Annotated in this window: 98 protein-coding genes, 12 tRNA genes and 1 CRISPR repeat array (2 of these 111 running past the window's edge); of the genes, 90 read left to right on the forward strand and 20 right to left on the reverse strand. The window is 50.1% G+C overall.

The window, feature by feature from the left end; translation table 11 throughout:
* From Dia5BBH33_RS01060 to bioA, 5 genes are all read left to right on the forward strand, one after another.
* A protein-coding gene (locus Dia5BBH33_RS01060; RefSeq protein ID WP_143332180.1) for a GNAT family N-acetyltransferase crosses the window boundary here: on the forward strand, nucleotides 1-160 show its 3' end. Its footprint begins 407 nt before the window's first position; the window shows 160 of its 567 coding nt (coding positions 408-567); the start codon falls outside the window, past its left edge; its stop codon occupies nucleotides 158-160.
* Between the two features lie 520 nt (nucleotides 161-680).
* On the forward strand, nucleotides 681-1,970 hold the full coding sequence (locus Dia5BBH33_RS01065; protein WP_143332181.1) for an IS110 family RNA-guided transposase: 1,290 nt from the start codon (nucleotides 681-683) through the stop codon (nucleotides 1,968-1,970).
* A 364-nt stretch (nucleotides 1,971-2,334) separates the two neighbouring features.
* Nucleotides 2,335-2,907, forward strand: a complete 573-nt coding sequence (locus Dia5BBH33_RS01070; protein ID WP_143332182.1) for a biotin transporter BioY — start codon at nucleotides 2,335-2,337, stop codon at nucleotides 2,905-2,907.
* A 24-nt stretch (nucleotides 2,908-2,931) separates the two neighbouring features.
* Nucleotides 2,932-3,606 carry a dethiobiotin synthase gene (gene bioD / locus Dia5BBH33_RS01075; RefSeq protein WP_108850082.1) on the forward strand — a complete coding sequence of 225 codons (675 nt, stop codon included), beginning with the start codon at nucleotides 2,932-2,934 and terminating at the stop codon, nucleotides 3,604-3,606.
* Between the two features lie 48 nt (nucleotides 3,607-3,654).
* On the forward strand, nucleotides 3,655-5,010 hold the full coding sequence (bioA, locus tag Dia5BBH33_RS01080; RefSeq protein WP_143332183.1) for an adenosylmethionine--8-amino-7-oxononanoate transaminase: 1,356 nt from the start codon (nucleotides 3,655-3,657) through the stop codon (nucleotides 5,008-5,010).
* Between the two features lie 482 nt (nucleotides 5,011-5,492).
* Here bioA and Dia5BBH33_RS01085 read toward each other — a convergent pair whose 3' ends face one another.
* The 3 genes from Dia5BBH33_RS01085 to Dia5BBH33_RS01095 form a co-directional block, all read right to left on the reverse strand.
* Nucleotides 5,493-5,894, reverse strand: a complete 402-nt coding sequence (locus Dia5BBH33_RS01085) for an endonuclease domain-containing protein (RefSeq protein ID WP_232518064.1) — start codon at nucleotides 5,892-5,894, stop codon at nucleotides 5,493-5,495.
* 138 nt (nucleotides 5,895-6,032) lie between these two features.
* Nucleotides 6,033-6,788: a LytR/AlgR family response regulator transcription factor gene (locus Dia5BBH33_RS01090; RefSeq protein WP_143332184.1), complete on the reverse strand. Its 756-nt coding sequence runs from the start codon at nucleotides 6,786-6,788 to the stop codon at nucleotides 6,033-6,035.
* A 24-nt stretch (nucleotides 6,789-6,812) separates the two neighbouring features.
* Nucleotides 6,813-8,543 carry a histidine kinase gene (locus tag Dia5BBH33_RS01095; protein ID WP_143332185.1) on the reverse strand — a complete coding sequence of 577 codons (1,731 nt, stop codon included), beginning with the start codon at nucleotides 8,541-8,543 and terminating at the stop codon, nucleotides 6,813-6,815.
* Between the two features lie 544 nt (nucleotides 8,544-9,087).
* Here Dia5BBH33_RS01095 and madL point away from each other — a divergent pair.
* The 3 genes from madL (at nucleotide 9,088) to mdcA (ending at nucleotide 12,145) form a co-directional block, all read left to right on the forward strand.
* A complete protein-coding gene (gene madL / locus Dia5BBH33_RS01100) occupies nucleotides 9,088-9,480 on the forward strand; it encodes a malonate transporter subunit MadL (protein WP_022383174.1) in 393 nt (130 codons plus the stop codon).
* 27 nt (nucleotides 9,481-9,507) lie between these two features.
* Nucleotides 9,508-10,275 (forward strand): malonate transporter subunit MadM, encoded by a 768-nt coding sequence (madM, locus tag Dia5BBH33_RS01105; RefSeq protein ID WP_022383173.1) that lies wholly within the window; start codon nucleotides 9,508-9,510, stop codon nucleotides 10,273-10,275.
* Between the two features lie 196 nt (nucleotides 10,276-10,471).
* The gene (mdcA, locus tag Dia5BBH33_RS01110) at nucleotides 10,472-12,145 is read left to right on the forward strand and encodes a malonate decarboxylase subunit alpha (protein WP_022383172.1); all 1,674 of its coding nucleotides are present in this window, start codon (nucleotides 10,472-10,474) and stop codon (nucleotides 12,143-12,145) included.
* Nucleotides 12,146-12,446: 301 nt separating this feature from the next.
* Here the strand turns inward: mdcA and Dia5BBH33_RS01115 are convergent, their stop codons facing one another.
* The 3 genes from Dia5BBH33_RS01115 to Dia5BBH33_RS01125 all read right to left on the reverse strand — a co-directional run bounded on the left by Dia5BBH33_RS01115 (nucleotide 12,447) and on the right by Dia5BBH33_RS01125 (nucleotide 16,222).
* Nucleotides 12,447-12,863, reverse strand: a complete 417-nt coding sequence (locus Dia5BBH33_RS01115; protein ID WP_108850079.1) for an endonuclease domain-containing protein — start codon at nucleotides 12,861-12,863, stop codon at nucleotides 12,447-12,449.
* Between the two features lie 139 nt (nucleotides 12,864-13,002).
* Nucleotides 13,003-14,790, reverse strand: a complete 1,788-nt coding sequence (locus tag Dia5BBH33_RS01120; protein WP_143332186.1) for a sensor domain-containing diguanylate cyclase — start codon at nucleotides 14,788-14,790, stop codon at nucleotides 13,003-13,005.
* 661 nt (nucleotides 14,791-15,451) lie between these two features.
* Complete coding sequence (locus Dia5BBH33_RS01125; protein WP_022383168.1) at nucleotides 15,452-16,222, reverse strand: transcription initiation factor IIE subunit alpha family protein; 771 nt, start codon at nucleotides 16,220-16,222, stop codon at nucleotides 15,452-15,454.
* A gap of 357 nt (nucleotides 16,223-16,579) precedes the next feature.
* On the opposite strand from Dia5BBH33_RS01125, the gene Dia5BBH33_RS01130 reads away from it, so the two are divergent.
* The 3 genes from Dia5BBH33_RS01130 to Dia5BBH33_RS01140 all read left to right on the forward strand — a co-directional run bounded on the left by Dia5BBH33_RS01130 (nucleotide 16,580) and on the right by Dia5BBH33_RS01140 (nucleotide 20,465).
* Entirely contained in the window at nucleotides 16,580-17,830 is a 1,251-nt protein-coding gene (locus tag Dia5BBH33_RS01130; RefSeq protein WP_108850077.1) for a pyridoxal phosphate-dependent aminotransferase, read from the forward strand.
* 51 nt (nucleotides 17,831-17,881) lie between these two features.
* On the forward strand, nucleotides 17,882-19,411 hold the full coding sequence (locus Dia5BBH33_RS01135; RefSeq protein ID WP_143332187.1) for an alanine/glycine:cation symporter family protein: 1,530 nt from the start codon (nucleotides 17,882-17,884) through the stop codon (nucleotides 19,409-19,411).
* 472 nt (nucleotides 19,412-19,883) lie between these two features.
* Nucleotides 19,884-20,465, forward strand: coding sequence for a DJ-1/PfpI family protein (locus Dia5BBH33_RS01140; RefSeq protein ID WP_143332188.1), 582 nt, complete (start codon nucleotides 19,884-19,886; stop codon nucleotides 20,463-20,465).
* Nucleotides 20,466-20,529: 64 nt separating this feature from the next.
* Here the strand turns inward: Dia5BBH33_RS01140 and Dia5BBH33_RS01145 are convergent, their stop codons facing one another.
* Complete coding sequence (locus Dia5BBH33_RS01145) at nucleotides 20,530-21,201, reverse strand: DUF4405 domain-containing protein (protein ID WP_143332189.1); 672 nt, start codon at nucleotides 21,199-21,201, stop codon at nucleotides 20,530-20,532.
* A 160-nt stretch (nucleotides 21,202-21,361) separates the two neighbouring features.
* Nucleotides 21,362-22,003 carry a DUF4405 domain-containing protein gene (locus tag Dia5BBH33_RS01150; RefSeq protein ID WP_143332190.1) on the reverse strand — a complete coding sequence of 214 codons (642 nt, stop codon included), beginning with the start codon at nucleotides 22,001-22,003 and terminating at the stop codon, nucleotides 21,362-21,364.
* A gap of 249 nt (nucleotides 22,004-22,252) precedes the next feature.
* On the opposite strand from Dia5BBH33_RS01150, the gene cas1f reads away from it, so the two are divergent.
* The 7 genes from cas1f to Dia5BBH33_RS01185 all read left to right on the forward strand — a co-directional run bounded on the left by cas1f (nucleotide 22,253) and on the right by Dia5BBH33_RS01185 (nucleotide 39,323).
* Nucleotides 22,253-23,218: a type I-F CRISPR-associated endonuclease Cas1f gene (gene cas1f, locus Dia5BBH33_RS01155; protein WP_022381802.1), complete on the forward strand. Its 966-nt coding sequence runs from the start codon at nucleotides 22,253-22,255 to the stop codon at nucleotides 23,216-23,218.
* Nucleotides 23,215-26,592 carry a type I-F CRISPR-associated helicase Cas3f gene (cas3f, locus tag Dia5BBH33_RS01160; RefSeq protein ID WP_143332191.1) on the forward strand — a complete coding sequence of 1,126 codons (3,378 nt, stop codon included), beginning with the start codon at nucleotides 23,215-23,217 and terminating at the stop codon, nucleotides 26,590-26,592. Before cas1f ends, cas3f begins: the two co-directional genes overlap by 4 nt.
* A gap of 21 nt (nucleotides 26,593-26,613) precedes the next feature.
* Nucleotides 26,614-27,837: a type I-F CRISPR-associated protein Csy1 gene (locus tag Dia5BBH33_RS01165; RefSeq protein WP_143332192.1), complete on the forward strand. Its 1,224-nt coding sequence runs from the start codon at nucleotides 26,614-26,616 to the stop codon at nucleotides 27,835-27,837.
* An 11-nt stretch (nucleotides 27,838-27,848) separates the two neighbouring features.
* Nucleotides 27,849-28,742: a type I-F CRISPR-associated protein Csy2 gene (csy2, locus tag Dia5BBH33_RS01170; protein WP_232518066.1), complete on the forward strand. Its 894-nt coding sequence runs from the start codon at nucleotides 27,849-27,851 to the stop codon at nucleotides 28,740-28,742.
* A 17-nt stretch (nucleotides 28,743-28,759) separates the two neighbouring features.
* The gene (csy3, locus tag Dia5BBH33_RS01175; RefSeq protein WP_022381643.1) at nucleotides 28,760-29,791 is read left to right on the forward strand and encodes a type I-F CRISPR-associated protein Csy3; all 1,032 of its coding nucleotides are present in this window, start codon (nucleotides 28,760-28,762) and stop codon (nucleotides 29,789-29,791) included.
* A gap of 6 nt (nucleotides 29,792-29,797) precedes the next feature.
* The gene (gene cas6f / locus Dia5BBH33_RS01180) at nucleotides 29,798-30,376 is read left to right on the forward strand and encodes a type I-F CRISPR-associated endoribonuclease Cas6/Csy4 (protein WP_022381644.1); all 579 of its coding nucleotides are present in this window, start codon (nucleotides 29,798-29,800) and stop codon (nucleotides 30,374-30,376) included.
* Between the two features lie 132 nt (nucleotides 30,377-30,508).
* A CRISPR array of direct repeats spans nucleotides 30,509-37,815; the repeat unit is 28 nt; unit sequence GATCACTGCCGCATAGGCAGCTTAGAAA.
* Nucleotides 37,816-38,210: 395 nt separating this feature from the next.
* Entirely contained in the window at nucleotides 38,211-39,323 is a 1,113-nt protein-coding gene (locus Dia5BBH33_RS01185; protein ID WP_143332193.1) for a hypothetical protein, read from the forward strand.
* Nucleotides 39,324-39,406: 83 nt separating this feature from the next.
* Here Dia5BBH33_RS01185 and Dia5BBH33_RS01190 read toward each other — a convergent pair whose 3' ends face one another.
* The 5 genes from Dia5BBH33_RS01190 to Dia5BBH33_RS01210 all read right to left on the reverse strand — a co-directional run bounded on the left by Dia5BBH33_RS01190 (nucleotide 39,407) and on the right by Dia5BBH33_RS01210 (nucleotide 44,745).
* Entirely contained in the window at nucleotides 39,407-40,576 is a 1,170-nt protein-coding gene (locus tag Dia5BBH33_RS01190) for an aspartate aminotransferase family protein (protein ID WP_143332194.1), read from the reverse strand.
* A 26-nt stretch (nucleotides 40,577-40,602) separates the two neighbouring features.
* Nucleotides 40,603-41,460: an acetylglutamate kinase gene (argB, locus tag Dia5BBH33_RS01195; protein ID WP_022382402.1), complete on the reverse strand. Its 858-nt coding sequence runs from the start codon at nucleotides 41,458-41,460 to the stop codon at nucleotides 40,603-40,605.
* A gap of 61 nt (nucleotides 41,461-41,521) precedes the next feature.
* The gene (argC, locus tag Dia5BBH33_RS01200) at nucleotides 41,522-42,496 is read right to left on the reverse strand and encodes an N-acetyl-gamma-glutamyl-phosphate reductase (RefSeq protein WP_143332195.1); all 975 of its coding nucleotides are present in this window, start codon (nucleotides 42,494-42,496) and stop codon (nucleotides 41,522-41,524) included.
* Between the two features lie 18 nt (nucleotides 42,497-42,514).
* Nucleotides 42,515-43,528, reverse strand: a complete 1,014-nt coding sequence (argF, locus tag Dia5BBH33_RS01205; protein ID WP_143332196.1) for an ornithine carbamoyltransferase — start codon at nucleotides 43,526-43,528, stop codon at nucleotides 42,515-42,517.
* Between the two features lie 38 nt (nucleotides 43,529-43,566).
* The gene (locus Dia5BBH33_RS01210) at nucleotides 43,567-44,745 is read right to left on the reverse strand and encodes a M20 metallopeptidase family protein (protein ID WP_143332197.1); all 1,179 of its coding nucleotides are present in this window, start codon (nucleotides 44,743-44,745) and stop codon (nucleotides 43,567-43,569) included.
* Between the two features lie 287 nt (nucleotides 44,746-45,032).
* Here Dia5BBH33_RS01210 and Dia5BBH33_RS01215 point away from each other — a divergent pair, with 287 nt between their 5' ends.
* The 3 genes from Dia5BBH33_RS01215 to Dia5BBH33_RS01225 all read left to right on the forward strand — a co-directional run bounded on the left by Dia5BBH33_RS01215 (nucleotide 45,033) and on the right by Dia5BBH33_RS01225 (nucleotide 49,590).
* Complete coding sequence (locus Dia5BBH33_RS01215; protein ID WP_143332198.1) at nucleotides 45,033-47,075, forward strand: TonB-dependent receptor plug domain-containing protein; 2,043 nt, start codon at nucleotides 45,033-45,035, stop codon at nucleotides 47,073-47,075.
* A gap of 524 nt (nucleotides 47,076-47,599) precedes the next feature.
* Entirely contained in the window at nucleotides 47,600-49,153 is a 1,554-nt protein-coding gene (locus Dia5BBH33_RS01220; RefSeq protein WP_143332199.1) for a DEAD/DEAH box helicase, read from the forward strand.
* Nucleotides 49,154-49,308: 155 nt separating this feature from the next.
* Nucleotides 49,309-49,590, forward strand: a complete 282-nt coding sequence (locus Dia5BBH33_RS01225; protein ID WP_022382396.1) for a glutaredoxin family protein — start codon at nucleotides 49,309-49,311, stop codon at nucleotides 49,588-49,590.
* Nucleotides 49,591-49,861: 271 nt separating this feature from the next.
* Here Dia5BBH33_RS01225 and Dia5BBH33_RS01230 read toward each other — a convergent pair whose 3' ends face one another.
* Nucleotides 49,862-50,749: a LysR family transcriptional regulator gene (locus Dia5BBH33_RS01230; protein WP_143332200.1), complete on the reverse strand. Its 888-nt coding sequence runs from the start codon at nucleotides 50,747-50,749 to the stop codon at nucleotides 49,862-49,864.
* 140 nt (nucleotides 50,750-50,889) lie between these two features.
* Here Dia5BBH33_RS01230 and Dia5BBH33_RS11175 point away from each other — a divergent pair, with 140 nt between their 5' ends.
* Both Dia5BBH33_RS11175 and Dia5BBH33_RS01235 read left to right on the forward strand, forming a co-directional pair.
* The gene (locus Dia5BBH33_RS11175) at nucleotides 50,890-51,036 is read left to right on the forward strand and encodes a hypothetical protein (protein WP_198419641.1); all 147 of its coding nucleotides are present in this window, start codon (nucleotides 50,890-50,892) and stop codon (nucleotides 51,034-51,036) included.
* Entirely contained in the window at nucleotides 51,020-51,979 is a 960-nt protein-coding gene (locus tag Dia5BBH33_RS01235; RefSeq protein ID WP_232518067.1) for an alpha/beta hydrolase, read from the forward strand. The genes Dia5BBH33_RS11175 and Dia5BBH33_RS01235 overlap by 17 nt, the downstream gene beginning before the upstream one ends.
* 90 nt (nucleotides 51,980-52,069) lie before the next feature.
* Here Dia5BBH33_RS01235 and nadE read toward each other — a convergent pair whose 3' ends face one another.
* The gene (gene nadE, locus Dia5BBH33_RS01240) at nucleotides 52,070-53,938 is read right to left on the reverse strand and encodes an NAD(+) synthase (RefSeq protein ID WP_143332202.1); all 1,869 of its coding nucleotides are present in this window, start codon (nucleotides 53,936-53,938) and stop codon (nucleotides 52,070-52,072) included.
* 147 nt (nucleotides 53,939-54,085) lie between these two features.
* Here nadE and Dia5BBH33_RS01245 point away from each other — a divergent pair, with 147 nt between their 5' ends.
* The 38 genes from Dia5BBH33_RS01245 (at nucleotide 54,086) to Dia5BBH33_RS01430 (ending at nucleotide 89,385) form a co-directional block, all read left to right on the forward strand.
* Nucleotides 54,086-55,033, forward strand: a complete 948-nt coding sequence (locus Dia5BBH33_RS01245) for a TIGR01212 family radical SAM protein (protein WP_143332203.1) — start codon at nucleotides 54,086-54,088, stop codon at nucleotides 55,031-55,033.
* 33 nt (nucleotides 55,034-55,066) lie between these two features.
* Nucleotides 55,067-56,086 (forward strand): PhoH family protein, encoded by a 1,020-nt coding sequence (locus Dia5BBH33_RS01250; protein ID WP_108850059.1) that lies wholly within the window; start codon nucleotides 55,067-55,069, stop codon nucleotides 56,084-56,086.
* Nucleotides 56,087-56,101: 15 nt separating this feature from the next.
* The gene (gene ybeY, locus Dia5BBH33_RS01255) at nucleotides 56,102-56,602 is read left to right on the forward strand and encodes an rRNA maturation RNase YbeY (RefSeq protein ID WP_022382388.1); all 501 of its coding nucleotides are present in this window, start codon (nucleotides 56,102-56,104) and stop codon (nucleotides 56,600-56,602) included.
* A complete protein-coding gene (locus tag Dia5BBH33_RS01260) occupies nucleotides 56,583-57,014 on the forward strand; it encodes a cytidine deaminase (RefSeq protein WP_143332204.1) in 432 nt (143 codons plus the stop codon). Before ybeY ends, Dia5BBH33_RS01260 begins: the two co-directional genes overlap by 20 nt.
* On the forward strand, nucleotides 57,011-57,916 hold the full coding sequence (gene era / locus Dia5BBH33_RS01265) for a GTPase Era (protein ID WP_022382386.1): 906 nt from the start codon (nucleotides 57,011-57,013) through the stop codon (nucleotides 57,914-57,916). The genes Dia5BBH33_RS01260 and era overlap by 4 nt, the downstream gene beginning before the upstream one ends.
* A 61-nt stretch (nucleotides 57,917-57,977) precedes the next feature.
* Nucleotides 57,978-59,318 carry a hemolysin family protein gene (locus Dia5BBH33_RS01270; RefSeq protein ID WP_232518068.1) on the forward strand — a complete coding sequence of 447 codons (1,341 nt, stop codon included), beginning with the start codon at nucleotides 57,978-57,980 and terminating at the stop codon, nucleotides 59,316-59,318.
* Entirely contained in the window at nucleotides 59,308-59,970 is a 663-nt protein-coding gene (locus tag Dia5BBH33_RS01275; RefSeq protein ID WP_108850058.1) for a recombination protein O N-terminal domain-containing protein, read from the forward strand. Before Dia5BBH33_RS01270 ends, Dia5BBH33_RS01275 begins: the two co-directional genes overlap by 11 nt.
* 219 nt (nucleotides 59,971-60,189) lie before the next feature.
* Entirely contained in the window at nucleotides 60,190-61,452 is a 1,263-nt protein-coding gene (gene sstT / locus Dia5BBH33_RS01280; protein WP_108850057.1) for a serine/threonine transporter SstT, read from the forward strand.
* Nucleotides 61,453-61,787: 335 nt separating this feature from the next.
* Nucleotides 61,788-63,050, forward strand: a complete 1,263-nt coding sequence (gene sstT / locus Dia5BBH33_RS01285) for a serine/threonine transporter SstT (protein WP_022382381.1) — start codon at nucleotides 61,788-61,790, stop codon at nucleotides 63,048-63,050.
* Between the two features lie 202 nt (nucleotides 63,051-63,252).
* The gene (locus Dia5BBH33_RS01290) at nucleotides 63,253-64,077 is read left to right on the forward strand and encodes an LpxI family protein (protein WP_108850055.1); all 825 of its coding nucleotides are present in this window, start codon (nucleotides 63,253-63,255) and stop codon (nucleotides 64,075-64,077) included.
* Nucleotides 64,074-65,216 carry a lipid-A-disaccharide synthase gene (gene lpxB, locus Dia5BBH33_RS01295; protein WP_143332205.1) on the forward strand — a complete coding sequence of 381 codons (1,143 nt, stop codon included), beginning with the start codon at nucleotides 64,074-64,076 and terminating at the stop codon, nucleotides 65,214-65,216. The genes Dia5BBH33_RS01290 and lpxB overlap by 4 nt, the downstream gene beginning before the upstream one ends.
* On the forward strand, nucleotides 65,213-67,006 hold the full coding sequence (locus Dia5BBH33_RS01300) for an ABC transporter ATP-binding protein (protein WP_022382377.1): 1,794 nt from the start codon (nucleotides 65,213-65,215) through the stop codon (nucleotides 67,004-67,006). The genes lpxB and Dia5BBH33_RS01300 overlap by 4 nt, the downstream gene beginning before the upstream one ends.
* Nucleotides 67,007-68,335, forward strand: coding sequence for a 3-deoxy-D-manno-octulosonic acid transferase (locus Dia5BBH33_RS01305; RefSeq protein WP_022382376.1), 1,329 nt, complete (start codon nucleotides 67,007-67,009; stop codon nucleotides 68,333-68,335).
* Nucleotides 68,325-69,437 carry a tetraacyldisaccharide 4'-kinase gene (lpxK, locus tag Dia5BBH33_RS01310; RefSeq protein WP_143332206.1) on the forward strand — a complete coding sequence of 371 codons (1,113 nt, stop codon included), beginning with the start codon at nucleotides 68,325-68,327 and terminating at the stop codon, nucleotides 69,435-69,437. Before Dia5BBH33_RS01305 ends, lpxK begins: the two co-directional genes overlap by 11 nt.
* Nucleotides 69,434-70,165 carry a 3-deoxy-manno-octulosonate cytidylyltransferase gene (kdsB, locus tag Dia5BBH33_RS01315; protein WP_143332207.1) on the forward strand — a complete coding sequence of 244 codons (732 nt, stop codon included), beginning with the start codon at nucleotides 69,434-69,436 and terminating at the stop codon, nucleotides 70,163-70,165. The genes lpxK and kdsB overlap by 4 nt, the downstream gene beginning before the upstream one ends.
* The gene (gene kdsA / locus Dia5BBH33_RS01320) at nucleotides 70,162-71,007 is read left to right on the forward strand and encodes a 3-deoxy-8-phosphooctulonate synthase (RefSeq protein ID WP_022382373.1); all 846 of its coding nucleotides are present in this window, start codon (nucleotides 70,162-70,164) and stop codon (nucleotides 71,005-71,007) included. Before kdsB ends, kdsA begins: the two co-directional genes overlap by 4 nt.
* Nucleotides 71,008-71,220: 213 nt before the next feature.
* Nucleotides 71,221-72,192, forward strand: coding sequence for a KpsF/GutQ family sugar-phosphate isomerase (locus Dia5BBH33_RS01325; RefSeq protein ID WP_143332208.1), 972 nt, complete (start codon nucleotides 71,221-71,223; stop codon nucleotides 72,190-72,192).
* Entirely contained in the window at nucleotides 72,192-72,707 is a 516-nt protein-coding gene (locus Dia5BBH33_RS01330) for a KdsC family phosphatase (protein ID WP_108850051.1), read from the forward strand. The genes Dia5BBH33_RS01325 and Dia5BBH33_RS01330 overlap by 1 nt, the downstream gene beginning before the upstream one ends.
* Nucleotides 72,708-72,751: 44 nt before the next feature.
* Entirely contained in the window at nucleotides 72,752-73,738 is a 987-nt protein-coding gene (locus Dia5BBH33_RS01335) for a lysophospholipid acyltransferase family protein (RefSeq protein ID WP_022382370.1), read from the forward strand.
* Nucleotides 73,735-74,283 (forward strand): LPS export ABC transporter periplasmic protein LptC, encoded by a 549-nt coding sequence (gene lptC / locus Dia5BBH33_RS01340; protein ID WP_022382369.1) that lies wholly within the window; start codon nucleotides 73,735-73,737, stop codon nucleotides 74,281-74,283. The genes Dia5BBH33_RS01335 and lptC overlap by 4 nt, the downstream gene beginning before the upstream one ends.
* Nucleotides 74,280-75,119 (forward strand): LptA/OstA family protein, encoded by an 840-nt coding sequence (locus tag Dia5BBH33_RS01345; protein WP_232518069.1) that lies wholly within the window; start codon nucleotides 74,280-74,282, stop codon nucleotides 75,117-75,119. The genes lptC and Dia5BBH33_RS01345 overlap by 4 nt, the downstream gene beginning before the upstream one ends.
* 16 nt (nucleotides 75,120-75,135) lie before the next feature.
* Nucleotides 75,136-75,858, forward strand: coding sequence for an LPS export ABC transporter ATP-binding protein (lptB, locus tag Dia5BBH33_RS01350; RefSeq protein WP_022382367.1), 723 nt, complete (start codon nucleotides 75,136-75,138; stop codon nucleotides 75,856-75,858).
* 31 nt (nucleotides 75,859-75,889) lie between these two features.
* Nucleotides 75,890-76,975 (forward strand): LptF/LptG family permease, encoded by a 1,086-nt coding sequence (locus Dia5BBH33_RS01355; protein WP_143332209.1) that lies wholly within the window; start codon nucleotides 75,890-75,892, stop codon nucleotides 76,973-76,975.
* An 84-nt stretch (nucleotides 76,976-77,059) separates the two neighbouring features.
* Nucleotides 77,060-78,256, forward strand: coding sequence for a DUF3084 domain-containing protein (locus Dia5BBH33_RS01360; protein ID WP_022382365.1), 1,197 nt, complete (start codon nucleotides 77,060-77,062; stop codon nucleotides 78,254-78,256).
* A complete protein-coding gene (locus Dia5BBH33_RS01365; RefSeq protein ID WP_108850049.1) occupies nucleotides 78,253-78,687 on the forward strand; it encodes a RuvC family protein in 435 nt (144 codons plus the stop codon). Before Dia5BBH33_RS01360 ends, Dia5BBH33_RS01365 begins: the two co-directional genes overlap by 4 nt.
* Before the next feature lie 79 nt (nucleotides 78,688-78,766).
* Nucleotides 78,767-78,842: transfer RNA gene (locus tag Dia5BBH33_RS01370), tRNA-Pro, on the forward strand.
* Nucleotides 78,843-78,846: 4 nt separating this feature from the next.
* A tRNA-Arg gene (locus Dia5BBH33_RS01375) sits at nucleotides 78,847-78,923 on the forward strand.
* A 374-nt stretch (nucleotides 78,924-79,297) separates the two neighbouring features.
* On the forward strand, nucleotides 79,298-80,503 hold the full coding sequence (gene rpoD / locus Dia5BBH33_RS01380; protein WP_143332210.1) for an RNA polymerase sigma factor RpoD: 1,206 nt from the start codon (nucleotides 79,298-79,300) through the stop codon (nucleotides 80,501-80,503).
* A 123-nt stretch (nucleotides 80,504-80,626) separates the two neighbouring features.
* Nucleotides 80,627-80,968 carry a 50S ribosomal protein L19 gene (gene rplS, locus Dia5BBH33_RS01385; RefSeq protein WP_022382362.1) on the forward strand — a complete coding sequence of 114 codons (342 nt, stop codon included), beginning with the start codon at nucleotides 80,627-80,629 and terminating at the stop codon, nucleotides 80,966-80,968.
* Between the two features lie 182 nt (nucleotides 80,969-81,150).
* Complete coding sequence (locus Dia5BBH33_RS01390) at nucleotides 81,151-81,552, forward strand: hypothetical protein (protein WP_022382361.1); 402 nt, start codon at nucleotides 81,151-81,153, stop codon at nucleotides 81,550-81,552.
* Between the two features lie 11 nt (nucleotides 81,553-81,563).
* A complete protein-coding gene (locus Dia5BBH33_RS01395) occupies nucleotides 81,564-82,073 on the forward strand; it encodes a tRNA (cytidine(34)-2'-O)-methyltransferase (protein ID WP_022382360.1) in 510 nt (169 codons plus the stop codon).
* Nucleotides 82,060-82,413, forward strand: a complete 354-nt coding sequence (locus Dia5BBH33_RS01400; protein WP_143332211.1) for a YlbF family regulator — start codon at nucleotides 82,060-82,062, stop codon at nucleotides 82,411-82,413. The genes Dia5BBH33_RS01395 and Dia5BBH33_RS01400 overlap by 14 nt, the downstream gene beginning before the upstream one ends.
* Complete coding sequence (gene murB / locus Dia5BBH33_RS01405) at nucleotides 82,410-83,336, forward strand: UDP-N-acetylmuramate dehydrogenase (RefSeq protein WP_022382358.1); 927 nt, start codon at nucleotides 82,410-82,412, stop codon at nucleotides 83,334-83,336. Before Dia5BBH33_RS01400 ends, murB begins: the two co-directional genes overlap by 4 nt.
* A gap of 548 nt (nucleotides 83,337-83,884) precedes the next feature.
* Nucleotides 83,885-85,108 (forward strand): IS110 family RNA-guided transposase, encoded by a 1,224-nt coding sequence (locus Dia5BBH33_RS01410; protein ID WP_143332212.1) that lies wholly within the window; start codon nucleotides 83,885-83,887, stop codon nucleotides 85,106-85,108.
* A 550-nt stretch (nucleotides 85,109-85,658) separates the two neighbouring features.
* Nucleotides 85,659-85,940, forward strand: coding sequence for a co-chaperone GroES (groES, locus tag Dia5BBH33_RS01415; RefSeq protein ID WP_108850041.1), 282 nt, complete (start codon nucleotides 85,659-85,661; stop codon nucleotides 85,938-85,940).
* Nucleotides 85,941-85,978: 38 nt separating this feature from the next.
* Entirely contained in the window at nucleotides 85,979-87,592 is a 1,614-nt protein-coding gene (gene groL, locus Dia5BBH33_RS01420) for a chaperonin GroEL (RefSeq protein ID WP_143332213.1), read from the forward strand.
* A 134-nt stretch (nucleotides 87,593-87,726) separates the two neighbouring features.
* On the forward strand, nucleotides 87,727-88,083 hold the full coding sequence (locus tag Dia5BBH33_RS01425; protein WP_022382906.1) for a DUF488 domain-containing protein: 357 nt from the start codon (nucleotides 87,727-87,729) through the stop codon (nucleotides 88,081-88,083).
* An 81-nt stretch (nucleotides 88,084-88,164) separates the two neighbouring features.
* Complete coding sequence (locus Dia5BBH33_RS01430) at nucleotides 88,165-89,385, forward strand: class I SAM-dependent rRNA methyltransferase (protein WP_108850039.1); 1,221 nt, start codon at nucleotides 88,165-88,167, stop codon at nucleotides 89,383-89,385.
* Nucleotides 89,386-89,547: 162 nt separating this feature from the next.
* Here Dia5BBH33_RS01430 and Dia5BBH33_RS01435 read toward each other — a convergent pair whose 3' ends face one another.
* The 3 genes from Dia5BBH33_RS01435 to Dia5BBH33_RS01445 all read right to left on the reverse strand — a co-directional run bounded on the left by Dia5BBH33_RS01435 (nucleotide 89,548) and on the right by Dia5BBH33_RS01445 (nucleotide 93,361).
* Nucleotides 89,548-91,125, reverse strand: a complete 1,578-nt coding sequence (locus Dia5BBH33_RS01435; protein ID WP_143332102.1) for an IS1182 family transposase — start codon at nucleotides 91,123-91,125, stop codon at nucleotides 89,548-89,550.
* Between the two features lie 104 nt (nucleotides 91,126-91,229).
* Entirely contained in the window at nucleotides 91,230-91,826 is a 597-nt protein-coding gene (locus Dia5BBH33_RS01440) for a DUF2939 domain-containing protein (RefSeq protein WP_022382904.1), read from the reverse strand.
* Between the two features lie 104 nt (nucleotides 91,827-91,930).
* Nucleotides 91,931-93,361, reverse strand: coding sequence for an aldehyde dehydrogenase family protein (locus tag Dia5BBH33_RS01445; protein ID WP_022382903.1), 1,431 nt, complete (start codon nucleotides 93,359-93,361; stop codon nucleotides 91,931-91,933).
* A gap of 230 nt (nucleotides 93,362-93,591) precedes the next feature.
* On the opposite strand from Dia5BBH33_RS01445, the gene cobT reads away from it, so the two are divergent.
* The 27 genes from cobT (at nucleotide 93,592) to Dia5BBH33_RS01580 (ending at nucleotide 113,028) form a co-directional block, all read left to right on the forward strand.
* Nucleotides 93,592-94,644 carry a nicotinate-nucleotide--dimethylbenzimidazole phosphoribosyltransferase gene (gene cobT / locus Dia5BBH33_RS01450; protein WP_022382902.1) on the forward strand — a complete coding sequence of 351 codons (1,053 nt, stop codon included), beginning with the start codon at nucleotides 93,592-93,594 and terminating at the stop codon, nucleotides 94,642-94,644.
* Nucleotides 94,641-95,663 carry a nicotinate-nucleotide--dimethylbenzimidazole phosphoribosyltransferase gene (locus tag Dia5BBH33_RS01455; protein WP_143332214.1) on the forward strand — a complete coding sequence of 341 codons (1,023 nt, stop codon included), beginning with the start codon at nucleotides 94,641-94,643 and terminating at the stop codon, nucleotides 95,661-95,663. The genes cobT and Dia5BBH33_RS01455 overlap by 4 nt, the downstream gene beginning before the upstream one ends.
* Nucleotides 95,663-96,418 (forward strand): nickel insertion protein, encoded by a 756-nt coding sequence (gene larC, locus Dia5BBH33_RS01460; protein WP_143332215.1) that lies wholly within the window; start codon nucleotides 95,663-95,665, stop codon nucleotides 96,416-96,418. Before Dia5BBH33_RS01455 ends, larC begins: the two co-directional genes overlap by 1 nt.
* A 391-nt stretch (nucleotides 96,419-96,809) precedes the next feature.
* Nucleotides 96,810-96,884 (forward strand) — tRNA-Gly (locus Dia5BBH33_RS01465).
* Between the two features lie 36 nt (nucleotides 96,885-96,920).
* Nucleotides 96,921-96,996 (forward strand) — tRNA-Asn (locus Dia5BBH33_RS01470).
* Nucleotides 96,997-96,999: 3 nt separating this feature from the next.
* Nucleotides 97,000-97,074 (forward strand) — tRNA-Gln (locus tag Dia5BBH33_RS01475).
* A gap of 3 nt (nucleotides 97,075-97,077) precedes the next feature.
* Nucleotides 97,078-97,153, forward strand: a tRNA-Lys gene (locus Dia5BBH33_RS01480).
* Between the two features lie 4 nt (nucleotides 97,154-97,157).
* Nucleotides 97,158-97,232: transfer RNA gene (locus Dia5BBH33_RS01485), tRNA-Glu, on the forward strand.
* A 4-nt stretch (nucleotides 97,233-97,236) separates the two neighbouring features.
* Nucleotides 97,237-97,312 (forward strand) — tRNA-Val (locus Dia5BBH33_RS01490).
* Nucleotides 97,313-97,317: 5 nt separating this feature from the next.
* Nucleotides 97,318-97,394: transfer RNA gene (locus tag Dia5BBH33_RS01495), tRNA-Asp, on the forward strand.
* Between the two features lie 9 nt (nucleotides 97,395-97,403).
* Nucleotides 97,404-97,479, forward strand: a tRNA-Phe gene (locus Dia5BBH33_RS01500).
* Between the two features lie 7 nt (nucleotides 97,480-97,486).
* A tRNA-Leu gene (locus tag Dia5BBH33_RS01505) sits at nucleotides 97,487-97,572 on the forward strand.
* A gap of 36 nt (nucleotides 97,573-97,608) precedes the next feature.
* Nucleotides 97,609-97,693: transfer RNA gene (locus Dia5BBH33_RS01510), tRNA-Leu, on the forward strand.
* 282 nt (nucleotides 97,694-97,975) lie between these two features.
* Nucleotides 97,976-100,555, forward strand: a complete 2,580-nt coding sequence (gene polA, locus Dia5BBH33_RS01515) for a DNA polymerase I (protein WP_108850037.1) — start codon at nucleotides 97,976-97,978, stop codon at nucleotides 100,553-100,555.
* Nucleotides 100,556-100,579: 24 nt separating this feature from the next.
* Nucleotides 100,580-101,200 carry a dephospho-CoA kinase gene (gene coaE, locus Dia5BBH33_RS01520; protein ID WP_143332216.1) on the forward strand — a complete coding sequence of 207 codons (621 nt, stop codon included), beginning with the start codon at nucleotides 100,580-100,582 and terminating at the stop codon, nucleotides 101,198-101,200.
* On the forward strand, nucleotides 101,197-101,814 hold the full coding sequence (locus Dia5BBH33_RS01525) for a lytic transglycosylase domain-containing protein (protein ID WP_108850035.1): 618 nt from the start codon (nucleotides 101,197-101,199) through the stop codon (nucleotides 101,812-101,814). The genes coaE and Dia5BBH33_RS01525 overlap by 4 nt, the downstream gene beginning before the upstream one ends.
* Nucleotides 101,804-102,505 (forward strand): hypothetical protein, encoded by a 702-nt coding sequence (locus tag Dia5BBH33_RS01530; RefSeq protein WP_108850034.1) that lies wholly within the window; start codon nucleotides 101,804-101,806, stop codon nucleotides 102,503-102,505. Before Dia5BBH33_RS01525 ends, Dia5BBH33_RS01530 begins: the two co-directional genes overlap by 11 nt.
* A 162-nt stretch (nucleotides 102,506-102,667) precedes the next feature.
* Nucleotides 102,668-103,141 (forward strand): ribosome maturation factor RimP, encoded by a 474-nt coding sequence (locus tag Dia5BBH33_RS01535; protein ID WP_108850033.1) that lies wholly within the window; start codon nucleotides 102,668-102,670, stop codon nucleotides 103,139-103,141.
* Nucleotides 103,142-103,161: 20 nt separating this feature from the next.
* Nucleotides 103,162-104,298 carry a transcription termination factor NusA gene (nusA, locus tag Dia5BBH33_RS01540; RefSeq protein ID WP_143332217.1) on the forward strand — a complete coding sequence of 379 codons (1,137 nt, stop codon included), beginning with the start codon at nucleotides 103,162-103,164 and terminating at the stop codon, nucleotides 104,296-104,298.
* The gene (rnpM, locus tag Dia5BBH33_RS01545) at nucleotides 104,295-104,561 is read left to right on the forward strand and encodes an RNase P modulator RnpM (RefSeq protein ID WP_143332218.1); all 267 of its coding nucleotides are present in this window, start codon (nucleotides 104,295-104,297) and stop codon (nucleotides 104,559-104,561) included. The genes nusA and rnpM overlap by 4 nt, the downstream gene beginning before the upstream one ends.
* On the forward strand, nucleotides 104,554-104,862 hold the full coding sequence (locus tag Dia5BBH33_RS01550; RefSeq protein ID WP_108850030.1) for a L7Ae/L30e/S12e/Gadd45 family ribosomal protein: 309 nt from the start codon (nucleotides 104,554-104,556) through the stop codon (nucleotides 104,860-104,862). Before rnpM ends, Dia5BBH33_RS01550 begins: the two co-directional genes overlap by 8 nt.
* A 20-nt stretch (nucleotides 104,863-104,882) precedes the next feature.
* Nucleotides 104,883-107,648, forward strand: a complete 2,766-nt coding sequence (infB, locus tag Dia5BBH33_RS01555; protein WP_108850029.1) for a translation initiation factor IF-2 — start codon at nucleotides 104,883-104,885, stop codon at nucleotides 107,646-107,648.
* A 126-nt stretch (nucleotides 107,649-107,774) separates the two neighbouring features.
* Nucleotides 107,775-108,161 carry a 30S ribosome-binding factor RbfA gene (gene rbfA / locus Dia5BBH33_RS01560; RefSeq protein WP_143332219.1) on the forward strand — a complete coding sequence of 129 codons (387 nt, stop codon included), beginning with the start codon at nucleotides 107,775-107,777 and terminating at the stop codon, nucleotides 108,159-108,161.
* A 3-nt stretch (nucleotides 108,162-108,164) separates the two neighbouring features.
* Nucleotides 108,165-109,130 (forward strand): DHH family phosphoesterase, encoded by a 966-nt coding sequence (locus Dia5BBH33_RS01565; RefSeq protein WP_143332220.1) that lies wholly within the window; start codon nucleotides 108,165-108,167, stop codon nucleotides 109,128-109,130.
* Complete coding sequence (truB, locus tag Dia5BBH33_RS01570) at nucleotides 109,130-109,981, forward strand: tRNA pseudouridine(55) synthase TruB (protein WP_143332221.1); 852 nt, start codon at nucleotides 109,130-109,132, stop codon at nucleotides 109,979-109,981. The genes Dia5BBH33_RS01565 and truB overlap by 1 nt, the downstream gene beginning before the upstream one ends.
* Nucleotides 109,982-109,987: 6 nt before the next feature.
* On the forward strand, nucleotides 109,988-110,908 hold the full coding sequence (locus tag Dia5BBH33_RS01575) for a bifunctional riboflavin kinase/FAD synthetase (RefSeq protein WP_143332222.1): 921 nt from the start codon (nucleotides 109,988-109,990) through the stop codon (nucleotides 110,906-110,908).
* Nucleotides 110,909-111,819: 911 nt separating this feature from the next.
* On the forward strand, nucleotides 111,820-113,028 hold the full coding sequence (locus Dia5BBH33_RS01580) for an aminotransferase-like domain-containing protein (RefSeq protein ID WP_108850026.1): 1,209 nt from the start codon (nucleotides 111,820-111,822) through the stop codon (nucleotides 113,026-113,028).
* Nucleotides 113,029-113,085: 57 nt separating this feature from the next.
* Here Dia5BBH33_RS01580 and Dia5BBH33_RS01585 read toward each other — a convergent pair whose 3' ends face one another.
* Together Dia5BBH33_RS01585 and Dia5BBH33_RS01590 are read right to left on the reverse strand one after the other, a co-directional pair.
* Complete coding sequence (locus tag Dia5BBH33_RS01585) at nucleotides 113,086-113,472, reverse strand: rhodanese-like domain-containing protein (RefSeq protein WP_022381511.1); 387 nt, start codon at nucleotides 113,470-113,472, stop codon at nucleotides 113,086-113,088.
* A gap of 11 nt (nucleotides 113,473-113,483) precedes the next feature.
* Nucleotides 113,484-114,197, reverse strand: coding sequence for an Rpo12/RPC10 RNA polymerase subunit family protein (locus Dia5BBH33_RS01590; protein WP_108850025.1), 714 nt, complete (start codon nucleotides 114,195-114,197; stop codon nucleotides 113,484-113,486).
* A gap of 163 nt (nucleotides 114,198-114,360) precedes the next feature.
* On the opposite strand from Dia5BBH33_RS01590, the gene Dia5BBH33_RS01595 reads away from it, so the two are divergent.
* Together Dia5BBH33_RS01595 and Dia5BBH33_RS01600 are read left to right on the forward strand one after the other, a co-directional pair.
* Nucleotides 114,361-114,774: an acyl-CoA thioesterase gene (locus tag Dia5BBH33_RS01595; protein WP_022381509.1), complete on the forward strand. Its 414-nt coding sequence runs from the start codon at nucleotides 114,361-114,363 to the stop codon at nucleotides 114,772-114,774.
* A 2-nt stretch (nucleotides 114,775-114,776) separates the two neighbouring features.
* Nucleotides 114,777-115,343, forward strand: partial view of a glutamate racemase gene (locus tag Dia5BBH33_RS01600; RefSeq protein WP_143332223.1) — the 5' portion only. It continues 207 nt past the right edge of the window; only the first 567 of its 774 coding nucleotides appear in the window; the start codon lies at nucleotides 114,777-114,779; its stop codon lies off the right edge, out of view.

Raw genomic sequence — 115,343 nt, forward strand, 5'->3', positions numbered from 1 at the left:
CCGCGATTTCCATGAGCACCTCGGATTTCATGAGACGGCACATTTCAGGAAGTGCGGTTTCAAAACGGGCCGCTGGGTCGATCTCATCTGGATGGAAAAGACCATCGGAGACAAGGAAGGCGCGCCGGGAAAATTTTATCCATGGAATGAAGTGAAATAAGAAGAAGTGAAATAAGACTTAACTTATATAAGATGGGGCTGTGACAAAATGTGCAATCATTTCGCCACAGCCCCTTTTGCGTGGGGAGATTCCATTAGAAGATTATCCAACACATTTATATATTTGTGTTATCTGAAAACCTAAAAACCTCGCTGCGCCTTGAGGAAAACCATACAACCGCAGCTTTACTGCGTGGGAACTACTGTATTCGTCAGTTACGCTGCCACCTAGTACCATATAAGTGTAGTCAGATAGGTCGCTCCTATCTACTGCACTTATTTTTTCGTATGATAAGGGAAGCAGTTGGTCTGTCGAAAGCCCACCTTGGTGCAGATGCTTTTTACTGCCACCGCAGAGAAGTGCGACAGCCAACCCCTTGTTGTATGCGCCCGAGTAAGCAGGTTGTCCCTTTCATAGAGAGGCATACGTGTAACAAACTAGGTTGGGATAGGTAATAAGTGTGGCTGGCTACAAAGATTCAACTGACTGCTAAATATTTTTTAAAGGAGGTTGAATTAGTATGACTCGTATCAGTGTCGGTGTTGATGTGTCAAAGAACAGGAGTACCGTATGTATTATGGACCAGGACGGGAAAGTCATTATGCGGCCGTTTCTTGTCTGGCATTCGACTGAGGAGCTCGATTTTCTTGCAGATACGCTCAAGAGGCTTAATGGAGAGGTTAGAGTCATTATGGAATCGACCAGTATTTACCAATATCCGATTGCTCTTCACCTTAAAGAAAGAGGACTTTTTATCTCTATCGTCAATGCATATGAGATGAAGCAGTTCGCTAATATAGATTTTAGAGGCGGCAAAACGGATAAGAAGGACTCCCGCACCATTGCCAGTTACGGAATTAGTTATTGGGATAAGCTGGTGGAATGGCAGATTCCCAAAGACACCTATTTTAACCTGGATCTGCTAAACAGAACCTATATGAACGCGAAAAAACATCGTCAGATAATCCTTCAGGAACTGCAGCATTATATTGACTGTGCTATGCCGGGAATGGATAAAGAGCTTCATTCTCTCAATCTGTCCACTAAGAAAGACTTTATGCTGGATTTTGTGGAGAAATTTTGGCATCGTGATGAGATCGTAAATATGACAGAGGCTGAATTTACCGAAGTTTTCACTGCTTGGGCAAAGAAAAAGGGATACCGCCCAGTCGAAGGTAAAGCCGCTAAGATTTACGCGATCGCCAAAAGCTGTATCCCTTATTACCCAGCAAATCCAACGGTTAAAACCATTCTCCAATGTATCGTCGACAAGCTGAGCGGAGTCAACAGGACTCTTGTCACCATAGTAACACAAATGATTGAAGAGGCCAAGAAACTTCCTGAATACCAGATTGTTAGAGAAATGCCAGGCGTTGGAGATCCATTAGCAGCAAGATTCTTCGGCTCCGCAGGAGATATCCGGCGATTCAAAAACTCAAAGGCACTGGTCGCATATGCCGGGATAGATTCACCTCCCGATGAATCCGGAGATTTCAGTAGTACGCATAGGCATATAACAAAGAAAGGCTCGAAAGTATTTCGTGACACTGGTTACGAAATAATGATGGCTTTAAGGGCTCAGAAGAGAACATGGGAAAAGGTCAGGAAAAATCCTGATGTTTATGATTATATGCTCAGGAAAGAAGCAGAGGGAAAGCCACCAAAAGTAGCAAAGATTGCAGCTTTAAACAAATTCTTACGGATAATATATGCACGAATAAAAGAGTTATACGATAATATGGCACTTGCAGAAAGAGCCAAAACTAAAACCAGATCCAAAACCAGAGCTAAAACTAAAGTCACCGCCTAAGCTCAATGAATTAGCAAGATTTAACTAAAGAAAAGCGCGAAAAAACCGAGGGAAAGATCGGCCTCTTTGTGCTGCCAAAATTAAGTAGAAGAAGGGAAAAACGCCAGATTTAGAAAAAAGTTGCAAAAAAAATGAAATTGGCACTTGCTTTTTGGTAGCAGGACTTCTCCTTTCGGAGCAAGGTTAACACCCTCAAACCTCGCTTCGCTCGAGAAAAGGGAAAGCAGAGTTTTAACGGATTTTGTCACAGCCCAATTTTCTATTGCTAAAAATGAATTGTAAACGTTGAAACGGGAATACAGTTGTTATATCATAAAGATGTTGTTAACCGATTTATTTTAGACGAAGAACAATTGGAGGCAGGATGGTAAAGAACATGACAGCAGAACAGGGCAGGACGAAGGAAATCGTGCTCTTCGGCCTGTTCACGGCGCTGACGGCAATCGGCGCATTCATCCGCATACCGGTTCCGGTTTGTCCCTTCACGCTGCAGCTTCTCTTCACGACGCTGGCAGGGCTGATCCTGGGGAGCAGGAGAGGCGCGCTTTCCGTCGGGCTGTACGTCCTTCTGGGCCTTTCAGGCGTGCCGGTCTTCACGGAAGGAGGCGGTCTTTCTTACATCTTCCAGCCAACGTTCGGCTACCTCATCGGATTCATCGCGGGCGCCTGGGTGACGGGCAGGATCCGCGAGATCACGGGCGGGAAATCGTTTGGACAGATTCTTCTGGCAAACCTTTCCGGGCTTCTGGTCGTCTATCTTTTCGGCATGGTGTATGTCTATATCATCAATAATTTCTACCTTGGAACACCGATCGGCATCTGGCCGGTCGTGCTGTATTGCTTCATTCTGGCGGTGCCGGGGGACATTTGTCTCTGCCTTCTGGCGGCTGTCATGGCAAGGCGTCTCGAAAGAGCAGCCGGGGATTTCATCCGGTAATTTCAACGAAAGAAGGAGCATGAAATGAGCAAAGGACTTTTCATTACAGGAACGGACACGGATATCGGCAAGACGTATGTGACGGCGCTGATCGTCAAGACGCTGAGAAAGTCGGGCTATGACGCAGGCTACTACAAGGCGGCCATCAGCGGAGCACCCACGGTCGCTGCGTCGGATGCGGGCTTCGTCAACAAGTTCGCGGACATCAATGAACCGGAGGACATGATTCTTTCCTATCTCTACCAGCATGCCGTTTCTCCGCATCTGGCAGCACAGATGGAAGGAAATCCGGTCGAGCTTCCTGTCGTCGAGAAAGCATGGAAACGCGTGACGGAGAAATTTCCCTACGTCGTCATGGAAGGATCCGGCGGCATTGCATGCCCGATCCGCCGCGATGAAAAAGCAAAGATCGACCTGACAGACATCATCAGGATGCTGAAGCTTCCGGTCCTCGTCATTGCAGACGCCGGCCTTGGCACGATCAACCATGTCGTCACGACGATCGAATACACCAGAGCGCGCGGCATCCCGGTGAAGGGCGTCATCCTCAATAACTGGAAGGGCGGCGTGATGGAAGAGGACAATATCAAGATGATTGAAGAAATGTCCGGCGTTCCTGTCATTGCCAAGGTCAAGAGAGGGGACGAGATCCTCACCTGCGATCCGAAAGTACTGGCAGACTGCTTCGACGAAGCGTAAATATTCCGGCGGCCGTACACCGCTTATGAAAAGGAAAAGGAGAATCCAATGACTGAAAAAATTGACTGGCAGGCAGAAGACAAAAAATATATCTGGCATCCCGCCATGCAGATGAAAGACAACGAAGTATTTCCTCCGGTCGTCATCGACCATGCCAAGGGCGTCTACCTCTATGACACCGAAGGCAAGCCTTACCTCGACATCATTTCCTCCTGGTGGTGCAACCTCCTCGGCCACTGCAATCCGGAAATCAACGAAGCGCTGAAGCGTCAGATCAACACACTCGAACACGTCATCTTCACGAACTTCTCCCACAAGCCGGCCATCGAGCTCTCCCGCGAACTTGCTGAGCTCCTGCCGAGGGGACTCACAAAATTCACCTATCACGACAATGGTTCCTCTGCTGTCGAAGCGGCGATGAAGATGGCATACCAGTACCACAACCAGACCGGCCATCCGGAAAGACAGAAATTCATGTGCCTGGATTCCTCCTACCACGGTGAAACCATCGGCGCCCTTTCCGTCGGCTCCATAGACGACTACGCAGGCATTTTCCATCCGCTCCTCATGGACAATATCCATTTCAAAGGCCTTGACTGCTACCGCTGCCCGTACGGCAAGGCAAGAGAGACATGTAATATCGAATGCTTCGAAAGCGCAGAAGAAGCCTTCGAGAAATTCGGCAAGGAAACCGCAGCCTGCATCGTAGAGCCAGTCCTCCAGGGCGCTGCCGGCATGAGAATGTACCCGCCGGCCTACCTGACAAAACTCCGTGCACTCTGTGACAAGTACGGCGTGCTCCTCATCGACGACGAAATCGCAGCCGGATTTGGCCGCACAGGCAAACTCTTTGCCATCGAACACGCAGGCGTCAGCCCGGACATCCTCTGTACATCCAAAGGCCTCACTGCAGGCTACATGCCGATGTCCATCACCGTCACCACCGACAAAGTCTATGACGCCTTCTACGACGACTACGGCACTCACAAAGCCTTCGTCCACAGCCACACCTATGCAGGCAACCCGATGGGCTGCGCCATCGCCCTCGAAGTCCTGAAAATCATGAAACGCGATCACATCCTGGACAAAGTCAACGAAGACGGCAAGTACCTCCACGAAGAACTCATGAAAGCCCTCGGCCATCATAAGAACGTAGGCGAAATCCGCCACATCGGCCTCATCAACGCCATCGAACTCGTAGAAGACCCGGCCACAAAGAAAGCCTTCCCGGCTGAAAAGAGAATCGGCTGGCATGTCTTCCGTAAAGCCATGGCCAAAGGCCTCGTCCTCCGTCCGATGGGTGACGTCATCTACTTCAACCCGCCGCTCAACATCTCCAGAGAAGACCTCGACAAAGGCGTCGCACTCTGCAAGGAAGCCGTTGAAGCAGTACTGGGGGAATGAAATAGGGAAGAATAAGGAATAAGAAATAAGAAATACGAAATACGAAAAGGAGAGCCATCGAGGCCCTCCTTTTCGTGTGGGAATCCTTCCCACAAAACCGTACAACCGCGGCAAGGCCGCGGGGAAACTTCACCTCTTTCGTCGCCTAACGGCGCCACTTCCTCCGTGGAGGCAGCTTTTGGCTAGTCCGCTTGCCGGTATTCCCATATTTTGAGAGGATGTTCCCTTCAAAACCATACAACCGCGGCCTTGCCGCGTGGAACTTCAGTTTTCGTCGTCTAACGGTGCGGCCTCCCGCTGTGTGGGCAACTTTCGGTTGGCCCGCTTGCCGATATTCTCATTTGATGCTCAACTGGTACATCGGGATTGTCATGCTTTAGGCTTCCCCACGGGAGCTGGCGACGGAGTCGACTGAGGAGGTGCAGTTTCTCAGCCGCAGGCTGGTTTTATGGTTTTTAAAAGAGATGCAGTTTCCCTTGTTTTCATATTTCCTTCGGAACGAGGTCTTCGTGGCCTAGTTCTTTCAGACGTTCAATGGTAATGTAGTCGATTTGGTCGCATACGGAGTCAAAGTATTTAACCAAATCCCAATTGGTATAACGCAGGACGCAGTTGTTTTGGATTTCCAGTTTTTTGGTGCGCCACTGGTCGTATTTCAGTCCGAAATCTGAGTAGTGCTGGGATCCGTCGAGTTCGATGATGAGTTTCGCTTTTGGACAGTAGAAGTCAGCGATAAATTGCCCGATTATGTATTGCCTTCTGAAGTGTGGACGATAGAATTTCAGGAATTCATACCACAGCTTGGACTCCTGCCTTGTCATGTTGTTTCTAAGTGCTCTCGAACGGTCTTTCATTTGATTGCTTAGCGGCATGTGTTCTTTCATGAGAAGCTCCTTTCCTGCCAAATTTCCGTGAATATTCTTTCTTATTTATACAAGAAAAGGCGTGTCAGAAGCAATACATTTCCTAATCCAAAAACCCCTCCGGCTTTCGGCCGGAGGGGTTTCCTTTTCTGTATTTTTTTAAGATATATGCAGCGTGTTTTTGAAGTCTTTGATGTAGTGTCTGGATACCGGAACTTTTTCCTTGGGGAAGTAGTTCATGGTGAGGAGGAGGGTGCCGTTGTCCTGGCTTTCTAGTTCCTGGATCATGGCAAGGTTTACGATGTAGCCTTTGTGGGTGCGGAAGAAGCCGTGGGGCGCGAGGAGCTGTTCGGCGTCTCTTAGGGCCATCTTGGATTCTATGATGCCGCTGGTGGTGTAGAAGAGGGAGCGGTCGGATTTTTCTGTGGAGATGATGATGATTTCCTGTGCGGGGGAGATCATGACTGTCTTGTCCTTGGTCTGAAGGGAGATGCGCTGGGAGGTGTTGATGATTTCTCCCGGGGAGCGGTGGTTTTCGCGGAGTTCGAGGCTGTCTGCGTATCTTTTGATGGTTCTCTGGATGCGTTTTTCATCGTAGGGTTTCAGGATGTAGTCGAAGGCTTCGAGATCGAAGGCCTGGACGGCGAACTGGCTGTAGCCTGTGGCGAAGACGATTTTGACGGGATAGTCTCTTCTCTGGATTTCCTTGGCGCATTCGAGGCCGTTCATGAAGGGCATTTCGATGTCAAGGAAGAGGATGTCTACGTTCGGGTGGACGTTCAGGAAGTCGAGGACTTCTTTTCCGTTCTTGCATTCTCCGACGATCTGGACGCCGGGAATGGTCGCGAGTTCGTATTTCAGTTCTCCTCTGGCAGGGATTTCGTCATCGGCTACCAGGACGCGTATGTCTTGCATGGTTCAAAGGCTCCTTTTTCTGTTTCAGACTGTGGGATTTGGTGAAAGGTTCATGGCTGCATTTTCTTCAGCTTCGGCCTGTTCGGCTGCTTTTTCTTCTTCAGCGGTGACTTTCGGAATGTTCGTGAAGACGAGGGTGCCTCTTCCTTTGCGGCTGATGATGTGGAGGCCGCTTCGTTCTCCGAAGAGGGAGATGAGGCGCTGGTGGACGTTGATGAGTCCTATGTGGTCGCGGCGTTTGTGATCGCGGAGGAGTCTCTTCCTCTTGGCTCTTGCGATGCCGACGCCGGTGTCGTAGACGTAGATCTTGTAGTGGTCGTCATGCTCGATGAGGCCTGCTTTGATCTGCCCGCCTTCAGGACGTTTGAAGATGCCGTGGATGACGGCGTTTTCTACGAGGGGCTGAAGGAGAAGGGGCGGGACCATGATGTCGTCGAGCTTGTCTTTCGGGAAGTCGTATTCGATCTGGAGACGGTCGCCGAAGCGGGCTCTTTCGAGTTCCGTGTAGCACTCGATGACGTGAAGCTCTTCAGAAAGGGGGATGAGCTTGGACGGGTTGTTGAGGCTGTGGCGGAAGTAGTCGGACAGGTACTGGATGAGGCGTCTGGCTGTTTCCGGATCGCTTCGGACGTAGTAGGAAATGGTGTTTAGTGTGTTGTAGAGGAAATGCGGATTGATCTGCGCCTGGAGGGCCCGGATTTCCGCTTCGGCCAGCAGGTTTTCCTCTTCCTTCAGTTTCTCGGACTCGTAGATAGATTCGAGGATGTGGCAGATGCCGTGAAGGAATTCGGTGCCTGTATTGGTGAAGGTGTCTCCTTTGGATTTGGCGGCGAAGATGGAGCCGACGACTTTGCCCTTGTACTTGACGGGAAGGGTGATGAGGTGAGGGAGGTCAGGAAGCGAGTGCTGCAGTTTCAGTATCGCGATTTCCGCATCGCCCTGGTTCTTGTCGGCGTCGTCTTTATAATTGGTTCTTGTATAAATCTGATCATTATATAAGATGGCGGCCCAGATGAGGCTGGGGAGCGATGTCGTCATGATTTCCGTGACGCGCGCGACGGAGAAGGATTTGAATCCGTCGTGAAGTGTCGAGAAAAGTGTGATGACGGCATTGAAGGTGCTCTTTGTCGTCTGTGTCTTTTCGGAGTCTCTCTGGTGGATGAAGAATTCCATGGCCAGGTAGAAGATGCTGACGGCAATCGTGTTTGTCGCGATAATCGGAAGCGACAGGTGGAAGAAGTTCACCGGATATGTCGTGGTCGTCGGCCAGGTGAGGAAGGCGAAGAAAATCCAGAAGAGGAATTCAAGGATGAACGCATAGAGGAAGGACCAGAACCAGAGATTGTGGTAGTGATGCTTCAGACGGTAGGAGAGGAATCCTGCCGCGATGCCCTGGATGATGGAGAGTCCGCCGTGGATGAAGGAGGAATCCGTATTGATGAAGAAGGCGCGGTGGATGCCGACGATGGTGCCGACGGCCGTCCCTACGATCGGTCCTCCGACGAAGCCACCGAGGATGATCCCGACGGCTCTGAAATTGATGATCCCGCCTCCGGCTCTGACGTTCCAGTACGTCCCGCAGAGTCCTATGACAGAGAATAGTATGATGAAAATTCCTATTTGCTGCCTTGTGAATTCCTTTGCCGTGATGGCCTGCCTGAAGAAGGAGGTGCGGCAGATGAGGAGAAGGAGCAGAAGGAATAAGGATATGCCAAACCAGACATGCTGGATCCCTATGATCCAATTAGGTTCCATGTTGTCACCTCAAAATGCTAAATCAAGTAAGCGGTGTATTTTGCCCGAAAAGTGCGATGAAGGCCGCCTCCGGGAATAAGTATATTATAATTAATACCTTATGTATGTGCAAAGAATCATAGATTATTCAGTATGTATTACAAAATGGGATTAATAACCACTTTCTCAAGAAGTTCCGGTCAATGCAGATTTTTCTATAAGTGTTTTATCTATGATGTAATTAACGGATAATTGCATCTCATCTGCGAATATCTGCATCTTACCCGTCTTGCATCTTACCCTTTTGTACTTGCATCTTATCGCAAAAATAGAGAAGTGACTTTACATTTCCTATATACTGTAACCGATGAAATTCAATGGAATATCTGTGTCTTATGCGCATATATTACTACCATTATACCAAATCTTTCGGGTGGTGCGCGAGAGGCGGATTTCCCGAAAGGGGTGAATTGATTCTGGCTCGTAGCCTTCTGGGAAGAGAAGGCTGTTATAGAGTAAATTCATGTACAGAAAACTGTACGAGTAAAGAAAGGAAGGGATTTTCATGATTATTTATGGTGTTGCTCTTCTGGCAGGCTGCTTCATGGTCGGCAACCTGATCGGCGACATGCTGGGCGTTGTTCTGGGGGTCAAGGCTAACATCGGCGGCGTAGGTTTCGCTATGTTGTTCCTGATCATCATCTCCACCTGGGCACAGAAGAAAGGTCTCATGAAGGAACCAGAAGAACAGGGTATCAAATTCTGGTCCGCTATGTACATTCCGATCGTCGTAGCAATGAGCTCCATCCAGAACGTAGCAGCTGCACTGAGCGGCGGCGTAGTCGCACTCGCAGGCGGCGCTCTGGCAGTAGCAGTTGGTTTCCTCCTGATTCCGGTACTGGCTAAGAAACAGCCATCCGCAGAAGTATCTGCAGCAAAACCGGAAGACAAGAAATAATTCTAGAAAAGAAAAGGAGGTAACAACATGGATATTGTAGCTATTGCAACAAAACTGTTCAATTCAAACGGCATGGTCTTCTCGTTTATGCTTCTTGGTATCATCATGTATTTCGCTTACAAAATTGGGAAGTTGACTCATGGCCGTATCCACGGCAGTGCTATCGCTATTTTCTTCGGTCTGGTTCTCGCTTATATCGGCGGTGCAATGACCGGAGGCCACAAAGGTATCGCTGACGTTCCGCTCTTCGCAGGCATGGGCCTCGTAGGCGGCGCTATGTTCAGAGATTTCGCCATCGTTTCCACCGCATTCGGTGCTGACCTGGAAGAAATCAAAAAAATCGGTGTAAGAGGCGTTCTGTCCCTGTTCATCGGTGAATTCATCTGCCTGCTCGCAGGCTTCGCTGTTGCTTATCCGCTGGGATACACTGATCCAATCGATCTGGTAACCATCGGCGCAGGCATTGCAACATTCGTTGTAGGACCTGTTACCGGCGCAGCACTCGGTGCTTCTTCTGAAGTTATCGCTATTTCCATCGCAGCTGGCGTTGTTAAGTCCGTACTCGTTATGGTCGTAACTCCGTTCGTTGCTAAGATTTTCGGCCTTGACAACCCGCAGTCTGCTATGGCATTCGGCGGCATCATGGGCACCACTTCCGGCACCGCTGCTGGTATGGCTGCTGTTGATCCGAAGCTCGTTCCATACGCAGCTATGACAGCAACATTCTACACCGGCCTCGGCTGCCTGCTCTTCCCATCTGTATTCTATTTCCTGACTCAGATGATCTTCGGTTAATCCGAACCAACAATGTGATTTAACAGAGGTCTGACGCAGCTCCCGCGCCGGATCTTTGGTTAACTCATGCGCCGGCTGACGTAACTTTTACAGACGCGGGCGTAAGAGCTGTACTATAATAATAAGGGGCAGGAGCAATGAAAAACCTGTCATTCATTTGTTTTTATGTTTATTGTGTATAGAAAGGATTGAGAAGATGTTAGAAATCAAACCAAGCACGAAAAACTGGAACACCAGAGGCGAAGACACCGCTGCAAGACTGAAAGATGGTTCTGCATACGCTAAAGGCAAGATCGTAGCTGCTGAAGATACCGTAAAACTCCTCGAAGCAGTACTCCGTCCAGGCGACAAAGTCAATATCGAAGGCGATAACCAGAAACAGGCTGATTTCCTCGCAAAACAGCTTTGCGAAGTAGATCCGACCAAGGTTCATGACCTTCATATGATCCAGTCCACCCTGTCCATTCCGGAACATCTCGATGTTTTCGAAAAGGGCATCGCTCACAAACTTGATTTCGCATATGCAGGAAGCCAGGGCAAACGTCTGGCTCAGATGGTGCAGAACGGCGGCGTAGAACTCGGCGCTATCCATACTTATCTGGAAATGTACTCCCGCTACTTCATCGACCTGGTACCGAGAGTTTCCCTCGTTACCGCTGATGCAGCTGATGCTGAAGGCAACATCTACACCGGTTTCTCCACTGAAGATACACCAGCTATCGTTGAAGCAACCAAATTCAACCAGGGCATCGTAATTTTCCAGGTCAACAAGATTGTTGACAAACTGCCAAGAGTCGATATCCCGGCTGACTGGGTTGACTATGTCATCGAAAGCCCGACACCTTACATGCTGAACCCGCTGTTCACCCGCGACCCGGCAAAGATCACCAACGAACGTATCCTCAAAGCTATGATGGCTATCAAAGGCATCTATGCTGAATACGGCGTAAAGGTTCTGAACCACGGCGTAGGCTTCGATACAGCTGCTGTAGAACTGATTCTCCCGACCTTCGCTGAAAATCTCGGCCTGCGCGGCAAGATCTGCACCCACTGGGTACTGAATCCGCATCCGACCCTGATTCCGGCTATCGAAACTGGCTGGGCACAGGCTATCTACTCCTTCGGTTCCGAAGTAGGTATGGAAGAATACATCAAAGCTCGTTCCGACATCTTCGCTATCGGACCGGACGGCACCATGCGTTCCAACCGTGCATTCGCACAGGCGGCTGGCCACTATGCAGCTGATATGTTCATCGGCTCCACCATGCAGATCGACCGCTTCGGCAACAGCTCCACCGCTACAAAGAACAACGTAGCAGGCTTCGGCGGCGCTCCGAACATGGGCTGCGATGCTAAAGGCCGTCGTCATGTAACCGAAGCTTGGAAGAAAGCCGGCGAAGAAGTAGCTAACCGCTATGAACTCATGGGCGACAGAAACCGCGGCAAGAAGCTGGTTGTTCAGATGATTACCACCGTTTCCGAAAAAGGCTTCCCGGGCTTCGTAGAACAGCTTGACGCTGTAGCTCTGCAGAAGAACGCAAACCTGGATCTGGAACCAATCATGATCTACTCTGATGACCTGACCCACATCGTATCCGAAGTAGGTATCGCTTACCTCCACAAGTGCCACAACATGGAAGAAAGAATGAACGCTATCCGCGCTGTAGCAGGCAAGACAGAAGTAGGCAAACTCGAAGATCCGGAAATCACCAAGAAACTCCGCAAGGAAGGCATCGTAAAACTTCCGGAAGACCTCGGTGTCAACCCGGCTGAAGCAACCAGAGATCTGCTGGCTGCTAAGAACATGAAGGACCTCGTTGACTGGTCTGGCGGACTCTATGATCCGCCGGCTAAATTCAGAAACTGGTAATCCATTCAGTTCTTGAGTAAAGCTGTGAAATAAAAGGGGCTGTGACAAAATGTGCAATCATTTTGCCGCAGCTCCTTTTTGCGTGGGTATAGTGGGTATATTCGATTAGAGGATTATCTAACAAATGTATTTATCGACTCTATCTGAAAACCTCAAAACCTCGCTGCGCTCGAAAACTACTGTATTCCCGGTCTCCGACCGGACCTTCTCCTTCGGAGCAAGGTCAACACCCTTAAACCTCGCTTCGCTCGAGAAAAGAAAAAAGCAGCGTTTTAACGGATTTTGTCACAGCCCCTTTTTGTTATTCTGGAATTTGTTTCTGTGATTCTGAAATGAGGTCTTCGTGGCCTAGTTCTTTCAATCGTTCACTCGTGATGCTTTCAATGTGTTTGCATACACCGTTAAAATTGAAGAAGATATCAGCTTCAGAGTACCTGAGAACACCGTTGCTCTGAAGTTCGCTTTTCCGCTGATTCCACTTTTCGTATGACAGGCCCAAATCGGAATGCCGGCTTTTGTTCTCTACTTCTATGATGAGTTTTGCTTTAGAGCAGTAGAAGTCAGCAATATAATTTCCAATCACAAATTTCCTTCTGAAGCGGGGCTGATGCTTCCTGAGGAACCTGAACCAAAGATTCGATTCCATACCTGTCATTGTTTTCCTCTGCGCCTTGGCACGTTCTTTCATTTCTCTGTTGAGGGGCGTAAAGTCAGCCATAATTTTCTCATTTCTAACATCTAAATTTTTTCCGGATACTCTTCCTTATTTATACTATATTAATTACATAGTATGCAATATACTTTTCACAAAAAAGGAGCAGCCCTTTTCAGAACTGCTCTTTCTAATTCCTATTCAATTAATTGTTTGCAGATTTCTCACTTCTAAGGAGGATGACCTGGTTCTTCCCTGCGCCTTTTGCGGTGTAGAGGGCGCTGTCCATTCTTCTGTAGAAGCTTTCGAGTGTTTCTCCTTCGTAGGAGGTGGTGACACCGAAGCTTGCAGTGACGGCTTTGCCGTCTGGCAGGATGTCTGCTTCTGCGAAGTTTTTTCTCATGCGGTCAGCTACTTTCTCGGACTGGTCGATGTCCGTGTCCGGCAGGAGAATGACGAATTCGTCGCCGCCCCAGCGGCCGGCATAATCGGTCGGGCGGACGCCGCTTTTCATGATGTCGGCAAGGCGGATGAGTACATCGTCGCCGACGCTGTGTCCATAGGTGTCGTTGATATGCTTGAAGGAGTCGATATCAATCATGATGGCTGAGAATGTGTGGTGCGTCTTGTTGGTGTCTTCTATGAGGTGGCGGAGGACCCACTCGATGCGGCCTCTGTTCAAAAGGTCCGTCAGGCTGTCGTGGCTGGCTACGAAGGCGAGCTTCTGGTAGGCGTCGGACAGTTCCTTGGATGTGACGGTGATGAAGGAGGCAAGGCGCTGAACGGTGGAGAGGGAGTCATCGAGGTTCAGTGCCGGGTCGTTTTCCATATGCGACGGGTCACCGGTGATGTCTGCGATGGTTCTCTTATGGTCTTTCGTTTCTTCACGGAAGGCAGCGGAAACAAGGTTCATGTTCATTGTGTAAACGTGGCCTTCGATGCGGTCGATTTCACCTCTGGTGTAACCACCGGCAGCAGGCGTGATTCTTTCGTAGGCGCTCAGGATCTGGTTGACGTCGTCTTTCAGATAGTATCTTCTGACGACGCAGGAGAAGAGGAGCATGCCCTGCGGTCCGAAGTCGCGGATGCGGCCTAAGACTCTGCGGCTGCCATTGATGATTTCATTCGGGTCGCCGTATGCCATGCGGAGCTTGTCTCCAACGTGGAGGGCGATGTTGAATACGAGAGAGCCGTCTTTGCGGCAGCTCATCGGAAGGCGGGCGAGTTCGACACCGTCTTTTTCGACGACGAGCGAAAAGCTCAGTGTCTTCTTGTCGAAGTCGACAGAAGGGTCGATTTTCAGATATTTCTCATAGAAGTTGACGGCAATATGGTCGAGTTCCTTGATGACCATATTGCCGTCCATGGCGGTAATCGTGACCTGACGGCCCAGCGGCTGCCAGCCGAGTACCGAACGGGTGAGGACTTTGACGGTGCCTCTGAAGAGCATGATGACGAATCCTTCATTCATGATGGCTTCTTTATCAAAGATATAGGATGGCTGATTGAGATCATCCGTGTCTGCGCCGCCGCCGAAGATTGCAACGGATGGCGGGAGCGCTGAAATAGCGTCCAGGAAGGGCTCTACATTGCCCGTGAGCTGGGTTTCCAGGATTTCCACTGCGCGAAGATCCTTCATGTTTCTGCAGACTTCAAAGCACTTCTCAGCCGCATCTTTGATGCTCATGTCTTTCATATTATAGTGCAGCACTTCGACAGGACTTTCGTCAAAGGCCATGAATGAAAGGATGGTCTTTCCCGTATTCATTTGTCCGTCTTCTATGCCGCCTGCGGTCGTGAGCCCTGCGATAGCAGCTCTTGGAAATGCTTTTGAGAGCCCGTCTGTCATTGCCTGGATCAGCGCGGGATCATTCCAGTGTGTGAAAATCGAGATGGAAAGATAGGGTGCAGGAGTTGGGTGAGCTTCCTGGAATGCTTTGATGCATCCGGAAAGTTCAGCAATGTCCTGCAGAGTATACGTGTTTCGATACAAAGCCAATCATTTCCTTTCATGGTACTGTGCTCGGTTTTCATTGAAAGCTAAAGCTTCATTGAACTATATACCGATTTGGGAATACTTGATTATTTTTTTGAACATATATATAACTTTATATTTAGTTTATAATAATAATCACACTTACACATTATAGCACTGGAAAAAAGTGTTTTCAAATGAATCCTTTGAATATTTAAATGTCTTTCTTACCACATGCCGGCGGGCATTTTGTTTCGTAAAACCCTATTCTTTTTGAGATTTCTGCCCACCTCGCTTTCATAGAAACATGTTGATATCTACTTATATTGTAGTACTTTTACAAAAATAAATAAAGAAGATTATTATAAACTATGCAACCGATTCGCAATAAGTGGCCATAAAGGATGCCCTGCTGCCTATCATGCAGGGAAAACGTAAAAATACGGGCGATAATAGCCGCTCTCACAGTAGCGGAGGGTAGCTGCGAAACCGGTGAAAATATCCTTTCGTATGAGCAAAGCGAGGTTTAGCTGTCCCCGTTAGGGGAAAGTGGCGCGAATGCGCCGAAAGGGGTTCATTTTGCTAATCGCAGCTCGGTTGTATGGTGTATAAGAAAGCGCACCACTCAAAAACCGCTGCAGGAGAATGATGGCACATTCTCCTGCAGCGGTTTCCTTTTTTATTCTTCTTCTTTGACTGGATTGATTGTCCTTATGATCCAGCGTTCTCCGCCGGTGAATTTGCTGTTGTGTTTTCTTGCAGCGTCTTCACTTCTCTTGGAAAGATCCTTGACGGCTTCTTCGAGGGAGTGGATGGTTTTCACGGCTGTATCAGAGCGCATGTCTTCTCCGCATACGGGGCAGACGGGCGGGTGGATGAAGGAGGTGTTCACGCGGGATTTGCAGTGCGGGCAAGTGATGAAGTCTGCGCTGAATTTCTTCTCGTTCTGCTCCTTGGAGTAGGAAGCGAGGCGTTCCTGCTTTTCCTTCAGCCTTCTTTCGAGGGAAATCATCTGCGGGGATGGTTCGATGCCGATCTTGTACTTGACGGCGTAGGTGGTCGGTATGGTTTTCAGGTATTCTTTCGCCTGGCGCTTCGTGTTGAAGACTTTTTCCTTGAAGGTGAGTCCTTTGAAGACGCGGTTGGCTTCTCGTTTCGTGAAGCCTTCCTCGACCATGGAGGATTTCATGGCGTCCTTGATCTCGGCTGACGGGTGGGTGATGTCGAATTCCCAGTATTTGTCAGCCCAGAGGGAGGAGGCTTTTGTTTCTCCTTCAGGCGCTGCTGTTTCTTCCTCGGGCTCTGGTGCGGGCGCGGGGATGGATTTCTTTGTCCTGCGCGGCTTGGGCGATTCGCCTTCTGCCTTCTTGCTGCGGGACTTTTTCAGTTTCGCAGGGCCCGCTTCAAATGAAAACAGGTCCGTTTCAGTAAAGTTCGGATCTTTGGACATGTTTAAACTCCTCCGGTAAATAGTTTTGGCTCTATCATACCATGGATATCAAGTATGGTACAGGCGTTCCATGAAATTTTAGCAGAATTATACAGATTTCCTGAGAAAAAGCAAGAAATCTCCCGAAAAAGACGATGGAGCCTTATAGTCCGTTTTTTTTTTTACCGGATGGTTTATAATGTAAAAGTAACTTCATAGAAATGGACAAGGGTGTCCGCGGCATTGTATTTGCCGCGGCCTTTTTTGCGTCCGGAGGCGGGAAAATCCGCAGTTTTCGTTGAAGCGGCGGTTTTCTCATGCTAAAATGAGGGAAATGCATTGACCGGGCAACCAGCTATTTAGGAGGAGGATGTAAGTATGTACAGTATTGCTGCACCACATGCAAAAGGAAAGAGCGCAGAAGACAACATTTTTGCTGCTAACAACAGAGCGATCGCACTGGCTAAGGAAATCGGCGTGGAAAACGTCACCAATGCCACAGTAGGATCCATTCTTGATGAAGACGGAAGCCTCGTCGTTCTTGATGTCGTCAAGCAGGAACTGAAGAACCTGACACCGCCGGAATTCTGCGCATATGCTCCGATCAAGGGCTATGATGAATTCCTGAAGGATTGTATCGATCAGTGCTTCGGCAAGTCCCGTCCGGAAGGATACATCGATGCCTGCGCAACACCTGGCGGCACCGGCGTCCTGCACCATGTCGTGCACAATTATTCCGAACCAGGCGATGAAGTGCTCATTACTGACTGGCACTGGGGCGCTTATGACAGCCTGATCGACGACAACAACCGCAAGGTCCGCACATTCTCCTTCCTGACAAGCGACGGCCATTTCAATGCCGCTTCCTTCAAGGAAAATGTAGAAGATATCCTGAAGAAACAGGACAATATCGTCATCATTCTGAACGGCATTGCCAACAACCCGACCGGCTACTGCATGTCCGTGGCTGAATGGCAGTCTGCTGTCGATGTCCTCAAGGAAGCAACCAAGGATGAAACAAAGAATGCCATCCTGATTGCTGACGTTGCATACCTCGACTACAGCGGCGAAAAGGAAGAATGCCGTGAATTCTTCAAGGTATTCGGCGGACTCCCGAAGAACATCCTCGTCGTTTGTGCATACACCCTTTCCAAGGGCTTCACGATGTACGGCCAGCGCATGGGCGCTATGATCGGCATTTCCTCTGACAAAGACGTCATCAAGGAATACGTCGATATCAACCAGTACAGCAGCCGTGCTACATGGTCCAACTGCAACAGTGCAGCTCAGCATGCAATGATCCGCATCTGCCAGGATCCGGAAAAGATCAAACAGCTCGACGCTGAAAGAGCCAAGTACTACAAGCTCATCCAGGAAAGAGCCGCTATTTTCGTAGAAGAAGCACAGAAAGAAGGAGTGAAGTTCGTTCCTTACATCTCCGGTTTCTTCATCACGATTCCTGTCACCAATTCCCAGGCTGTCTGCGACATCCTTGAAAAGGATCATGTATTCATGGTTCCGCTGAAGAAGGGCATCCGCCTTGCCGTATGCTCCGTTTCCAAGAAAAAGATGCACGGCCTCGCTCACAAGCTCGCTCTGGCTATCAAAGAAGCTGGCGCACAGCAGTAATCTGAAGGGCTTTCTGGAGCCCTGTAAATAAAAAAATGAGGGGTGAAGCTATTGGAAAACTTATTTGCAGCTCTGAATGCAGTACTCAGCTTCGTCACTCCGGTTTCTGACTTCTTCTGGGATTTCCCGAAGATGTTCGGTTTCTGGAAGGACATCCCTGTCTTGGGGTCATTCTCCCTGGCCATCATCGTACTGGTGGGATCAGGCATTTATTTCACACTTCGCCTCGGATTCGTACAGATCCGCCAGTTCATGACGGGCGTGCGGACCCTTGCCACGAGAAGAAGCATCCACACGGGTATTTCTCCTCTGGCGGCCTTCCTCCTTTCGACGGCTATGCGCGTCGGCCCGGGCAACATGATCGGCGTCACGGGCGCGATTGCTGCCGGCGGTCCGGGAGCACTCTTCTGGATGTGGATTTCCGCTTTCTTCGGCATGGCGACAGCCTTCACTGAAGGCACGCTCGCACAGATTTTCAAGGAAAAACGCGGCGACAACTTCGTCGGCGGCCTTCCTTTCTATGCAAGGCGCCTTTGCGGAAATAAGGCATGGGTAGGCGTGGCTCTGTCTGCTCTCTATATCTTCTACGCGCTCATGTGCCTTCCGGCGCAGGGCCTGAACGTCATCACATCCCTGGGCTCGATCGTCGGGCTCGTTGGCGGAGAGGAAATTCCGCTGCGGTCGACATTCTACTACGTCATGTCGATTCTTCTGCTTGTCTTCATCACCTTCATGGCGTTTGGCGGCATCAAGCGTATTTCCCGCTGGGCAGAGATCCTTGTCCCGGTCATGGCAGTCATTTACATCGGCACGGCCATCCTTCTCATTCTCACGAACCTGGGAAGCGTTCCGTACTTCTTCCATGCCGTCTTTGCAGGCGCCTTCAAGCCGGAAGCTGTCTTCGGCGGCGTCCTCGGTACTGCACTCCTGCAGGGCGTCAAGAGAGGACTCATGTCGAACGAAGCCGGCCAGGGCACCATCACGATGGCAGCTGCTTCCGCTGAAGCGCACCATCCGTGCGAACAGGGCATCATTTCCGCTCTCGGCGTATTCCTCGATACCCACGTCATCTGCACCATGACAGGCTTCATCATCATCATGGCTCACCAGTGGGCGCTGAATCCTGAAGAATGGAAAGCGGCAGGCACCTATCCGAAATTCCTGCTCTCCATCCATGCGCTGACTCCGGATCTCCTGCAGACCTTCGTCATGGTCATGGTCTCCATCTGCTTCTGCCTCTTCGCATACACCTGCGTCATGGGCTTCGTTACCTTCTCCGAAATTTCCGGGAACCGTATTTCCAGTTCCACTTCTTTCATCACCGTTCTCCGTCTGCTCTGCGTCTTCGTCACTGCATTCGGCATTGCCTGCAGCATCGCCGGATACGACCTGTCGAACCTCTGGGCATTCTCTGACCTTGCAAACATCATCATGGTATACTGCAACGTTCCGATGCTCTACCTCGGTTTCCGCTACGTAAGAAAAGCCGCTGCCCACTATGCAAAGAACGACGGCACGCCTTTCACCTCCGAAACCATCGGCATGAAAGTCGACTACTGGGACGAAAGAAAAGACGACTAAAAATAAAGAGATGTGGAATCCGCTGTGGGTTTCACATCTTTTTTGTTGGGGAAGGCCAGCCGGGGATGAAACATTATTTCAAGAACGTATGGCGTTTTCTCTTTCTTTTGCATTTCTTTCGCAAGTTAAAGAAAGATTGATAAATAGAAATATAGAAATGTGATAAGTGAAGTGTTATAATGAACTTGAAGGGTAAGAAGACCTTTCACCAACCACTGCCGCAAAGGCAGCGAAATCGGAACACATGCGTTTTCTCCTTTCCGGATTAGATTGTATGTAGTGAATGATAGTTCATGAAACTTATATGCTTTTTTTAGGATTTGAGTTGTCAGTTCTACTGTTAGCTGTTCCGTGTTCCGTACGAGAAAGCTCCGGGAAACCGGGGCTTTTTTGTTGCCTCTGAAAGGTGAAGATTGACAGGAAGGCGCTCTGCGTCTTATCCTTATAAGATAAACAGGAAAAGAGGGAAACCATGAAGACGATATCGATTGTGATGTTTGATGATTTTGAAACGCTTGACGCATTTGGTCCGGCAGAGGTCCTGTCCAAACTGGATGGATACGAGATCCGCTCCGTATCGCTTCTTGGCGGCATCGTGACAAACAGCCAGGGCATCATGGTCGTGACCGAGCGCATGCTCGACGTGCAGGATTCAGATATCCTCATCGTCCCGGGCGGCATGGGAACAAGAACCCTTGTCACCGACGACTGGTTCCTCTCCGGCCTCGGCGATCTTGCCTCGAAGACGAAATGGGTGCTCTCCGTCTGCACAGGCTCTGCTCTTCTGGCGGCGGCAGGCATTTTGGACGGCCGCCACGCGACGACCAATAAGAATGCCTTTGACTGGGTCAGGAACCAGGGGACAAGCGTCCTCTGGGAAAGAGAACCCCGCTGGGTCCGTGACGGCAATATCTATACCGCCGCCGGTGTCTCCGCAGGCACCGACATGGCAGTAGGCTTTGTTGCCGATCAGTTCGGGAAAGAAAAAGCAGAAGAAATCTGCAAGCAGATAGAATACCACTGGTACGACAACGCCGCCCATGATACGTTCTGAAAAGCAAATAAGAAATAAAAAAGAGGTTGTAGAAATGTGCGATCATTTCTACAACCTCTTTTTATTATTTCTTTACTGCTCTTGGTCTCCTTCCGCTCGACTTGATGAACTTCTGTATATAATAGGAAATCTCCGCATAGAGAATCGCAATCGTCAGATGGGCGAGAACAAAGGCAGGCACGTTTGGCGCGCGCATCCGTGTCCCCGTGACAGGAAGCAGGAAAATACGATTTCCCATGTGGAACCCAAACGAGAAGTAAATTCCTGCAGCGGCCAGTGCCACAGCAAGCACCTTAAGGAAAATAGAAATAGTCTTCGTATTTCCCAGGTGCAGAGCCTTCTTGAAACGCGGAAGAAGAGCGCTCCAGTGGATCCCCAGGTGCAGCCCAATTGCAACGAGCATCACATAACCGCCGATCCGGTGAATCCTGTGAACGATGAGCGGCGCATTGATATCCAGCGACAGCTTGTAAGAAATCAGCGGCGCCGTAATCATGACTGCGAGGAACGAACCTATAAGCACGACATCGATCAGAAACGTGAACCGCCTGTCCCAGTTCCACCGCCCGCGCGGAAGAGACTTATACCACTGCCTGTTCAAATAATTATGGAAAATGATGATGACAAAGAAAATCATCCCGAAGATTTCATGATGCGAACTCCCGATCTGGCGGTAATCCAGAATCGCGAGGAATAAGACAAGCATCACCGTGTCTACAATCATACGAAGCTTCATAATAAACCTCCCAAGAACCTCTTTTCTTCATTTTAGCATGCGGTAGGATACCATGTGAAATGCGAAATATGACAGAGAAACTATAGAAGAAATGTATGGAAAAGGAAATCAAAAAAGCTGCAGCGAAACAGGCAATCATTTCGCCACAGCCCTTTTTCAATTAACGCACAGGTTTTGCTGGCGCTTTACGTCCCAATTTCCTAAGATGCATCTGAATGAAGTAAGACACCGCCGCAATACCGATGACATCCACCAAATGTCCCAGCATACCGATATACACGCCGGAAGGATTCAGATTCGGACGCGTGCCCGTCGGAAGAATAAAGTAAATCGCGCCGAGAACGATCCCAAGGACCACGAGCCGGACGATTATTCCAGCTGTCGAAACATTAGCAAGATGCAGCCCGTTCACAAAACGAGGTTTCAAAATCGCCCAGTGAATCCCAAGATGCAGCCCGATCGCCGCCAGCATAAGAGCGCCGCCCGCTTTATGGATACCCTCAAGAAAATGAATATTGAAACCAAGAGAGTAGGAGCGGGAAATGAATGGAGCAGTAAGGAGAACAGCCAGGAAAGAAACAATCAAAAGCCCATCGACCGCAGCCGTATACTTCCTCTCCAGTCCCCAGGACCCTTTACTCAAAGACTTGTACCACTGCCTGTTCCAGTAATTGTGCAAAAAGACCAGAACAAAAAGCACAATGCCCAAAGTCTCATGCCAGTAATTTCCAAGCGGCTTGTACCCGACCACGATCAGAAATACAAACAGCATTGTCATATCCAAAATAAACTGCTTCTTCATCCCGCTCGCCTCCTTGCAAAATCTGTATTGATTCTTTTCTATATTTTAGCATGAACAAACGCTGAATTGTGACAGTTAAACAAAATTTTATCTTTGACATGAGGGAGAGGAAATGCCTGGCATAAAAGTTTTTTATAGTACATTCCTATGACAAAGCGTGACATGTTTATCTGTTATAATAAAAACAACTTATTAAAAATCCGTAAATAAAAAATATAGAGATGAATCATTTTTCGAAGAGGAACTGCGATGAAAGAGATTCTGAAGAAATCGAATTACAAAGCGATTCTGCATTCTAAACGTGCCAATATTTATTATCTTGAGAAATGCCGAGTCATGCAGAAGGATGGACGTGTCGTCTACTTGACTGAAAGCAGCGATGAAAATTTATTCTGGAATATTCCTGTTGCCAATACGACGGTCATTCTTTTGGGGAGCGGCACATCCTTGACCCAGGCAGCTGTCCGGGTGCTTGCTTCTGCAGGTGTCATGATCGGATTTTGCGGGGGCGGTGGTACGCCTCTTTTTGCCGGTACGGATATTGAATGGATGATGCCGCAGAGCGAATATCGTCCGACGGAGTACATGCAGGGGTGGATTTCGTTCTGGATGAATAAAGAAAGACGCCTCGAAACGGCTAGAGACTTCCAAAGAGCCAGATGTGATTTTCTTGAAAAAACATGGGGGAAAGATAGGGATCTGCATGAGGAAAATTTCAATGCGGACGATCCTGAAATCGAAAGAGCATTGGCGGTTTATAGAGGTAAGATAGACAGTGCAAAAGACGTGACGGAATTGTTACTGTCAGAAGCAAAATTCACCAAATCCCTCTATAAATATGCAGCTAAGAGAACCAGACTTCCGGATTTTACCAGGAATCATGACGGTGATGATGAAGCGAACATCTTCCTGAATCATGGAAACTACCTCGCCTATGGTTTGGCAGCTTGTACTCTCTGGGTATTGGGAATTCCGCATGGGTTTGCGGTCATGCACGGTAAAACAAGGCGCGGCGCGCTTGTCTTTGATGTGGCGGACCTGATCAAAGACTCAATTATTCTGCCTTGGAGTTTTATTTCAGCAGCCAGAGGCGATGATGACAAGCATTTCCGTATGACGTGTTTGAATAAATTGACAGAACATAAAGCACTGGATTACATGTTTGAAATCGTCCAACGCAGTAGTTTGAAATATGGGCCGGGTGATTTCCTATGATGGTATTATTGATCAGCCGAAGCACCGGTAAGTCACAGAAAACGGTCCGTACGATCTTGGACAGCTTTGCGGAAAGAATTGGGGATGACGCCTGGCGCACGGTTATAACTTCGGACGGTCTGGAAGCAGTGCGGACTGCGCTTCGGAGAAATGCTACAAAAAATACGGCGGTTTCTTGTCATTGGATCAGATCGAGGGCAAGAAGCGATCTGCTCTGGATTGTCGGTGACAGAAGCCAGTTCAATGATGCAGGCGCTGTACCTGTTAATACGACGAAAAAGAAAATCATCCATTCTGAATGGGAAAACGACTGGCAGTACCTGCCGATTATTAAAGAGCTGGCCGGTCTGGCGGGACTTTTTCACGATTGGGGCAAAGCATCGGATTTCTTTCAAAAGAAGCTGCGCTCAGGAACGAAAGAGCGGGATCCGTTCCGTCACGAATGGATGAGCTGCAAGATGATTGAAGCATGCGTAGAAGCATCAGGCGATTTTGAAGATGATACACCTTGGCTCAAGAAATTCGCTGATGGCACATTTGAAGAAGAAATCGTTTTAAATATCTTGAAAAATGAAGCTAAAGCGGGGAAATCAGATGTAACGAAGTTAAAAAAGCTTCCGCCTGCCGCGGAATGTCTCACGTGGCTGATTCTTTCACATCATAAACTTCCGGATTTAAATAAGGATGACCGGCGCGCTTATGAAGATGAAAAACGAGAAACTTTTTATGAAATGATGAAAAGTTTGAAATCATCATGGGGATACGAAAATGATGATCCGGATTTTGTAGAGAAGCGGCAGGAATGTTTCCGCTTTTCTCATGGGATACTTTGGAACGAAGGAAACATTTGGAAAAAGCATCTGAAGAAATGGACCGGCAGACTTCTTCAGGATTACGATACCTTGAAGCGGATCATGAAAGATCCTGACTATGATCCGGCTTTCCGTGAAATACTGCTTAACGCTCGCCTGGCATTAGTTTTGGGAGACCATTATTTTTCCTCTTTGGATGGCGATGCGAAGCAGGACGACGGGAAGTGGAGCGCGAGAGACCTTTGGGCAAATACCTTTTCTTTCAGGAATAAGAAAAGAAAATCTGAGAAGAACCAGTTTCTGGAGGAGCATATGACGGGCGTTTCAGATCAAGCACTTCGCGTAGCGCATCAGCTGCCTAGATTTGCGGAAGAGATGGAAAAGACGTATGACGTCAAAGCTTTGAAGAAGAGAAGCCCTGGAAAGTTTTCCTGGCAGGATAAGGCGGCTGAGACAATACGAAATTTCCGCAAAGATCGTGGAGAAGATCAGGTATCTTTTGTTGTAAATATTGCAAGTACTGGCTGCGGTAAAACTTTTGCCAATGCAAAAATTATGAGAGCGCTTTCTCCAGGAGGAGATTCCCTGCGTTACATTCTGGCATTAGGACTCCGTACTCTGACACTGCAGACCGGCGATGAGTACAGAGAAAGAATCAAACTCAGCAAAGATGACCTTGCTGTATTGATCGGGTCAAAAGCAGTTCTGGAACTTCACGAAGGAGATAAGGAGCTGGAAGAAAAACGATCAGCAATGGAAGATGAAGACGGCGAAGATATATCTCTCGCTGAAGGGCTTGCTTATGAAGACTCTTTGAACGATGAGCAGCGAGCTTTCATGAATATTTTCTTCAAACCTGCGAGAGGGATCGATGCAGATAAGAACAGTGCTTTCTTGTACAAGCCCGTTCTCGTTGCGACAATCGATCATATGATGGGGGCGACAGAAACAATACGGGGCGGACGCTTCATTCTTCCGATGCTCCGGCTGATGTCCTCTGATTTAGTTATCGATGAAATCGATGATTTTACGCAGAAAGACCTGACTGCCATTTCCCGGCTCGTGCATCTGGCGGGAATGTATGGAAGAAATGTTGTTCTTTCTTCAGCGACAATTCCTCCCGATTTGGCAGAAGGCATGTATAGAGCCTATATAGCCGGTGTGAAATGCAGGAACAGTTTCTTTATTTCCAAGAAACGTGTCAGCGTCGTACTCTGTGATGAATTCCGAACTGAGATGAAGTTTATGAATACAGATGATGATTCCGACTATAGCGCATTTCATCAATCATTCATCGAAAAGCGCGTCGCGAAATTAACACGGCAAATAACAAAGAGGTCAGGATACATAGCAGATTGTGAGGATGAAGACACTGAAGATGCCAAGTCTGATAAGATGCAGTCGTACTTCGAAAGCATCCGGAAACAGGTTGTCCGTCTTTCCAAAGAAAATTTCGTTGTAGACGAGAAGACAGGCAAAAAAGTATCTATTGGTGTTGTTCGTATGGCAAATATTGATCCATGTGTAAAAGTCAGCTTGTACCTACTGCAGAATACGGATTGGGATAAAGATGATATAACACCGCGCATTATGACCTATCACAGCCGGCAGATTTTGCTGCTTCGTCATGAGCAGGAAAAGTATTTGGATAGTGTATTGAAGAGGAAAACGCTGTATGGAGAGCCTGTTGACATCAAGGATCCGGTTCTCCGAAAACATATTGATCAAGCAACAACAGATTATGTCGTTTTCATTATTGTTGCAACGCCTGTAGAAGAAGTAGGACGGGATCACGATCTCGATTGGTCAGTGATTGAGCCTTCGTCGTATCGCTCGATTATCCAGCTTGCCGGACGAGTCCTTCGTCATAGAATCATGAGCGAAAATATTGAGAAGGAAAATATAGCCGTCATGCGATGGAATCTAAGAGGATTAAATGGAAAGGCACCTGCCTTTATATATCCAGGCTATGAAAGTGGAAAGAATAAGCTGGAAAGTCATGATCTTAAAGGTATTTTGAAAGAGGATGTTTTAAAGAGGATTGATTCCATTCCGCGTATTAGAAAAGAGGACCCGCTAACCTGGAGAACGAATTTAATTGATCTCGAGCAGAAAGCGATGGAAGATTTCAACGATAAAGAAAGCAGCGGAGCCAAAGCGGTCAATGGATGGATCCGGGAATATTGGTGGATGACAGCATTGCCGCAGCGTTTGAACCGATTCAGAGAAAAAACGTATCCAGATGTACGCCTGACCGCATTGTTTGAAGATAATAAGATCAAGTTTTCTGAGTATATAGATAGGGAATTTGTTTCAGTAGGAAGGAAAAGAAGCATTGAAGCGTTTCCAAAATTTAAGGAGGGGATCGAGAAAAACTTATGGCTGAAGAGGGATTATAAAGAAGCATTGAAACGTTATGTAAATGATTCAGATTTCAGGCAGGAAGAAGAAATTCTTTTTGAAAAGTCTGAGAAGTATGGAGAAATTATCATACCTGACAATTTAGAAAAAGAATGGTTTTATTCTGACCAATTCGGATTATTCTCGAAAACGAGTGTTTAAGAAGGAAGGGAAGGGAGAAATTTGGGAGAAATTGCGGAATTTCTTGAAAGTAGAGCAGTCGCTAAGAAAATTGTCGAAGACCGCAAGAAACTACCAGACGGTTTTCTAGATGAAGAAGCCAGGCGTGTTAAGATAGGCGTCTGGGTACGCGATCTCTTAGAGAAGCAAATATCTAAATACACATTAGCAACACATGTGGGAAGATTTGCTAATCCTGACAGTACTGTGCATCTCTATGTAGAGAGCAAAGAGAGGCCTGACGGATATTTGACAACGGAAAATACACAATGTGAGACGGATATCGTGTATCCGAATGCCAATATCATGACAGCGGCCATGCTTCTCTTGTATAAAATGGAAGACGGACAGTCTATATTGGAACACATTCTGAACCAGGATGGAAAAGCCGATGAACTGAAGCTTTATGGAATTGACTCGGAGAAATTGTATCAGCAATTTAAGGACCTTAAGACAGGAACCAGGGGATTTACAGATAAGAATTTAAGGCAGGTCTATTTCCCAATAAGTGAAGGAGAATATCATCTTTTGACAGTAATGCCAAGCACTAGTGAATTGGGAACATTGTTTGATAAGCTGAACATCATTAGAAGAGAATTCTCTGCTGCAAGGGATCCTAAAGATCCTAATTATGGGAAGGACTGCAGCAATGTCTGGGATAAGACGGTCATCACCTTCGGCGGGACAAAGCCGCAGAACATTAGTGGGCTTAACATGCTGCATCATGGGGAAGGATATCTGGTTTCATCACTTCCGCCTGTTTTGAATGAACGGGATTTAATTCTTCCAAAGAGGAATTTCTTTAAAGAATCCGTTCCGTATTCCGAATACAGATCTTTCGTATCACGTTTGCATGCATTATTTAAAATCAATTGGAATAATGCAGGTATTAGAGAGAAGAGAGATCGGATCCTTGGGGGAATCATTGATACGGCCATGATGACTGCCGGAAGAATCCGTGAAGAGAATCCTTCTGGCTGGAGTGATGATGAAAAGTACAATGGGCTTCCACGTTTTCAGAAAATCTGGCTCGACAATGCATACGAAAGTGAAAGAGAAGGAGACGCGTGGGTAGAAGCTGTCAGCAAGGATTTCGCGCGCTGGATTATTCGTACATATGAAAAAATTGAACGAGACGAAAAGGTAACTCTCGGAGATGCAGAGACGGATTACTTCAGAAACACCATTTATGATCAGCTGCGTGAGGAGGTGAGACTGGGATTATGAGTACATATCTTGTGATTAGGAAAATGCAGATTCATAACGCAAATGCAATGAGCAGTACATATACGATCGGAGTTCCGGCTATGACAGCATGGCTGGGAGCTGTCCATGCTTTAGAAAGAAAAGTTCGCGGTCTGAATCAGAAAAAGAGAGAAGATACTGATTTTTCAGAGATCCATTTCACAGGTGTCGCAGTCAGCTTTCATAAAACAAGGCTGCATGTGTTTAAAGGAGCGTATGGGAATGCTGTTGTTAATACGGCGAATCCATTAATTAAAAAGGGAGCTGACTGGGAAAGGCCACCTACGATTGAGGAACCGCACATTGACCTTTCGGCTTCCATCTTAATCGAGATCGATGGACTGGATCCTGATGATAAAGATGCCATTCTTGAAAAAGTACAGAGCGAAATCTGGCGGATGAAAATCGCTGGCGGTGATATCAACAGGATACAAAGTATGAGCATACAGTATACCGATGTAGATGATCCAGCAACAATCCGCAGAGTAAGAGGTATGCTCATGCCAGGATATGTCATCATTGAAAGACGGGATATCCTTAAGCAGGAAATGGAAAATGGCACTAACGGTCTTGATGCGCTTCTTGATTATACGAAAGTCAATATGAGCGCAAGGAAAGATGAAAATGGGAAAATTACGGGATGGAATCTTTCGAGAAAAGGCACAGGCTGGATCATCCCGATCTCTGTAGGTTTTAAGGGATTGTCACCACTGGGAATCTGCAGAAATCAGCGTGATAAAGAAACGCAGCATCGGTTTGCTGAAAGTGTCGTAACACTCGGTGAATTCCGTATGCCGTATCATTTCGATTCAATTGACGATATGATGTGGCGGTATGCTTATGATGAAAATCAGGAATTATATCTTTGCAGAAATCAGAAAATTTAATTAGGGAGGAATGTAAAATGGCAAAAAAAGGTGAAGTACTCGCATTCGAAAAGAAACTGGTTGTATCTGACGGCTATATGTATGGAACGACATGGGAAGACAGAAGCGGCAAAGCTGTTCCAGTCAGACTTCAGGAAAAATCAGTTCGCGGCACAATTTCTAATCGTCTGAAAGGTGCTGTAAAAAATGATCCGGCTAAACTGAATGAAGAAATTCAGAAAGCAAACCTGCAGACTGTCGACAGCGCTTCTTTGACGATGGATGAAGATACATTGAAACTTGAATTCACTGTCAAAGTACTCTCTGGCGTTCAGTATCCTTCGGCGTGCAATGATCCAAAACATTATGAAAGCATCAAAAAAATGGGAGAAGATTTCATTGCAGAAAATGGATTCAAAGAACTGTCTCGCCGCTATGCGCTGAACCTTGCAAATGGCCGTTTCCTTTGGAGAAACCGTGTCGGCGCAGAAAAAATTGAAGTCCATGTTGTCGCGCTGAAAGAAGATGGCGTGGAAAAAGAATGGATCTTTGATGCATACGATTTCTCTCTGAAAGATTTCGGTGACACATCTGACGATGTAGAAGAACTTGCAGGTCTCATTGCTGAGGCACTTTGCGGAGAAAGAAACTATCTCCTCTTGAAAGTCACTGCATTTGCCTTCGAAGGACAGGGACAGGAAGTATACCCCAGCGAAGAAATGATCCTGAACAAAGATAAAGTGGAAGGCAGAGAAAAGAAGAGCAAAATCCTTTATCAGGTAAATGATATCGCAGCTATGCATTCACAGAAGCTTGGCAACGCTATCCGTGCTATCGATACCTGGTATCCGAGCTTTGATGAAGTAGAAACCGGACCAATTGCTGTTGAACCATACGGCGCCGTAACAAACATGGGCATGGCTTACAGAACACCGAAAGAAAAGAAAGACTTCTACACACTCTTTGATGATTACTCAAATGGCGTAGATCTTGATTCCGATGATGACAAAAACTATGTCATGGCAGTCCTGGTACGCGGCGGTGTCTTTGGCAAGAACGATGAAGAGTAATTTATTATGATGAAATACTATCAAGAAATTACATTGATTCCGGATGCTGAAATTCCGCCGGATTTCCTCTGGACAAAAGTCTATGCACAGATCCATTTGGCATTCGCCGACCGGGAAAATATAGATCATAAACAAATCTATGGAGTCTCATTTCCTGAATATGCTGATGAATCTATGGGAGAAAAGGCAAGAGTTTTTGCACCGGAAGAAGCAGATCTGAAAAAACTGGATCTGAAAAAAGCACTGAGACGATTGAGTGATTACGTTCATATCACAAGCATTCGTGAAGTACCGGAGTCCAAAGTCAAAGGGTATGTAAAATTCGCAAGATACCAGCCGGACAGCTCCATTGCCAGAAAAGCCCGTAGATATGCAAAAAGGCATCCTGAAGTTACCGAGAAAGCAGCTTTCAAGATGCTGAAACAAAGAGAAGAAAAGTATGACCTTCCCTTCATTCAGTTAAAGAGCTTATCTACAGGGCAAACCTTCAATCTTTTCGTCAAAAAAGAAGAAAAGAAAGAAGAAGGCCAGGGCGGATTTACAACTTACGGGCTGAGCAAGGGTGCAGCAGTACCCGAATTTTGACCCAAATAAAAAAGGCTTCGGAAAAAGAGCGATAAAATCTAACTTTTTTCGAAGCCCCCTTTTAAAAGGGTTTTGCATCACGTAATTCCGGATGGTATGATAGAATCTAAGAAATCTCTATGCACATGCATAGATCACTGCCGCATAGGCAGCTTAGAAATGTTCTGGATTACAGCATTTTTCTGCCGCTCTGATCACTGCCGCATAGGCAGCTTAGAAATCAATCCTGTCCGCCGGAATGAAAATCATGGGGATCACTGCCGCATAGGCAGCTTAGAAAATGCACTGATGAAAAAGCAGAGTATTGGTTCCGATCACTGCCGCATAGGCAGCTTAGAAAGAACATGAAAAAGCTTATATCTTTATCATAGTGATCACTGCCGCATAGGCAGCTTAGAAATTTTTTCGTAGTGCACACTGAATCGCGAAGGAGATCACTGCCGCATAGGCAGCTTAGAAATCAATAGACACACCCTATACATTATTTACAGGGATCACTGCCGCATAGGCAGCTTAGAAATAATGATACAAATAATAAATAACAGAAGCTTTGATCACTGCCGCATAGGCAGCTTAGAAAAGGTTTGTTTCTGTTGCATTACCTGCATTTACGATCACTGCCGCATAGGCAGCTTAGAAAGTCTTCATCAGGCTCCGAAGAAAAATTTACAAAGATCACTGCCGCATAGGCAGCTTAGAAATTTCTGACACTAAACGTGCCATTGATTCATAAGATCACTGCCGCATAGGCAGCTTAGAAAATTGAAATTCACCTCACCAGATATATACAATAGATCACTGCCGCATAGGCAGCTTAGAAACCGCCATCTGGCAGCGCACAGGACACGACGGGGATCACTGCCGCATAGGCAGCTTAGAAAATTCACCGCCTTTCGAAAAAAATTTCAAAAAAGATCACTGCCGCATAGGCAGCTTAGAAAAACATCTGACGCTGATTTGAAAGAAATGCCAAGATCACTGCCGCATAGGCAGCTTAGAAATACCCTTGTCGTTTTCATCACTGGCCTCCTGCCGATCACTGCCGCATAGGCAGCTTAGAAATAATGACGGCTACAGCCCATCCGCCGGTGACTGATCACTGCCGCATAGGCAGCTTAGAAATACAAAATGGACTACCAAAGTCAATTTTATTTGATCACTGCCGCATAGGCAGCTTAGAAACAAACTTGAGGAGGCCAGGGAAGCCATCGAGGGATCACTGCCGCATAGGCAGCTTAGAAAGTCTTCATCAGGCTCCGAAGAAAAATTTACAAAGATCACTGCCGCATAGGCAGCTTAGAAATTTCTGACACTAAACGTGCCATTGATTCATAAGATCACTGCCGCATAGGCAGCTTAGAAAATTGAAATTCACCTCACCAGATATATACAATAGATCACTGCCGCATAGGCAGCTTAGAAACCGCCATCTGGCAGCGCACAGGACACGACGGGGATCACTGCCGCATAGGCAGCTTAGAAAATTCACCGCCTTTCGAAAAAAATTTCAAAAAAGATCACTGCCGCATAGGCAGCTTAGAAACGAAGAGTAAAATCAGAAAGGATGATTCAAAAGATCACTGCCGCATAGGCAGCTTAGAAATACCCTTGTCGTTTTCATCACTGGCCTCCTGCCGATCACTGCCGCATAGGCAGCTTAGAAATAATGACGGCTACAGCCCATCCGCCGGTGACTGATCACTGCCGCATAGGCAGCTTAGAAATACAAAATGGACTACCAAAGTCAATTTTATTTGATCACTGCCGCATAGGCAGCTTAGAAACAAACTTGAGGAGGCCAGGGAAGCCATCGAGGGATCACTGCCGCATAGGCAGCTTAGAAAGTCTTCATCAGGCTCCGAAGAAAAATTTACAAAGATCACTGCCGCATAGGCAGCTTAGAAATTTCTGACACTAAACGTGCCATTGATTCATAAGATCACTGCCGCATAGGCAGCTTAGAAAATTGAAATTCACCTCACCAGATATATACAATAGATCACTGCCGCATAGGCAGCTTAGAAACCGCCATCTGGCAGCGCACAGGACACGACGGGGATCACTGCCGCATAGGCAGCTTAGAAAATTCACCGCCTTTCGAAAAAAATTTCAAAAAAGATCACTGCCGCATAGGCAGCTTAGAAACGAAGAGTAAAATCAGAAAGGATGATTCAAAAGATCACTGCCGCATAGGCAGCTTAGAAATACCCTTGTCGTTTTCATCACTGGCCTCCTGCCGATCACTGCCGCATAGGCAGCTTAGAAATAATGACGGCTACAGCCCATCCGCCGGTGACTGATCACTGCCGCATAGGCAGCTTAGAAATACAAAATGGACTACCAAAGTCAATTTTATTTGATCACTGCCGCATAGGCAGCTTAGAAACAAACTTGAGGAGGCCAGGGAAGCCATCGAGGGATCACTGCCGCATAGGCAGCTTAGAAAGTCTTCATCAGGCTCCGAAGAAAAATTTACAAAGATCACTGCCGCATAGGCAGCTTAGAAATTTCTGACACTAAACGTGCCATTGATTCATAAGATCACTGCCGCATAGGCAGCTTAGAAAATTGAAATTCACCTCACCAGATATATACAATAGATCACTGCCGCATAGGCAGCTTAGAAACCGCCATCTGGCAGCGCACAGGACACGACGGGGATCACTGCCGCATAGGCAGCTTAGAAATATCCGCATCCTTTTATGCGATGAAGTAGACCGATCACTGCCGCATAGGCAGCTTAGAAATACGACGCCCAGGATGGCACAAAGCGGTATGTGATCACTGCCGCATAGGCAGCTTAGAAAGGCTTTGTATGGTTCTTCTGTGCAGGCAGAAGGATCACTGCCGCATAGGCAGCTTAGAAATAAAGAAACCTTCATTTCATTCCATTCCAGATTGATCACTGCCGCATAGGCAGCTTAGAAATAAGAAGGATTCCTGCCTCTACACGAAGCCTTGATCACTGCCGCATAGGCAGCTTAGAAAAATTTCCTGAAAATCAAGTCCATCATTCAGCAGATCACTGCCGCATAGGCAGCTTAGAAAGCTCCTTGCGAGTTCCTGCAGATCCTGTCCTTCGATCACTGCCGCATAGGCAGCTTAGAAAATTTACCTACACTTTAGGAAGCGGCCGTATGGGATCACTGCCGCATAGGCAGCTTAGAAAATCTGAACTTAATTTTACTCCGACAGCAGTTCGATCACTGCCGCATAGGCAGCTTAGAAATGCGAAATGCTGCCGTTAAGTCTACAGTAGTTGATCACTGCCGCATAGGCAGCTTAGAAATCACTATACTAAAAAACAATCGGTTATCTGTTGATCACTGCCGCATAGGCAGCTTAGAAATGAAAGCTTCTGCAAATCTTTGAGATTGAGTTGATCACTGCCGCATAGGCAGCTTAGAAATTTATGCTTGTATTGTATCACAGTAATTTTTGGATCACTGCCGCATAGGCAGCTTAGAAAACACAAACCCATACTTTTCAGATTTCTGTACTGATCACTGCCGCATAGGCAGCTTAGAAATGGAATACAGCGCCGCGGACACCAAAGAAAAAGATCACTGCCGCATAGGCAGCTTAGAAAATTACCAGGGAGGATTTCTGGCCGTGGAAAACGATCACTGCCGCATAGGCAGCTTAGAAAGCCGATACGCCCCCGGCTGTCACATACTATGTGATCACTGCCGCATAGGCAGCTTAGAAATGGACGGCTACGGACCGGCTACGACATGTGAGGATCACTGCCGCATAGGCAGCTTAGAAAATTTGGTAGAAATTTGGTAGAAGTTTGGTAGAGATCACTGCCGCATAGGCAGCTTAGAAAGCAGTCATTGAACATGACAGTCAATAATAACAGATCACTGCCGCATAGGCAGCTTAGAAATGCGTACTGCCTCATAACTTCCACCCCCTTTAGATCACTGCCGCATAGGCAGCTTAGAAAACATTTTCTCACACACCGGCGAAACTTCAACTGATCACTGCCGCATAGGCAGCTTAGAAATAAATTGGCGTTAGCTGCTACCTAAATTGGCGGATCACTGCCGCATAGGCAGCTTAGAAAAGACACACACCGGATTACAATATTTAATTTTCGATCACTGCCGCATAGGCAGCTTAGAAAAATAATAAAAAGCAAGTGCGCTATTCTGTCCAGGATCACTGCCGCATAGGCAGCTTAGAAAATATACTTTGGGAAATATAGATAGCAGAAAGCGATCACTGCCGCATAGGCAGCTTAGAAAAGTTCACGAAAGCATAACCGGCACCGTTTAACGATCACTGCCGCATAGGCAGCTTAGAAAGACTATCACATAGCACAATGTGATATTAAAAGGATCACTGCCGCATAGGCAGCTTAGAAATTATAAAGGGCCTCCGCGCAGCTCCGGATTTCGATCACTGCCGCATAGGCAGCTTAGAAAAACCCAGCGCAGCCGCATGCGTAGAAAATCAAGATCACTGCCGCATAGGCAGCTTAGAAATGTACCCTTTGTCATTGGCCGCATCGGCTATAGATCACTGCCGCATAGGCAGCTTAGAAATCCGATGAATGGTCAAACGGGTTGCAATCATGGATCACTGCCGCATAGGCAGCTTAGAAATTTGGCCACTGTTCTGCGGTAAGAGTTTTCATGATCACTGCCGCATAGGCAGCTTAGAAATTGGGAAAGCAGGCTGACAGCAATGTTGTAAAGATCACTGCCGCATAGGCAGCTTAGAAAAGGAGCCTCGTGGCGTGGGTGTGCCGGAAAGTGATCACTGCCGCATAGGCAGCTTAGAAATGCAGGCTGATACGGCCATAAATAAGCAGGTCGATCACTGCCGCATAGGCAGCTTAGAAACGGACAAAGACGGCGCCTATAGGTTTGTGCCGGATCACTGCCGCATAGGCAGCTTAGAAAAATACAAGCGCCAGCGGACTGCTTAACAGTTCGATCACTGCCGCATAGGCAGCTTAGAAAACGGTCTTGGGGCTCAATCCATACAAGAGTGCGATCACTGCCGCATAGGCAGCTTAGAAATTTCGGAGAATTTCATTTCCCTTCTGTGTCAGGATCACTGCCGCATAGGCAGCTTAGAAAATCAAATACACTTAAAATCATGTGATACTCGGGATCACTGCCGCATAGGCAGCTTAGAAAAAAGGCATCAATTCTGTTACTACCACGCAGACGATCACTGCCGCATAGGCAGCTTAGAAAGACACCAGCAGAAATTCGTGAGGCCGCAGAGTGATCACTGCCGCATAGGCAGCTTAGAAAATGCATGGTAGACCGCAGAGAAGGTGACCTCCCGATCACTGCCGCATAGGCAGCTTAGAAAATGGCATGAAAGAGCTGAACATGCACCATACGGATCACTGCCGCATAGGCAGCTTAGAAATTATCAAGCAAAAACACTGGCAGGAGGCCAATGATCACTGCCGCATAGGCAGCTTAGAAATATAAAAAGTCGGATGTTATTCATGATTCTATTGATCACTGCCGCATAGGCAGCTTAGAAACACATGTGCCCGCGGCCGCCCGGGTTCGTTGCGGATCACTGCCGCATAGGCAGCTTAGAAACTGTCTGCATTGCGCAGGCGGCCCTTGAATCAGATCACTGCCGCATAGGCAGCTTAGAAACGCGTGTGCTCAAATCCGCTGGAATCATATCCCGATCACTGCCGCATAGGCAGCTTAGAAATGGCAATAAACAAATAATGATAATAATAACAGGATCACTGCCGCATAGGCAGCTTAGAAACTGTCTGCATTGCGCAGGCGGCCCTTGAATCAGATCACTGCCGCATAGGCAGCTTAGAAACGCGTGTGCTCAAATCCGCTGGAATCATATCCCGATCACTGCCGCATAGGCAGCTTAGAAATGGCAATAAACAAATAATGATAATAATAACAGGATCACTGCCGCATAGGCAGCTTAGAAAATAACTTCTCCCACACCGGCGCGCTTTCGACAGATCACTGCCGCATAGGCAGCTTAGAAATCAAAAAAGTACGCCGGGGGCAGGGAAACGCGGATCACTGCCGCATAGGCAGCTTAGAAAATGTAAGACTGCCATGCCTTGTTCACCTTATCGATCACTGCCGCATAGGCAGCTTAGAAAATCAAGTGTGACGGCGATGGAACCGCTATTCCGATCACTGCCGCATAGGCAGCTTAGAAATTTCATGGATTTGCGAATGTTGCCGGACTCTAGATCACTGCCGCATAGGCAGCTTAGAAATTCCTGCCTGCATCGTTTCCGGGATGTGTATAGATCACTGCCGCATAGGCAGCTTAGAAATGCAATGATGATGCAGATTGCAATGACTCCGAGATCACTGCCGCATAGGCAGCTTAGAAATGTATTCTACGGTGATTACTCCGGCCTCTACGTGATCACTGCCGCATAGGCAGCTTAGAAAATAACCGGCATGTACGATATAGATAAATTGCTGATCACTGCCGCATAGGCAGCTTAGAAACAGTTGACATAAAAGACTATGAAACGGATTTTGATCACTGCCGCATAGGCAGCTTAGAAATTATCTCTGATACCATAACAAATCATATCAACGATCACTGCCGCATAGGCAGCTTAGAAATGTTTTGGAAGTCCCAGACACGCCAATCATCTGATCACTGCCGCATAGGCAGCTTAGAAATAAAGATAGTTTAGGTGCTACCTAAAGATATAGATCACTGCCGCATAGGCAGCTTAGAAAGCGTGCCATCTCACCACTCCTTTATTGTGTACGATCACTGCCGCATAGGCAGCTTAGAAACACCTGACGCCTTTATCCCTCATTGCCTGCCTGATCACTGCCGCATAGGCAGCTTAGAAAACGGACATGAACAACTCCTGCGCCGCCTTTGTGATCACTGCCGCATAGGCAGCTTAGAAACCTTTCAAATAAGGTTCATGTAGTCTTCTTTGGATCACTGCCGCATAGGCAGCTTAGAAAATAATGCGGTAATGTCTCCATTCTGGTTCCGCGATCACTGCCGCATAGGCAGCTTAGAAACATGTTCCATAGCCGTCTTTCTCAAAGTCCTTGATCACTGCCGCATAGGCAGCTTAGAAATCGAACGCACCTTTTCAACCGTTCGGCTTTTCGATCACTGCCGCATAGGCAGCTTAGAAACTGGAGGATGCCATTCGTGATTGGTGCGTACTGGATCACTGCCGCATAGGCAGCTTAGAAAGTCAGGTCCGGCGTGAGATCGGACGGAAGAAAAGATCACTGCCGCATAGGCAGCTTAGAAACTATTTACAAGGTCATCACGGGTGACGAGAATGATCACTGCCGCATAGGCAGCTTAGAAATGCATGGTGCGATACACCAGTTCTTCCATGCAGGATCACTGCCGCATAGGCAGCTTAGAAATCCTTCACATGAATCACAATCAGCTGGCCGGGGATCACTGCCGCATAGGCAGCTTAGAAAACGTGAGATTTCCTTTTCTCCACGTGCGATTCAATCATTGCCGAGACAACAGAAAAACCATACAACCAGCCTGACGGCTGTACGAACTACAACTCATCCGACGGCTCCGCCGCCACCTTCCCTAAAGGGCAAGGTCAAAACCACTTAAACCTCGCTTCGCTCGAGAAAAACAGCACTGCCGCACAGGCAGCTCATGTTTCTCTTTGAAAGGTTCACTTTGCTGAATCTTTCTTTTTTTATTTCTTTTTTGACGTTTCTTCAAAAAAATCTTTTGTTAGGCTCTTGAAGTAGACAGGATTTGTCATTGTAAAAATTATACTGATAGTAGAGGGGAGAGTGGGTGTCTGGGATGCGGGAAGGCATCCCATAGATGTGTCTGCTGGAATGGAGTGAGCATGATGGATTCGGTGGGAAGGATTACTCTGGCTGCCAGGAAGGGGCGGGGGAAGGATGCGGCGAAGGAGGTTTATATCGCTGCGTTTCCGGTCCTTCGCGCGCGTTTCTTTGAACGGTGCAAGGCGGCGCATATGACGGGGAATGCTGTCATGAACAGGATGGCGGAGGAGTACTTGTCGGATCTTGCGGCCGGGCGGGACCGGTCGCGTGAGCTTTTGTCACTGGTGGAAGGAGTGAAGGAAAGGATGGAGCAGCAGGGGGCGTCGGGTTCGCTTTTGACGGAGCGTTTCATTGCGCGTGTGCCAGCTTCGGTGAAGGATCGTCTGGCAGAGAACTGCGAGCATTACGGATGCTCGGTGAATGCGATGCTGAATGCTTTCATGTGCTGGTATGCGGTGAAGGGGGAGACTCTTTCGAAGGATACGAAGGAAATCCGCGGAGTGGAAAAGGGTGTAGTCACGAGTTTCAAGACTTCGTATGCGCTGAAGAAGAAGTTCATGTACCTTTGCCGGGCCAATGGGAGCGATGCGCGCTCGACGATCCTTGCTTTCATCGACGAGTACGGGCGTCATCCGGAGATGGTGGAGTCTGGTCTGCCGGCTCTTTCTTTTGAAATCGTGAAGGACTGCGCGGCAAGGGTGGAGATGCCTGAGTCTTCTCGTGATCTTCTGAAGGAAACGTGCAGCCAGGCGGGATTTGCGGTATCGAATGTGCTGACGGCTTTTATGGCGCTTTATGTGAAGTGGTATGGGAAGGATCATCAGGAAATGATGAAAAAGCTGGACAGCGCTAAGAATCCGTCGTCTTCGGATACGTCGCAGATGACGTTCTTCATTCTGGAAAGGGACAAGGAGGAGTTCGGGCGGATCTGCAAGGCGATGGGAAGGTCGCAGCGGGAGGTCCTGAATGATCTGGCGGCGTCGTTCGTGAAGAAGGGAAATGCGGATGGATTCAGCCCCGTCGCCATGGGCAGGGAAGGCTCGGCGATGGCAGCATTCCGCATGAATAAGGAGCTCAAGCGTGATTTCAAGAAAGCATGCCTGGATCTTTACCTGACGCCGACGGCAGTCCTGAATCATCTGGTGAGAAGGTTCATAGCAGAACACAAGTAAACCTGTTTTCCCCTAAGCAAAAAGGCTGCGGCGAAATGTGCAATCATTTCGCCACAGTCTTTTTATTATTGTCATTATTGTCTTTAGTCTTCTGCGAGAACTTCTTTCATGATGGAGACTGCTTTTTCAAGGTCTTCTTCAGGAATGTTGAGCGCAGGGAGGAGACGGATTTTTTCTTTCGCTGTCAGTACGACGACACCTTTTTCAAGGAGTTTGGGAACGATAGTGGAAACGTCTTTTTCTGGCTCGATGCCCCACATGAGGCCCATGCCTGCTACGGATTTGACGCCTTTGGCACCTTCGAAGCTTTCTTTGATGAATTTGCCTTTTTCAGCGACGGAATCAAGGAGCTTGTCATCGATGTGATCAAGGATGGCGAGGGCGCCTGCGCAGACGATCGGGTTGCCGCCGAAGGTGGAGCCGTGGGTGCCGCTGGAGAGGACGTCCTTTGTCTTTTCGCCGAAGAGGGTAGCTCCGATCGGAAGGCCGCCGCCCAGGCCTTTGGCAGTGGAGATGATGTCCGGGGTGACGTCGTAGTTCATGTAGCCGTAGAGTTTTCCTGTACGGCCATTTCCTGTCTGTACTTCGTCGACGACGAGGAGGATGTCATGTTCCTTGGCATAAGCGCCGACGCCTTCGAAGAAGTCTTTATCGAGGGGATGGACGCCGCCTTCGCCCTGGATAGGTTCTACCATGACGGCGCAGATTTCCGGATGGGCTTCGCAGAGTTTGATGAAGGCATCGAGGTCATTGGCCGGTGTGTAGAGGAATCCTTCTGTCAGGGGGAAGAAGTTCTGATGGAATACGTCCTGGCCGGTTGCAGCGAGGGTGGTGATGGTACGGCCGTGGAAGCTGTTGATCAGGGTGACGATGGTGGTTCTGTCCTTGCCGTACTTGTCGATGGAGTATTTTCTGGCTCCCTTGATGGCGCATTCATTGGCTTCAGCGCCGGAGTTGGAGAAGAATACGTCCTTCATGCCTGTCTTTTCGCAGAGCGCCTGTGCCAGGTCTGTCTGGGGCATGGTGTAGAAAAGGTTGGATACATGGTTCAGGGTATGGAGCTGCTTGGTGACGGCTTCGATCCAGGGTTCATAGGAAATGCCGAGGACGTCGACGCCGATGCCGGTGCCCATGTCGATGTATTCTTTGCCTTTGTCGTCATAGAGGTGGGATCCTTCTCCCTTGACGAAGCATACGGGGTATCTGTTGTAAGTGTGGGTGATGTAGGTCTTGTCTTTTTCAAATGTATTCATGGGTCTGGCTCCTTTTCTGTATTCGATCAGGCGGAGAACATGGTTCCGAGTCCTTCGTCGGTTAAGAGTTCGATGAGGAGAGCGTGCGGGATCTCTCCATTGATGATGAAGACTTTCTTGACGCCGCCTTTGATGGCGTCGGTGCATCCGTCGACTTTGGGGATCATGCCGCCTGCGATGGTGCCGTCTTTCTTGAGGGCTTCCGTCTCTTCGACGGTGAGGGACTTGATGAGGCTGCAGGGGTTGTCCTTGTCCTTGAGGACGCCGTCGATGTTGCTCATGAAGACGAGACATTCGGCGTTCAGGGCAGCTGCGATTTCAGTGGCTGCTGTGTCGGCGTTGATATTGTGCGGCTGTCCTTTGTCGTCGATGCCGACGGAGGAAATGACGGGGATGTAGCCGCCTGCGAGGAGGTTGTCGATGATGCCTTTATTGACGGCGTCGATTTCTCCTACAAGGCCGAGGGCCGGGTCCTTGGTGTGGACGTGAATAAGGTTGCCGTCTATACCGCAGAGGCCGGCTGCCTTTCCGCCAAGGGCGGTGAGTTCAGCGACAAGGCCTTTATTGATCTTACCGGCAAGGACCATCTGCACGACTTCCATGGTGTCTTCGTTCGTGACTCGGAGGCCGTTCACGAAGTGGGACTCGATGTGGAGGGCATCCAGCATATGGTTGATATCAGGGCCGCCTCCATGGACGAGGATGACATTGACGCCGACGAGGCGGAGGAGAAGGATGTCCTGCATGACGGATTTCTTCAGTTCCGGATCGGTCATTGCATTTCCGCCGTACTTGGCAACGACGTATTTTCCTGCGTATTCTTTGATGTACGGGATCGCCTGGGTGAGGATCTCGGCGCGTACTGCATTAGTTGCCTGGTTCATGGTAAGTCTCCTTTTCGGGGTATAAAGAGGGCTCCCTCCTTATGGAAGGAGCCGCTTTTGCTTAGAGGACAAGGCCGGTCTCTGCCGGGAAGCCGAGCATGATGTTCATGCATTCGATGGCAGCTCCGGAAGCGCCTTTGCCGAGGTTGTCAAAAGAGGCGAGGACGAGAATGCGGTCGTCGTTTCCTGCGATGTAGATGGTGAGGCTGTCTTTGCCGGCATCCTTGTTCGCATTGAGGAAGAGGCCGTTCGTTTCGTCGGTGGTAAGGTCAGAAATTTTGACGATATTGGAACCTTTGTAGCAGCGTTTGTAGATTTCATGGAAATCGTCGATGTCGACGGATCCGGGAAGTCCGCAGGGGAGCTGCAGGAAATGGGTGTGGAAGCCGATGGTGACCTGCATGCCGGCCACATAGTCGGCTACGATTGGTGAAAAGATCGGTTCTTCGCAGAGTTTGCAGACTTTCATGATTTCCGGAAGGTGCTTGTGCTTCTGGGAGAGTCCGTACTGGCGGGGAGCCTTGAGTTCTTCTCTCATGTTTTCTTCGTAGTCCTTGATCATGGATTTGCCGCCGCCGCTGTATCCGGTGAGGGAGAAGCAGTGGAGGGGGTAATTGATCGGGAGGACGCCGGCTTTGACGAGCGGGTAGAGGATGGAAATGACGCCGGATGCGTGGCAGCCCGGGACTGCGACTTTATCCGCTTTGGCGATGGCGTCTTTCTGCTGCTCGGAAAGTTCAGGGAATCCGTAGACCCAGTCCTCTTTCGTCCGGTGGGCAGTGGAGGTGTCGAGGATGCGGATGCCTGTGCCTTCGGTGGCTTTGACGATTTCCCTGGATGCATCATCCGGAAGGCAGAGGAACATGATGTCGGCTTCCTTGGCAAAGGAAACGATGGTGTCGATGTCCTTTTTCTTGTCTTCGGGAAGGGAAAGAAGGTCGATGTCTTTTCTGCCGGACAGGCGGTCGTGCAGGCGGAGGCCCGTGGTTCCTGATTCTCCGACGATAAAGACTTTTGGCAGTGATTTCTGTGTCATGATACTCATCCTTCTTTCTTATTCATGAATGGGATACTCGGCAAATGAGGCGACCATCACGGCTTTGATGGTCGGGAGTCTGTTGGCGGCTTCCTGGAAGGCCAGAGAGAACGGCGCTTCGAAGACGTCGTCTGTGACTTCGATGCCGTCGAGGCCGAATCTTTCGTAGATGTCCTTGCCGACTTTTGTCTCGGTATTGTGGAAGGCCGGGAGGCAGTGGCAGAAGACGGTGTCCGGATTTCCGGTGTTCTTGATCATGTCCATCGTGATGCGGTATGGCATGAAGAGTTTGATGCGTTCGCCCCAGAGTTCGTAGGGGTCGCCCATGGTGACCCAGACTCCGGTGTAGATGACGTCGAGGCCTTTGACGCCTTCTACGGGATCGTCGGTGAAGGTGAAGGTCGCGCCAGTCTTCTCAGCGATTTTCTGGCATTTGGCGAGGAAATCGTCTTCAGGGAAGAACTGGGCGGGTCCGATGATGCGGAAGTCCATGCCTGCAAGGGCTGCGCCTGCCATGAGGGCGTGCGCCATATTGGACTGTCCGTGTCCGACGTAAGCGAAGGAGAGTTCATTCAGAGGTTTATTGAAATGTTCCTTCAGTGTCAGGAAATTGGCGAGGGTCTGTGTCGGGTGGTCGTAGTCGGTGAGGCCGTTCCAGACGGGAACGCCTGCCTTGGCTGCGAGTTCTTCGACAGCGGACTGCTTGAAGCCTCTGTATTCGATTCCATCGAACATGGATGCGAGGACGCGGGCGGTGTCGGCAATGGATTCTTTCTTGCCGATCTGGCTGCCTGTCGGTCCGAGGTATGTGGTGAATGCGCGCTGGTCTCTGGCAGCGACTTCGAATGCACAGCGGGTTCGTGTGGAATCTTTTTCGAAGATGAGGGCAAAGTTCTTTCCCTTCAGTGTCTGGATTTCCTTGCCTTCTTTCTTGTCTTTCTTAAGAGCGGCTGCGAGGTCCAGGTAGTATGCGAATTCTTCGGGTGTGTAGTCGGTCATGCTCAGGAACGGTTTATTGAGTAAGCTTTTCATGATATACCTCTCAGAGGGAAATGTTCTTTCGAACGGGATTATTCTTTGGCTAAAGTTTCGAGGCAGGCGCCTGCTTCCATGATGATGCCCAGTGGAAGGATGGATTCGTCTAGAGCGAAGCTTGCATTGTGCAGGGCAGGAGTTCCTTCCTTGCCGGTGCCGAGCCAGAGGAAGGCGCCGGGGAATTTTTCAAGGTAGTAGGAGAAGTCTTCTGCACACATGGACGGGAATTCCGGATGGGTGATGTGTTCCTTGCCGATGTAGGTCTTGGCAACTTCATCGAGGAAGTCAATCTTTTCCGGTGTATTGATCGTGGCGCTGTGGCCGCGTACGTAGTTCAGTTCGGAATGGGTGCCAAACGTGTAGTCGAGCCCTTTGAGGAGTTCTCCCAGACGCTGTTCCATCTTGTCGCGGAGGGCCGGGGTGTACGTACGGACGGTACCTTCGAGGTAAGCATCTTCGACGCCTACGTTGTAGCGGGTGCCTGCATTCATGAGGCCGATGGTGCATACGACATTTTCCATCGGGTTCATCTCACGGGAGATGAGTGTCTGCACGTCGATGATGAAGTGGGCAGCGGCTACGAGAGCATCCGTGCCATTGTGCGGCTGCGCTGCGTGGGTGGATTTCCCTTTGACGTGGACGTAGAAACGATCGGATGCTGCCATGAGATTTCCTTTTTTCAGTCCGACCTGCCCGACGGGAAGTTCAGGCCATACGTGGAGGCCGTAGATTTCTTCGATGTCATCGAGCTTGCCGGAAGCGGCGATGTGGCGTCCGCCCCCGATGGAAGCTTCTTCTTCAGCCGGCTGGAATACGAGCTTCACTGTGCCGTGGAGCTGGCTCTTCATGGACTGGAGGACAGCGGCAGCGCCGAGAAGGATGGACATGTGGCCGTCGTGGCCGCATGCGTGCATGACGCCTTTGTTTTTCGAAGCAAAGGGCAGGCCTGTCAATTCGGTGACGGGGAGGGCATCCATGTCGGCTCTGAGGGCTACGGTCTTGCCGGGAAGATCGCCTTTGATAGTCCCAAGGACTGCCGTCCCGAAGAAGCCTGTTTCAAAGGGGATGCCGAGTTCAGTGAGGACCTGCTGGATATAAAGGGAAGTCTCTTTTTCTTCTCCGGACACTTCAGGATATTCATGGAAGTGTCGTCTCCATCCCACCACCTTTGGCAGGATCTGCGATGTTTTTTCCTTGACTTCCTTTTCGTACATTCCGAGGACCTCTTTTCTATGGCATAAATGCATGTTTATGCAATATTGCATAAACGATATTCGGCGGATATGTGGATTATTTCCATCAAATCTCAATTTTTGAAGAAATATAAAAATCCGCACGTTTTTGGATTGAAATAATAATAATACAACTTTTAGAATAAATATTCAATAAGTTACATAAATATTTTTTGAAAAATTTTTTGAGAGCGCATTCGGACCATGAAGTATAATAGAAAGGAATAAATACAGGCAGCCTGCCGGTCAGGCTCTGGCAAGGGGGGATCATGATGAATCAGCCGCGCGGCTCTCGCGGCTCTATTAATAAGAAAAATATAATAAAGAAGGCAGTGCTTCTTTCCATGGGAGGGGCTCTCTTGATGCCGATTTCTTCCGGCGCAGAAGAGGTATATTCGCTTCCGGAGATGGTTGTGACGGCAGAAAAGATGCCAGTCGAATCGAAGAAGGAACCGCAGGCGGTCCAGGTCGTCGATCAGAAGGAAATCGAAAGCCTTGGCGCGGTGAATGCGACGCAGGCCCTGGAGCTTGTGACGGGAATCAACCTTTCAAGCGGGAAGGCCGGCAGCACGGCTTCCATGGGCGGCACGCAGGTGATGCTCCGCGGCATGAATACGAATCAGGTGCTGATCCTTGTTGACGGCAGGCGCATGGCGGATGAGGATACGAGCCAGACAAAGAATGCCTACCTTCTTTCAAGGATTCCTCTTTCCACGATCGACAAGATCGAAGTCGTGAGGGGTCCGTCGGGTGCGATGTACGGCTCAGACGGCATGGGCGGCGTCATCAATATCATCACGAAGAAGCCGGACAAGGAAGAAACGGTGCTCGGCTTCCACACGGGGGAGGCGGAGTGGGGCGAGGACCTCCGCTATACGACTGGGAAACTCGGCCGCTGGAATTCCTCCTTCCATTACAGCACGGCAAAGGTGCGCCCTCTTTCCTACAGGAACCAGGGGACGGATGAACGCGGCATCATAACGGACGGCTGGGATGTGCCGGGCTATGGCAGAAGACAGGAAATCGGGCTCGATACGGTCTATGATTTCGAGAACAGGAACGAGAACAAGGTGCGCTTCGGCGTGAATTACTTCGACGAATCGATGCTGACGCGCTTTGCTGACGGCGGCATGCAGATGGGCTGGCTGTACCTGCCGCTCCAGAAGGATGACAGGAGCCGCATCGACCGTCATGAGACGGACACGTTCCTAACGTATACAGGAAAGACGGACAGAAATGAATACGAAGGCAGCGTTTCCTACAGCCGCCTTACGAAGAATTCGAAGACGAGCAATGACCGTCCTGATTTTACGGGCATCCTTCCGCCATTCGTGAATTCCATGCTGGACACGTTGTACCCTGCCAGCGATTACGACAAGGCGGAGTACACGGAGTGGGCGCTTTCCGGAAAGGACACGATGACCTTTGACAAGCACCGCGTGACGTACGGCGGGGATTACCGCATGACGTCGTACACGGGGACGCGCCTCGGCGAAGGAAAGGAAGAAGAAGGGCACAGCATCGAGAATGCGGCGCTCTATGTGACGGATTTCTGGACGATGGGCGGGGGCGTGACGCTGACACCATCCTTCCGCATGGAGCATAACAACCGCTTCGGTGATTACGGCGTGCCAAGACTGGGCGCGACATGGGAGCTGGATCCCCATAACAGGATCAAGGCAGACTATGGCGCCGGATACCGCGCGCCGACAGTTTCGGAAATGTACCTCAATCTCAATCATTTCGCTTACCGCATTTACGGCAATCCCGATCTTTCTCCGGAGAAATCCCGCTCCCTCGATCTTTCATATGAATGGGAATTGGGAAATCTCAAGGGCAAGGTGACCTGGTTCAAGAACCGCGTGAAGAACCTGATCGACATCGTGCAGGTGAGCGATGCCGTCTACCATTATGAAAACGTGAACCGCGCCGACATCGAGGGCGTGGAGACAGAGCTTTCCGCGCTGATGGGAAGCCGCTGGAACTGGCGACTTTCGCATGTGTACCTCGATGCCGAGAACAAGACGGACGGCACGATGCTCGACAACCGCGCGCGCCATACGGTGACGGCCGCTCTTTTCTATGATGATCATGATGATTACGGCTGGTCGGGCGCCATCTGGGATACCTTCCAGGACCACTACCGCTTTGATGATGAAGCGTATACATTCCAGACGCTGAACACGTCCATCCGGAAACGCTGGGACGACTGGTCCATGACGGCGGGCGTCTATAACTGGTTCGACAAGAAAGTGGACGACCTTTACGTCCATGGAAGAGAATGGTTCACAGGCATGCAGGTCAGACTGTAAGCGGGGTATTATAAAGAGGCTGTTATATAGAGAGCTGCGGGAATGCGATGCATTTCCTGCGGCTTTTTCTTTGCATGAATGCATTTCCTGAATGGGAAAGCGGCGGATACTCCCGTTTCGCTTCTATGACAATCTGTATGAAATGGAATAGTATTTCGGTAATTATGTGGTATATCCAGCCATTTTCAAGAAATATTTCTGATTTTGAGGGATTATAGATAAAAGTGTACTCTTTTTCTAAAAAATATTGACTATTTTTGATATTTTCTGAAATATTTTACTTTTAATTGAAAAAGTGTGATATAATAACATCAATGAGCAGGCATGTACTAACGAGAACGGACAACCGAGAAACGTAAATCATGGGAGAGACGCTTGTAGTGTTCTCTTTTTTTAGTGCCCGGGAGCGGATGGATCCGCAGATACGAAGACCCGGAAGATGCAAAGATGCATAGATTGAGACGCCTGCCTTTTTTATTAGCGATGAGCGAATGCGTACCCATGACGCACACAGGAGGAAACACATGTACGAAACTTTTGACGAATTAGGAATCCAGCCGGAAATTCTGCAGGCCGTAAAGGATATGGGGTTCGAGGAACCGACCCCGATCCAGAAGGTCTCCATTCCAGTAGCACTTTCCGGAAAGGATCTGATTGGTCAGGCACAGACAGGCACAGGCAAAACCGCAGCATTCGGTATCCCTGTACTGGAACGCATTGACACAACAAAGCCAGGTCCGCAGGCAGTCATCCTTTCGCCAACCAGAGAACTGGCTATCCAGTCCGCTGAAGAAATCAACCATCTTGCACAGTACCTGCCGATCCACGCACTGCCGATCTACGGCGGTCAGGATATTGAACGCCAGTTCAAGGCACTCCGCAAGAAACCAAACATCATCGTAGCTACCCCGGGCCGTCTGATGGACCATATGAAGCGCGGCACGATCGACCTCTCCAATGTACAGATTCTCGTCCTTGATGAAGGCGATGAAATGGTCGATATGGGATTCATCGACGACATCCGCACGATCCTTGCTGCTATTCCGGAAGAAAGACAGACCATGTTCTTCTCCGCTACCATGCCTGGACCGATCCGTGAACTCGCTGAAACATTCCTGAAGGACCCGGAAGTCGTCAAGATCAAGGCTGCTACCGTAACCATCGACCTGATCGAACAGGAATACATCGAACTGCCGGACCGTCAGAAATTTGACGCACTCTGCCGTCTGCTCGATATGCAGGATCCCGAACTGGCTATCGTATTCGTACGCACCAAGCGCCGCTGCGATGAAGTCACCGAAGCTCTGAAGAAGAGAGGCTACATGGCCGAAGGTCTTCACGGCGACCTGTCCCAGCAGAAGAGAGACACCGTCGTACGCCAGTTCAAGGAAGGCACCATTGATATCCTCGTTGCTACCGACGTCGCTGCCAGAGGCCTTGATATTTCCGGCGTCACACACGTTTACAACTTCGATATGCCGCAGGATCCGGAAATCTATGTACACCGCGTAGGCCGTACAGGCCGCGCAGGACAGACCGGTCTTGCTACGACATTCGTCATTTCCAGAGAAATGGGCCAGCTGCGTGACATCGAAAGAGTCATCCGCCGCCGCATTACCCGCCGCTCTGTACCGACACTGACCGAAGTCATGGAAGAAAACCAGAAGGCTGCCATTGAAAGCCTTTCCGAAGCAGCTCAGGCTGGCGGACTCGAACAGTTCCGCGAAAGCGCCGAAGAACTCCTGAATGACCAGGACTCCGTATCCCTCGTTGCAGCAGCTATCAAACTGCTGACCAAACAGCCGGACGTTACTCCGGTCAAGATCACGGAAGAAGCTCCGAACTTCAGAAGAAGAAGCGGCGGCGGACACCGTCGTTTCGAAGGCGGAAACCGCCCGAGAAGACACTTCGAAGGACGCGGCGACCATGAAGGCCGCGGCGACAGAGAAGGACGCCGTTTCGAAGGAAAGCGCGGAGGCCGTCATTTCGAAGGCGGTCGCGGCAATCGTCCGAAAGGACCGAAGAGCCCGAGAGTGCAGGACTCCAATTTCAAATTATACTTCAAGAACTCTGACTGATTAGAGGGCTTGAATGAAAAGAGGCCGGGATCATTCCCGGTCTTTTGGATTTTCTGAAACAAGACTAAAAAGAATTTTTTCGATACTAGCAATTTCAGGGGAAACAGAGTATCTTAAATACAGGAATCCAAATTTCCAAGAAGGAGGAATGTTCCATGAAAAAAATTACCATGATCAAGATCCCGGGATGCCCGTACTGCGCAAAAGCGAAGAAGGCATTCGAGGAACTTTGCCAGAAACCGGAATATGCCAATGCAGAAGTAGAAGTGATCGATGAACAGCTGCAGCCGGAGCTCGTCACTCCATACAACGGCAAGTACTACTATGTACCGAGCCTCTTCATCGACGGGGAAAAGCTTTTCGAAGCCCAGCCCGGACAGGATTACGAGACAATCAAGGCAGCTGTAGAAAAAACCTTAAAAGCTGCTGCGGAATAAACGGTAGCAAAAAAGGTGCTGTGACAAAATGGTTTATCATTTTGCCACAGCACCTTTTTCTATTGGAATATTCCATTAAAGGATTATCTAACAAATGTATTTATTTGTTCTGTCTGAAAACCTAAAAACCTCGCTGCGCTCGAGAACTACTCTATTCCCCGGCTTCGCCGGGACCTTCTCCTTCGGAGCAAGGTTAACACCCTTAAACCTCGCTTCGCTCGAGAAAAGGAAAAGGCAGCGTTTTAACGAATTTTGTCACAGCCCCTTTTTATTATTCATTGACAGGTTCTTTTTCTGCATTTTCCCGAAGGATTTCCAGGAGGTCCCTCGCGGCGGGAGAGAAGATCTGGCGCTTTTTCCAGACGATGTACATGCGGTTGGAAAGGGCGGGTGAAAGGGGACGGACGGCAAGGCCGTTTCCTGATTCGGCAAGTCCCGCGAAGGTGAGAAGGATGGCCATGTGATTTTTGACGAAGCGGGTGCCGTTGTAGAAAAGGTTCAGGTATCCGAAGATGGTCAGCTCATCGCGGCGGCTTCCGCACCAGCGCGGCAGGTCGGCGAGGAAGGACTGCTTGGACATAATAATGGGTTCATTTTTTATATAGTCAAAGGTAAGGCTCTTCTTGGCGGCTAGCGGCGAGTCCTCAGGAATGACGGCGCACCATGTATCGACGCCGGGAATCCGGATGGAGTCGTAGCGGTCAAGGTCCGGCGGTTCGACGATGATGGCAAAGTCGATGAGGCCCTGTTCCAGAATGCTTGTGACGATGGCTGTGTCTCCGCTTGTGATATGGCAGCGGAGGAAGGGGCGTTTCTTCTTGATTTTTTTGACGGCAAGTGCCAGGTGGTCGATCAGGACTGATTCAGCGCAGCCGATGCGGACGTCTCCTCCCAGGCTGTCAGAGAGCGCGCGGAATTCAGACAGCGTCTTATCCGTGAGGCCTATGATGTCAGCGGCTCTTCTTTCAAGGAGCTCGCCTTCTTCCGTCATGACAAGATTCCGTCCTTCCTTGCGGAAAAGTTTCCTTCCCAGCACTTCTTCCAGGGATTTCATCTGGACAGAGAGCGTTGGCTGTGAAATATGAAGCGATGAGGCCGCTTTTGTCATGCTGCCGAGCCGCGCGATTTCCAGAAAATTCCTGAGCAGTTCGATATCCATAGTCGTTCACTCCTTTCCTTCATTATAACTTAATCTATTAAGAAATCTAATAGATAACGATTATATATTAATATTAGTAATTTATTTAGATTGAAATTATACTATACATAGATTGAGTGATGCAGAAAGGAAGGATGGAAATGAAGAAGAAATGGGCGGCCATTGCCGCATTGAGCCTGCTCCTGGCTTTTGGCGGAACGACTGCGTGCGGATATTCTGGCAGGTCAGGCAAGTACGATTACTGTACAGATATCGAAAGGAGATCAGCCATTGAAACTGACAAATGAATGGGACAAGGTATTCCCGAAGAGTGATTTAGTCGATCACCAGAAGGTGACATTCCATAACCGCTACGGCATTACACTTGCCGCAGATATGTATACACCGAAGAATGCAAAAGGAAAGCTTCCTGCCATCGCTGTTGCAGGACCGTTCGGTGCTGTGAAGGAACAGTCTTCCGGACTTTATGCACAGAAGCTGGCAGAAATGGGCTATCTGACGATTGCCTTCGATCCGTCCTTTACCGGTGAAAGCGGCGGCACGCCAAGAGACGTGGCATCCCCGGATATCAATACGGAAGATTTCTCTGCTGCCGTAGATTTCCTCTCCACAAGAGACAATGTCGATCCGAACCGCATCGGCATCCTCGGCATCTGCGGATGGGGCGGTATGGCTCTCAATGCAGCTGCCATGGATACAAGAATCAAGGCGACAGTCACTTCCACCATGTATGATATGTCCCGCGTCACGGCCAACGGATACTTTGACAAGATGACGCCGGATGACAGATATGAAATGAGGAAGGCTCTGAACGAACAGAGAACAGAAGACTACAAGAATGATACGTATGCCAAGGCCGGCGGTGTCGTCAATCCGCTTCCGGATGATGCGCCGTTCTTCGTGAAGGATTACCACGCTTACTACAAGACAAAGCGCGGCTATCATCCGCGTTCCGTCAATTCGAATGCAGGATGGAACAAGACATCAGCGCTCTCCTTTATGAACATGCCGCTTCTCTCCTACGCAGGGGAAATCAGAAGCGCTGTCCTCATCGTCCATGGCGACAAGGCGCATTCTTACTACTTCAGCCAGGATGCATTCAAGAAGCTGAAGGGGGACAATAAGAAATTCCTCTCCATTCCGGGCGCCGTTCACACGGACCTCTACGACCAGATGGATATCATCCCGTTCAAGGCCATTGATGAATTCTTCCAGGAATACCTGAAATAAGGTAAGGATAAAAGAAATAAAGAAATAAGGTAAAAAGAAGCTGTGATGAAATGTGCGATCATTCCATCACAGCTTCTTTTTATGAATTATTTAATCCGCCAGAAGTTTTTCCTTGAGGGAAAGGTAGGCGTCGGTGTAGTAGGGACGGAGCTGGGATTCCCTGAGGTCATAGCCGTACGGACGGCGGCTAACGGCAAGGAGCGGCGGCGTCTGGATGCGCTTGGCGACGGCGAATCCGGAGAAGAGGTTCCACCATTTCTCAAGGTCTTCAATGAAATCTTTGGCGGTCGGGAAAATGTTGGAGACGATGATGGAGCAGCCGATGAGATCTTCGAGATTTCCATTGGCGTAAGCTTTGAGAATGTCTTCGGGGGTCTGCCTCTGCCATGGTTCGATGAAGCTTCTGAAGAGGTAGTCGTGGTATTCGTAAATCAAAGGATCGCCTTTTCCTTGTGTGACGTCCTGATTCTCGGAGAGTTCGGCGCTTGGCATGACGGTGAAGATGCCTTCGGGGATGACGGCTCTTCCATACCATGCATTGAGTTTTCTTCCCAGATCGTAAATCTGGTACTTCCAGAGGTCGGCCGTTGCGGCAAAGGCGCCGGCAAGGTCGCCGTAGAGGGTGCCGTAGCCGACGGTCGTTTCCGTCTTGTTGGCGTTGCAGGTGAAGATGCCGCCAAAGGCAGCGGAGAGTGCGGCGAGGATACGGCTGCTGCGGTCGCGTGCCTGCATATTTTCCTTCATGAAGCCGGTCAGGTGGACGGTGTCGTCAGGAAGGGGAAGGCCTTCGAGCGCATCGGCCGTCTCGTCGATGAAGTCTCCGATCGGTACCGTCAGGAGCTGGCAGCCAAGGTTCTCGGCAAGCTCGGCAGCAAGGCCTTTTGTGAGCTCGGAGTTGTAGCGCGTGGGCGTATTGACGAGAAGGATATTTTCGGCCGGAAGGATCGAGCGGTAAAGCGCTGCATTGACAGCAGAATCGATTCCGCCAGATACGCCGATGACGACCTTGCTTGCGCCGATCGCTTTCAGGAATTCGGATGTGCCGTAGCGGAAGGCAGGAAGGAGAAGATTTTCATCTGTCGGTTCCATTTCCGTTTCGGGTGCGAGCGTCAGGTTTTCCTGATTGAAGTAGAAGGTCGAGCGCTCGTCGGTGAAGGGATTGGCTTCCGCAATAAGCTGCCCGTCCTTGTCGTAAGCGGCTGTCATGCCGTCGTAGGTGTAGCAGTCTTTTCCGTTGTTCTCAAGGCCGCGCCTGTTCACATAGAGCATCGGGATGGAAAGGCGGGAGAGGGATTCAGAGAACATCCTGTGGCGCTTGCCGTCTTTTCCCATCGTGAAAGGGGAGGCGGAAAGGTTCAGGAACAGGGAAATGCCTTTTTCTGCGAGGATGGACATCGGGGAAATGCGGTAGTTTTCATCCCAGCTGTCTTCGCAGAGGACGATGCCGCAGCGGAGCTCTTCTTTTCCTGCAGGAAGGACGAAGGGGGCAAGGATATCTTCCGGACGTTTCCCTTCTTCGAGCGCCAGGGATTCCAGGGAGGTGAAGTAGCGGCGGTCGTCAAAGCAGCGGTAGTCGGGAAGGAGCGTCTTCACAGTGAAGGGAAGAGGGCTTCCTTCAGGATAAATGAAATGGCCGTTTGATGCGGCAAATGCGGCATTGTACTTTCTGGGACGGCCGTCGTCATTGATGAGGTCCCAGTCGACAGCAAGGCTTCCCCAGACGATCGTGAGGCCCTTGGAAAGGGCGGCGACTTTTTCGTTGGCGCGTTCGCATTCTTTCAGAAAAGCATTCTGATCCCAGAGGTCACCGATGAGGTAGCCCGTGAGGCACATTTCCGGAAGGACGAGGATATGGGCGCCCTCGGCCCTGGCAAGTGCAGCCTCTTTTTCGATCTGTTTCATGTTTTTGCGGATGTGGCTCGGGACGGCGGCCAGCTGCGCGGTGCGTATTTTGATCATGTTGGCTTCCTTTGCATAAAAAGCCGGATGGGTATCCGGCGTAATCTTCTACTCCATTTTACAAAAGGCTTACCTCGATGTAAATGCATAATGGACAGGTTTGTTATATAATTAAATTGATTCATTATTTTTATTTACGGAGAATGCATGGAAAGATACAATACGTATTCAGATCATTTGAAAAAGAAGTATGGAGAGAAGGTCTACAAGATCCCGATCTCGCTGCCTGTCACCTGTCCGAACAGGGACGGCAGCCTGTCAAGCGAGCCGTGCATATTCTGCGGCTCCATCGGTGCGGATTATGAGACGAAGGCTGTCGGTCTTCCGATTACGCGCCAGCTCGACAGGAGCATTGCCCATGTGGGGCCCAAGTACAAGGCGAAGAAGTTCATCGCCTATTTCCTGAATTACACGAATACGTATGCGCCGCCGGAAGATTTCCGATCCTGGGTGGAAGAGGCGATGGCGCATCCTGACGTGGTAGGGGTCGACGTATCGACAAGGCCGGACTGCGTCAATGAAAGATACCTTGAAATTTTGAAGGAATCATCAGAGAAGTATGGCAAGGACGTGACGGTGGAGCTGGGGCTCCAGAGCTCGAATGCGCACACGCTCCTCAAGCTTGGCCGCTGCCACACGGCGGCTGAGTATGTCGATGCAGCGCTCCGCATCGGGCGCTACGGCTTCGATCAGTGCACGCATGTCATTGCCGATCTTCCCTGGGACGACCGGGTGGATGTCATCGAGACGGCGAAGCTCATTTCCGTCCTTCCTGTGACGGAGGTGAAGATCCACTCCCTTTACATCGTGAAGGGGACGGAGCTCGCGAGGATGTATGAGAGAGGAGAGGTCACGCTTTCCTCGATGGAAGAGTACATGGAAAGGGTCGCCCTTTTCCTGGCATATCTTCGGAAAGACATCGTTATCCAGCGGATCGTCGGAAGGGCGTCTGGCGGCAATACGCTTACGGTCAACGGCGGCTCTCCCTGGTGGGAGGTCAAGAGCCGGATCGACGAGCTTTTGGAAGAAAGAAATATCACGCAGGGCTGTCTTTGCGATTATATAGACGGCAAAGCTGTCCGGCACTTTTTATAATTTGGCATCATGGCTTATAGCCAGGGAGGTTGAATGGCCATTACGAAGGAAAGAACAGAAGAGATCGTTATTGGAGATCTGCAGGAAGCACAGCACCTTTTTGAAAGAGATAGCTCGTACCTCAAGATCATCGGGGAGCATTACGGCGCAGACATTTCCGGCCGCGGCAACATGATCCGCATCAAGGGCGAAGAGGAGGCTGTGGAGAACAGTCTTCACGTCATCGCGCGCATCCGCCACATGATTGCAAGCCGCATCCGCCTTTCGGAGCGTCAGGTACGCCTTGTGATGTCGCTCATCGATCAGGGGAAGGGAAATCTCCTGCAGGAAATGGAAGACGATATCATCAATTTCACGAAGAACGGCGCGCCGATCCGCCCAAGAACGCTGGGGCAGAAGCTCTATGTGGACACGATCCGCAGGAACTCCATCACGTTCGGCATCGGGCCTGCAGGTACGGGCAAGACGTACCTCGCCGTGGCACTGGCTGCTTTTGCTCTTCGGAATCATGACGTGCAGAGGATCATCCTCGTGCGTCCGGCAGTCGAAGCAGGGGAGAAACTTGGTTTCCTTCCGGGCGATATGCAGGAAAAGGTCAATCCCTACCTGCGTCCGCTCTTTGACGGCCTGATGGATATGTTCGGACCGGAGGAATTCACCCGCCTGCAGCAGAAGGGACAGATCGAAGTGGCGCCGCTTGCCTACATGCGCGGACGTACGCTGGAGAAGTCCTTCGTCATTCTCGATGAAGCGCAGAATACGACGGTCGAGCAGATCAAGATGTTCCTGACGCGCCTCGGCTTCCGCTCAAAGATGATCGTGAATGGCGACGTGACGCAGATCGACCTGCCGCCGAATGTTAGAAGCGGCCTCATCGATGCAGAGCGCGTGCTGAAGGACGTCAAGGATATAGGCCATGTCCATTTCAGCGAAGATGATGTCGTGCGCCATGATCTGGTCGCAGCGATCATCCATGCCTATGAAGAGGATGCCAGACACAGGAACAAGAACGGATCCCGTAAAGGGGAACGGAAAGAAAACAAGGAAGGCTGAACGGAGGAACCGGAGATGGAAATCACCATTAATTACAGCGATATGAAATTTTACAGCGAAGATCTGGAGAAACTGATCCGCATGGTACTGACGGAAGGCGCCAAACAGCAGAAGGTGGCAGAGGATGCTGAAATCAGCGTGCTCATCTGCGATGCAGACACGATCCATGAGCTGAACCGCGATTACAGGGATGTAGATGCGCCGACGGACGTCCTTTCCTTCGCACTGAATGAAGGCGAAGACGATGTGCCGGAAGAAGAAACGGAACTGGGCGACATCGTCATCAATCTTGACCGCGCCGTCAGCCAGGCTGAGGAATACGGCCACAGCCGCGACAGGGAAGTGGCATACCTTTCCGTGCACGGCTTCCTCCATATCTTAGGCTACGATCATTATGATCCCGAGGAAAAGAAGGCCATGAGAAAGGCAGAGGAAGATATCCTTTCTGCCTGCGGACTTTCCCGCATCATGACAGAAGGAAAGCTGGAAGCAGAACATGCCGAAGGAAGAGATTAACGAAAAGACGGCCGAAAGGCTTCTCCTTGCCGCTAGGGAAGCAAGGAAGAACAGCTACTCGCCTTACTCCCTCTATCCGGTGGGAGCTGCCGTCCTGGCAGAAAGCGGCAAAGTCTATGCAGGATGCAATATGGAAAACGTATCGTATCCGGCCTCCCTCTGCGCTGAAAGAAATGCGATCGGAAGCGCAGTGGCAGCAGGCGAAAGGAAATTCCTTGCCATTGCCGTCATCGGAAGCTATGACAGTTATACGATGCCCTGCGGCGTCTGCCGCCAGGTCATTGCGGAATTCAAGATACCGCTCATCATAGCCGGCCGGTCGGAAAAGGATTACCGGACATTTACGCTTGAGGGAATCCTTCCCTATGCGTTTGAAGAAGATTCATTGAAGAAAGAACAGGAGAACCCATGACAGAAAATACAGGTTTCCGTTCGGGATTTGCAGCCCTCGTAGGCCGCCCGAACGTAGGAAAGTCCACACTTTTGAACGCGCTTCTCGGCGAGAAGGTGTCCATTGTTTCCTCCCACGCCCAGACGACAAGAAATAAGATCACAGGCGTCTGGAACGGAGACAATGCGCAGGTCGTATTCCTGGATACCCCGGGCATGCACAAGCCGCAGAGCAAATTAGGAGAAGCCATCCGCCAGAGCACAATCGATGCCTTAGAAGAAGTCGATCTCATCGTCTTCCTCTGCGCCATCGACGATCCGGTCGGAGCCGGCGACAGATACATCCTCTCCCTTCTGGAGAACAGGAAGGTGCCGGTCATCCTCGTCCTTTCCAAGATTGACCTCATCCCGAAGGAACAGCTTCTCCTGAAGATTGCGCAGTACAGCCGTCTCTACGATTTCGCTGACATTGTCCCGATTTCCGCAAAGACAGGCGACAACCTTGACGAACTGATGAATACGATCAAAAAGTACCTGCCGGAAGGGCCGAAGTACTTCCCTGACGACATGGTCACTGACCAGCCGGAAAGAAATATCGCGCAGGAAGTCGTCCGCGAAAAGCTCCTCATCCGCACCAGGGATGAAGTGCCGCATGCGATCGGCGTTTATTCTGAAGAATTCCGCGAAGAGGAAGACGGACGCATTTACATCCGCTGCACGATCTACGTGGAACGCCCGACGCAGAAGGGTATCATCATCGGAAAGAACGGAAGCCTCCTGAAGGCGGCCAAGAAGGATGCGACAAGGGAACTGAAGAAGATCCTGGGCGCTCCGGTCGATCTCGACCTCTGGGTCAAGGTCAGCAAGGACTGGAAGAACAAGGATTACATCCTTCGCGAACTCGGCTACAAGGAACATAAGTAATAGTAATATATAAGGTAGGAAACCTTTTGTCATCAAGGGGGAATGACTTATTAGTACCAATGTGCAGTGGATAGGCATATTCCTGCTTATTGCACTGGCAGCGTCGTTTTTCAATTACAAAAGCACGCTGGTTAATTTTTCCTTTGCGCGCATGCGCAAGAAGTACATCGAGGACAATGATGAGCAGGATCCCGCGCTCATTGAGAAGGTAGCGCCGTACTACCAGCATACTTCGCAGGTGCTGGGCGGCACGCAGCTGTCCTTTGTCGTGTGCGGGGCTGTTTTCGGCGTGTCCATTTTCGGCATCGACGCAGCCATCTATGAAGAATTCATTGCGGTCCTTGGCGAAGATATGGCCTGGGCGGGGGTTCTGACGGCCATCATCTTCTCAGCGCTCGCATTGGCCGCCTACTGGATCGGGACAATCCTGATCCCGGGCTCGCATGCGCTTGTCGAACCGCTTCCGATTCTGGCGGGGCAGACATGGGTGATCAGCATGAACCGCCACCTCTTCCGTCCGATCGTCATGCCGGGGCTTTACCTGATCAAGAAGTTCTTCAAGTGGAGAAACATACCGCTTCGGAACGAAGTCAATTTCACGTATACAGAAGATGAAATCCGCTGCATCGTCGAGGAAAGCCACAGGAGCGGCAGGCTGAATGCCCTGGAGAACACGCTCATCAAGAATTCCTTCGATTTCTTCAATCTCATGGTCCGCGATGTCATGGTGCCTAGAAGCGATATGGTCGTCCTCAATTATGAAGATGAAATCGACGAAATGCGCCGCACGATTTCCAAGGCGCACCATACCTGCTATCCGGTCTGCATGGACGACAAGGACCACATCCTGGGATTCATCCATGTGAAGGATTTCCTGGAAAGCCTTCTTCATGGCGAATTCAATGTGAAGCGGATCATGAGGGATATCCTGATGGTTCCGGAAACGATGCCGGCGCCGACGCTTCTCCAGCTCATGAAGAATACAAGGACGTACCTGGCGGTCGTCGTCGATGAGTACGGCAGCACGTCGGGCCTTGCGACGCTTGAAGATCTGATCGAAGAGCTCGTGGGAGAAATCCCGCAGGGCGCTGACCAGGCTCCCTATGAGATCATCAGGAAGGGAGAAGGCGTCTACGAATTTGACGGCACGGTCATTCTGGAAGATGTCTCCGACAGGCTGGAAATCGATCTGGCAGAAGAAGACAAGAATGCAACGATCGGCGGCTTCGTATTCTCAAGGCTCGAACGCATCCCGAAAGTCGGGGACTCGATCGAGTTTGGCGGCTGGCGCTTCACGGTGCTGCGCGTGGCAGGTTTCCGCATCGTACGCCTGAAGGCAGAGAAGATTGCGCCGCCTGAAGGGGAAGCAGAAGAAGCTCCGGAGGAAAAACATGAGGCCTGAGATCCGCTCGATGGAAGGCATCGTCCTCCGCGCGGGAAAGGGACGCGAAGGGGGAAGGCTCGTTTCCGTCTTTACAAGGAAAATGGGATTTCTCCGCTTAGGCGTTTCGAGGCAGGCGCTTTCCCGCTACGGCACGGGGCTCATGCTTCCTTTTGCTCATATCCGGTTCACCGGCGCTTTCTATTCGGATTACAGTATTATGACGCAGTACGAAGGAGGCCTTCTCTTCGACATGATGGCGATTCCCTATGAAGAGATGAGCGAATGGTACTATGTCATCGAGCTTGCCTCGCTTCTTTTTCCGGAAGAAGAGGCGGATGAAGAGGCTTTTGATATGCTCCTTTCCGGAGGACGCGCGGCAAAGACAAGGAACAGAAGGGTGACGGCTTTCGTGACAGCAGTCAAGCTTCTTGCCATTGCAGGCTTTGATCCTGCGCAGGACGAACCGGCTGGCGAGCACCATCTTTCTTCCGGCGCGCTTTCGCTTCTTTCTGCTTTCCGCGATTACAGATGGGAAAAGCCTTTTGAAGGGACAATTCCTGCCTCCCTTTTCAATGAAGCGGCCGAATACCTTGATCGTTTCATCACGGAATACTGCGGAATGACTCTTCATACCGCAGGTGCTTTTACGGATAAAAATACGAAATTCTGACAACTTTATCTGAGTCTGATGAGGGCTGTTTCCTTGGGAGACGGCCTTTTTTGATCGATAAAGGCTTGCTTTGCCTGAAAATGCATAGATAACTATTCAATTATGGCCGTTTTTGCATATACGCATTTATAACTTGCAATATAACAAGGGTGCATATATACTAGTAGAAATAAATGGGAGAAATGGGAACTTTTTTTAATTAACAGAGGAGGAATCATATTGTTTAGCAGACTCCAGAGCACTCTTTCAAGAGTCGCACTCATCAAGCAGATTGCAGTCGGTCTTGTCATCGGAATCCTGATTGCAGTCTTCGCGCCGGGAGCTATTCCGGCCGTATCCATCCTCGGCGACCTGTTCGTCAAGGCATTAAAGGGCGTCGCTCCTGTTCTCGTTTTCTTCCTTGTCATGAACGCCATGGCACAGCGTAAGGAAAATGCAGAAGGAAGCATGAAGCCAGTCGTTATGTTGTACATCATTGGTACATTCTGTGCGTCTCTCGTAGGCGTTACAATGTCCTTCCTCTTCCCGACCACGCTGACTCTCCAGGTCGCTCCGGACACGCAGCTGGCTCCGCCAAGCGGCATCATCCAGGTCCTTCACAACCTGATCCTGTCCGTTGTCGATAACCCGGTCGCAGCGCTCATGAATGCAAACTACATCGGCATTCTTGCATGGGCTATCATTTTCGGCATTGCGCTGAAGAGCATGGGAAGCGGCACGACAAAGACCTGCCTCAATGATATTGCAGCAGCTATTACGAAAGTGGTTACCTGGGTCATCCACTTCGCACCGCTCGGCATCATGGGCCTTGTCGCTGAATCCGTCGGCACCGCAGGTCTTGGAGCACTCATCGGTTATGTACAGCTTCTGGGCGTACTCATCGGCTCCTACTTCATCGTAGCACTTGTCATGAACCCGGCTATCGTTTTTGCCCGTCTTCATGTGAATCCGTATCCGCTCGTTCTTACGACCCTTCGTGAAAGCGGCGTGTACGCATTCTTCACGAGATCTTCCGCAGCAAACATTCCTGTCAATCTGACACTTTGCCGCCGTCTTGGTCTCAATCCTGACCTGTTCACCATTTCCATCCCGCTTGGCGCTACCATCAACATGGCAGGCGCATCCATTACCATTTCCGTCCTGGCTCTGGCAGCTGCCAATACGCTGGGCATTAACGTGGATCTGCCGACAGCACTTCTTCTGTGCCTTGTCGCAACCGTCGGCGCTTGCGGCGCTTCCGGCGTAGCAGGGGGCTCGCTCCTTCTGATTCCGGTTGCCTGCGCATCTTTCGGTATCAGCAACGACATTTCCATGCAGGTCGTAGGCGTAGGCTTCATCATTTCTGTACTGGAAGATGCCTGCGAAACGGCTCTCAACAGCTCTTCCGACGTTCTCTTCACAGCTACGGCTGAATTTGCAGAACGCAGAAAAGAAGGAACCTTCCACAAGGAAGACATGGTTCCGCACGATGCTGCTGAATAAAATTTAAAAAAGAAGGCTGTGACAAAATGTACAAGCATTTTGCCGCAGTCTTTTTTATTGCAAAAGTGACTCCCTGTTTTAGCAATAAATGTACGCTTTTTGATATAAAAGGGAATATGGGAAAGGAAGGGGATGCTGGCGGAAGATACTGGGATTATTTGGCATCTGAGAAGATGAGAGAGCCTGAAACAGATAGAAAGGTGTTTAAGTGTTTCCGAATTTGCATTTTAGTATAAAAAGCTTGCATCATTGTATGCACTGAGTGTATACTAATGAAAATAAATGAGTAAAAGGAAATCATTTATTACTTTTTTATCAAATGGGAGGAATTACAATTGTTTAGCAGAATTCAGAGCACTCTTTCAAGAGTGGCACTCATCAAGCAGATCGCCGTCGGCCTTATCATCGGCGTTCTCATCGCCATCTTTGCGCCGGGAGCCATTCCGGCCGTATCCATTTTGGGCGACCTCTTCGTCAAAGCATTGAAAGGCATTGCGCCTGTTCTCGTTTTCTTCCTTGTCATGAACGCCATGGCACAGCGCAAGGAAAATGCAGAAGGCAGCATGAAGCCGATCATCGTTCTTTACGCAGTCAGCACATTCTGTGCTTCTCTTGTTGGTGTCGGGATGTCCTTCCTTTTCCCGACTTCTCTGGTTCTGCAGGTGGCTCCTGAAACAAAGCTGGCTCCGCCAAGCGGCATTGTCCAGGTCCTTCACAACCTGATCCTTTCTGTCGTCGATAACCCGGTCGCTGCCATCATGAATGCGAACTACATCGGGATCCTGGCATGGGCCATCATCTTCGGCATTGCAATGAAGAGCTGCGCAAGCGGCACGACAAAGACATGCCTCAATGATATTTCCGAAGCGATTACGAAAGTGGTCACCTGGGTCATCCACTGCGCTCCCTTCGGCATCATGGGCCTTGTCGCTGATTCCGTAGGAACTGCCGGCATCGGAGCTCTCCTCGGTTATGTACAGCTTCTTGCCGTACTGGTTGCTTCTTACTTCCTTGTTGCTCTTGTCATGAACCCGGCTATTGTTTTCTCCCGTATTCATATGAATCCGTATCCGCTCGTTTTTTCCACACTTCGTGAAAGCGGCGTGTATGCTTTCTTCACAAGATCCTCTGCGGCCAATATTCCGGTCAACCTGTCCCTGTGCCGCCGTCTCGGCCTCAACCCGGATCTTTTCACGATTTCCATTCCACTCGGCGCTACCATCAACATGGCAGGCGCATCCATCACGATTTCCGTCCTGTCCCTGGCAGCTGCCCACACACTGGGAATTGCCATCGACCTTCCGACGGCGTTCCTGCTCTGCATTGTCTCCACAATCGGCGCATGCGGAACATCCGGCGTAGCAGGGGGCTCGCTCCTTCTGATTCCGGTTGCCTGCGCATCGTTTGGTATCGGCAATGATATCTCGATGCAGGTCGTCGGCGTAGGCTTCATCATTTCCGTACTGGAAGATGCCTGCGAAACAGCACTCAACAGTTCTTCCGACGTTCTCTTCACCGCTACGGCTGAATTTGCAGAACGCAGGAAGGAAGGCATCCTCCGCAAGGAAGACCTCATTCCAAAGCACGATGAAGATTAATTTATGAAAGAGACTGCGAGAAATGCATGATCATTTCTCTGCAGTCTTTTTTGTTGGAATTGATGCCGGCATTTTCTTTTTAAAAATGGTATAATCTATCGTACGGCTTTTTCGGAATCTTTCCGAAAATCTCAACGCGTTTAATGATAAAAAACGCAAAAAATGGTAAAATAAAAAGAACTGTAATTTACCGGAGGATATTATGGAAAAGATCGGTCTTTTAGCCGGCGTCGGCACGCTTCCCGTCGAGTTTGCAGAAGCTGTCCGTTCGCAGGGTTATGAAGTCGTTTGCGTCGCGGTCATCCCCGGGATAGATCCGCGTCTGAAGGAAATCGCCAATGTCTATTACGACATCAGCGCCTTCAAACTGAATAAAATCATCAAGACGCTTGTGAAAGAAAATGTCAAGGAAGTCACCATGATCGGCAAAGTGACGAAGGAATGGCTCTACAAGGATCATGTCCTTCCCGATCTTCGCGCCATCAAGGTGCTGAACCGTTTAAGAAAGGCCAATTTCAAGGACGATACGATCACGCTGGCCATCGTGGAAGAGCTTGCCAAGGACGGGATTTCCGTTCTTGACCAGACAAAGTATCTGAAGCCCTTAATGCCCGGCCCGCAGGTCTTCACAAAGAAGAAACCGACGGAAGAGCAGATGGCGGACGTCGCTTTCGGATTCAAGGCAGCCAAGGCTATCGGCGCCATGGATCTGGGACAGACGGTCGTCGTCAAGAACTGCGCCGTCATGGCAGTCGAGGCGATCGAGGGGACCGACGCCTGCATCAAGAGAGGCGGGGCGCTCGCCAGAGGCGGCGCTGTCGTCGTCAAGACGGCCAAACCGAATCAGGATACCCGTTTCGATATGCCGGCCATCGGTTTGCAGACGCTCCGTTCGATGGAGGAGAGCGGCTGCGCAGTACTAGCCATCGAAGCGTATCACACGCTATTCGCCGAGAAGGATGAAGTGCTCAAGGAAGCCAATAACAAGGGCATCGTCATTCTTGCGGCAGAACAGGACAGCTTATGAAAATCATGATGTCAGCCGGGGAAGCTTCCGGCGATCTGCACGGCGGCGCTCTTGCGGCCGAACTCAAGAAACTCAGGCCGGATATTGAACTTTTCGGTATGGGCGGCAGCGACATGCAAAAGAGCGGCGTACGGATCATTTATGACATTAACAATCTGGGAATCATAGGCGTGGTGGAAGTCGTCAAGCACATTCCCTTCTTTTTCCGCCTGCGCGACACATTGAAGCAGGCCATGATCGATGAGAAGCCGGACGCGCTTGTCTGCATCGATTATCCGGGATTCAATATGCGCCTCGCCCATGTGGCCAAGGAGCTGGGGATCCCTGTCATTTACTATATTGCTCCGACAATCTGGGCTTGGAACAAGAGAAGGGCGAAGAAAATCGTCCGCGATGTGGCAGCTGTCGCATCCATTTTCCCGTTCGAAGCCAAAGCATACAAGGAAGCCGGCGCGAATGTCACTTTCGTCGGACATCCGCTGGCTGATACAGTGAAGCCGACGATGCCAAGGGAAAAGGCGCTGGAGTATTTCCGCGCCGATCCTGACAAGAAGCACATCCTTCTTATGCCGGGAAGCCGCGGCAACGAGGTCAGGGGACTTCTCCCCACGATGCTTGATGCGGCAAGGGAAATCAATAAGAAGGCGCCGAGCCAGTTCTTCATTCCCCGCGCAAGCACGATTTCCTTAAGTCTTCTTCACTCGATCATCGGGCATAATCCCGGAATCGACATCGAAATCACAGAAGGCGCGCGCTATGACCTCATGGGCATGTGCGACGCATGCATTGCTTCCTCCGGGACGGCAACGCTTGAGACAGCCCTGATGGAGCTTCCGACGGTTCTTGTCTACCGCCTCGCTCCCTTTACCTGGGTCCTGGCCAAGCACCTGGTCCATGTGAAGTATGCGGGCCTTCCGAATCTTCTCCTGCAGCGGGAAGTGACGCCCGAACTTCTGCAGGATGAGGTGACGCCGGATCATATTTCCTCCCTGGTTCTTCCGTGGCTCCTGAATCCCGCGGCCAGGGAAGCGAATGTGGAAGAGCTGCGCGATGTAAGGAAAGCGCTCGGTAATGGCGGCGCCGTCAGGAACGTGGCCAGTCTCGTATTAAAAACAGCAGGAGATCAGGAAATTACATGAATAATACCAAAAACAGCAAACTGAACAGCTACAAGAGGCTTCTGTCCTATCTCTGGCCTTACTGGAAGCTGCTTCTCGTATCCGTGGTCTTCATGATCGTGGTATCTCTGTCGAACCTTGTGGTCCCGTGGATCATCAAGGATGTCATCGATAAGGTGCTCGAAAGCAAGGACCTCCGGATGCTTTACATCATCATCGTCGCCATCATGGGTACATTCTTCATCCGCGCCCTGACGACATTCGGCCACCGATACCTCATGGGGTATATAGGGCAGGCCGTCATCATGGACCTCAGAAACGCTCTGTACCATCACCTGCAGAAGCTGTCGATCGCTTACTACGACCGCAGAAGAACGGGCGATATCATGAGTAATCTGACGAACGATATTTCCGCTCTCCAGACAGCCATCGTCGATAACTTCATCCAGATGGTGCAGGAAGGGGCAATCTTCATCGGGTCCTTTGCTTCCATGATCTACCTCCAGTGGAAACTGACGATTCTCTGTCTTGTCATCGTTCCGCTCGTATCCCTCACCATCAAGTTCTTCGGCAAGAAGCTCCACACGAGCGGCCGTTCCGTACAGGAAAGACTGGCTGACGTGACGAGCATGCTGCAGGAAACGATCCAGGGCGTGCGTATCGTAAGAAGCTTTAACCGCGGCGACTTTGAAGAAGGCCGTTTCCGCGAAATCAACAAGAGCAGCTTCAAGGCGACTGTCCGTGCTATCCGCCAGCAGAGCCAGATGACACCGCTCGTTGAATTCCTCTCTGCGATTGCAGTCTGCGCCATCATCTGGTACGGCGGCGTATCCGTCATCGACGGCGTTATGACCACCGGCGAACTGATTGCATTCCTGATTTATGCCATCAACCTGGCCAACCCGACAAGAAGACTGGCAGAAAGCTTCGGCAACATCCAGAAATCTCTGGCAGCTGCTGACCGCGTCTTTGCCATCCTTGACGAAAAGCCGGAAGTGCAGGACCGCCCTGGCGCAAAGCCGCTCGTCGTGACCGAAGGCCGCGTCGAAGCACGCCATGTGCAGTTTGCTTATGAGAAGGACAATCCTGTTCTGACGGACCTTAATTTCGTCGCTGAACCAGGACAGACAATCGCTGTCGTAGGCCCCTCGGGCGCCGGTAAGACGACGATTGCAAACCTTCTTCCCCGTTTCTACGACGTAACAGGCGGCGCCATCCTGATCGACGGCGTCGATATCCGAGATGTCACCGTCGGTTCCCTTCGCGACAATATCGGCCTTGTGCCGCAGGATACGCTTCTTTTCAATACGACGATCAAGGACAACGTCCTCTACGGACGCCTCGATGCATCGGATGAAGACGTATGGGCTGCAGTCAGAGCCGCTAATGCCGAGAAATTCATCAAGGGACTGCCGCGCGGCATCGAAACGAAAGTCGGCGACAGAGGCCTTGTCCTCTCCGGCGGCCAGCGCCAGCGTATCGCCATTGCGCGCGCCATCCTGAAAGACCCGAAGATCCTCATCCTCGATGAAGCGACATCCGCTCTCGATACAGAAAGCGAGAAGATCGTGCAGGATGCGCTCGATAAACTGATGGTCGGAAGAACATCCTTCGTTATCGCGCACAGGCTCTCCACCATCAAGAATGCGGACCAGATCCTGGTTCTCCATGAAGGCGTCATCGCCGAAAAGGGCACGCATGATGAACTGATGGCCAAGGGCGGGCTGTATTATGAACTGTATACCATGTCTGCGAAAGTGGCGGAAGCCGAGCAGATTGAAAAAGAAGCTGAAAGCGAAGGAGAAGAATAATTGTACTGGTTTTACAACATATGCCTTGTGGCTTACTGGATTCTGCAGATTCCGATCCTGATTTACCGCCTCGTCTTTGAAGAGGGGTTCTATGACCGCCTGAAGCAGAGTGCCGGCATCATGCCGACCCCGACCCTCCAGCGGATCGCGTACCATAACGCCATCTGGGTGCATGCCGCATCCGTCGGCGAAGTGGTCGCAGCCAGCCCGATCGTCCGGGAACTGAAGAAGAAATATCCCGATGAGATGGTCGTCGTCTCCGTCGTCACGGCAACAGGCCACCGCATGGCCCGCAGGATCATTCCCGAGGCGGACGGGCATATCTTCTTCCCCTTTGACCTTCCGGTCATTACTGAACGCATCGTCAATATCGTCGATCCCAAGGCCATCATCCTCATCGAGACTGAACTCTGGCCGAATTTCCTTCGCCTGGCGTGGAGAAAGAAGATCCCGGTCATGATGATGAACGGACGCATCAGCGGACGCTCGATGGGAAAATATGCACTGATCAAACGCTTCACGACAAGGATGCTTTTCCAGATCCAGCGTTTCTGCATGCAGTCTGCCATCGACAGGGAGCGCATCATTTCCATGGGTGCCATCCCTGAACGTGTGACGATTACAGGAAATACGAAGTATGACCAGACGTATGCGACGGTCTCCGAAGAAGAAAGAGCAGCGCTCCGCAAGGAATTCCGCTTCGACGGAAAGGGACCGATCATCGTTGCCGGCAGCACGCATGGCGGCGAGGAAGAAATCGTCGTCAAGCTCTTTGGGAAGATTTTGAAGAAGTATCCGGATGCAAGGCTTCTCCTTGCTGTCCGTGAAATCACAAGGGCGCCTTCCGTCCGTTTCATAATCAAGCATCAGGGCTACACGGTCCTTCGCCGTTCCAAGATGGGGACGGATGAGGACGACGGCACAAGCCCGCAGATCGTGATCCTCGATACGATCGGGGAACTCGGACGTCTCTACAGCCTGGCTGACGTCGTTTTCGTCGGCGGAAGCTTCGTCAAGGTCGGCGGCCACAATATCCTTGAACCGGCAGCGCACGGCAAGCCCGTCGTCGTCGGACCGAACATGTTCAATTTCCAGGAAATCTTCGAACTTCTCTCCAGCCGCGGTGTGTGCCTGATGGCGCATAATGAGGCTGAATTTGAGAAGATCATGTTTGATCTCCTTGATCATCCTGAAACAATCAAAAAAATGGGCGAGGCGGCTCTTGAAGTCGTCAGCGAAAACCAGGGAGCGACGGACAGGAATATCAAAGCCTTCGCTGAACTGATTGAATCATCCGGCGTTAAGCTGGGAGGACGGCATGAGTCTTGAGGCCTATGTAACGAATCTCATGAAAGAAAGAAATCCGAGGGGATTTGATGCGGCATTTGCCGGCTTTCTTTCACTTCTTGAAAAGCTGTACTTAAAGGGCGTCAGGAAAAGACGCGCCAGGGAAACGGCCAATGCGGTCGAGGCGGGGATTCCCGTCATCAGCGTCGGCAATGTTACGGCCGGCGGCGCGGGGAAGACGCCCTGCATCCTGATGATTGCCGAGCTCCTTCTTAAAGAGGGAAAGAAGCCTGCTATCATCAGCCGCGGCTACAAGAGCGGACTTGAGAAAAAGGGCGGCGTCGTATCTGACGGAAAGTCCATTCTCGTCAGCCAGAAGGAAGCAGGGGATGAGCCGTACATGATGGCGCTCCGCCTTCCAACGGTCCCCGTCCTTGTCGGAAAAGACAGGAAGGTGTCTGCGAAAAAGGCGGTAGCCCTTGGCGCGGATGTCCTTCTCCTTGACGACGGTTTCCAGTACTGGGGCCTTGACCGCGACCGCGACATCGTCCTCATCGACTGCATGAATCCATTCGGCTACTTCCATGCGCTTCCAAGAGGGCTCCTCCGGGAACCTTTGACAGCGCTGGGAAGGGCATCGCTTTTCCTTCTGACGAAGAGTGACAAGGCAAGCGATGAAGAAAAACTGAAAATCAAAAGGGTGCTCCGCCATTACGGAAGGACCACTCCCATCCTTGAGACGGCGCACAGCCCGTCCAAAATCGTGCCTTATGAAACGTGGAGAAAGCGCATCCATGAAGGAGAGCTCCCTGCCGTTTCCGGAAAGAAAGCATTCCTTGTTTCCGGCATAGGAAACCCGGCCTCCTTTGCAGAGACTGCCTCCGAAGCCGGCCTTGTAAGAACGGGTGACATGTCATTTCCCGATCACCACGCCTACACGGATGAAGATGTAAGAAAAGCCATCAAAGAGGCAGAAAGAACCGGCGCAGATCTCATTGCTGTCACGGAAAAAGACGCCGTGAAGCTCATGAACCTTGAAAGAGTCAGGAATTCGAAAATGCCTTTCTATGTGCTTGAAATAGAAATGACCATCAAAGGCCATCAAGAAGAAATATTGGAAGAACAGTGGGAGGAACTACTATGAAAATCGCATGCATTATTCCGTCCCGGTACGCCTCTACCCGTCTTCCGGGCAAGCCGCTCCGCATGATTGCCAGAGAGACGCTCGTGCACCGTGTGTATGAAAGAGCCGTCCTGGCAAAACTGCCGGACATCGTTATCGTTGCGACGGATAATGAAAAAATAGAAAGTGAAGTGAAGAGCTTCGGCGGACGCGTCATGATGACATCTCCGGATCATCCGACCGGAACCGACCGTCTGGCAGAAGTCGCTGCTTCGCTTCCTGATTACGATATCGTCGTCAATGTGCAGGGAGATGAACCCTTCATCAATCCTGATGTCATTGACAGCCTTGCCAAGATGCTCGCTGAAAGAGATGACCTTGACATGACGACGGTTGCTGCTCCTCTCAAAGAAGATGAGTATGACGATCCTTCCGCCGTGAAGGTCGTCGTGAACCAGAAAGGGGAAGCACTCTATTTCTCACGCTCCCTCATCCCGTATCCGAGAAATGAATTTTCCGTGCCGCCTTTGAAGCATGTCGGGATTTATGCGTACCGGAGGGATTTCCTTCTTGCCTATGCAGGCATGAAGCAGACGCCTCTGGAAAAGACAGAATCCTTAGAACAGCTCCGCGCGCTGGAAATGGGTTATAAAATCGGAGTCATCCGCATCGATTCCGAAGACATCGGCATTGATACAGAAGAAGACTTAAAGAAAGCAAACCGCTTATTCGAAAGGAGCCACCAATGAAAACCATTCAAGTAGGAAATCTGACCATTGACGGAAGCAAGCTTTTCCTGATCGCAGGTCCCTGCGTCATTGAAGGATATGACCGCACACTGATGATCGGCCGTGAAATCAAGAAAATCTGCGAACGCCTCGGCGTCCAGTACATTTTCAAAGCCTCTTATGACAAGGCAAACCGTTCCTCCTTCAATTCCTTCCGCGGACCGGGTCTCGATAAGGGACTTGAAATCCTCGCATCCATCAAGAAGGAACTGCAGGTGCCGGTTCTCTCCGACGTCCATGACGTCACCCAGCTTGAAAAAGCATCCAAGGTCCTGGACATGATCCAAATCCCGGCATTCCTCTGCCGCCAGACCGACCTTGTTTACGGCGCAGCCAAGACAGGCGTACCGGTCAATGTGAAGAAGGGCCAGTTCATGGCTCCGGAAGACATGAAGAATGTCATTGAAAAAATGGAAGAAGCAGGCAACCCGAACCTGGCTGTCACCGAACGCGGTGCATCCTTCGGCTACCACAACCTTGTCGTTGATATGCGCTCCTTCCCGATCATGAGAAGCTTTGGCTATCCGGTCATTTTCGATGCCACCCACAGCGTACAGCTCCCTGGCGGCATGGGCGGATCCACCGGCGGCCAGCGCGAATTCATTCCGTACCTGGCAAGAGCCGCTGCCGCATCCGGCGTAGACGGCTTCTTCATGGAAGTCCATGACAATCCGCCGGAAGGTCTCTCCGATTCCTCCAACATGCTTTACCTGTCCTCCCTTGAAGGCCTCCTGAAGGACCTCATTGCGATCAATGACATCGTAAAACATGACAAAGGAGAGAAACTCGTTCCGGAAAGATAAGGGATACGGTCCCAAAAGAAGCTCTGTGCGGGCGTCATTCTCCCGCACAGCTTTTCTGTTCCTTGGAGAAAAGAAGCGTGGATCTGCGCATGATTTTCTATAGGATTCATTAAGTATTTCAAGTCAAATTATTGTATAATAAATATGATTCGGCAGAGTGGATGAATCATTCCCTGTCAGAAGTTCCGGGTCATCAAGAAAACGGGAGGCTGTATGTCAGTAATAGAGACGGCGTCGCGGGTCCTTCGGGATGAAGCGGCGGCAGTAGAATCTTTAGTCAATAAATTGGACGGTCAGTTTGAAAAGGCAGTCCGTATGATCGACAAGTCCAAGGGGCGCGTGGTTTTGACAGGCATGGGGAAATCGGGCCATATCGCCCGCAAGGTAGCTGCCACGATGGCAAGCACCGGCACGCCTGCCTTCTTCCTGCATCCGGCAGAAGGCATCCACGGGGATCTTGGCATGGTCACATCAGAAGATGTCGTCATTGCCTATTCAAACAGCGGGGAAACGATGGAGATTTTGAATATTCTCCCGTCCCTGAAAAGAATCGGGCCAAAACTCATTGCCGTCGTCGGCAAGACGAATTCCACGCTTGCCAAGAATGCAGATGCTGTCCTTGACGCAGGCGTTGAAAAGGAAGCAGACTCTCTGGGCCTTGCTCCGACAAGCTCGACGACTGCTGCTCTCGCCCTTGGCGATGCGCTGGCTGTATGTTTGATGGAAAACCGCCATTTCACGGCAGACAAGTTTGCCATTTTCCATCCGGGCGGCTCTCTTGGGAAAAAGCTTCTCATGACAGTCGAGATGGTCATGCACAAGGGAGAGGACAATCCTGTCGTGCAGGAAAAGGCATCTGTCAAAGATGCGCTCTTCGTCATGACGTCCAAGGGCCTTGGCGCCGTTTCCGTCATCAATGCGGAAGGTTCCCTGATCGGCCTTATGACCGACGGCGATGTCAGACGTGGCCTTGAGAGAGGCACGGATTTCCTGACAGTCCATCTTTCCGATGTCATGACACAGGAACCGATCGTCATCACATCCGGACGCCTGGCTGCTGAAGCACTCCATATCATGGAAAACCACAAGCCCCATCCGATCACCGTTCTTCCTGTCGTTGACGAGAACGGACGCGCGACCGGCATGGTGCATATCACCGACCTTATGAAACAGGGGGTCGTCTGATGAAAAATGCGGATAAAATAAAACTGTTTGCTTTCGACGTCGACGGCACGCTGACAAACGGGATGCTGGTCCTTGGGCCTGACGGGGAAGCTTACAAATTCTTCAACGTCAAGGACGGACTGGTCCTGAGTCTTGCCCACAGGATGGGCTACAAGACAGGCTTCATCACCGGAAGGTCCTCGAAGATCGTGGGCGCCCGCGCAAGGGAGCTCCATGCTGACTTCGTTTTGACCGGCGTTGAAAACAAGATCGAAGCACTGGAAGGCTTGCTGAAAGAATACGGACTTTCCTGGGAAGAAGCCGCTTACATGGGAGACGATCTGAATGATCTGCCTCTCCTTGAAAAGGTCGGCGTTTCGGGATGTCCTGAAAATGCCTGTGACGAAAACAGGGATGCTGCGGATTTCATTTCCCACTTTAAAGGCGGGGAAGGCGCAGCCCGCGAATTCGTCGAACATATTTTGAAAGCCCAGGGACGCTGGGATGAAGCGGTCGATCCCTTCAGACATGACTGAGGGGCCCGCTGTATTTTGAATCATTTCCGGAAAGAAGAGGAGCCATGTCATTCGATGTAAGATACAGGATTCTGAAAGGCATCAGCAATATGCTCTGCCGCATGTCATATGACCGAATCCTGTCTATAGGGCGCTTTCTGGGCCCCTGCATTATGAACCGCATAGCCAAACAAAGAAACCGGGGTCTGGAGCAGATCATGACCGGCCTTAAGGTCTCGCGCCCTGAAGCCGAAAAGCTGCTGCAGAAGGTTTATGAAAATATCGGTATGTCCGCCATGGAAATGATGTATATGCCGCGGCTCTGCAAAGAAAAAGCGCATATTGATGATTTCGTGAAGATCGATCATCCCGAGTACCTGGAAGAAGCATACGCTGAGAAAAAGGGAATCGTCGGCCTTACCGCACATATGGGAAACTGGGAATGGCTTGGCGCAGGCCTTGCCCTTCACGGCTATGACACGTCGGCCATCGGCAAGAAGCAGGCTGATGATGCGCTGATGAGAATTATCAACGATTACCGCACCATGGCGGGTCAGCATATTTACCTGACCGGCACGGGCGGCTACGAAATGATTGCCGCTGCGCGCTCGATGAAGAAGAACCATATCCTTGGCTTCCTTTCCGATAAGGACGGGAACAAGGTCGGCGTACCGGTTCTTTTCATGAACAAGGTCTTTTCCTTCCCACAGGGACCGGCCGTCTTTGCCAGAAAGTTCAAGGCGCCGATCATCCCGCTTTTCATCGTAAGAAATGAAAACGGGAAGGGCCACACGATCTGTGTGGGAAAGAAATTCTATTACGAAGACACGGGAGATGAAGAAGGGGATCTTCTCAGGAACTCCCAGAAAATGGCCACGATGATGGAAGATTTCATCAAAGCCCATCCGGCAGACTGGCTCTGGTTCCAGCATCTCTTCTGGACAAGACCGGGAAAGATCAAGATGTACATGGATCTGAGCGAAGAGGAAAAGAAGCGTTTTGCATCCGGCATCTATGATAACTGGAACGAGACCAAAGGAGGCAAGGAATGAAGAAACACGCCAAGCTTTATATCACGATAGCGGTCATCCTGCTCCTTGCTGTGGGCATCTACGCTCTCTTCCGCGGCGACACGAAACGCATGAATGCTGCCGCCGGTTCCGGAAATCCGGCCATGGAATTCGATAATATCGATCTGAAGGAAGACAAGGACGGCAAGCCTGTATGGCGCTTCAAGGCCAAGCATGTCACGATGAGCCAGGATAAGAACATCATCGAGATGACAGGCGTCGACGGGTCTTTTATGAAAGATGACAACGAAATCGATCTGACAGCTGATACGGGCAAAATCGACCGCAAGGCGCAGACCGTTTACGTAGAAGGAAACGTCAAGGGAAAATCCAAGGACGGACTCGTCCTTTATGCAAAGAACCTGACGTATGATGGCAAGACACAGATCCTTTCCACGGATCAATTCTTCACAGCGGAAAAAGACAACCGCGTACTGACAGGTGACAGCTTCACGGGAGACCGGGTGCTGCAGCAGTTAACCGCCAAAGGACATGCGAAGCTCGCAGACAAGGAGGACGCAAAGTGAAAGTGAAAACTTTTTATGCAGCGCTGGCAGTACTGGCCATCGCACTAGGATCTGTCACGACCGCCATGGCCGATGACATCACAGCCGACGTCTTGACATATGACGGCAAGGCCAAGGTCGTCACCGCCAAAGGGAACGTGGTCATCCACGCTAACGAAGGCGCAACAATCACAGCCGCAGACGGCGAATACCATTTCGAAGACAGGAGTGCTTTCCTGGAAGGCGGCGTTCATTATGCCAAGAATCAGGAAACATTGACGGCTGACAAGCTCTTCCTTTATAATGACAAGACCGCAAGAGGCATCGGAAGCGTTTATTATCATGACGACGCTGAAAACAGGACCCTCAAGGGCGACGATGTCATGTACAATTCCGATACAGGCTTTGCCAAGATCGAAGGAAACGGCTACCTCGAATCTCCGGATGGAAGCCTTGCCGCTCCTCATATCGAAGGCAACCTGAAGCAGATTAAAGTCGTTGCCACCGGCGGCGTCAACCTTTCAAGCACACTCCATAATGCAACAGGCTACGGCGATCAGGCTGTCTACACCAGAACCGGCAGGAACGGCACTGACGGACGCCTTGTCCTCCAGGGCAATGCATGGGCCGTGCAGAATGGAAACCGCTTCGACGGACCTGAACTCATCCTCATGGATAAAGACAAAGTCGTAGAAACGAAGGGCAGAAGCACCATCGTCATCACAAATACAGGGGGCAGCGATAATACGGCAGGCTCCGGAAGCGGACAGGAGAGCGCTCCAACCGGTCCGGTCACCGCCAATACGCCAATCGCAGGCCGCCCTGAATATGCAGGTTCATCCATAGAAACAAAGTAGAAACCAAGGGAAATCAATGAAGATAGAAACACATAATCTGATCAAACGCTACGGCGAAAAAACTGTCGTGAATGATGTCAATGTGGAAGTCGAGCAGGGGACGATCGTAGGGCTCTTGGGGCCTAACGGAGCCGGCAAGACGACCACATTCTACATGATCGTCGGCATCATCCAGCCGGATGAAGGGGACGTGACAGTCGGGGACATCTCACTTGTGGGCCTTCCGATTTACAAGCGCCACCAGTTCGGCATCGGCTACCTGCCGCAGGAACAGTCTGTTTTCACGAAGATGACTGTATGGGAAAACCTGATGTCTCTTCTGGAAACAAGAAAAGATCTGACGCCGGAAGAAAGAACCGCCAAGGCGGAGTCTCTTCTGGATGAATTCAATATCGGCCGTGTCCGCGATACAAAGGGCGGAGCACTTTCAGGCGGTGAAAGACGCCGCGTGGAAATCGCGCGCTCTCTGACGATGGATCCTGCCTTCATCCTTCTCGATGAACCGTTTGCAGGCGTTGATCCGCTCGCTGTCGAAGATATCCAGAGCGTCGTCCTTCACCTGAAGACGAAGGGAATCGGCATCCTCATCACGGACCACAACGTCCGCGAAACGCTGCGCATCGTCGACAATGCTTACATCCTGTCGGAAGGACGCATTCTGTTGCACGGAACGGATGCTGAAATTGCCGTGGATCCGGTAGCAAAGAAGAACTATTTGGGAGAGAATTTCACTTTATGATGAAGAAAGATATAGAAGGAGGGGAATTCCGATGAGAATATTGGACAAATACATATTAAAAGAATTCCTGGCTCCGTTCTTCTTTGGCGTAGCAGCTTTCACAGCGATCTTCCTTGGTGCAGATACCCTTTTGAAAATTGCAAGCTACGTAACAAAGTACGGCGCATCCTCGGAATCCGCGCTGAAGATTTTCATCCTGGCGCTCCCGAGAATTGTCGTCTACACATTCCCGATGGCTGTCCTTTTAGGCGCCCTTATGTGTTTCTCTCGCCTGTCTGGATCGAGCGAACTGATTGTCATGCGTTCTTCCGGGCAGAGTTTCCTGCGCCTGGCTACGCCGGTCTTTCTTTTGTCCCTTGCCATCAGCATCTGCGCCGTCGCATTCAATGAATACGTCGTGCCGTGGACAAACAGCGAGTACCAGTACGTACTGAACGTGGAAATCCGAAGGAATCTCAATCCGGGCGTGACCGACCATGTCGTCATCCGTGACGTGCAGGGCGGCAAGATTGTCCACCTTCTTTATGCAAGAAAGTATGACCCGCAGACAAAGCAGCTGGAAAACATCACGGTCCAGGAATTCCAGAATGAAGAAGTCACCCGAGTGGAAAACGCACCGACCGCTGTCTGGAAGGATGGTGTCTGGTACATGACGAACGGCGTCATTTATGATCTCACCGGCGACGGTGTAGACCGCATGATGCACTTCGAGAGCCAGGCCATTCCTTATGCACAGTCTCCGGAAGATATTCCGAAGGAAAACAAGGATCTTGATGAAATGACGATCCGCGAACTCCTTCTGACAAAGAAAGCCTATGCTGCCGCTCATGCTGACACCACAGGCATCACGATGGAAATCTACCGCCGCTTCTCCCTGCCGATGGCAAGCTTTGTCTTCGCTATCGTAGGCGCTCCTCTGGGCGTACAGAAGCAGAGATCTTCCTCTTCTGTCGGATTCGGCATTTCCGTTGTCATTATTTTCCTTTACTATGCGATCATGACATTCCTCGAAGCACTCGGCAAAGGCCACCTCATGCCTGCATTCCTCGCAGTCTGGCTGCCGAATATGATTGCTTTCGTCACAGGGTGCTACCTCATATGGAGGGTTGACCGCTGAATTTCACTTGAGTTATGAGTCCCGGTCTTCCGGGACTTCGCCGCGTCCGGAAACCGGATGATTATATAAGGTAAGGAGGTCACTATGTTCATAGGCATCGCCATCGTTCTTGTCCTGATCAGCATGGGCGGACTCATCGCCTTTCTCGGGGACAGGATAGGCTCCAAAGTAGGCAAGAAGAGAATGACTCTTTTCGGCCTGCGCCCGAAGTATACCTCGATCATCGTGACCATCATTTCCGGCGCCCTCATTTCGTTCTCGACCATTGCCGTCATGGCCGTGGTGAATGAAAATGTCAGGGTCGCTTTATTCGGCCTGTCCAAATTGCAGACGCAGATGAAGGACCTCAATCAGGAAATCCAGCTCAAGAACAAGGAACTTGAATCAGGCAAGCTCCAGCTCGAGGCAAGGAACAAGGAGTACGAGGACGTGACGAGAAAGTCTGAAGAAACGTCCAGGGAACTTGACCGCGTCGAAAGCCAGAGAGTCTATATGGAAAATGAACTTTCCACCGTGCAGGAGGCGTATGATCAGGCGCAGGCCGGCGTTGAAAAGTCCGCTGCTGAAATCAAGAACCTTGAAAAGACAAAGAATGAACTGACAGGAAACATCAATACGCTGACAGAAGAAAAGCAGGAACTCCTGAGCAATATTTATGCGCTCCGCGAGGGCCAGGTCATCCTGCGCGCCGGACAGGTGCTGACAAGCGTCACTGTCGATGAAAATATGAACAAGGAGCAGACGGAAAAGGTACTGGACAGCGTTTTGAACGATATTAATACCATGCTCAAGCAGCAGATGAATGTGACGGACCAGAACGCAGAACTCATCCGCGTCAGCCGTCAGGATTTCGATACGGCTGTCAATCAGATCGCAGGATCCAAGACAAAGAAACTCGTTCGCATCGTCGCTGCGCAGAACCTTATTCTGGGCGAGCGCCTTGTCGTTGATTTCGATATCCATGACAGTATCCTTGTCTTCCACAAGGGAGAAACGATTTATCAGGGCAATCTGGATAAGTACAAGGACATCAGGAACTATGAGCTGCAGGTCCTCCGCTTCCTGAAGGATCTCAATGTCTATGCAAGAAGCCAGGGCATCCTTCCGGACCCGATTACGGGCAACGTAGGGGCTCTTGAAGGACAGGAACTGATGGAAGTCATCCAGAAGGTCAAGGAGTATGGCGGAAACTGCACACTGTACGTCACGGCGCGCCGCGATATCTACAGCCAGGGCCCGCTCCTCATTGACGTACGCGTCGAAAGGAATGACGGAAGATGATTTTAGCCGCTGATCCCGGTTCAGAAAAAACAGGAATGGCAGTCGTCGAAGAAGACGGCTCGCTCGTGATCAAGAAGGTCATCCGCACGAAGGAATTCGAGAAAGAAGCGGAAGACCTTCTTTCAAGTCACCCCGTTTCCGCCTTCATCATGGGAAACGGGACGCATCATAAGGAAATCCAGAAGAGGGCAGACGCTGTCCTTGAAAAGATGGGACTTCCCTTCCGCACGATCCTTGTCGATGAAAAGTACACGACGGAAATGGGAGAGCAGTGGTACTGGAAGGATCATCCTACCAAAGGCCTTTCCCGTCTCATCCCCAAAGGCATGCGGACAGTCCCGGTTCCGATTGACGATTATGTGGCCTGGATCATCGGCTGCATTTACCTTGGGAAAGTGAAGGCAGAAGACGTCGGTCACAAGAAAGTATAGGTCTCTTTTTCTCTCTGTAAAAAAGAAAAGAAAAACACTTGACGAAAAGCGCAAGATGTAATAAACTATTGAGGTGTTACGGGGCATAGCGCAGTTGGTAGCGCACCTGCTTTGGGAGCAGGGGGTCGCCAGTTCGAGTCCGGCTGCCCCGACCAATATGGCTCAGTAGCTCAGTTGGATAGAGCAACCGCCTTCTAAGCGGTGGGTCGTGGGTTCGAATCCCTCCTGGGTCACCAGAAATCAAAAACGGCATCTGCGGGTGCCGTTTTTTCTGTCTGTCTGTGAATGAAACGGGAGAAGAAAAGACGTTTCATTTCCATGCAGCGAAGCGGAGATCCTCCGCTGATTAATAAATATACCGTATATAACGAATATAATGTACGGCTTTTAATAAAATAAAAAAATATAGTTTTTCTCTCTTGATTTTTACAGATAAAGAGTGTATTATCTGATTTTGACTTGAGACGAAAAGCAGGGCTTTTTTGCGTCCAAAAACAGGCTTTGAGAAGGTATGGAGCAAAACGAATAAAAGGACAAAAGAGCCGGTTTGATCTACTATTTCCGACATACAAAGAGACCTTGTCTCTGAATTCCTAGGAGGTGTCCTGACTTGGCTACAAAGGCGGCACAGCTTGAGCAGTGGTTGAAAGATCTCAAGGAGAGAGTCAACGCGGATGGAAATATTTCCTACAATGAAATCATCAATTTCACGAAGGAAAACAATTTGACCCAGAAACAACTGGACAGCGTTTTCACTCTTCTTCATGATCATCATATTGAAATGGTTTACGATGAACCAGAGGAAACGGAAGAGGGACCGACAGAAGCAGATTTCGCAGGAGAAGAAGGGGAAGACATCCTATCTGACGATATGCTTCTTGACGGTGATGACGATACACAGGAAGAAGAAAAATCCTGGGACGTGGAAGATACAACGGATGCTGATTACAATGCGGCAGCCGGCGGCGTAAGTGATCCGGTACGCCTGTACCTGCGTGAATGCGGCTCCAATCCGCTTCTTTCCGCAGAACAGGAAATGGAACTGGCAAAGACGATCGAAAAAGGCAAGAAGGAAGATGCGACCCCGGAAGAGAAGGAAGCAGCTCTGGAAGCCAAGAAGGAAATGGCAAACGCCAACCTCCGTCTGGTCGTATCCATTGCCAAGAAGTACCCGGGACGCGGCATGCCTTTCCTGGATCTCATTCAGGAAGGAAATATCGGCCTTCTGAAGGCCGTCGACAAGTTCGACTACACCAAGGGCTATAAATTCAGTACATATGCGACATGGTGGATCCGCCAGGCGATCACGCGCTCCATTGCCGACCAGGCAAGAACGATCCGCGTGCCTGTCCACATGGTCGAAACAATCAATAAGATGAACCGCGTAGGCCGCCGTTTCCTGCAGGAACACGGCCGCGAGGCAACGAACGAGGAACTGTCCAAGGAAATGGGCATCAGCCTTGAAAAGATCAGGGAAGCCAAGAAGGCTGCCCAGGATCCGATTTCCCTGGAAACGCCGATCGGCGAAAAGGAAGATTCCCATCTGGGAGACTTCATCGAAGACCAGAAGACAGCTTCCCCGGAAGATGAAGCAGCAGCAACGATGCGCCGCGAGCAGGTCTACAGCATGCTCGATACGCTGACCGAAAGAGAAAAAGGAGTCCTCGCCCTGCGCTTTGGCATGGACGACGGAACACCAAGAACTCTGGAAGAAGTCGGCAAGCACTTCGGCGTCACTCGTGAACGTATCCGCCAAATCGAAGGAAAGGCGCTGAAGAAGCTCAAAAAGCAGGCACTCCCGATGACCGGATATTGATCATTTGTCAAGCATTTTCCCTTGCAAAGAGAAAAAAAGCGTGATATAATGACAACGTTATTCTGGATAGTCCTCTGCCATATACGATCGGCATGAATGTCCTGTGAGAAGGAGGAAAAGATCGTGAATATTATCGAAACACTCGAGAATGAACAGCTGAGAAATGACATTCCTGAATTCCGCCCGGGAGACACCGTAAGAGTTCATGTTAAGGTCGTTGAAGGCAAGAATGAAAGAATCCAGGTATTCGAAGGCATCGTTATTGCCAGAAGAAATGCCGGAGTCAGAGAAACTTTCACAGTTCGTCGTATTTCCTACGGCGTAGGCGTAGAAAGAACATTCCTGGTTCATTCCCCGCGTCTGGCTAAGATTGAAGTAAAGCGCCGCGGCATCGTTCGTCGTGCAAAACTCTTCTACCTGCGTGGTCTGTCCGGCAAGGCAGCAAGAATCAAAGAAAGAAAATAAGACATGTAAAGAACTGCGGCTCGTCCGCAGTTTTTTATTGTCCGGATTTCATAGAGAGTCTTTAAAAGTATATGCTTATTTTTTTCGCGGTCTGTTTTTCACCGATTGTAAATGTGTTAAAATAGTACTTGATGCAGGGAGGTTCAGGGCAGCTTGCTGCCATTTCTCGAAAGGGGAAAGCTATGAAGTATAAAATCATCCTGTCCGCCGCTCTTCTGGCGCTGGGGCTTGCATCGTCTGTTTCTGCCAATTCCATCAAGCACGTATTCGTTGTCGACGAACTGACACTGGAAGTCGAGATGGCTGATCCTCTGACAGAAGAGGAGCTCCACCCCGCCAACTTCATGTCGCCGTCCTACAAGTCTGAATTCCAGGTGAACGGGGGCGTCCATGTGACGGGGCTTCCGATACCGCAGAAGTCTGATGGATTCCATTACAATATTTACCGTCTGGCCGTAGACGGGCTTGATGCAGGCCCGATTTACCAGATTTCCTACAAGGGACAGAAAGCCAGGACGTTCAAATTGTATGAAGGCCGCGAGCAGCAGGACCGGTATCGTGACCGCTACGGAAGTTATTTTTAGAGAGGGTAATTATGCATATTGTTCTGGTTGAACCGGAAATTCCGGGAAACACAGGAAATATATCAAGGCTCTGTGCCGCTGAGCATCTGACGCTCCACTTGGTGGAACCCCTCGGGTTTTCCATCGATGACAAGCACCTGAAGCGTGCAGGGCTGGATTACTGGGATCTTCTCGAGGTTCATGTTCATCCGAACTTTGAATCCGTGAAGGAAATGCTGAAGGGCCGCCATTTCTACTACAACACGACAAAGGCGGTCAAATCGTATACGGATGTGTCTTTCAATGAAGACGATGTCCTCGTTTTCGGAAAGGAAACGAAGGGACTGCCGGAAGATCTCCTTCTGGCGCATGAAGAGGACTGCATCCGCATCCCGATGATTGAAGAAGCCCGGTCGCTCAACCTGTCGAACGCCGTTGCCATCGTTGCAATGGAAGCGCTCAGGCAGACCGGTTTCCCGCATCTTCTCCAGAAGAGCGGACGTTTGTTCAAAGGAGGCAGTGATAGTCATGAATACTTATGATGCAGCGTATGCACTGGCAAAGGCGATCAAGGAAAGCGATGAAATGAAACGCCTGACCGAAGCAGCCGAGAAAATCAAGGGTGATGAAGAAGCCAGGAAAATGGTGAAGGAATACATCATGGCCCAGATGAAATCGGACTACGCAAGAATCGCTGGTCAGAAGGAAGACGAGGAAGCTTACAAGCACTTGCAGGAACTGGCTGTACTCGTCAGCAACAACAGCAATGCGCAGGAATACCTGCAGGCATTCATTCGCTGGAATCAAGTAGCTGCGGATCTGCAGAAGATCGTATCTGAAGCAATGTCGCAGGGTATGGACGTATTGGAACTGGACAAATGACAGACTACGCAAAATTTTTCGACGGAATCCTGAATGAAAGACAGGTAAAGCTCAACGAACCGATGAGCCGCCACACCACGTATGGTATCGGCGGACCGGCAGACGCATTCGTCATGCCGACAACAGAAGACGAATTAATAGCAGTCCTGAAAAAGGCGCATGAAGAAGGAATCCCGGTCACCGTCATCGGTGGCGGCTCGAACTGCCTTGTCAGCGATCTGGGCATCCGCGGCATCACGATCTGCATGAATCGCATGCAGCAGAACATGACCTGCGAAGGCACATGGATCACTGCCACTGGCGGCACCGGCACGGGTACTGTATCCCGTTTTGCTGAAAAGAACAGCCTGCGCGGCTTTGAATGGGCAGTCGGCATCCCCGGCACCGTCATCGGCGCTGCTTTCATGAATGCGAACGGCTATGGCAGCCAGATGAAGAATGTCGTCGAAGAAGTCTACGCAGTTTCAAGAGACGGCCTGCTGAAGAAGACCTATGGCTGGGATGACCTCCATTACGGTGACAGCGACAGCATTTTCATGCATAACGGCGATATCATCACAGGCATCAAGATCCACCTTGCTCCGGGAAACCCGGATGAAATCAAGAGAAACATGACCGAGCACCAGATTTCCCGCCGCACCAAGCAGCCGCTGGAGAAGAGAAGTGCCGGCACCATGTACCTGCGTCCGCCGGGATACCATGTAGGTCCCATGATCAAGGATCTGGGACTCATCGGCTTCTCCATCGGAGACGCTCAGGTTTCCACCAAGCATCCTGACTTCGTCGTCAATAACGGCAAAGCCACCTGCCAGCAGATTCTGGACGTTCTCCATGAAGTGCAGAAGCGCATCCAGGATCAGTACGGCGTCCATGTACCGATGGATGTCCGCATCCTCGGCGAAGGCGTTTTCCAGGAACGCTGATTGGTCAGATGAAATAAAATAATGAAATGAAGAGAGGCTGTGACAAAATGTGTAATCATTTTGCCACAGCCTTTTTTTTATTGGAATATGCCATTAAAGGATACTAACAAATGTATTTATGGGTTCTGTCTGAAAACATCAAAGGATGCTTCGCCTTTTTAGAAACTGCACCCTTGAAAACCACAAAACCAGCCTGCGGCTGAGGAACTACATCTCATCCGTCTCGTACACTAACTTATTAGGCATTTGTGCAATTACCATTATTGTCAACTGGTATTACGAGCCACCTAGTACAATAGAAGTGTAGTAGATAGGTCGCTCCTATCCGCTGCACTTATTGCATATAATTAGGGGAGTAGATGGTTTGACGGCGACCCACCGGTCCGTTTACTGGACGTGGAGAAGAGGGTCAGCCTTCCCCTTATTATGTGTGCTCGCGTTAGGCAGGTTTATCTCCGTGTTCGTGTAAAAAAACTAGTTTGAGTGGTAATAAGTGTGTGAAGGATTAGCGTCTACCAACTACAAATATCTTTTATAGGAGGTCACTTATGATCTGTGTAGGTATTGATGTATCCAAGAGAAAAAGTACGGTGTGTTTCATGGCGCCTGGCGACAAGATCATCCGCAGGCCCTTTGATGTTAAGCACACAAAAGAGGAACTTCAGCCTCTGGTCGATGAAATTCGGGTACAAGCAAAGTATGACGAGATAAAAGTCGTCATGGAATCAACAGGCGTCTATCACCTGTCGATAGCCTATTTCTTGCAGCAGAATGGGATTTTTGTATCTGTCGTCAACGCTCTGAAGGTTGCTAATTCTAATAAGGCAGAGAACTTCAGACACACAAAGACAGACTCCATCGACTCCACGAATATTGCCAGATATGGAATCGCTTATTGGGCAAAGTTACCGCAATTCGATCTTAATGGAGATAAGTATTTCCTCTTGAAGAGACTCTGCGATGCTTATCTTAACTTTTCGGAGGAAAGAAGCCGCATCCTTCTCCAGCTGCAAAGTCAATTGGAGCAGACCATGCCAGGAATCTTCGATCTTTTCGGAGGATTCGACATAAACAGCGGTAAAGACAAACTGCTGGATTTCCTGGAAAGGTATTGCCACATTGAGGATATTATTGCTAAATCGGAAGCAGAATTTGTCGCATCTTATCGCGAATGGGCAAAAGAAAAAGGATACCGTTCCAATGAGAGTAAAGCAGCGACGATCTACGCTCAAGCAAAGAATGGTATCCCTTCCATCCCCAATAATCCAATTGTTAGAGAAACCATCATGTGGTATGTCGGATTACTGAGAAGAGCCGACGAGGCTCTTATGGCTAGTTTAACACGAATGGAAGATATAGCCAAGGATCTGCCGGAATATGAACTCGTCGGCGAGATGGGCGGAGTCGGAAGAGTTACCGGAGTAGCGCTTATTGCCCAGATCGGAGATGTGAGACGCTTTAAAAACAAGCATCCTCTGATCTGCTTTGCAGGCCTGACCCCATCAATACATGAATCAGGGAAATTCCGAGCCTCGCAGAATCACATAGTAAAGAAAGGTCCTGCGCGGCTGCGGAAAGTATTGTATCAAGTAATGATGTTGTTAGTTATGCATAAAATCCCCAAAGATGATGCAGTATATAGGTTCATAAAGAAGAAAGAGGCAGAAGGAAAGTATAAAAAAGTAGCAAAAGTAGCAGGAATGGCTAAGTTTTTACGAATATACTACGGCCGGGTGATGCATTTGTATCGCGACTTAGGCCTTGCTGCGTAAATAAGGCAAACAAGTGAAGAAAAGCGGAAAAAGCCGAGTGTGAGATCGGCTTTTTCGTAGTGCAATGAATTAGTCGGCCAAACTCCAAAATCCAATCAGTTAGGATCAGGCAGGAAATCCGACAAGAAATTCTATAAGAAATTCAAAAAATACCAAAAAATTAAAATTGGGGCTTGTTCTTGTGTAGCAGGTCTTCTCCTTCCGGAGCAAGGTAAAAGGCAATTCTTCCCTCCGTTGGGGGAAGCTCGGCGATGAGAAACAAAAGAAATCAGTTCTTATTTGTTTTGAACTTATATAGCTTCGTCCGTGGAAATCAACCCTATCCGCCCTCCGGGCACCTTCCCCGTCTAGGAAGGCAAGTCCGCGTTTTAACGGATTTTGTCACAGCCCCTTTTTTATGGAAAACGTATAGAAAATTTTCAAAAATTTTTCAAAGAAACGCATCATTCCTCTTGCATTTCATTTAAAAGTTATGTATTATAGTAACGTAAGTTAGCACTCAGATGGATTGAGTGCTAATAGTTAAAGAATAGTTAAAGGAGGAATGGAAATGTTAAAACCATTAGCAGATCGTGTTCTCGTTAAAGTCGACGAAGAAGAAACAAAGACAAAGGGCGGCATCCTGCTCCCAGATACAGCGCAGAAAAAATCCCAGAAGGGCACTGTCATTGCCATCGGTTCCGGCAAAATTCTGGACAACGGCGTTCGCACACCGCTTGAAGTCAAAGTTGGCGACAGAGTTCTGTTTGCAAAATACTCCGGCGTAGACATTGAAGAAGAAGGAGAAAATTATCTGCTTCTGTCTGAAAGAGATATTCTCGCAATTCTCTAATCATTTGTTTTAGTATTTCATTTACAGGAGTGACATAAATGGCAAAGAAAGTACTTTATAATGAAGAAGCACGCGCAGCACTGCTGAGAGGTGTCGATCAGCTGGCTAACGCAGTTAAGATTACACTGGGACCGAAAGGCCGCAACGTTGTTCTGGGCAAGAAGTTCGGCGCTCCGAACATCGTCAACGACGGTGTATCCATTGCCCGCGAAATCGAACTGAAGGATCCATTTGAAAACATGGGCGCTCAGCTCGTCAAGGAAGTCGCAACAAAGACAAACGACGTAGCAGGCGACGGCACAACAACCGCAACCCTCCTGGCTCAGTCCATGATCCATGAAGGAATGAGAAACGTAGCAGCAGGTGCAAACCCGATGGTCCTGAAGAAGGGCATCGAACAGGCTGTCGAAGTTCTCGTAGGCGAAATCAAGAAAAAGGCTGTTAAGGTAGAAGGCAAGGAAGCAATCGCTAACGTTGCATCCATTTCCTCCGCTGACAAGACTATCGGCAAACTGATTGCTGATGCTATGGACAAAGTCGGCAATGACGGCGTTATCACTGTTGAAGATTCCAAGACCATGGGAACCGACCTGAAAGTCGTAGAAGGCATGCAGTTCGACCGCGGCTACCTCAGCCCGTACATGGTAACTGATCCGGACAAGATGGAATGCGTTATCGACAATCCTCTGATCCTCATCACCGACAAGAAGATCAACATGCTTCAGGATATGCTCCAGCTCCTCGAACAGGTAGCTAGAAGCGGCAAGGAACTCCTGATCATTGCTGAAGACGTAGAAGGCGAAGCTCTGGCAACCCTCGTAGTCAACAAACTCCGCGGCACACTGAAATGCGCAGCTGTCAAAGCTCCGGGATTCGGTGATCGCCGTAAGGCAATGCTCGAAGATATCGCTATCCTGACCGGCGGCCATGTCATTTCTGAAGATATGGGCCGTAAGCTCGACAGCGCAACCCTTGATGACCTGGGACAGGCTCATCAGGTCCGCATCACCAAGGACAACACCACCATCGTTGATGGTGCTGGCGACAAGGATGCAATCCGTCACAGAGTAGAACAGATCAAAGAACAGCTGAAGGAAACCACCTCTCAGTTCGATAAAGACAAACTGCAGGAACGTCTGGCTAAACTGTCCGGCGGCATCGCAGTCATCGAAGTCGGCGCAGCAACCGAAGTCGAAATGAAAGACAAGAGACTCAGAATCGAAGATGCTCTGAACGCTACCCGCGCAGCTGTTGAAGAAGGTATCGTAGCCGGCGGCGGCACAACATTCCTCGACATCCAGAGCTCCCTGGACAGCATCGAAGCTGAAGGCGACGTAAAGACAGGTATCAACCTCGTCCGTCACGCTATCGAAGCTCCTGTTCGTCAGATCGCTGACAACGCAGGCATCGAAGGCGCTATCGTAGCTGAAAAGGTCAAGGCAGCAGGCGACGGCATCGGCTTCAACGCAGCTGAAAACAAGTATGAAGACATGATGAAGGCTGGCATCGTTGATCCGGCTAAGGTTACCCGCAGCGCACTGCAGAACGCAGCATCCATTGCAGCTCTCGTTCTGACCACAGAAGCAGTCGTAGGCGAAATCCCGGAAGATAAACCGGCTATGCCTCCGATGCCGCAGGGCGGAATGATGTAATCTGACTGAATCAGTCTGAATGAATCATTAAAAGAGAATGGCGAGAAATCGCTGTTCTCTTTTTTTATTTCCACTGGGAAAGTGATACACTATAGGAAAGTATAAGGAAAATATAATAAGAAGGAGGAATTCTTATGGATGTACAGGTAAAGCGCGTATATGAAGCGCCCGAGGAGTCGGACGGCTTCCGTATTTTGACAGACAGGCTCTGGCCGAGGGGCATTTCCAAGGAAAAAGCAGCGCTCGGTATCTGGGACAAGTCTATTGCCCCATCGACGGAGCTTAGGAAATGGTTCGGCCATGATCCGGAAAAATTCGAGAAGTTCAAGAAAAGATATGCGGAAGAACTTTCGGGAAATCCGGATACGGAGAAGTTCATTTCCCTTATCAGGGAAGAACTTCAAAAGGGCCCTGTGACGCTTCTTTATGGTGCGAAGGATGAAATCCATAACCAGGCCGTCGTTCTCAAGGAATTCCTGAAGGATAAATAACTGTCGCTTGTCCTTTGGATATGGTAAGATAACAGAATCGAAAAATTGGCGGGATTCCCGCATTCATAGAATGGAGTCAGCATGGAAAAGTGTAAAGAAGCAGTCATTACGAAAAGAGCGGAACTGGCGGCCAGAGGCGGCCATCCCTGGATCTACTCGACCGAGGTCATGAAGGTGGAAGAAGGGGCAGAACCGGGCGACCTTGTCCGCGTATTGTCCGTCAAGGGAAAATTTGTCGGAACGGGTTTCTACAACCCGCATTCGAAGATCACGATCCGCATTTTCTCTGTCAATGCCAATGATACATTTGATACAGCATTCTGGAAGCGCAGGATGGCGTATGCTGTCGATTACCGCCTGCAGGTCATGCGTCCGGAAGATATGAACTGCTGCCGCCTTGTCTTCGGCGAAGCCGATCAGATGCCGGGCCTTACGGTCGACCGCTTCGGCACAGTCCTTTCCGTGCAGATTCTTTCCCTCGGGATCGAAAAGAGAAAGGATGTTATCTTAAATGCGCTGATCGAAGTACTGAATGAAAGAAATCTTCATGTATCAGCCGTTTATGAAAGAAATGACGTGAAGATCAGGGAACTGGAAGGCATGGAACAGTTCAAGGGATTCTTTGATTCTCCGCTCCTCGATCCGAAGGCAAAGACGACGACGGCAGGCATTGTGGAAAACGGCATCCGCTACACGGTCGACGTGGAAAACGGGCAGAAGACAGGCTTCTTCCTCGATCAGAAGTTCAATCGCTTGGCGGCCGCTGCCATTGCAAGGAACCGTCATGTCCTTGACTGCTTCACCCATACCGGCGCATTTGCCTTAAATGCTGCCAAGGGCGGCGCAGCGTCTGTCACAGCTGTCGACATTTCCCAGGAAGCCGTCGACATGACAAAGAAGAATGCAGAAGCCAACAACCTGGATATCGATGTCGTCAAGGCTGATGTTTTTGATTACCTTGTCAAACTTGATCAGGAACACAACCATGACTTCGACTACATCATCCTCGATCCTCCTGCTTTCACAAAGTCGGGAAAGACCGTCCATGAAGCCTTCCGCGGCTACAAGGAAATCAACTACCGCGCGATGAAGATCCTGCCAAGAGGCGGCTACCTTGCCACCTGCTCCTGCTCGCACTTCGTGGGAGAGGAACTCTTCGTGAAAATGGTGAAGGAAGCAGCCAGAGATGCAGGCGTGACACTCCGCCAGATCGAATTCCGCCAGCAGGCCCCGGATCATCCGATCCTCATGACCGTGCCGGAAACATACTACCTGAAATTCTTCCTTTTCCAGATTGTCTAAAAGGATGGAAAATAAAAAAGGGGCTGTGACAAAATGGTTAATCATTTTGTTGCAGCCTCTTTTTTGCGTCTTTATTTCATCATTTTTAGCTCTGCTGTAAGCCTTTTACGTAAAAATGCGCGTAAGCCCCCTTACCCCCATAAGACTTTTAATTATATTGTCTTAGGCGGCAATCCTTATACGCATTATTTTTGTGATGTATTTCCTTAAATTATAGCCAAGTGCTACCAGGTATAACTCGGCTTTTACAGAATCTATCCCTTTTCTGACGATTCTTTTGTACCATCTGTCATGTTTCATGATTCCAAAAGTTCCTTCAGCCTGGATTGACCGGTTCATTCTTAGCAGGGCTCCATGGATGCTTTCCAGATTATCCTGAACCTCCTGGTACATGTTATTCCGTTCTCTGCTCAATGAGATTCTTTTGTTCTTCGGGGTCTTTTTACATTGCTCTGCCAGCGGGCATCCTTGGCAGTCTTCGCATTCAAATACTTCCTCCTGCCTGCCGTATAAGTTCCCTCTGACCAGATGTCTATAGATAAATTTGAAAGCCCTGTCATTTGGACAACGGATGGTTCCATTCTCATCAACTCTAAAGTTTATTGGCCGAAACGGATTGGTATGGTATTTCTTGTCTTTCGTTTCTTTCTTGTACATGGGGAATTTCATATACTTTTCCATACCGTGCTGCTCGCAATAGATGTAATTGTTGAAAGATCCATATCCTGCATCTGCCACAGGATACTTAGGATAAGCCCCATAGACTTCGTGGAATTCCTCCATCAGCGGTACGAAGCAATCCATATCTGAACGATACTGGTTAACATCAATTACGGCAATAAATTCATCGGCAACACCTATTTGGACATTGTATGCAGGCAGAAGCTGATCATTTCCCATGTAGTCCGACTTGATTCGCATGAATGTTGCATCCGTATCGGTCTTCGAATAACTGTTTCTGGAAGTACCGCATATCTGTATCTTCTCAACATATTCTTCAAGTTTTGATGTATATGCCTTAAGCTGCTCATACTTGCGTTGATGATCGGACTTGCGATGCCCGCTTCCATGAACAAAGGCCGTCTCATCAATCTGCCAGATTTCTTTTAATTTATCCAATACCAGACGCAGATAGTCCGGAGCGTATTCTGTATTGATGTTTACACTCATATGGTCATACTTAAGATCATCATTGAGTAACTCAAAAAGGCTGGTAATCTTGGCAAAAAGCTTGTAGCGGGATTTTTCAGCGGATTTCTTCCATACCCAGCTGTATTTATTTGCGTTCGCTTCAAACTTGGAACCGTCAATATATATATGCTGCAAATCCACGTTGAGTTTGCCGCAGAGTTCTTTCGTAATTGAATAAAAGATATCCTTGAGAGAATACTTAAGAAAGCCCTTCACGAAATGACAGAATGTCCGATAGGATGGGGCTTCATAATTCATCAGGTACATATATCTGATATTAACCCTGCAATTATCTTCAAGTTTTCTAAAAGAGCAATATCCTTCTTCTGCGAAACCATAGATGATCGTTTTCAGCATGTTGACGGGATTATACCTGGGTCTGCCAGCGCCACGCGTCGGTATGTAACGAAGGTACTTTTTAAGATCGATTTCCTCCATAAATCTGTCATACATTAAAACAGGATCATCGACATTGAGAATCTCAGAGGGAAACATTGGCAAAATGCCTTGTTCTGCGGTAAAATGATTGCTAGTGTTGTTATTTTTCATTGTAAAAAATTATAACACGAAAGGCTCTGCCCCGGACCAAATGATCCGGGGCAGAGCCCTTTTTGTTGGGATGAATTTTGTCACATCCCCTTTTTTCATGCGTATTATAGTTTTCCGGCCGCTTCTCTTTCCTGCAGGTATTCCTTGACGTTCAGTACCTTCGTCGCGGCCCAGTTTCCGTTGATGTCCTTTTCAAGCTGCACTTTCCAAATGAAGTCCTTGTTGAGGTCCTTGTCGTGGAGCTTGACGTTGGCGACGGCACCCTTGTCATTGTTCTCGACATTTAAGATGCCTGTCAGGGAAAGGGCGGAGGAGCCTGCATAAGCGGTGAGGGTCTGTGCGGCCTTTCCTGTGATGGATTTCGGCTCGGTATCGCCGCTTTGGAATTTGAGCTCTGTCTGGCGGATGAGTTCATCGATGAGCTGCGGCTTCAGCGATTTGATGATGGCGGCAGCAAAGCGGTGATCGGGTTTTCCGTCATTGGCAAGCATGGATGCGGAGTCGTCTAAGGCTGAGGAATAGACCTTCCTGAGGTCTACGCGTTCTTCGAAGAGCTGCAGGTCCTTATGCTGCACGGCCTGCTGGATTTCTCCTGCCGCATAGGCGGGGGTATTTTTCCAGTAGAAGAAGTACCAGCCGGCAGCGGCGGCGAGGATGACGATGACGGCGATGATTATTTTCTTAAGAAGAGATTGTTTCATAGTGCCTCCTTTTTCTATATATTTCATTATACAAAAAAGAAGGCACAAGAAAAAGGATGCCTTTCCGGGCACCCTTTCTCAATAGCGTATTTTTCAATAGCAGATTATTCCTTGCATGTATCGAAGAGAGCTTTCTGCTGCGTGAATTCGATCATGCCGTAGACGCCGCCTTCACGGCCGATACCGCTTTCCTTGTATCCGCCGAATGGTGCAGCCGTATCTCTCGGGCTGTCATTGATGTAGACGTTGCCGGACTGGATGCGGTGAGCGACGGCGATGGCTTCCTGTTTCGGGCCATAGACGCCGGCATTCAGGCCATAGCGGACGTCGTTGGCAATGGCAACGGCATCATCGATGTCCTTGTAAGTGATGACGCAGAGGACTGGTCCGAAGATTTCATCCTGCGCGATTGTCATGCTGTTCTTGACGTCGGTGAAGATGACCGGATGGATGTAGTAGCCGCCGGTTTCGCCAAGATCCTTCGGAACTTCGCCGTAGAGTAGCGTAGCGCCTTCTTCGACGCCTTTCTTGATGTAGCTTGTGATCTTGTCATACTGGGCGCGTGAGGAAACAGGTCCGAGCTTGACATTGTGATCCTCCGGATCGCCGACGGTGTATTCTTTGGCGATTTCAACGAGCTGCTTCTCGATCGTTTCCTTTTCGCTTTCAGGGATGAGGAGACGGGAGAATGCGGTGCAGGTCTGCCCGGAGTTCAGGAAAATGGTATTGAAGCAGAGATGGATCGGCTTGTTGTAGTCGTGGTCTTCTGCTTTCAAAATGACATATGGGGACTTGCCGCCAAGTTCGAGGCTGATGCGCTTTACAGATTCGAGCGCATGCTTGCTGACAGTGACGCCGCCCTTGGTGGAGCCGGTGAAGGAAATCATATCGACGAGCGGATGAGAGGAGAGGGCATTGCCGACTTCTCCGCCGCGGCCTGTGACGAGGTTGAAGACACCTTTCGGGAATCCCGCCTTTTCAAAGGCATCGACGAGCCAGTAGGCAGAAAGCGGTGTATGCTGGCTTGGCTTCAAGATGATGGTATTGCCCATCAGGAGAGCCGGGATGATTTTCTGGATGACCTGGCCGAGCGGGTAGTTCCACGGAGTGATGCAGCCGACGACGCCGACTGGTTCTCTGTATGTTGTGGATTCTGCCATTTTTTCAACCATGGGAACGGTCGGTGCCAGATCGATGTAGGAACGGGTGCGGACGTACTGGTATTCGACCTGCGAGCCTTTCGTGAATGCCCACGGGGAGCCGAGTTCCTTGATCGTGATGTCGATCAGGCCGTCTTCCTGGCTTCTGAAGATTTCCAGGAATTTCTCCATGAGGGCGATCCTTTCGTCAAGTGTCTTGGCAGCCCATGCAGGGAAAGCAGCGTGAGCGGCTTTGGCAGCCTTGTCCACGTCTTCTGCATTGCCGGCCGGCACTCTGGCGAAAATTTCACGGGTCGCCGGGTTCTCGACGTCGATGAATGTGCCGGATGCGCCCGGAATCCATTCTCCGGTGATGTATAATTTTTCGTAATCCAAAATAAGACCTCCTTTTGGTGACAGATTTACTGTCAGGATTCATATTTCGAGAAGGGCATAACTTTGCCTACTTATATTATAGATACTTTCCGATTTATAAACAATATCTTAAAAAACACAATAATAATTTAGAAATCAGGCAGGGAAAGCGCGCTAAAGAGAAGAGGGCGTTTCATGGTATAATAATTCTGTATGACTTTCCAAATCATTATGTGAAACAAGGAGGCATGATGGGTTTACTTGATGAAACTTTGAACCGCATCCAGCCGCTTGATCAGGATGCCATGGAGCAGGCCGGACAGCGCTGGAGTGACTTATATCTGGGCATGGGAAATCTCGGGAAAATGGAAGACATGGTGGTGCGCTATGCAGGCATCACGGGAGAGGCCATTCCGGACAAGCCCAAGTGCTGCATGGTGATTGCCTGCGCCGATCACGGCGTCTACAAGCAGGGCGTTTCCGCCTATCCGCAGTCGACGACGGTCGGCATGACGAAGTCCTATGTCGTTGCCAAGGGCGCATCGGCCAATGCGATGGCTTATTATGCAGGTGCTGACATGGTCGTCGTCGATGTGGGCATCAATCATGACATGAGCCGTGTGCCAGGCCTTCTTCCCCGTAAAATCGCATGGGGAACGAAGGATATCACCGAAGGTCCTGCCATGACAAGGGCGCAGGCTATCCAGGCGATCGAGACCGGCATAGAAATCGCCGACAAGAAAGCTAAAGAGGGCTACAAGGTCTTCACAATCGGTGAAATGGGGATTTCCAATACGACGTCGTCTGCGTGCATTTTAGGGGCCTTTAATCACTGGAATGCGATCGAGGTCACAGGACGCGGGACAAACATTTCCGATGAACGTCTCCGTCACAAGGTGGAGGTCGTGCAGCAGGCGCTCGACGTGAACCAGCCGGATGCTGGTGACGGCATCGATGTCCTTGCCAAGGTCGGCGGTTTTGAATTCGGATGCCTCGCCGGTGTCATCCTGGGCGCCGCTGCCAACCATGCGATGACGATCATTGACGGCTTCAACACGACGGCAAGCGCCTTCATTGCAAGGGCGCTTCTTCCTGAAGTGGTGAACTACCTCATGGCGTCCCATCTGTCGCTCGAACAGGCGCACAAGAAGTCTCTGGCGGCGCTTGGTCTTGCTGAATACATCGACCTGGATTTCCGCCTCGGAGAATCTGTCGGAGCCGGCATCCAGATGAAAATGCTTGAAATTGCGCTTGCGGCATTCCGTGAGTGCGTGACAAAGGAAGAAGCGGGGGTGAAAGCATGAGCCGTATACCGGAACTGAACAAGGAGGCCATGGAAGCCTGCCAGCTTTACGTCGATAACCTGATCAAGCCGATCCATTCCCTGGGGAAACTGGAGGAAATCGCTGTCAGGATCGCAGGCGTGACGGGGAAAGTCAAGCCGTCCTACCTGAACAAGGCCATCGTCATTTTCGGCGGGGATACTGCTTCTGACGGGGAAAACAAGACGAAGGGACAGCTCTCCCATGATGAAATGAAGCTTGTCGCCCAGGGCGCAGGCCCGGTCAATGCTGCGGCGCGCATGATCGATGCGCCGGTCTACCTGATCGACGTGGGCCTTGAACAGGATACGTCTGACATTGAAGGCGTCCTCACGCAGAAGGTCATCCGCGGCACGCACTTCGGCCACCCTGCCATGGATGATGAAGTGACGGCCGCTGCGATTTCCGTCGGCATGTCGGTGGGAAAGACATTGGCCGGTCAGGGCATCGAAGTCATCGGCCTTGGAAATATCGGGGAGCGCTCCATGCTTTCTGCACTGGCCGTGACGACAGCCATCATGAAGGAAGACTTGAAGAAGGCATCTGGAAAGACAGGCTTTGCCCTGAATATTTCTGATGTCGGCGATTTTGCCAAGGATCCTGTGGGAACGCTTTCCATCGTGGGATCTGCTGAAATTGCAGCGCTCTTCGGCCTTGTCGTCGAAGCGGCCCGCTGCAATATGATGGTCGTCTTTGACAATGCAGTGACAGGCGCTGCCGTTCTGGGCGCCGTGACGGCGTATCCGGAAATCCGGAATTTTGTCATTCCTTCCGTGTATTATGAAGAACCGGTCCACCAGATGCAGATGCAGAAGCTTGGCATGAAATCCTTCCTTCATTATGATTTCACGGAAGCGGAAGGTTATGGTTCCGCGCTGGGACTTTCCCTCATGGATGCGGCAATCGATATGCTGAACCAGATGAAGACATTCGGCTCGGCCGGCGTAGACGTGGCTGAAGACGGACCGGGCGCAGGAAGGCAGAGAGAGGAGATCAAGTGATGAAAGCTTTATTCGTACGATGCTACGGCAGACTGACGGCGGATATGATGATCGGCGGACTGATCGACATGGGCGTGCCGCCCGTGTACCTGAAGTCCTGCCTTTCCGATGCAGGCATTACGGCGGATTTCATGGAAAAGCCAAATCCTGCTGCCCAGATTTCCGCGCACTACTTCCATATCTTCCCGGAAGCTTTTGAAGGGCCTCTTTACATGGTATCCTTCATGGCGCGCTGGAGAAGCCTTTGCGAAAAGGTGCATCCGGAATGGGAGGAAACGGGCTGGAAGGTATTCCGCGCTCTCGCATCCGGCCTTCCTGAAGGAAAGGACGATCTCTCTTTGAACGGAGTTTCCATGGAAAATGCAGTTTCCCTCTACCTTCTCTTATGCTGCCTGGATTATCTGGAAACAGAATCCCTCTTCACGATTCCTTTCTCCATTGAAAAGGGAACGTCAGAGGCGGCCAGGGCATCGCTTGCGATCCTTAAGAGCGCAGGCGCAACGGATGGGGAACCGGTGCCTGCAGAAGACATCCATCCTTTTGCAGCAGCCATCCTTGAAGGACTTTCTGCCGATTTCATTTCCATGGACGGAAGATTCCTTTCCGACAAGACAGCGTATGGAAGCTCGTCAGCTGACAAGCCGACGGGGAACAATACGGTCTGTCTGTACCTTGGGTACTATACCGACCGCGCAGAGTCTGTTTTCGGACGCCATATGAAGGTATTCGGAGCCAATCCCGATCTCGAACTGTAATAGTGTTATATCTGCTAAGAAGGGCCCGTATTCCTCTTTTCAAGGGGGAAGCGGGCCCTTTGTTTGTGCGCGGGGAGGAAGGGGCCTGGAAGCCAGAAGAAGGGGTGAATGGCCCTCTTGTATCCTTTTTGTAAAAAAGTTCAAATTTTTTTCAAAAAAGGGCTTGCGCAAAATGGAATGATGGGGTATACTTAAACACGTTGCAAAGAGCCGGACAAACACCGGAAACTTCGATAGATTCGGATAAAAATCCCTATTGACACGAAGCGGACGGCGTGATAAAATACGGTTCATGACGACGAAGCATCACTTCTCCGAAATCATTGATTAAAAAAAAGAGACTTGACAAATCGCCAAGCAATGATATAATGTTATTGTTGCAAATGCGCATGCGGAAGTAGCTCAGTGGTAGAGCACAACCTTGCCAAGGTTGGGGTCGCGGGTTCGAGTCCCGTTTTCCGCTCCATTGTTAGTAACCATCCGAAAGGATGTTGCTATATATTCCTGAATAGCTCAGCCGGTAGAGCGCGTGACTGTTAATCACGATGTCGCAGGTTCGAACCCTGCTTCAGGAGCCATATAGGGGTATCGCCAAGCGGTAAGGCAACGGACTCTGACTCCGTCATTCGTAGGTTCGAATCCTGCTACCCCTGCCAAATGACTCATTAGCTCAGTCGGTAGAGCACTTGACTTTTAATCAAGGTGTCCCGCGTTCGAGTCGCGGATGAGTCACCACGATGGCCTGTTCGTCAAGCGGTTAAGACACCGCCCTTTCACGGCGGGTTCGGGGGTTCGAATCCCCCACAGGTCACCAATGTGGGCGATTAGCTCAGCTGGGAGAGCGTCTGCCTTACAAGCAGAATGTCAGCAGTTCGATCCTGTTATCGCCCACCAAGTACGGCCCGGTGGTGTAGTGGTCTAACATGCCGCCCTGTCACGGCGGAGATCGTCAGTTCAAATCTGATCCGGGTCGCCACTTATTTTTGCCTCGGTAGCTCAGTTGGTAGAGCAAAGGACTGAAAATCCTTGTGTCAACGGTTCGATTCCGTTCTGAGGCACCATATCTATGCGGCTGTGGCGGAATGGCAGACGCGCTACTTTGAGGGGGTAGTGGACTTACGTCCGTGTGAGTTCAAGTCTCACCAGCCGCACCATTCCATTTCTTGTTTCTCGTTGTTGTAACTACATATGCGGTCGTGGCGGAACTGGCAGACGCGCTATCTTCAGGCGGTAGTGGAGTAATCCGTGAGAGTTCAAATCTCTCCGACCGCACCAGCTCAAAAATAATCTCATCAGAAATGATGAGATTTTTTTGTGGTTGAAACAGGCTGCCTGAGACAAAGACCAGGACCGGATGGATCGAATCCGCCTGGCAGTGTATCCAGCGCCTTACATTATATAAGGAAATGATCCTGCTTTTTCCATTTCTGGTATGCCTTAAGGGAAAAGATCCTTCCCTGCCTTTTTGTACAGGAGGGGCCGGAGGCCTTCCGTGAACAGGCACCCTCAAATATGGTATAATATAATACATATTGTGTCCTTAAATGGGAGGTATCCATGGAAAATAAATTAGCCATCATCGATGGCAGCAGCCTTCTGTACCGCGCGTTTTATGCGCTTCCTCCGACGATGACGTCGCCTGACGGCGTGCCGACGAATGCCGTCTATGGTTTTCTTCGCATGCTGCTCTCTCTTTACCGCGAGCTTGATCCGGCTTATGTCGCTGTCACCTTCGATAAAGACCGCCAGACGTTCCGCATGGAAATGTATGACGGGTACAAAGCGACAAGAAAGCCGGCTCCGGCCGAGCTCGTTCCGCAGTTCGATCTCATCCTTGAGGTCATGCATGTCATGGGCGTTGCTGTCTACAGCCTTTCCGGCTATGAAGGCGACGATGTCCTGGGCACGCTTTCTGCACGCTATGAAAAGGAACTGCCTGTCGCTATCGTGACAGGGGACCGTGATGCGCTGCAGCTGGCAAGCGACAGGACGACCGTCTACCTTACGCAGAAGGGAATTTCCTCCATGTCTGAAATGACGCCGAAAGCTGTCGAGGAAAAGTACGGCATCACGCCGTCCCAGGTCATCGACATGAAAGCGCTCATGGGCGATACCGCCGACAACATCCCGGGCGTTCCGGGCATCGGCGAAAAGACAGCGCTGAAGCTTCTGACGCAGTACAAGACGCTCGACAATCTCTATGCGCATGTCGATGAAATCAAGGGCGCACAGGGAAAGAAGCTCGCTGCCGGAAAAGACATGGCATACCTTTCCTACAAGCTCGCTGCGATCAAGAGAGATGTTCCGATGGAAACGACGCTTGAAGAAATGGCGCAGCCCGTTCATATCAGCGAAATGAAGGAACTCTTCAGTCGCCTCGGCATCAATCTCCTCTCCCAGTTCGGCGAACTTCCGCGCTTCACGGCTCTGGCCGAAGCGAAGAAGGAAGAAGTCGCAAAGGCAGGGGAGAAGGCAGAAGACTGGAAGGATGGCCTGTCCTTTGAAGGAAAGGAAACCGCCATTTCCTTCGATCTTGAAGGAACGGCTCCTTTCTTTAAAGCAAAAGGCGTAGTCATTGCAGAAAATGGCCATGCCTACCTTGTAAAGGCAGAGCAGTTTGGAAAAGCGGCAGAAGCTTTAAGGAAAGCCAAAGTCGTCATCACGGAAAACAGCAAGCCCATCATGGAAACGGATTTCCCATGGGAAGGGATTCCTTTCTTTGACACGACGATTGCCGCCTACCTCCTCGATCCGACAAGAACGACGTACCCGCTCTCTTACCTGGCAGGCCTTTTCAAGAAGCCGGAAATCTATGCTGACGAAATGAAGGACTTCGCTTCCAAGGGCGCAGCCGTTTCCCTCTTCCTCCTTTCCATTTATGAGGACGCTAGAGACATGCTCAAAAAGAACGGCGTTGAAAAGCTCTATGACGAAGTCGAGCAGCCACTCGTGAAGGTCCTTGCCGCTATGGAAAAGGCAGGTATTGCTACGGACACGAAGCGCTGGGAAGAAGTCCATGCTGACATGAAGTCCAGGGAAGAAGCGCTGATTTCCAAGATTTACGAACAAGCAGGGGAAGAATTCAATATCAATTCGCCCAAGCAGCTCGGCCATATCCTTTTTGAAAAGATGGGCCTTCCTGCAGGAAAGAAGACGAAGACAGGATACTCGACGGCCGCTGACGTGCTGGAAGAACTGGCTGAGCAGTACCCGTTCGTGAAGAATATCCTTGAATACAGATCGCTTTCCAAGCTGATTTCCACATACCTCGAAGCACTGCCGCTTTTGATCCGTAAGGAAACAGGACGAATCCATACGACGTTCAACCAGACGGTCACGGCAACAGGACGCCTTTCAAGCTCCGATCCGAACCTGCAGAATATTCCGGTCAGGACGGAAGAAGGAAAGAAGATCAGATCGCTCTTCGTTCCGGGAGAGGGTTACGATTCCTTCATTTCCTCCGATTACTCGCAGGTCGAGCTCCGCGTGCTCGCGCATATGTCGGAAGATGAAGGGCTCATCCGTGCTTTCCTCAATAAGGAAGACATCCACAGAAGAACAGCCGCTGAAGTCATGGGCATCCCGTTCGAGGACGTCACGCCTGAGCAGCGTTCGCATGCGAAAGCCGTCAACTTCGGCATCATCTATGGCATCAGCGATTTCGGCCTTGCGCGCCAGCTCGGCATCACAAGGACGGCTGCTGCCGACTATATCAAGGCATATTTTGAAAGATACCCGAGCATCCATGCGTTCATGAACAGGATGATCGAGGATGCAAGAAAGACCGGCCGCGCCGTGACGCTCTACGGGCGTTACAGGGAGCTCGCCGATATCAACAGCAAGAACTTCCAGCGCCGCTCCTTTGCGGAAAGAACGGCGATGAACACGCCGATCCAGGGGACGGCCGCCGACATCATGAAGATGGCGATGATTGCCGTCTATGACAAGATGAAGGCAGGAAATTTCAAGAGCCGCGTGCTGCTACAGGTCCACGATGAACTGGTGGCAGAAGTCACGGCCGATGAAAAGGAAGCAGTCGCAAAGCTTCTGAAGGAAACGATGGAATCTGTCGTAAGCCTCAGAGTGCCGCTTGTGGCTGATGTGAATGAAGGGAAAAACTGGGCGGAGACGAAGTAGCCCGATAGAAGGCAGGAGAAAAGATTGTACAGGATAGGGCTTACGGGAGGGGTTGGAAGCGGAAAAAGCACCGTTTCCAATTACATGCATACACTGGGGATCCCGGTGATCGACGGGGACAAGCTGGCCCGCGAAGCGGTCACGCCGGGAAGCCAGGCCATGGCGAGGATGGAGCAGGTCTTCGAGAAGGAAATCTTCAATGAGGACGGCACTCTTGACCGCCTGAAAACGGCCGAGATTATTTTTACAAATGAAGAGAAAAGGCAGCAGCTGAACGACATCATTCATCCTTATATCTGGTACCGCACGCAGGAGGAGCTTTACCGCGCGCAGGATGAAGGCCATTCCGTTGTCGTCCTCGATATGCCGCTCCTTCTTGAAATCAGCTGGCAGCTTCGTGTCGAGGCCGTATGGATCGTCGAGGTGCCGCTTGAAGTCCAGATCAACCGCGTCATACACCGTGATCATTTCACGAGGGAACAGGTACTGGAAAGAATAGGCAAGCAGATGCCGACATTAAACAAGCTGAACTATGCCGATGTCGTCATTGACAACAGCCATTCCGTCGAAGAAACGGAAAGGCAGGTCAGGGAAGCGCTGAAGCATGTTCCGGGATTTGTATTTCCGGAGGGAATGGAAGTATGAGAATTGCTCTGAAACGCAGGAAAAGGGAAGTCAGACGCCACCAGGGAAACACCGGGGCTTTGGTGTTTGTCCTTTTGCTTGCGCTTTTGAGCATGCTTGTGCTTTGGCTGATTCATAATTCCGCATTCCTCCGACCGAGCGTAGAAGTGTCGATCTTAATCGAGAAAAGCGCGGAAGAGCAGCATGTATCACCTTCTCTCCTGCAGGCTGTCATCCTGACGGAGAGCAAGTTCGATGCCAAGGCTGTTTCCCATGTGGGAGCGGTCGGAATGATGCAGCTCATGCCGGAAACGGCGGAGTGGATTTCCGAAGAAAGCGGCCTTCCTGCAGACGACCTCAACCGGCCGGATGAGAACATCCCGCTTGGCGCATGGTACCTGAATTTCCTTTTGAAGAAGTACCACAATAATGAAGTCCTGGCTCTTGCCGCCTACAATGCAGGACGCGGCAATGTCGACGAGTGGGTGGAGAAGTACAACTGGGGCGAAGGCTTCTCCAAAGTCGATGAGATCCCCTTCCCTGAGACGCGCGAATTCGTGAAGACGGTCGTCAGCGCAAGGGACAGGCTCGAAGCGGAGAGGAAGGAAAAGGAGAAAGAGAAAAATGGCAGTTGATGATGAAAAGTTAAAAGCGGAAAGAGAAGCGCGCAGGAAGCTTTTCATGGACTGGGACATAGAAAAGGAGCTGCCTGCCGATATCAGCGGATACAAGCTTCACCGGATCGACAAGCAGGACGGGCGCATCTACTATGCCTTCGGCTGGACGAATGAGGAAAACGGCTGGGAAGTCCGAGCACTCTTTGATGAGGAAACGATGGATTACATGGTAAAGATGTACCTGCGCCTTGTGACGCTGACGGAAATCGAGCTCATCACGGGCGACTTTGATGAGTTCAAGAGAAATCTCGTCCTCCTGACGCCAAAAGCCATCGATCACGAGCTGATCCACCGCGAGAATGTATCTGTCCTTGTCAGGGGCAAGGGCTTCATGGTCTGGGACAGCGAGCCTTTCCTTCCTGAAACGATCGGCCATTACCAGAGGATGATCAAGCCGTCCATGCCGGTCCTCGGCCTCAACGGGTCCTACATCATAGGGGCGTATGAGTGCCGCGAGAAAGATACGGGCATCCTTTTCTTCTATAATATGTACAGAGACGAGTACTACGGCGAGCTTCGCGCCGGCGGAATCCCGGGCATCATCCATCAGTATGACGCCAAGACGATTCCCGAACTGGAAGAAGCGATCAATAAAAATCTCAAAAAGGATCTTCATGCCCTGTATGAAAATCCGGTCATTGATGATTAAGCACGAAGAAACCGGGGAAAGTTTGCTCCCCTTTACAAGATGTGATATAATAAATCAGTAAATCATGTTCGGTTTATTTGTTTTATTTTATCGTTTATAGAATTTCCTGTGGAGTGAGCCTCGGCTCACTTTTTCTTATATTTAACATTCATAGGAGGGTATATGGCGCACAAGGAAGTCGAGGATGCTGTAGAAAAATTACTGGAACCAATTCTTGAAGCGGACGGCATTGAAGTTGTCGACGTGGAATACGTCAGGGAAAGAAACTGGATTCTTCGTATTTTCATTGATAAGGAAGGCGGCGTCGATCTGAATGACTGCCAGGTCATCAGTGAAAAGGCAGGAGCCATACTCGACGAGAAGGATCTGATTCCGGACAATTACATGCTGGAAGTTTCCTCGCCGGGTCTTGACCGCGTACTGAAGAAGGACAAGGATTTCATCCGCTATACCGGCGAAGAAGTCGATGTCAAATTGTTTGCTCCCCTTGAAGGTCATAAAGGCGTAAAAGCTTTCACAGCTCTTTTGGACGGGCTTTCCGAAGACGGAAGCCTGAAGCTCACGCTGGAAGGCGGCGAAAGCATTGTCCTTGGCAGGGACAAGATCTCGCAGGTCAGACTGCATTTTTCATTTTAATCTCGGAGGAATAATTCATCGTGAATGGCAATTTATTAGAAGCAATACAGAGTTTGGTCAAAGTAAAGAAAGTCGACGCCGATGTCGTATTCGACGCGCTTGAAATGGTGCTGCTCACCGCTTACAAGAAGGAAATGGGAAGCAACGCAAAGACATCCATCAAGCTGAACCGAGAAACCGGCGATTATCAGATTTTTGAAGAAAAGACCGTTGTTGAATCCATCGATCCGGAATCTGAAAATGCAATTAATGAGATCACAGTAGAAGATGCCAAGAAGATCGACAGAAGCTACGAAGCAGGCGATCTTTTGAGCATTGATGTGACCCCGAAGAATTTTGGACGCATCGCTGCCCAGACAGCTAAGCAGGTCATGATCCAGAAGCTGCGCGAAGCAGAAAGAGGATCCCTCTATGAAGAATTCTCCGGCCGCGCAGGCGATGTCATCACCGGCACCGTCAAGTGGAGCGAATCCAGGGCGATTTTCGTGGATCTGGGCCGCTGCGAAGGCATCCTTCCATATGCAGAACAGATCGAAGGCGAAGAATTCAAAGCCAATGACAAGATCAAGTGCTACGTTCTTGAAGTCAAGAAAACCACCAAGGGACCGGAAATCATCCTTTCCAGAACCCATCCGGGACTTCTGAAGAGACTTTTCGAACTTGAGGTTCCTGAAATCTACAGCGGCACCGTTGAAATCAAGAACGTGGTCCGTGAAGCAGGCTCCCGTTCCAAGATCGCTGTTTATGCCATGGATCCAACCGTCGATCCGGTCGGTGCCTGCGTAGGACCGAAGGGCCAGAGAGTCCAGAACATCGTCAATGAACTGCATGGCGAAAAGATCGATATCGTCCGCTGGGACGAAGATCCGGCCATTTTCATTGCCAATGCGCTCTCCCCGTCCAAAGTCATTTCCGTTTCCGTATGGGATGAAGAAAATTCTTCCTACGTCGTCGTTCCTGACTACCAGCTGACACTGGCTATCGGCAAGGCAGGCCAGAATGCAAGACTGGCTGCCAAGCTGACGAACTGGAAGATCGATATCAAGAGCGAAACCCAGGCCAGAGAAGAAGGCTTCGGCCAGGCCGCTGAAGAGGACGATGGAGATATCCTGGGAGACATCGAAGAAAGCGGACAGGAGGAAGAAACTAAAGAATGAAGCAGAAGAAGATCACGATGCGCATGTGCGTCGGCTGCAAAGAGCTGAAGCCAAAGAAGGAACTCCTCCGCGTCGTAGCGCTTCCGACAGGAATCATTGAACTGGACAGGACCGGGAAGAAATCCGGCCGCGGCGTCTATGTCTGCGACAACATCGAATGTTTCGAAAAGGCATATGAATCCCACGGGCTGGAAAGATCCCTGAAGCGCCCTGTGTCCAAGGAAGTCTATGACTCCCTTAAGGAACAGATTGAAAATGGATGATCCAGTATACAGGATGCTGGGCCTCTGCATGAAAGCGGGGCGCCTGCTTTCCGGCAGCGAACAGGTCTCTGAAGGCCTTCGGAAAGGCACGGGCAAACTGCTGATCATCGCGGAAGACAGCTCCCCGAGAACAAAAGAGGAATACACGAATGCAGCGGAGAAATGGAAAATCCCTTACCGTGTATTCGGCGAAAAAGATAAATTAGGGCAGGCCCTTGGCAAGGGGGTACGGACAGCAGCCCTTATAGTAGATAAAGGATTCGGCAAGGCGATCGCTGAAAAGATCGACAACCGGAAATAAGAACGGACGGGAGGCTGCTTATGCAGAAAAAGAAGTACAGAGTATATGAATTAGTAAAAGAGTTTAAAAAGTCGGATAAAGAGGTCATGGACGCTTTGAAGAAGAACCATATTGAGGTGACTAGCCGCCTGTCCGGAGTAGATGAAGGGGCGAAAACCGTTTTGGCAAAAGAATTTGAAGCATCCAAGAAACCAGCAAAACGTCCGCAGATGCGTACCGTAAGGTTCGATCAGCAGGGCAGACCGACTGACAGGAAGTCCGGAGAAGCAGGCCGCAAAGCCGCTTACTCGAGCGTGGAACCAGAAGCACAGAAAGCTCCTGCAGCGCCGAAGCCGGCAGAAGTGAAAGAAGAGGCTCCGAAAGCGGAAGCCGCTCATCAGGAAAGAAAAGAAACCCGCGGAAGAGAGGAAAATACCACGCGCCCCGTAAGAGATAACAGAAACGACCGTCCGAATAATGACAGGAACGACCGCAGAAATGACCGTTCCTCCGGAGATAGAAACGACCGCCCCTCCGGCGACAGAAATAACCGTTCCTACGGTGACAGAAACAGCCGCCCGTCCGGCGACAGAAATGGAAACCGTTCCTATGGCGACAGAAACGGCCGCCCGTCCGGTGACAGAAATGGAAACCGTCCATCCGGCGACAGGAATGGCAACCGTCCGTATGGCGACAGGAATGGAAACCGTCCGTCCGGCGACAGGAACGGAAACCGCCCGTATGGCGACAGAAACGGCCGTCCGGCTGGCGATAGAAATGGCAGACCCGCTGGCGACAGGAACGGCAGACCGTTCGGCGGAAACGATCATTCCAGAAATGATCATTCCCACAGCCAGCATCCGGCAGCCGTTGCTGCTCCGGTAGAAGAAATCGCTCCGGAAACTCCGGCAGTCAGACGTGAAAAACCGGCCAAGAAGAAAACAAAGAAGGACTGGGAAAAGGCAAGAAGAGAAAAGGAAGGCGGCTCTTTGATGGCCCGCTCCCTGAACCAGGGCAAGAAGAAGAAACACAACCAGGAAAAGAAACAGGATACCTATCCGACAGAAGTAACTGTCCCGGCTGCTGTTACCGTCAAGGAACTGGCTGAACTTTTCGGCTGCGAAGTCAGCGAGATCATCAAACACTTGATGGCTCTTGGCGTCATGGCTACCATCAATCAGAACCTCGATCCGGATACCGTCGAAATCCTTGCTGAAGAATTCGGTGTAACCCTTCTGAAACCTGAAAAGGAAGAAGATCCGACGGAATACATTCCGGAACCGGATGATCCCCGTTTCCTCGTACCGCGTCCTCCGATCGTTACGATCATGGGCCATGTCGACCACGGCAAGACGACACTGCTTGACGCCCTGCGCCAGACAAATGTCGCTCTCCACGAAGCCGGCGGCATCACCCAGAGAATCGGTGCTTACCAGATCCGCTACAAGGGTCACAAGATCACATTCCTGGATACCCCGGGCCATGAAGCATTCACCGCTATGCGTTCCAGAGGCGCTCAGCTGACGGATATTGCCGTCCTGATCGTTGCTGCCGATGACGGTGTCATGCCGCAGACCATCGAAGCTATCCACCATGCAAAGAACGCAGGCGTTCCGATCATGGTTGCCATCAATAAGATTGATAAGCCGGGCGCAAACCCTGACCGCATCAAGGAAGAACTTTCCAAGGAAGGGCTCCTCGCGGAAGACTGGGGCGGCGATGTCATCATGACCCCGATTTCTGCCAAGAAGAAGATCGGCCTTGATGACCTCCTGGAAAACATCCTGCTCGTAGCAGAAATGAAGGAACTCAAAGCCAATCCGAAGCGCGAAGCTTACGGCGTCGTCGTCGAAGCACAGCTGGATAAGGGCAGAGGTCCTGTCATGAGCGTGCTCGTACAGAACGGCACACTCCATGTCGGAGACGGCATCTTGGCCGGCAAAAGCTGGGGCCGCGTCCGCGCCATGAACAATGAAAACGGCCGCAAGATGAAGAGCGCCGAACCGGCTGCACCGGTTGAAATCCTCGGTATGGACAGCGTTCCGGAAGCAGGCGACCATTTCTATGTCATGGATGAAAGAAAGGCAAGAAACATCGCTGAAATCCGCGCATCCCGTGCGAAGGAAGAAGAGCAGAGAAGCGTACAGAAGGTAACGCTCGACAACATCTTCGAAAAGATCAAGGAAGGCGAAATGAAGGAACTTGACCTCATCGTCAAGGCAGACGTACAGGGCTCCGTTGAAGCGCTCGTTCAGTCCCTCATGGGCATCAAGAGTGATGAAGTCCGCGTTTCCATCGTCCACTCCGCTGTCGGCGCCATCAACGAATCCGATGTCATGCTGGCATCTGCCTCCAATGCGCTGATCATCGGCTTCAACGTCCGTCCGGATGCCAATGCAAGAGCACTGGCTGAAAAAGACGGCGTCGATATGCGTCTCTACCGTGTCATCTATGACTGCATTGATGATATCAAGGCAGCTATGGCCGGCATGCTCGCTCCGACCATCCGCGAAGTCGTTCTCGGCCACGCAGAAGTCCGTCAGGTCATCCATACACCGAAACTCATCGTTGCCGGCTGCTATGTACAGGACGGCAAGATCACAAGCAGCTGCCGTCTCCGCCTGATCCGCGACGGCATCGTCATCCACGAAGGCAAGATCGCATCCCTGCGCCGCTTCAAGGATGATGTGAAGGAAGTCGCACAAGGCTTCGAATGCGGTATTTCGCTGGAAAGCTACCGCGACGTCAAGGAAGGCGACCAGCTTGAATCCTTTGAGCTGAAAGAAGAAGCTGCCACCTTGGAATAATCAGGGCAGGCGTTCTTAATTAAAAAGTAAGAGGCCCGCATCCCTATTTCGATGACGGGCCTCTTTATTTCTTAGTATCCGCAAAGAGCGGAAGATCCTGCCGCATGCGGCAAGAGAGGAATCCATATGTCAGAATTACGCGTTAGAAAAATACAGGAATTCATCAAGCAGGAAGTCAGCCAGATGCTCCTCTATGACCTGAAAGATCCGCACATCGGCTTTGTCACCGTGACAGGCGTCCATGTGACCGGAGATTTGCGCGAAGCAACGATTTACGTCAGCCTTTTCGGGAAATCCTGGGAAAAGGCAAAATCGCTCGAAGCGCTCAACAAGGCAAAAGGCTCCATCCGCAAGGAACTCGGCCAGCGCCTCAAGATTTACTACACACCGGAAATTACCTTCGAAGAAGACAAGTCCCTTGATTACGGCATGCACATTGAAGGTCTCCTGAAAAAGGTGCATGACGAAGAAAAGGATAAAGCTCCGAAGGAAGATACTGAAAAGGAGGACTGAAAAATGAGTCTTGGCAAAGATCATGCTGTCGAAATCGACAAGCAGCAGGCTATGGATTTCCTGAAATCCCATAACCGTTTCCTTCTCGTAGGACATGAGCATCCGGACGGAGACGACGTAGGCTCCATCTGCGCGCTGCACAATGTCCTTCTCTCCATGGGCAAGGAAGCCGACATGGTTCTTCCTGATCCCGTGCCGAGAGTGTACACCCTCGTTGAAACATCTGCACAGGTCATGACATCCATTCCGGAAGGAAAGGATTATGATGCCATCGTTTTCACGGACCTTTCCAACCTGGAAAGAGGCGGGAATTTTGATTTCCCGGACGTGGACAGCCTCTGCATCGACCATCACAGAAGCAATGAAAGATACACCGATTACCTTTACCTGCGCTACCACTATGCAGCAACGGCAGAAATGCTTGCTGAAATGTTCTTCGACGAAGGCATCCAGATGGACAAGGACACATGCAATGCCCTTTACATGGCCATCGGCACCGACAGCGGATTCTTTAAGTTCAGCTGCACATCCCCGCATACGCTCCTCATGGCAAGCAAGCTGGTAGAAATGGGCGCTGATCCCTCCTACATTTCCAACCGTCTGGAAGAAAAAACAGAGGAAGCCATGAAGTGCTACAAGATCGTGGCAGGCACCGTCCATTCCTATGCGAACGGCAAGATCGTCATCGCATACATGGACAAGGAAGCCATGGATCTTGACGGTGAAAATTCCGATTACTACGCAACGATTCCGCGCTGCATCAAGGGATGCGAAATCGCTGCCCTCTTCAAGTACAGGGGAGAAAAGGAAACTCGTATTTCCCTGCGTGCCAAGGAATATGCCAATGTAGGAAAGCTGGCTGAGGAATTCGGCGGCGGCGGACACTGGAAAGCATCCGGCTGCACCATCCATGAAACATTTGCAGACGCAGAGCCCATTTTCGTCAAAGCTGCGGAGAAGTATCTCTGATGGACGGCGTCCTTAATGTCATCAAGCCGAAGGACTGGACCTCCTTCGATGTCATTGCAAAGCTCCAGAGGATCTACCACCAAAAGAAAATAGGGCACGGAGGGACGCTCGATCCCATGGCATCCGGCGTTCTTCCCGTGTTCCTGGGACGTGCGACGCGCCTCATCGAGTATGCGCCCATCCATACGAAGAGATATGAAGCAGAATTCATCATGGGCATCAGGACGGATACCGAGGACATGACGGGAGAAATCCTCGAAAGAGGAGAAGTCCCGTCTGACACGTCCATCTGGGAAGGTGCTGTCAGTGCTTTCCGCGGCGACATCATGCAGGTGCCTTCCATTTATTCAGCAATCAAGGTGAATGGGGAAAGGGCCTACAAGCTTGCCCGCGAAGGAAAGGAAGTCGAGCTCAAAGCGCGCCCCGTCACGATTTATGACCTGACCATCTGGGAAATCGCGCCGCCCGTCATCAAGCTGCATGTGACCTGCTCGTCCGGCACGTACATCCGGGCGCTTGGAAGAGATATCGGTGAAAAGGCAGGATGTCTTCTTACGATGTCCTCCCTTGTCCGTACCGTCGTCGGTCCCTTTTCCATTGAAAACGCAAAGACGATGGAGGAAATCGAGAAGGATCCGGAAGGATCCCTCATGACGAGTCTGAAACCGATCCTTTCCGGCCTTCCCAATATCGAGCTTTCCGAAAAGGAAGCCAGGGATTTCCTTCAGGGGAAACGGCTCAAGACGAAAGAAAAAGACCTTGATATGGCGGCTGCCTTCCATGGGGACACGTTCCTCGGCACCGCATACGTCAAGGCAGGCATCATTCATCCAAAGAAAGTTTTTTCGTGAGGAATTATGAAGATTTTACATGCATTGGAAGAAATCACGGACGGAGAACCCCGCGTCTTCGTCCTTGGATTTTTTGACGGCTGCCACCTGGGCCATCAGGCGGTCTTTAAAGAAGCAGCAAAGCTTGCGGAAGAAAAAAGTGCCGGAATCGGCGTCATTACCTTCTATCCGCATCCCATGAGCGTTCTTGCGCCCGACATCCGCGTCTCTCTTCTCCAGTCAGAAGAGGAAAAGGCAGAGTCCTTCCGGAAGGCAGGCATGGATCTGGCCGTATTTATCCGCCCGACGAAGGAATTCCTCTCTGAAACAGCAGAATCATTCCTGAAAAGCCTCGCAGATATTCCAGGCATCAAGGGCATTGTGACGGGAGATAACTTTTCCTTCGGGAAAGGCGCTTCCGGCAATGTTTCTTCCATGAAATCCTATTTTGAAGGAAGCGATGTTGCCGTTGTGACAGCGCCCCTTGTTTCCGAAGGCGGAAAAGTACTGTCGAGCACGACGGTACGCACGCTGATCGAGGCGGGAAAAGTCGAAGAGGCAGCAAAACTTCTTGGAAGGAACTATACGATGTCAGGCGACGTCGTTCACGGCTTCCACAGAGGAAATGATCTCCTGGGCTTTCCGACAGCGAACCTTCGCATGCCCGATGCACGCGTCCTTCCTGCCGACGGCGTCTATGCGACGAAGACAAGGATCGAAGGGAAATGCTATCCGTCCGTCACAAACATCGGGACGAATCCGACCTTTGGCAACAGCGAAAAAACGATCGAAACCTTCATCATTGATTTTGATGAAGAAATCTATGGGAAAAGCTTTACCCTGGAATGGGTGAAATATATCCGCGGCGAAGTGAAGTTTGATTCCGTAGACGCACTGAAAGCACAGATAGAAAGCGATATAGAAACAGCAAAGAAGATCTTTTTTTGATGCTTCCTGCGATAAAGACCTCCCCGAGCGGATCAGGGAGGTTTTTTCATGCGCGGAAGAGATATCATGGATGTCATGCTGCCATTTCCTGCATATCAGACTATGAAAAGGCGGTTTATTAATAGATTGCATGCTATGAATTAAAGAATTAACAAGCTTCTATGTATTTAAATTGTATACTATAAGTTATAAATCATTGTATAATTCATAGACAAGTTACAACTTATAATAAAAATAAATGATTATGGCGATTTTTTATATATTGGAATCTATGATTAAAAGATGAAGGGATTTTTGAAACTGCTGAAAAGAAATATTGGATAGTATTCTATTCAAGAAGTATGATAAGACCATAGTTACAGGTTCGGGGAAGCCGAACGAGTTATACCGGAGGCACAGACCATGAGAGATCAGCAGATCGAAAACGAAGTTGTAGAAGAAGTCAGACCAGAAGAAATTTGCTTCGCATTACTTGAACTCGTAAGCATGGGAAAACATTAATACTTCTCCAAGAGCTGCCGCCGGGCAGCTTTTTTCTTTAGGGCTTTATAGTTTCTAGATGAGACAAATCATAAATATGCTGGTATCCTCTAATCGAATATACCGGCACAAAAGGGATTGTGGCAAAATGATTGCGTATTTGTCACAGCCCTTTTTTGCTGGCTGAAATATAGACATTCTCTATAAGTATATACATGAAGATGGGAGTAAATGGCAGTATTTTGGTACATTTAAACGATAACTGCGGCCTCTTCATGATTGACATCCCTTTATGGTAGATTTAAAATAATAACACTAGCATTATATTTGCCTACGATTCCAATGAGAATCTTTGTTGGTAGCGGCCGCAATTATAATATGGAAAAATGGGATTTTCCTAGTCAATTCTGTAGAGTAAAGGAGAGATTATTATGGCTATTCACTTTTCTGAAGTACTGTCTAAGATGAAAGGCTCCGACCTTGGTCCATTGCTGGCTCTTACCGCTCAGCCGGACATTATTTCCTTTGCCGGCGGTCTCCCAGCTCCGAGAACATTTCCTCTGAAAGAATTGACTGAAGTTGCAGTCAAAGTCAGAGAAGAAGACGGCGCCGGCGCTATGCAGTACGGCCCGTCCCTCGGTTTCATGGGACTTCGCCAGGCTATTGCCGACCGCATGAACCGTATGTATTGTCCGATGGGCATGGATAAAGTCGATCCGAAGAACATCATGATCACCACTGGCTCCCAGCAGGGTCTTGACATCACCGGACGCGTATTCATCGACAAGGACGATGTCGTTCTCATTGAAAGCCCGTCCTACCTGGGCGCTATCGGTGCATTCGCTCTCGAACAGCCGAAATTCGTCGAAGTTCCGACCGATGATCAGGGCATGATCCCGGAAGAACTGGACAAGATTCTCGCAACAACCGACAAAGTCAAATTCATCTACGTCATCCCGAACTACCAGAACCCGACCGGTATCTGCTGGTCCCTGGAACGCCGCCAGAAATTTATGGAAGTCGTTACCAAGTATGAAATCCCGGTATTCGAAGATAACCCGTACGGCGACCTGCGCTTTGAAGGCGAAGAAATCGCTCCGCTCGTTTCCATGGATCCGAAGCACCTCGTCATCTATTCCGGCACCTTCTCCAAGACACTGGCTCCTGGCATGAGACTGGCATGGCTCGTATGCAACGATGAAATCCTTGCAAAGATGGACCTCGTCAAAGGCTCCACCGACCTTTCCACACCATGCGTCACCCAGCGTGAAGTTGCTATGTACATGGAAAACTATGATTTCGAAGGCCATATCAAAGAAAACTGCAAGCTGTACGCTCACCGCCGCGACGTTATGTGCGACGCTATCAAGAAGTACTTCCCGTCCGATGTGAAGTCCACCTATCCGCATGGCGGCCTCTTCCTCTGGGTAGAACTTCCGGAAGGCTGCGACGCACGCGACCTCTTCAAGTATGCCATCGAAAGAAAAGTCGCTTACGTACCAGGTGACTCCTTCTTCCCGGCATCCGGCAAGAGAAACTACTTCCGCCTGAACTTCTCCTACAATGACGACGATGTCATCGAAGACGGCGTAAAGAGACTCGCTGATGCACTCAAAGCTTACCTGGCTGACAAGAAATAATTGATGCAGGCACTAAAAAACTCCATCCGAGGATGGAGTTTTTTGTTTAACGGAATATTATTTCTCGATTTCATAAGGCCAGTCAAGAATGCCGCCAAAGTCATTGACGTGCTTGTAGCCCATGGAAACGAGCTCCCTGGATGCCTTGAGGCTTCTGACGCCTGAGCGGCAGTACACGAGAAGGACAGCGTCCTTGTCCGGAAGGGCTTTTTCAGCAGAAGAGGAAACAGTCCCAAGCGGAAGGAGCATGGCGCCCGGCACATGGCCTCCAGCGTACTCAGAGGGTTCCCTCACGTCGACGATGGTGACATTTCCCTTATCCATCATCTCTTTGGCTTCGGATGCGGAAATTTTCTTGTATGCGCCGTCAGCTTCAGCACTGCAGCCGGTCAGCAGAAGAGCGGCTGAAAAAACGGCGAGACTTAAAATCATGTATTTAATCATAGTGCCTCCTGTCAGGAATTTTTGGTAAATGAAAAGAAATCACGGATTTTTTGCCAGAGGGAGCGGACCGGATTGAGGTGCATCGGCTCTGCAGGTTTTCTTGCATGCTGCGCCTGGCGGACGAGGCTCATGTTCCTGTGCGCCGTCCTTGTGACGATCCTGGGCGGGGGAGTGAATTTCTTCTCCGTCTGCACAGGTTCTTTCTTGATCACGGTGACAGGCCTTTCAGGTGCTTTGATCGTGCGGCGTCTTCCCGATGCTAGGCCGCTCTTGAAAGCGGCATAGCCTTCCTTTTCTTCCTTCTTCTGCGCAGAAACCATGCGCGACTTTGGCGTGGGGGCCGGGGAAGGGGAAGCGGCGTCTTCCGATGTGACTGCCATGCCCGTCCTCATATCGAAATGGGCAAAGCCAGGTTTTGCGCTGAAAGGATTGTCCCCGAAATCATGGGCATGGGAAGGCTCCGGCGCTTTCTTTGGTGGAAGCGGCGCTTCTTTCCTGCCCGCATTCCTTTCAAGCTGGCGGACGACCCTTTCCCGTACTCTTGGGTCGAATGTGGATTCTTCCTCGCTCCAGAAACCGGACTGCTGGATTTTTCTCTTGTCCAGGTCATAGGAGACGCGCGCGCCGCAGCGGGTGCAGCGCACGGATCCCTTTCTTTTCTTTACATCAATATCAAATAATGTCAGCTTCTGCCCGCAGGCGTGACAAATGAGTGTGAATGCCATACATGGACCTCCGTTCCTGTTTAAGTATAATCTAGTTGGAACCTTTGGGCAACGGATAATGAAAAGGGCGAATAATTCTTTTCCCGGAAAAAGGCACAGGAATTGACCTTTCCCTGCGTCATGGGGCTGAGTATGGTATAATATTTGGATATGGAGGGCAATGATGTTTACTTATAAAAGAAGAGTCAAATTCTATGAAACAGACGGCATGAGAGTCGTTCATCATGCCAACTATCTTCGTTATTTTGAAGAAGCGAGAGTCGAGTACCTGCGCGCAGGCGGGATTGACCTGAATGATCTCATGAAAGAGGGAATCGTATTCCCGATTCTTGAAATCAGCGCCAAGTACATCAAATCGGCCGAGTACGATGATGTGCTTCTCATCAAGACGTACCTTCGCCGGGTAGACCGGGCGCGCCTTGACTTCGAGTATGAAGTCGTGCGTGAAAAGACAGGCGAGGTCCTGACGACCGGGAAGAGCACCAATACATACACCAATATGAATACAGGAAGGATCGTCAGACTTCCTGCAGAAAGGCTGGAGAAACTGGTTTCACTCTCGGAAGGAGACAGATAATCATGGACAACAGGGCAGTCGGAGTGATGGATTCAGGCGTGGGCGGTCTTACCGTTGCGCGCGTGCTGGCAGAGAAGTATCCGAAGGAAGGCATCGTCTTTCTGGGGGATACGGCAAGAAATCCCTACGGGGAACGTCCCGTAGAGGAAATCGTGCGTTTTTCGGAAGCAATCAAGGATTTCCTTCTGAAGAAGGACGTGAAGATGATTCTGGTGGCGTGCAATACCATTTCCTTCAACGTGCCGCCATCCTTCCTTGAAGGGGATGTTCCTGTCATCAAGATGAGCATGAACGTCGCGCTGCCCGAAGACGCGAAAAAAATCGCTGTCTTTGCAACGCCGGCTACGATTTCGGCCCATTCGCACAAAAAGTATCTGGCAAAGGCGCATCCGGAAGTGGAAACCGTTGAGATCCCTTGCGAGGGACTGGCGGCTGCCATTGAGAGGAATGAGGATAAAAATTCCATCCGGGCTCTTTTGCAATCCATACTGAAGGAGTATGATACACAAGGGGCGGACACGGCGCTTTTGGCTTGCACGCACTTCCCGCTTGTGAAAGACGTGTTCAAG

The sequence above is a fragment of the Dialister hominis genome (genome assembly GCF_007164725.1).
Lineage (GTDB): Bacteria > Bacillota > Negativicutes > Veillonellales > Dialisteraceae > Dialister > Dialister hominis.

Coding starts and splice junctions, on each gene's coding strand:
- Dia5BBH33_RS01065 (WP_143332181.1), top strand. CDS start 681: ATGACTCGTATCAGTGTCGGTGTTGATGTGTCAAAGAACAGGAGTACC.
- Dia5BBH33_RS01070 (WP_143332182.1), top strand. CDS start 2,335: ATGGTAAAGAACATGACAGCAGAACAGGGCAGGACGAAGGAAATCGTG.
- bioD (WP_108850082.1), top strand. CDS start 2,932: ATGAGCAAAGGACTTTTCATTACAGGAACGGACACGGATATCGGCAAG.
- bioA (WP_143332183.1), top strand. CDS start 3,655: ATGACTGAAAAAATTGACTGGCAGGCAGAAGACAAAAAATATATCTGG.
- Dia5BBH33_RS01085 (WP_232518064.1), bottom strand. CDS start 5,894: ATGAAAGAACACATGCCGCTAAGCAATCAAATGAAAGACCGTTCGAGA.
- Dia5BBH33_RS01090 (WP_143332184.1), bottom strand. CDS start 6,788: ATGCAAGACATACGCGTCCTGGTAGCCGATGACGAAATCCCTGCCAGA.
- Dia5BBH33_RS01095 (WP_143332185.1), bottom strand. CDS start 8,543: ATGGAACCTAATTGGATCATAGGGATCCAGCATGTCTGGTTTGGCATA.
- madL (WP_022383174.1), top strand. CDS start 9,088: ATGATTATTTATGGTGTTGCTCTTCTGGCAGGCTGCTTCATGGTCGGC.
- madM (WP_022383173.1), top strand. CDS start 9,508: ATGGATATTGTAGCTATTGCAACAAAACTGTTCAATTCAAACGGCATG.
- mdcA (WP_022383172.1), top strand. CDS start 10,472: ATGTTAGAAATCAAACCAAGCACGAAAAACTGGAACACCAGAGGCGAA.
- Dia5BBH33_RS01115 (WP_108850079.1), bottom strand. CDS start 12,863: ATGGCTGACTTTACGCCCCTCAACAGAGAAATGAAAGAACGTGCCAAG.
- Dia5BBH33_RS01125 (WP_022383168.1), bottom strand. CDS start 16,222: ATGTCCAAAGATCCGAACTTTACTGAAACGGACCTGTTTTCATTTGAA.
- Dia5BBH33_RS01130 (WP_108850077.1), top strand. CDS start 16,580: ATGTACAGTATTGCTGCACCACATGCAAAAGGAAAGAGCGCAGAAGAC.
- Dia5BBH33_RS01140 (WP_143332188.1), top strand. CDS start 19,884: ATGAAGACGATATCGATTGTGATGTTTGATGATTTTGAAACGCTTGAC.
- Dia5BBH33_RS01145 (WP_143332189.1), bottom strand. CDS start 21,201: ATGAAGCTTCGTATGATTGTAGACACGGTGATGCTTGTCTTATTCCTC.
- Dia5BBH33_RS01150 (WP_143332190.1), bottom strand. CDS start 22,003: ATGAAGAAGCAGTTTATTTTGGATATGACAATGCTGTTTGTATTTCTG.
- cas1f (WP_022381802.1), top strand. CDS start 22,253: ATGAAAGAGATTCTGAAGAAATCGAATTACAAAGCGATTCTGCATTCT.
- cas3f (WP_143332191.1), top strand. CDS start 23,215: ATGATGGTATTATTGATCAGCCGAAGCACCGGTAAGTCACAGAAAACG.
- csy3 (WP_022381643.1), top strand. CDS start 28,760: ATGGCAAAAAAAGGTGAAGTACTCGCATTCGAAAAGAAACTGGTTGTA.
- cas6f (WP_022381644.1), top strand. CDS start 29,798: ATGATGAAATACTATCAAGAAATTACATTGATTCCGGATGCTGAAATT.
- Dia5BBH33_RS01185 (WP_143332193.1), top strand. CDS start 38,211: ATGATGGATTCGGTGGGAAGGATTACTCTGGCTGCCAGGAAGGGGCGG.
- Dia5BBH33_RS01190 (WP_143332194.1), bottom strand. CDS start 40,576: ATGAATACATTTGAAAAAGACAAGACCTACATCACCCACACTTACAAC.
- argB (WP_022382402.1), bottom strand. CDS start 41,460: ATGAACCAGGCAACTAATGCAGTACGCGCCGAGATCCTCACCCAGGCG.
- argC (WP_143332195.1), bottom strand. CDS start 42,496: ATGACACAGAAATCACTGCCAAAAGTCTTTATCGTCGGAGAATCAGGA.
- argF (WP_143332196.1), bottom strand. CDS start 43,528: ATGAAAAGCTTACTCAATAAACCGTTCCTGAGCATGACCGACTACACA.
- Dia5BBH33_RS01210 (WP_143332197.1), bottom strand. CDS start 44,745: ATGTACGAAAAGGAAGTCAAGGAAAAAACATCGCAGATCCTGCCAAAG.
- Dia5BBH33_RS01215 (WP_143332198.1), top strand. CDS start 45,033: ATGATGAATCAGCCGCGCGGCTCTCGCGGCTCTATTAATAAGAAAAAT.
- Dia5BBH33_RS01220 (WP_143332199.1), top strand. CDS start 47,600: ATGTACGAAACTTTTGACGAATTAGGAATCCAGCCGGAAATTCTGCAG.
- Dia5BBH33_RS01225 (WP_022382396.1), top strand. CDS start 49,309: ATGAAAAAAATTACCATGATCAAGATCCCGGGATGCCCGTACTGCGCA.
- Dia5BBH33_RS01230 (WP_143332200.1), bottom strand. CDS start 50,749: ATGGATATCGAACTGCTCAGGAATTTTCTGGAAATCGCGCGGCTCGGC.
- Dia5BBH33_RS11175 (WP_198419641.1), top strand. CDS start 50,890: ATGAAGAAGAAATGGGCGGCCATTGCCGCATTGAGCCTGCTCCTGGCT.
- nadE (WP_143332202.1), bottom strand. CDS start 53,938: ATGATCAAAATACGCACCGCGCAGCTGGCCGCCGTCCCGAGCCACATC.
- Dia5BBH33_RS01245 (WP_143332203.1), top strand. CDS start 54,086: ATGGAAAGATACAATACGTATTCAGATCATTTGAAAAAGAAGTATGGA.
- Dia5BBH33_RS01250 (WP_108850059.1), top strand. CDS start 55,067: ATGGCCATTACGAAGGAAAGAACAGAAGAGATCGTTATTGGAGATCTG.
- ybeY (WP_022382388.1), top strand. CDS start 56,102: ATGGAAATCACCATTAATTACAGCGATATGAAATTTTACAGCGAAGAT.
- Dia5BBH33_RS01260 (WP_143332204.1), top strand. CDS start 56,583: ATGCCGAAGGAAGAGATTAACGAAAAGACGGCCGAAAGGCTTCTCCTT.
- era (WP_022382386.1), top strand. CDS start 57,011: ATGACAGAAAATACAGGTTTCCGTTCGGGATTTGCAGCCCTCGTAGGC.
- Dia5BBH33_RS01275 (WP_108850058.1), top strand. CDS start 59,308: ATGAGGCCTGAGATCCGCTCGATGGAAGGCATCGTCCTCCGCGCGGGA.
- Dia5BBH33_RS01290 (WP_108850055.1), top strand. CDS start 63,253: ATGGAAAAGATCGGTCTTTTAGCCGGCGTCGGCACGCTTCCCGTCGAG.
- lpxB (WP_143332205.1), top strand. CDS start 64,074: ATGAAAATCATGATGTCAGCCGGGGAAGCTTCCGGCGATCTGCACGGC.
- Dia5BBH33_RS01300 (WP_022382377.1), top strand. CDS start 65,213: ATGAATAATACCAAAAACAGCAAACTGAACAGCTACAAGAGGCTTCTG.
- lpxK (WP_143332206.1), top strand. CDS start 68,325: ATGAGTCTTGAGGCCTATGTAACGAATCTCATGAAAGAAAGAAATCCG.
- kdsB (WP_143332207.1), top strand. CDS start 69,434: ATGAAAATCGCATGCATTATTCCGTCCCGGTACGCCTCTACCCGTCTT.
- kdsA (WP_022382373.1), top strand. CDS start 70,162: ATGAAAACCATTCAAGTAGGAAATCTGACCATTGACGGAAGCAAGCTT.
- Dia5BBH33_RS01325 (WP_143332208.1), top strand. CDS start 71,221: ATGTCAGTAATAGAGACGGCGTCGCGGGTCCTTCGGGATGAAGCGGCG.
- Dia5BBH33_RS01330 (WP_108850051.1), top strand. CDS start 72,192: ATGAAAAATGCGGATAAAATAAAACTGTTTGCTTTCGACGTCGACGGC.
- Dia5BBH33_RS01335 (WP_022382370.1), top strand. CDS start 72,752: ATGTCATTCGATGTAAGATACAGGATTCTGAAAGGCATCAGCAATATG.
- lptC (WP_022382369.1), top strand. CDS start 73,735: ATGAAGAAACACGCCAAGCTTTATATCACGATAGCGGTCATCCTGCTC.
- lptB (WP_022382367.1), top strand. CDS start 75,136: ATGAAGATAGAAACACATAATCTGATCAAACGCTACGGCGAAAAAACT.
- Dia5BBH33_RS01355 (WP_143332209.1), top strand. CDS start 75,890: ATGAGAATATTGGACAAATACATATTAAAAGAATTCCTGGCTCCGTTC.
- Dia5BBH33_RS01360 (WP_022382365.1), top strand. CDS start 77,060: ATGTTCATAGGCATCGCCATCGTTCTTGTCCTGATCAGCATGGGCGGA.
- Dia5BBH33_RS01365 (WP_108850049.1), top strand. CDS start 78,253: ATGATTTTAGCCGCTGATCCCGGTTCAGAAAAAACAGGAATGGCAGTC.
- Dia5BBH33_RS01390 (WP_022382361.1), top strand. CDS start 81,151: ATGAAGTATAAAATCATCCTGTCCGCCGCTCTTCTGGCGCTGGGGCTT.
- Dia5BBH33_RS01395 (WP_022382360.1), top strand. CDS start 81,564: ATGCATATTGTTCTGGTTGAACCGGAAATTCCGGGAAACACAGGAAAT.
- Dia5BBH33_RS01400 (WP_143332211.1), top strand. CDS start 82,060: ATGAATACTTATGATGCAGCGTATGCACTGGCAAAGGCGATCAAGGAA.
- murB (WP_022382358.1), top strand. CDS start 82,410: ATGACAGACTACGCAAAATTTTTCGACGGAATCCTGAATGAAAGACAG.
- Dia5BBH33_RS01410 (WP_143332212.1), top strand. CDS start 83,885: ATGATCTGTGTAGGTATTGATGTATCCAAGAGAAAAAGTACGGTGTGT.
- groES (WP_108850041.1), top strand. CDS start 85,659: ATGTTAAAACCATTAGCAGATCGTGTTCTCGTTAAAGTCGACGAAGAA.
- groL (WP_143332213.1), top strand. CDS start 85,979: ATGGCAAAGAAAGTACTTTATAATGAAGAAGCACGCGCAGCACTGCTG.
- Dia5BBH33_RS01425 (WP_022382906.1), top strand. CDS start 87,727: ATGGATGTACAGGTAAAGCGCGTATATGAAGCGCCCGAGGAGTCGGAC.
- Dia5BBH33_RS01430 (WP_108850039.1), top strand. CDS start 88,165: ATGGAAAAGTGTAAAGAAGCAGTCATTACGAAAAGAGCGGAACTGGCG.
- Dia5BBH33_RS01435 (WP_143332102.1), bottom strand. CDS start 91,125: ATGAAAAATAACAACACTAGCAATCATTTTACCGCAGAACAAGGCATT.
- Dia5BBH33_RS01440 (WP_022382904.1), bottom strand. CDS start 91,826: ATGAAACAATCTCTTCTTAAGAAAATAATCATCGCCGTCATCGTCATC.
- cobT (WP_022382902.1), top strand. CDS start 93,592: ATGGGTTTACTTGATGAAACTTTGAACCGCATCCAGCCGCTTGATCAG.
- Dia5BBH33_RS01455 (WP_143332214.1), top strand. CDS start 94,641: ATGAGCCGTATACCGGAACTGAACAAGGAGGCCATGGAAGCCTGCCAG.
- larC (WP_143332215.1), top strand. CDS start 95,663: ATGAAAGCTTTATTCGTACGATGCTACGGCAGACTGACGGCGGATATG.
- polA (WP_108850037.1), top strand. CDS start 97,976: ATGGAAAATAAATTAGCCATCATCGATGGCAGCAGCCTTCTGTACCGC.
- Dia5BBH33_RS01525 (WP_108850035.1), top strand. CDS start 101,197: ATGAGAATTGCTCTGAAACGCAGGAAAAGGGAAGTCAGACGCCACCAG.
- Dia5BBH33_RS01530 (WP_108850034.1), top strand. CDS start 101,804: ATGGCAGTTGATGATGAAAAGTTAAAAGCGGAAAGAGAAGCGCGCAGG.
- Dia5BBH33_RS01535 (WP_108850033.1), top strand. CDS start 102,668: ATGGCGCACAAGGAAGTCGAGGATGCTGTAGAAAAATTACTGGAACCA.
- rnpM (WP_143332218.1), top strand. CDS start 104,295: ATGAAGCAGAAGAAGATCACGATGCGCATGTGCGTCGGCTGCAAAGAG.
- Dia5BBH33_RS01550 (WP_108850030.1), top strand. CDS start 104,554: ATGGATGATCCAGTATACAGGATGCTGGGCCTCTGCATGAAAGCGGGG.
- infB (WP_108850029.1), top strand. CDS start 104,883: ATGCAGAAAAAGAAGTACAGAGTATATGAATTAGTAAAAGAGTTTAAA.
- rbfA (WP_143332219.1), top strand. CDS start 107,775: ATGTCAGAATTACGCGTTAGAAAAATACAGGAATTCATCAAGCAGGAA.
- Dia5BBH33_RS01565 (WP_143332220.1), top strand. CDS start 108,165: ATGAGTCTTGGCAAAGATCATGCTGTCGAAATCGACAAGCAGCAGGCT.
- truB (WP_143332221.1), top strand. CDS start 109,130: ATGGACGGCGTCCTTAATGTCATCAAGCCGAAGGACTGGACCTCCTTC.
- Dia5BBH33_RS01575 (WP_143332222.1), top strand. CDS start 109,988: ATGAAGATTTTACATGCATTGGAAGAAATCACGGACGGAGAACCCCGC.
- Dia5BBH33_RS01580 (WP_108850026.1), top strand. CDS start 111,820: ATGGCTATTCACTTTTCTGAAGTACTGTCTAAGATGAAAGGCTCCGAC.
- Dia5BBH33_RS01585 (WP_022381511.1), bottom strand. CDS start 113,472: ATGATTAAATACATGATTTTAAGTCTCGCCGTTTTTTCAGCCGCTCTT.
- Dia5BBH33_RS01590 (WP_108850025.1), bottom strand. CDS start 114,197: ATGGCATTCACACTCATTTGTCACGCCTGCGGGCAGAAGCTGACATTA.
- Dia5BBH33_RS01595 (WP_022381509.1), top strand. CDS start 114,361: ATGTTTACTTATAAAAGAAGAGTCAAATTCTATGAAACAGACGGCATG.